The organism is Paenarthrobacter sp. YIM B13468, assembly GCF_042788025.1.
In the GTDB taxonomy this organism is placed as follows: Bacteria; Actinomycetota; Actinomycetes; order Actinomycetales; family Micrococcaceae; genus Arthrobacter; species Arthrobacter aromaticivorans.
The window spans coordinates 1-115343 of sequence record NZ_JBHZPI010000007.1 but is presented as its reverse complement, the minus strand read 5'-3'; the positions used below and the strand labels follow the sequence as shown (position 1 = coordinate 115343).

At 63.2% G+C, this 115343-nt stretch carries 78 protein-coding genes and 1 tRNA gene (1 of these 79 running past the window's edge); 39 read left to right on the top strand and 40 right to left on the bottom strand.

Translation table 11 applies throughout. The annotated features are described in order from the left end of the window. The 15 genes from ACFX4T_RS08880 to ACFX4T_RS08810 all read right to left on the bottom strand — a co-directional run. Positions 1-4161, bottom strand: partial view of an FtsK/SpoIIIE domain-containing protein gene (locus ACFX4T_RS08880; RefSeq protein ID WP_377651503.1) — the 5' portion only. It extends 300 nt beyond the left edge of the window; 4161 of the gene's 4461 nt are visible here — the first part of the coding sequence; it begins with the start codon at positions 4159-4161; its stop codon lies off the left edge, out of view. Continuing rightward, on the bottom strand, positions 4158-4862 hold the full coding sequence (locus ACFX4T_RS08875; RefSeq protein ID WP_216925400.1) for a hypothetical protein: 705 nt from the start codon (positions 4860-4862) through the stop codon (positions 4158-4160). Before ACFX4T_RS08875 ends, ACFX4T_RS08880 begins: the two co-directional genes overlap by 4 nt. A gap of 48 nt (positions 4863-4910) precedes the next feature. After that, complete coding sequence (locus tag ACFX4T_RS08870) at positions 4911-6620, bottom strand: serine/threonine-protein kinase (RefSeq protein WP_216925401.1); 1710 nt, start codon at positions 6618-6620, stop codon at positions 4911-4913. Then, positions 6617-8503 (bottom strand): hypothetical protein, encoded by a 1887-nt coding sequence (locus ACFX4T_RS08865; protein WP_377651502.1) that lies wholly within the window; start codon positions 8501-8503, stop codon positions 6617-6619. Before ACFX4T_RS08865 ends, ACFX4T_RS08870 begins: the two co-directional genes overlap by 4 nt. Further along, positions 8490-9392: a PP2C family serine/threonine-protein phosphatase gene (locus ACFX4T_RS08860; RefSeq protein WP_216925403.1), complete on the bottom strand. Its 903-nt coding sequence runs from the start codon at positions 9390-9392 to the stop codon at positions 8490-8492. Before ACFX4T_RS08860 ends, ACFX4T_RS08865 begins: the two co-directional genes overlap by 14 nt. Further along, the gene (locus tag ACFX4T_RS08855) at positions 9389-10909 is read right to left on the bottom strand and encodes an RDD family protein (RefSeq protein WP_377651501.1); all 1521 of its coding nucleotides are present in this window, start codon (positions 10907-10909) and stop codon (positions 9389-9391) included. Before ACFX4T_RS08855 ends, ACFX4T_RS08860 begins: the two co-directional genes overlap by 4 nt. Further along, positions 10902-13388, bottom strand: coding sequence for a transglutaminase domain-containing protein (locus ACFX4T_RS08850; RefSeq protein ID WP_377651500.1), 2487 nt, complete (start codon positions 13386-13388; stop codon positions 10902-10904). The genes ACFX4T_RS08855 and ACFX4T_RS08850 overlap by 8 nt, the downstream gene beginning before the upstream one ends. Beyond that, positions 13385-14704, bottom strand: coding sequence for a DUF58 domain-containing protein (locus ACFX4T_RS08845; protein ID WP_377651499.1), 1320 nt, complete (start codon positions 14702-14704; stop codon positions 13385-13387). The genes ACFX4T_RS08850 and ACFX4T_RS08845 overlap by 4 nt, the downstream gene beginning before the upstream one ends. A 4-nt stretch (positions 14705-14708) precedes the next feature. Beyond that, a complete protein-coding gene (locus ACFX4T_RS08840) occupies positions 14709-15680 on the bottom strand; it encodes a MoxR family ATPase (RefSeq protein ID WP_216925406.1) in 972 nt (323 codons plus the stop codon). A gap of 54 nt (positions 15681-15734) precedes the next feature. Then, positions 15735-21824 (bottom strand): Ig-like domain-containing protein, encoded by a 6090-nt coding sequence (locus ACFX4T_RS08835; protein WP_377651498.1) that lies wholly within the window; start codon positions 21822-21824, stop codon positions 15735-15737. A gap of 244 nt (positions 21825-22068) precedes the next feature. Continuing rightward, a complete protein-coding gene (locus tag ACFX4T_RS08830) occupies positions 22069-28227 on the bottom strand; it encodes an Ig-like domain-containing protein (RefSeq protein ID WP_377651497.1) in 6159 nt (2052 codons plus the stop codon). A 471-nt stretch (positions 28228-28698) separates the two neighbouring features. Next, the gene (locus ACFX4T_RS08825; protein ID WP_216925409.1) at positions 28699-29877 is read right to left on the bottom strand and encodes an adenylate/guanylate cyclase domain-containing protein; all 1179 of its coding nucleotides are present in this window, start codon (positions 29875-29877) and stop codon (positions 28699-28701) included. Beyond that, positions 29867-30481 (bottom strand): PH domain-containing protein, encoded by a 615-nt coding sequence (locus ACFX4T_RS08820; protein WP_377651496.1) that lies wholly within the window; start codon positions 30479-30481, stop codon positions 29867-29869. The genes ACFX4T_RS08825 and ACFX4T_RS08820 overlap by 11 nt, the downstream gene beginning before the upstream one ends. Beyond that, positions 30474-31424 carry a biotin--[acetyl-CoA-carboxylase] ligase gene (locus tag ACFX4T_RS08815; protein WP_377651495.1) on the bottom strand — a complete coding sequence of 317 codons (951 nt, stop codon included), beginning with the start codon at positions 31422-31424 and terminating at the stop codon, positions 30474-30476. The genes ACFX4T_RS08820 and ACFX4T_RS08815 overlap by 8 nt, the downstream gene beginning before the upstream one ends. A 56-nt stretch (positions 31425-31480) precedes the next feature. After that, entirely contained in the window at positions 31481-32389 is a 909-nt protein-coding gene (locus tag ACFX4T_RS08810; RefSeq protein WP_223948455.1) for an NAD(P)-dependent oxidoreductase, read from the bottom strand. A gap of 216 nt (positions 32390-32605) precedes the next feature. Here ACFX4T_RS08810 and ACFX4T_RS08805 point away from each other — a divergent pair, with 216 nt between their 5' ends. The 7 genes from ACFX4T_RS08805 (at position 32606) to ACFX4T_RS08775 (ending at position 41814) form a co-directional block, all read left to right on the top strand. Then, positions 32606-34189: an acyl-CoA carboxylase subunit beta gene (locus ACFX4T_RS08805; RefSeq protein ID WP_377651494.1), complete on the top strand. Its 1584-nt coding sequence runs from the start codon at positions 32606-32608 to the stop codon at positions 34187-34189. Next, on the top strand, positions 34186-34440 hold the full coding sequence (locus ACFX4T_RS08800; RefSeq protein WP_377651493.1) for an acyl-CoA carboxylase epsilon subunit: 255 nt from the start codon (positions 34186-34188) through the stop codon (positions 34438-34440). The genes ACFX4T_RS08805 and ACFX4T_RS08800 overlap by 4 nt, the downstream gene beginning before the upstream one ends. 75 nt (positions 34441-34515) lie before the next feature. Next, a complete protein-coding gene (locus tag ACFX4T_RS08795; RefSeq protein WP_216925414.1) occupies positions 34516-36198 on the top strand; it encodes a DUF885 domain-containing protein in 1683 nt (560 codons plus the stop codon). Positions 36199-36393: 195 nt separating this feature from the next. Beyond that, positions 36394-37827 (top strand): dicarboxylate/amino acid:cation symporter, encoded by a 1434-nt coding sequence (locus tag ACFX4T_RS08790; protein ID WP_377651492.1) that lies wholly within the window; start codon positions 36394-36396, stop codon positions 37825-37827. Positions 37828-37919: 92 nt separating this feature from the next. Then, a complete protein-coding gene (locus ACFX4T_RS08785) occupies positions 37920-38369 on the top strand; it encodes a YbjQ family protein (RefSeq protein ID WP_216925416.1) in 450 nt (149 codons plus the stop codon). 210 nt (positions 38370-38579) lie between these two features. Then, entirely contained in the window at positions 38580-39287 is a 708-nt protein-coding gene (locus tag ACFX4T_RS08780; protein WP_377651491.1) for a TetR/AcrR family transcriptional regulator, read from the top strand. A 1-nt stretch (position 39288) separates the two neighbouring features. Next, complete coding sequence (locus ACFX4T_RS08775) at positions 39289-41814, top strand: MMPL family transporter (RefSeq protein WP_377651490.1); 2526 nt, start codon at positions 39289-39291, stop codon at positions 41812-41814. Positions 41815-42072: 258 nt separating this feature from the next. Here the strand turns inward: ACFX4T_RS08775 and ACFX4T_RS08770 are convergent, their stop codons facing one another. Next, the gene (locus ACFX4T_RS08770) at positions 42073-42738 is read right to left on the bottom strand and encodes an HAD family hydrolase (RefSeq protein ID WP_377651489.1); all 666 of its coding nucleotides are present in this window, start codon (positions 42736-42738) and stop codon (positions 42073-42075) included. 110 nt (positions 42739-42848) lie between these two features. On the opposite strand from ACFX4T_RS08770, the gene ACFX4T_RS08765 reads away from it, so the two are divergent. Together ACFX4T_RS08765 and ACFX4T_RS08760 are read left to right on the top strand one after the other, a co-directional pair. Further along, positions 42849-43511: a Maf family protein gene (locus ACFX4T_RS08765; protein ID WP_377651488.1), complete on the top strand. Its 663-nt coding sequence runs from the start codon at positions 42849-42851 to the stop codon at positions 43509-43511. 60 nt (positions 43512-43571) lie between these two features. Continuing rightward, a complete protein-coding gene (locus tag ACFX4T_RS08760) occupies positions 43572-45443 on the top strand; it encodes an acetyl/propionyl/methylcrotonyl-CoA carboxylase subunit alpha (protein WP_377651487.1) in 1872 nt (623 codons plus the stop codon). 75 nt (positions 45444-45518) lie between these two features. Here the strand turns inward: ACFX4T_RS08760 and ACFX4T_RS08755 are convergent, their stop codons facing one another. Further along, positions 45519-46928 carry an MFS transporter gene (locus ACFX4T_RS08755; RefSeq protein ID WP_377651486.1) on the bottom strand — a complete coding sequence of 470 codons (1410 nt, stop codon included), beginning with the start codon at positions 46926-46928 and terminating at the stop codon, positions 45519-45521. 295 nt (positions 46929-47223) lie between these two features. Here ACFX4T_RS08755 and ACFX4T_RS08750 point away from each other — a divergent pair, with 295 nt between their 5' ends. From ACFX4T_RS08750 to ACFX4T_RS08735, 4 genes are all read left to right on the top strand, one after another. Further along, on the top strand, positions 47224-48636 hold the full coding sequence (locus ACFX4T_RS08750; RefSeq protein WP_216926927.1) for an MFS transporter: 1413 nt from the start codon (positions 47224-47226) through the stop codon (positions 48634-48636). After that, a complete protein-coding gene (locus ACFX4T_RS08745) occupies positions 48637-50880 on the top strand; it encodes a molybdopterin oxidoreductase family protein (RefSeq protein WP_377651485.1) in 2244 nt (747 codons plus the stop codon). Next, positions 50877-52439 carry an FAD-dependent oxidoreductase gene (locus ACFX4T_RS08740; protein WP_377651484.1) on the top strand — a complete coding sequence of 521 codons (1563 nt, stop codon included), beginning with the start codon at positions 50877-50879 and terminating at the stop codon, positions 52437-52439. The genes ACFX4T_RS08745 and ACFX4T_RS08740 overlap by 4 nt, the downstream gene beginning before the upstream one ends. Before the next feature lie 128 nt (positions 52440-52567). Then, a complete protein-coding gene (locus ACFX4T_RS08735) occupies positions 52568-53317 on the top strand; it encodes an MBL fold metallo-hydrolase (RefSeq protein ID WP_377651483.1) in 750 nt (249 codons plus the stop codon). Positions 53318-53418: 101 nt separating this feature from the next. Here ACFX4T_RS08735 and ACFX4T_RS08730 read toward each other — a convergent pair whose 3' ends face one another. Then, complete coding sequence (locus ACFX4T_RS08730) at positions 53419-54828, bottom strand: NAD(P)H-quinone dehydrogenase (RefSeq protein WP_216926923.1); 1410 nt, start codon at positions 54826-54828, stop codon at positions 53419-53421. A gap of 130 nt (positions 54829-54958) precedes the next feature. Between ACFX4T_RS08730 and ACFX4T_RS08725 the strand changes: the two genes are divergently transcribed. Beyond that, positions 54959-55759, top strand: coding sequence for a purine-nucleoside phosphorylase (locus ACFX4T_RS08725; protein ID WP_377651482.1), 801 nt, complete (start codon positions 54959-54961; stop codon positions 55757-55759). A 7-nt stretch (positions 55760-55766) separates the two neighbouring features. On the opposite strand, the gene ACFX4T_RS08720 is transcribed toward ACFX4T_RS08725, so the two are convergent. Next, on the bottom strand, positions 55767-57062 hold the full coding sequence (locus ACFX4T_RS08720; protein WP_377651481.1) for an Ig-like domain-containing protein: 1296 nt from the start codon (positions 57060-57062) through the stop codon (positions 55767-55769). Continuing rightward, positions 57059-57745, bottom strand: coding sequence for a hypothetical protein (locus ACFX4T_RS08715; RefSeq protein ID WP_377651480.1), 687 nt, complete (start codon positions 57743-57745; stop codon positions 57059-57061). Before ACFX4T_RS08715 ends, ACFX4T_RS08720 begins: the two co-directional genes overlap by 4 nt. Before the next feature lie 503 nt (positions 57746-58248). Here ACFX4T_RS08715 and ACFX4T_RS08710 point away from each other — a divergent pair. The 3 genes from ACFX4T_RS08710 (at position 58249) to ACFX4T_RS08700 (ending at position 63421) form a co-directional block, all read left to right on the top strand. Next, a complete protein-coding gene (locus ACFX4T_RS08710) occupies positions 58249-59850 on the top strand; it encodes a glycoside hydrolase family 68 protein (RefSeq protein WP_377651479.1) in 1602 nt (533 codons plus the stop codon). A 93-nt stretch (positions 59851-59943) separates the two neighbouring features. Next, positions 59944-61575: a glycoside hydrolase family 32 protein gene (locus ACFX4T_RS08705; protein ID WP_377651478.1), complete on the top strand. Its 1632-nt coding sequence runs from the start codon at positions 59944-59946 to the stop codon at positions 61573-61575. Positions 61576-61675: 100 nt separating this feature from the next. After that, positions 61676-63421 carry a phospho-sugar mutase gene (locus ACFX4T_RS08700; protein ID WP_377651476.1) on the top strand — a complete coding sequence of 582 codons (1746 nt, stop codon included), beginning with the start codon at positions 61676-61678 and terminating at the stop codon, positions 63419-63421. Between the two features lie 21 nt (positions 63422-63442). Here ACFX4T_RS08700 and nirD read toward each other — a convergent pair whose 3' ends face one another. Next, a complete protein-coding gene (gene nirD, locus ACFX4T_RS08695) occupies positions 63443-63811 on the bottom strand; it encodes a nitrite reductase small subunit NirD (protein ID WP_216926916.1) in 369 nt (122 codons plus the stop codon). 282 nt (positions 63812-64093) lie between these two features. On the opposite strand from nirD, the gene nirB reads away from it, so the two are divergent. The 3 genes from nirB to ACFX4T_RS08680 are packed head-to-tail and all read left to right on the top strand — an operon-like array spanning position 64094 to position 68965. Continuing rightward, positions 64094-66754: a nitrite reductase large subunit NirB gene (gene nirB / locus ACFX4T_RS08690; protein ID WP_216926915.1), complete on the top strand. Its 2661-nt coding sequence runs from the start codon at positions 64094-64096 to the stop codon at positions 66752-66754. A gap of 8 nt (positions 66755-66762) precedes the next feature. After that, complete coding sequence (gene cobA, locus ACFX4T_RS08685) at positions 66763-67797, top strand: uroporphyrinogen-III C-methyltransferase (RefSeq protein ID WP_223948436.1); 1035 nt, start codon at positions 66763-66765, stop codon at positions 67795-67797. Between the two features lie 10 nt (positions 67798-67807). After that, entirely contained in the window at positions 67808-68965 is a 1158-nt protein-coding gene (locus ACFX4T_RS08680) for a uroporphyrinogen-III synthase (RefSeq protein WP_216926913.1), read from the top strand. Positions 68966-68983: 18 nt separating this feature from the next. On the opposite strand, the gene otnC is transcribed toward ACFX4T_RS08680, so the two are convergent. The 4 genes from otnC to ACFX4T_RS08660 form a co-directional block, all read right to left on the bottom strand. Then, positions 68984-69613 carry a 3-oxo-tetronate 4-phosphate decarboxylase gene (gene otnC, locus ACFX4T_RS08675; protein WP_216926912.1) on the bottom strand — a complete coding sequence of 210 codons (630 nt, stop codon included), beginning with the start codon at positions 69611-69613 and terminating at the stop codon, positions 68984-68986. Further along, positions 69610-70926, bottom strand: coding sequence for a 3-oxo-tetronate kinase (gene otnK, locus ACFX4T_RS08670; protein ID WP_377651475.1), 1317 nt, complete (start codon positions 70924-70926; stop codon positions 69610-69612). Before otnK ends, otnC begins: the two co-directional genes overlap by 4 nt. A gap of 31 nt (positions 70927-70957) precedes the next feature. After that, positions 70958-71635 (bottom strand): aspartate/glutamate racemase family protein, encoded by a 678-nt coding sequence (locus ACFX4T_RS08665; protein ID WP_377651474.1) that lies wholly within the window; start codon positions 71633-71635, stop codon positions 70958-70960. 102 nt (positions 71636-71737) lie between these two features. After that, the gene (locus ACFX4T_RS08660; protein WP_377651473.1) at positions 71738-72640 is read right to left on the bottom strand and encodes a LysR family transcriptional regulator; all 903 of its coding nucleotides are present in this window, start codon (positions 72638-72640) and stop codon (positions 71738-71740) included. Between the two features lie 156 nt (positions 72641-72796). Between ACFX4T_RS08660 and solA the strand changes: the two genes are divergently transcribed. Beyond that, positions 72797-73981 (top strand): N-methyl-L-tryptophan oxidase, encoded by a 1185-nt coding sequence (gene solA / locus ACFX4T_RS08655; protein ID WP_377651472.1) that lies wholly within the window; start codon positions 72797-72799, stop codon positions 73979-73981. Between the two features lie 62 nt (positions 73982-74043). Further along, entirely contained in the window at positions 74044-74718 is a 675-nt protein-coding gene (locus ACFX4T_RS08650) for a haloacid dehalogenase type II (RefSeq protein WP_216926907.1), read from the top strand. 72 nt (positions 74719-74790) lie between these two features. Here ACFX4T_RS08650 and ACFX4T_RS08645 read toward each other — a convergent pair whose 3' ends face one another. Then, positions 74791-76239 carry a sugar porter family MFS transporter gene (locus tag ACFX4T_RS08645; protein WP_377651471.1) on the bottom strand — a complete coding sequence of 483 codons (1449 nt, stop codon included), beginning with the start codon at positions 76237-76239 and terminating at the stop codon, positions 74791-74793. Between the two features lie 134 nt (positions 76240-76373). Here ACFX4T_RS08645 and ACFX4T_RS08640 point away from each other — a divergent pair, with 134 nt between their 5' ends. After that, positions 76374-77393, top strand: coding sequence for a LacI family DNA-binding transcriptional regulator (locus tag ACFX4T_RS08640; protein ID WP_377651470.1), 1020 nt, complete (start codon positions 76374-76376; stop codon positions 77391-77393). Positions 77394-77400: 7 nt separating this feature from the next. Here the strand turns inward: ACFX4T_RS08640 and ACFX4T_RS08635 are convergent, their stop codons facing one another. Further along, entirely contained in the window at positions 77401-78396 is a 996-nt protein-coding gene (locus tag ACFX4T_RS08635) for an arsenic resistance protein (protein WP_377651558.1), read from the bottom strand. Between the two features lie 76 nt (positions 78397-78472). Then, entirely contained in the window at positions 78473-79069 is a 597-nt protein-coding gene (locus ACFX4T_RS08630) for a dihydrofolate reductase family protein (protein WP_377651469.1), read from the bottom strand. 218 nt (positions 79070-79287) lie between these two features. Between ACFX4T_RS08630 and ACFX4T_RS08625 the strand changes: the two genes are divergently transcribed. The 11 genes from ACFX4T_RS08625 to ACFX4T_RS08575 all read left to right on the top strand — a co-directional run bounded on the left by ACFX4T_RS08625 (position 79288) and on the right by ACFX4T_RS08575 (position 91115). Next, a complete protein-coding gene (locus ACFX4T_RS08625; protein ID WP_377651468.1) occupies positions 79288-79713 on the top strand; it encodes a hypothetical protein in 426 nt (141 codons plus the stop codon). A 149-nt stretch (positions 79714-79862) separates the two neighbouring features. Next, a complete protein-coding gene (locus tag ACFX4T_RS08620; RefSeq protein ID WP_377651467.1) occupies positions 79863-82571 on the top strand; it encodes a GMC oxidoreductase in 2709 nt (902 codons plus the stop codon). After that, on the top strand, positions 82568-84634 hold the full coding sequence (locus tag ACFX4T_RS08615; RefSeq protein WP_377651466.1) for a hypothetical protein: 2067 nt from the start codon (positions 82568-82570) through the stop codon (positions 84632-84634). The genes ACFX4T_RS08620 and ACFX4T_RS08615 overlap by 4 nt, the downstream gene beginning before the upstream one ends. Continuing rightward, positions 84631-85686 (top strand): esterase, encoded by a 1056-nt coding sequence (locus tag ACFX4T_RS08610; RefSeq protein ID WP_377651465.1) that lies wholly within the window; start codon positions 84631-84633, stop codon positions 85684-85686. Before ACFX4T_RS08615 ends, ACFX4T_RS08610 begins: the two co-directional genes overlap by 4 nt. Continuing rightward, the gene (locus ACFX4T_RS08605; RefSeq protein ID WP_377651464.1) at positions 85683-86666 is read left to right on the top strand and encodes an acetoacetate decarboxylase family protein; all 984 of its coding nucleotides are present in this window, start codon (positions 85683-85685) and stop codon (positions 86664-86666) included. Before ACFX4T_RS08610 ends, ACFX4T_RS08605 begins: the two co-directional genes overlap by 4 nt. Next, positions 86663-87145, top strand: coding sequence for a hypothetical protein (locus tag ACFX4T_RS08600; protein WP_377651463.1), 483 nt, complete (start codon positions 86663-86665; stop codon positions 87143-87145). Before ACFX4T_RS08605 ends, ACFX4T_RS08600 begins: the two co-directional genes overlap by 4 nt. Continuing rightward, the gene (locus ACFX4T_RS08595; protein WP_223948423.1) at positions 87142-87639 is read left to right on the top strand and encodes a hypothetical protein; all 498 of its coding nucleotides are present in this window, start codon (positions 87142-87144) and stop codon (positions 87637-87639) included. The genes ACFX4T_RS08600 and ACFX4T_RS08595 overlap by 4 nt, the downstream gene beginning before the upstream one ends. Further along, positions 87636-88997, top strand: coding sequence for a patatin-like phospholipase family protein (locus ACFX4T_RS08590; RefSeq protein WP_377651462.1), 1362 nt, complete (start codon positions 87636-87638; stop codon positions 88995-88997). The genes ACFX4T_RS08595 and ACFX4T_RS08590 overlap by 4 nt, the downstream gene beginning before the upstream one ends. A gap of 142 nt (positions 88998-89139) precedes the next feature. After that, positions 89140-90015 carry an FAD-dependent oxidoreductase gene (locus ACFX4T_RS08585; protein WP_377651461.1) on the top strand — a complete coding sequence of 292 codons (876 nt, stop codon included), beginning with the start codon at positions 89140-89142 and terminating at the stop codon, positions 90013-90015. Positions 90016-90142: 127 nt separating this feature from the next. After that, entirely contained in the window at positions 90143-90835 is a 693-nt protein-coding gene (deoC, locus tag ACFX4T_RS08580; RefSeq protein WP_377651460.1) for a deoxyribose-phosphate aldolase, read from the top strand. A 52-nt stretch (positions 90836-90887) separates the two neighbouring features. Then, complete coding sequence (locus tag ACFX4T_RS08575) at positions 90888-91115, top strand: hypothetical protein (RefSeq protein WP_216926894.1); 228 nt, start codon at positions 90888-90890, stop codon at positions 91113-91115. Positions 91116-91207: 92 nt separating this feature from the next. Here the strand turns inward: ACFX4T_RS08575 and ACFX4T_RS08570 are convergent, their stop codons facing one another. Further along, positions 91208-92017, bottom strand: coding sequence for a metal-dependent hydrolase (locus ACFX4T_RS08570; RefSeq protein WP_216926893.1), 810 nt, complete (start codon positions 92015-92017; stop codon positions 91208-91210). Positions 92018-92021: 4 nt separating this feature from the next. Beyond that, a complete protein-coding gene (gene mfd, locus ACFX4T_RS08565) occupies positions 92022-95654 on the bottom strand; it encodes a transcription-repair coupling factor (protein ID WP_377651459.1) in 3633 nt (1210 codons plus the stop codon). Positions 95655-95711: 57 nt separating this feature from the next. On the opposite strand from mfd, the gene ACFX4T_RS08560 reads away from it, so the two are divergent. From ACFX4T_RS08560 to nhaA, 4 genes are all read left to right on the top strand, one after another. Further along, positions 95712-97325 carry an SDR family oxidoreductase gene (locus ACFX4T_RS08560; RefSeq protein WP_223948418.1) on the top strand — a complete coding sequence of 538 codons (1614 nt, stop codon included), beginning with the start codon at positions 95712-95714 and terminating at the stop codon, positions 97323-97325. Positions 97326-97375: 50 nt separating this feature from the next. Next, complete coding sequence (locus tag ACFX4T_RS08555; protein WP_216926890.1) at positions 97376-97873, top strand: DUF2505 domain-containing protein; 498 nt, start codon at positions 97376-97378, stop codon at positions 97871-97873. A 1-nt stretch (position 97874) separates the two neighbouring features. Further along, positions 97875-98096, top strand: a complete 222-nt coding sequence (locus tag ACFX4T_RS08550; protein ID WP_216926889.1) for an SCO4848 family membrane protein — start codon at positions 97875-97877, stop codon at positions 98094-98096. A gap of 180 nt (positions 98097-98276) precedes the next feature. Then, positions 98277-99560 carry a Na+/H+ antiporter NhaA gene (gene nhaA / locus ACFX4T_RS08545; RefSeq protein WP_377651557.1) on the top strand — a complete coding sequence of 428 codons (1284 nt, stop codon included), beginning with the start codon at positions 98277-98279 and terminating at the stop codon, positions 99558-99560. 10 nt (positions 99561-99570) lie between these two features. Here nhaA and sufU read toward each other — a convergent pair whose 3' ends face one another. The 10 genes from sufU to ACFX4T_RS08495 form a co-directional block, all read right to left on the bottom strand. Continuing rightward, positions 99571-100023, bottom strand: a complete 453-nt coding sequence (sufU, locus tag ACFX4T_RS08540) for a Fe-S cluster assembly sulfur transfer protein SufU (protein WP_223936373.1) — start codon at positions 100021-100023, stop codon at positions 99571-99573. A gap of 59 nt (positions 100024-100082) precedes the next feature. Continuing rightward, entirely contained in the window at positions 100083-101411 is a 1329-nt protein-coding gene (locus tag ACFX4T_RS08535) for a cysteine desulfurase (protein ID WP_377651458.1), read from the bottom strand. A gap of 79 nt (positions 101412-101490) precedes the next feature. Then, positions 101491-103938, bottom strand: a complete 2448-nt coding sequence (locus ACFX4T_RS08530) for an AAA family ATPase (protein ID WP_377651457.1) — start codon at positions 103936-103938, stop codon at positions 101491-101493. Positions 103939-104408: 470 nt separating this feature from the next. Next, positions 104409-107072, bottom strand: a complete 2664-nt coding sequence (locus ACFX4T_RS08525; protein ID WP_223948415.1) for an AAA family ATPase — start codon at positions 107070-107072, stop codon at positions 104409-104411. 38 nt (positions 107073-107110) lie between these two features. After that, the gene (locus ACFX4T_RS08520; protein ID WP_377651456.1) at positions 107111-109852 is read right to left on the bottom strand and encodes a LuxR C-terminal-related transcriptional regulator; all 2742 of its coding nucleotides are present in this window, start codon (positions 109850-109852) and stop codon (positions 107111-107113) included. A gap of 142 nt (positions 109853-109994) precedes the next feature. Then, positions 109995-110579: an aminoacyl-tRNA hydrolase gene (pth, locus tag ACFX4T_RS08515; protein ID WP_377651455.1), complete on the bottom strand. Its 585-nt coding sequence runs from the start codon at positions 110577-110579 to the stop codon at positions 109995-109997. 179 nt (positions 110580-110758) lie between these two features. Further along, positions 110759-111334: a 50S ribosomal protein L25/general stress protein Ctc gene (locus ACFX4T_RS08510; protein WP_377651454.1), complete on the bottom strand. Its 576-nt coding sequence runs from the start codon at positions 111332-111334 to the stop codon at positions 110759-110761. Between the two features lie 303 nt (positions 111335-111637). Then, positions 111638-112618 carry a ribose-phosphate diphosphokinase gene (locus ACFX4T_RS08505; RefSeq protein ID WP_159697849.1) on the bottom strand — a complete coding sequence of 327 codons (981 nt, stop codon included), beginning with the start codon at positions 112616-112618 and terminating at the stop codon, positions 111638-111640. Beyond that, entirely contained in the window at positions 112615-114120 is a 1506-nt protein-coding gene (gene glmU / locus ACFX4T_RS08500; protein ID WP_377651453.1) for a bifunctional UDP-N-acetylglucosamine diphosphorylase/glucosamine-1-phosphate N-acetyltransferase GlmU, read from the bottom strand. The genes ACFX4T_RS08505 and glmU overlap by 4 nt, the downstream gene beginning before the upstream one ends. Before the next feature lie 124 nt (positions 114121-114244). After that, positions 114245-114316: transfer RNA gene (locus tag ACFX4T_RS08495), tRNA-Gln, on the bottom strand. Between the two features lie 263 nt (positions 114317-114579). Between ACFX4T_RS08495 and ACFX4T_RS08490 the strand changes: the two genes are divergently transcribed. Further along, complete coding sequence (locus ACFX4T_RS08490) at positions 114580-115179, top strand: TetR/AcrR family transcriptional regulator (RefSeq protein WP_216926931.1); 600 nt, start codon at positions 114580-114582, stop codon at positions 115177-115179. Positions 115180-115343: the final 164 nt, after the last annotated feature.

Below are 115343 nucleotides of genomic sequence, written 5' to 3'. Positions count from 1 at the left end.
GAACTCCGTCAGGCCCTCGATGAAGATGGCCATGCTGCCCGGGTTGTCCGTGGCTTTGTCGATGAGATCATCCACCACGTCCGAGACCTCGTCCGGCCCCACCAGGGACCTGCTCCAGATGTTCAGGGAGGCAACCGCGGAGCGACGGGACCCGATGTAGATCAGGTCTGTCCGCGGGTTGGACCGCCGCAGGGCGTACGCCAACGTGACCAAGGCAACTGTGCGGCCGGCACCCGGCGGCCCCGCGAGCAAGAGCGAACCCTTGGCAGCGATGGTGGCTGAACCCAGGGTCTCGTCGTCCACGCCAATAACAGGATTGTCCGGGGCGCCGGTGGGCAGGATATCCAAGTCCACGAGTTCCGGAAGCCGTTGTATCTGTGGCGCCTGCTCCAGTCCCTGGCGCACCATGGCCTGGCTGAGTTTGGACACTTCGCGGGCCTGCAGCGCCAGGTTCGAGTTACCACCCAGCACGGCCAGTTGGACTTCCAGCCCATCGAGCAATCCGCGGCCGGGAGGCGAGGCTGCGTTGAGGACGTCCTTGGGCACATCGAGCGTCATGTAGTCGTCTTCGGAGCTAAGACGCAGGACCAATCGTTTTTGGATCGAGGCAAGGAGCGACGCCGGTACAGAGTTGGTTCGGTCACCGCTCACTACCAGGTGGATACCCAGGGGACGTCCATCGGTTGCCAGTTGGAGGAAGATGTCCCAGAGTGCGGACAGGTTGCTGTACTCATAGCCTTCACGGAACGCGGACATACCGTCCACCAGGATGAAGATACGCTTTTCGTCCGGACGGTTTGCGAGTTCACGGTATTCAACAATGGTGGAGGCCCGGACCTCGGCGAAGCGCGCGGCACGGTCATCGGCAACCTCCTTGAGCCAGCGCAGAAGGCGGCCAACCCGCTCGACGTCGTCACCGTTGATGACCTCCCCCACGTGCGGAAGTCCTTCCAGCATCTTCAAACCTGAAGAACCACAGTCAATGCCATACACGTGGACGGGCCCACCACGAGGGGTGACGGCGGCGGCGATGGCGATTCCGCGCAGCGCCGCTGACTTGCCCGAACCACCCGTACCGTAGACGGCCATGTTGCCGTCCTTGTCCGGTTCATAGAACACGGTGGGCTGGTCCTGGTGTGCGGGGTCATCGGCCACGCCCAGCAGGAGCCGCTCGTCCGTGCGTGGGTTTGGCAATTTGGAGAAGTCGTAGGTCATGGCGAGTTCGTTCAGCCACGGCTTGCGTGGAGGTGCAATCGCCAGGAAGTCCGCGGCGCGGATGATGTTGCTGGTCATTCTGGCGATGTCGTTGGGGCCAGCGGGTTCTTCCTCCACAGTCGTGGCAGGCGGTGGCTCCCACGAGGGACCGGATCCGAAGGCCATCTCAACGATGTCGATCCGGGGGCGCTGCGGCTTCTCGGTGGTCCAGCCACCCGCATATCCGGTCTGGAACCCCTGGATGCGGCCGGGGCCGGTTTTCGCCGCACCGCGGCCTGGAATGGAAGGATCGAAGTAGGCTGCCGTGGGGACGCCAAGAATGTCCACCGCATCCACTTCATCTGCCATGCGCAACGCAACACGAAGGTTCGTGTTTGCCCGCAGGTTGTCCTTGATGACGCCCGCAGGGCGCTGGGTGGCGAGGATCAGGTGCAATCCCAGGGAACGTCCACGGGCAGCAACGTCCACCACACCGTCAACAAACTCAGGGACCTCAGTTGCCAGCGCCGCGAATTCGTCCACGATGATGATGAGGTACGGCGGTGCCTCGGGGTCTGCTTCCCGCTGCAGCGCCAGCAGGTCCTTGGCCTTTTTACGGTTCAGCAGGCGTTCACGATAGTGAAGCTCGGCCCGCAACGAGGTCAGGGCCCTGCGGACCAGGTGCGGAGACAAGTCCGTGACGAGCCCCACGGTGTGTGGCAGGTGCAGGCAGTCGGCAAAGGCAGCACCACCCTTGTAATCCACGAAAAGGAAGCTGACACGGTCCGGGCTGTAGGCTGCTGCCATTCCCATCACCCAGGACTGAAGGAACTCTGATTTACCTGCGCCGGTGGTTCCGCCCACGAGGGCGTGGGGTCCTTCGTTCTTGAGGTCCAGGTAGAACGGTTCAACGCCTTTGGAGCCCACCAAGGCACGCAGGCTTCCGTTGTCCTTCCGGTTGGGCACCGCCGTGGCATGGACTGAATTGTTCTCCTGCCAGCGTTCGGCAACGGCCTGCGGGTTGTCCATTAGTTCCTTGCCGATCAAGGTGGCGTAGGAAACGGCACGCGGGAGGTCCGAATCGTCCTCGAGCGGATTTCCGACATCCACCAACGGCGACATCATGCGCGCCAGCTGCGTGGCAAGACCAGCGTCGAGGCTTTCGCAACTCACAGGGTAGGTGTGGCGGCCAAGCCGTACCTGGCCGGTAGTGGTGCCGTGATCGCCGTCGACGGAGAGGAAGTCCCGGCAAGCAGCAGGCAGGGACTGCACATTCGCTGCCACCCACATGACGTGCACCCCGAAGTCCGGGCCGCGTTCCACCAGCCGCGTCAGCCGTCCCCGGTCCACCGGTGCATCGTCCTCAACGACCACCAGGACAGCAGGTACCACGGGGCCGGGAATCTCTTCGTGCTCGTCCTTGAGCGCGGGGCGTGGCTGCGCACCGGGCTCTTTGGCCTGGGCCTCGCGCTGCTCCACAAGGTCTTCCAGGCGGGAGAGCAGCGAGGCGCCGGCAGCAGGGCCGGCGGCCAGATGGTCCCCGGAGAGCGGGCTGTGGCCGGAACCAACGTGCGGGAGCCACTGCAGCCAGTCCCAGCGCTCACGCGAGCGGGCCGAGGTCAGTGCAGTCAACACCACCTCCGCGGGCGAGTGGAGTCCCACCAGCTGAAGCACCATTCCGCGGGCGACATCGTCCACCACGTTGCGGTCCCCTGCCACGCCGAACGAACCCGAAGTACGCAGCTGGGACACGATCGGCACGCCATCAATGACGCGGACCTGCTGCAGGCATTCCTGGATTTCCCTCATGTACCGGGGTTCGGTTTCGTTGGCCCCGGGTTCGTCGAACTGAATCCGCGAGGGCGAAGATCCGAGTCCGAAACGGACACCAAGGAAATGCTGATGCTCAGGACGGTTGGTCCACAGGAGCGGGCCGAGTTTGTAGATCGCATCGACGGTATCGCTGACCGATGGCGCTTCCTGAAGCCGCACGGCCCGTTCAATGTTCTGTTGCCGGTCAATGTCCTCCCGGAACGCCAGCATTGAAGCCTGGAACTGCTTATGGCCTTCCTTCGCCTGGCGCTTGCCCTGCATCTTGTGGTCCACATAGTGGCCAACGATGAACAGCGGCATCATTGCCATGAAAAGCACCGAGAGCAGGTTCTGGGTGAATGCGAAGAGGACGCCACCCATCAGCAGCGGCGCGATCAACATGATGTACGGGAATGGTTGGTGTTCAGGGCGTTTGGGCCCAGCCGGCGGCACACGTTTGGGAGACTCAAACCTCGGCAGCACACGCGGCGAGCGGTTGAAATCGACCAGCGGCGATGATGGGCCGCCTCCATGGTTCCGCGACAGTGAAACAACCCCAACGGTGGTATCGCCCAAAGTCACCGTATCCGAGGATTCAAGCGTTGCCCGGGTGACCGGCAAACCTTCCATGAGGAGTCCGTTGGCCGAGTTCGTGTCCACGATCTCCACAGTCTCGCCAACGGTGATGCGTGCGTGGCGCTTGGACGTTAGCGGATCCGAGAGGCGGATGTCGGCGTCCCTGTCCCGGCCGATGTAGCTGGTGCCGAATGGCAGCGAAAATTCGCGTCCGACGTCAGGCCCTGACATAACGCGCAGGGTCGCCGCGGCTGGTCCACGGTTTTGGCCGTTGGTACCGCCGTTGCCGTTCGACGCAAACTGCTCGCTCACCTGCGCAAGCGAAACCTTGGAACCGGGCCGCAGGCCGGACTCGAGCAGGTTGTCCGAGGGCCTGAGGACATGGCCGGACAGCCCGCCGCCAACGAACGCTTCGTCCACGCTGATGGACAGGTTCGACGGCGGTTCGGTGCCCTTGCGCGCGGGGTCGGCAGCCCACAGTTCGGTGGCGATGTCCGCCACCGTTGCGCGACCATCCACGGTAACGGCGAGGTCCTTTGCTTCCGCGGGGTCTCGCCGCAAGGTCAAGCGGAACTTCATGCTTCGTCTGCTCCAGTCATGGTTTCCAGAAGGTACAGGTCCGCGGCAGTCACCAAGTGTGAGGTCACGGCGTGCTCCACCAAGCGGGCGCGGCGGTTGGTGGCGAGTTTGCCGGCGCCACCACGCAGGCCCACGACGCCAACGCGGTCCAACTTGTCGCAGACGTTATCCAGCTTGCGATTGAAGCGGGTCAGGGCCCAACCAAGCCTCTTGGCTGCCTGCGCCGAGGACGGAATCGCGCTGAACCCGGTGCCATCCCGGCGCAGCATGGGCTCAGCGAGGGCGACGATCAGTGCTTTCTGCGAGTCGGTAAAGACGACAGGGCCTATGGTGGTGTCCCCCGCTTGGTCCTCGTCCCTGGCTTCATGCCGGAACGAGGGCGTCTTCAAATGCACGGCGAACTCATACGTGGTGGGCCCAGCGGTGAAGATGACATTGGTGTGGCTGAAAACGAGCGGAATCCGGGCGCCGGGAGCCAGCCAAGCCTGCATGCCGCCCGATCCGTCCGCGACGGTTGCAGAGAGCATGCTGCCTACGTTGCTCAGCCACCACATGCCGTCATAACGTGCAATCTGCAAAAAGCGCCGGTGCAGGTACGGGTTGTCGTCGACCTCCAGGTCGCCTTCCCGACCGATGTCAAAGACGTCTTCGTCGGATGGTTCGTACCATTCGCCACAGAAATCTATTGCTAGATCCCCCATGATCTGTGCCTCCTCAGTCGGCTGTAAGTGTGTGTCATGCGGCCGCTTCTAGTCCACGCAGGCGATGGAACCCTCGCCCCCGGACGAGGCACTGCCATCAGCGCGGACAATAATCACCTGGATGCAAAGTGGCGATTCCGTGCCATAAGCCCGTGCGCGAGGCTCCTTTTCGGAGGTGCTGTAGTCACTTTCGGTGAGGACGACAGTCCTGTAACGCCACTTGTAGGTATCACCGTCCTTGGGCTGCGGGTTCTTCCACTTGAAATCAGCGAAGTCCGGATTTTTGGGGTCCCGGGTGCCGATCAGCCCCTCTACATCCGGAACCCCGCCATCGCCCAAAGCATCCACGGGGGATTTGCTCCCGCTCTCCGTGGGGACAACCTTCGGCTGCGCCTGGGCACCCAGCACCACACCCACAACAATCGCGACAACCAAGACTGCGGCGCCCGTCGCCGCCAGCCAGAGATTGCGTTTGCCGTGGTCGGCAACTGCGGCTTCCTCCGGGCTGTCGGTGGGGGCCTGCACAGCGTAGCGGGCCACCGTCGCGTCTACTTCATGTTGCCGGCCCGAAGGCTGCCAGCCGCGAAGGACCGTGGACTCGGCGGGGTCGGGTTCAGGCGTGCCAGGCTGAGGAGCGTGGAACGGCGGATAGGTGTGTGCCGAAGGAACCTGCGGTGGCTGCGACCGGGGAGGTGACGGCTGCGGGTGTGCGCTGCTTCCTGGAACAGTGGCGCTTCCCGGAACAGTGGAAGGGAAGGTCCGTGCCGGGAACGTGGGAGCCGAGCCGGTTGTAGCCGTCCCGGGCGCGTCCGGATCAATGGACGCGATGCTCCTGACCCTGGTTTCTTCGTAGGTGTCGTCCGGGTGCTCGTCGCCGTGCGCTTGTTCTTCGAGCACCTCAAAGGGCGTCACGGACAAGTTCAGCTCTGTCTGGATCCGCTGCAACGCCAAGGCAAAAGCGTGGGCCGAGGAATAGCGGGATTCCGGGGACTTCGCCATGGACGTAGCCAAGACGAGTTCCAAGGACTCCGGAACGTCGGCACGGCCGAGCCTGGGCAGCGGCGAATTGGTGATGCGGGAGATCAGTTCCCGCTGCGAGTTGTCCTGGCCAGGAAGGACAAACGGTGAACGACCCGCAAGGAGCGTGTACAGGGTGGCACCGAGGGCCCAAATGTCCACTGGAACGCCGTCAACTGCCCCGCCCCGGAATTGCTCCGGCGGTGACCACGGGATGGACATTCCGGCGTCGTCCTCGGTATCGGCCCCAATGGTCCCGGAAATGCCGAAGTCGGTGAGGGCGGGACGGTTGTAGTCGGTGACCAGGATGTTGGCGGGCTTAATATCCCGATGCACGATGCCAGCCCTGTGCGCGGTCTCGACGGCGGATGCCACCTGGATGCCGACGGCCAAGACCTCATCCACGCTGAAGCGCTGGCGGCGGTAGCGCACATCGAGGCTGGGCCGGGAGCAGTACTCCATGGCCAGGTAGGAATGGCCGCTCTCCGTGATTTCCGCCTCGAAAATCGTCACGATGTACGGGTGCGAGGACAACTGCGCCATCAGGTTCGCTTCGGACTCGAAACGGCGGCGTGCACCCTCGGTCTTCAAGTCGGACAGCAGCACCTTGACGGCTACTTTACGGCGCGGCCTGTCCTGTTCGTACAGGTACACGTCAGAGAAGCCACCTGAGCCCAGCAGGCTTACGTACTTGAAGCCGGGAATCGGTGGAGGCGGCGCGGGGGGCCTCTTGGAACTCAAAGAATCTCCTCGAAACGCAATGAAATGTCGTCGCCCAATTCAGCGATGTCGCCGTCCAAAAGGATGGCCATCTCGTTTTGGGCGAGTCGGCGGGGTGCTTGGCCTTCTCGAATGAGCACGGTTCCGTTCGTCGCTTTGAGGTCGCACAGCATGACGTGCCAACCCTCCAACCGAACCTCGACGTGTGAGCGGGAAATGTCCCCTCCGGGGCTCTCCACCTGGACCAGTCGTGGCATGGTGCCGCCCTGCACGCGGGACACTGACGGCTGCCTTCCAATGATGAGTGACTGGTCCAAATCGATCAGCTCACCAGTGGATAACCGCATCCTGCCCAAGCGGGGTCGCGGGACCTGAAGCGAATCACCGGATAGCGCGAAACCACACGTGGCACATTGAGAGTACGTGGGCGGGTTGGCATGACCTTGGGAGCACACCCGCGCTAAAACGCTGGGACCGTTGCCAGCCGGGGCATCCTTCGGTGCAACGCCGGGCTCTGCACCTTGTGCGTCCTGGCCGGCGATGCTGCTCTTCATGATCGTCTGGCCGTCATGGTCAGCATCCTCCGCCGCGGGGACGCTGTCCGAGCGCGGACTATTCATGGGCATGGTGGGCCGAAGCGCTGGCATCGACGCCAAACCCGCCGGGGCAGACTCCCATCCCGCCGGAACCTGAGGCGCAGGCCGGTTGCCATTCGCTGAAGTGGAAGGGGCTTGTGGCGGAGCAATCGATTCGGCCCGGCCCTCAGGGGCGGGTACTTCGCCGGGGCTGCGCAGCCAGGGAACGGACTCGATCAGTGCAGGCACATGCCCGACGCCGGATCCACCGTCCGCTGCCTTGTCACTGCCTGCTTCGGCCGACCCAGGCGCGGGACTTGGTGCCGAAGCTGACATTAGTGCTTCTGACGTGGGTGTTTCCGAGCCCGATGTTTCTGATGCCGGAGTTTGTGCCGCAGGGGCATGGGCCGCCGGAGCATCGTGATCGTCAGATTCGTCGTCCACGCGCACAGCTGCGTCTTCGATGTTGCGCATCACCGTCTTGTCCCACAGGTGGTCATAGTTGGTGGTGGTCTCCAGCGAAGGAATTATGGGATCCGTGGTGCTGGTGTGGACGGGAACGCCCGAGGATTCTTCAGCGCTTTCGGGCTGTTCAGTGCTCTCGGGGTGTTCAGTGCTCTCGGGCTGTTCAGTGCTCTCGGGGTGTTCAGTGCTCTCGGGCTGTTCAGTGCTCTCGGGCTGTTCGGGCTGTTCAGTGCTCTCGGCATGACCTTCGGAATGTCCGGGCGCGATGGTGAGACCCAGGTCTGCGTCGGCGTAGCCAATCATGGTTTCATCGGACACCACAGCCGGCGCCGGAACCTTCACAGCGCCGGGTTGGAGCACCACCTCGAGGGAGGCAAGCAGAACCACGCCCTCCCCCAGCGGCAAGCTGCCGTCCGGCGTCGAGGTTTTACCAGCTCTTGCCGGGATACCAAGGTTTCCCGGGACGGAAGGGGAACCCGTTCCCGAGGCTATCCGCAGGCTGTACGAATCAGCGCCGGTGAGCCGGCGCTCCGTCCAGGTAGTCACGTCCCGTCCAGAGAGCACCTCGTCCCCGGCGGACATTTTCACGACGAGTTCAAGGTCGCCGCGAAGAAACACGCGCAGCGCGTCCTTGGAGTCGATGATTCCAAAGGGTGGGATGCGGCTGAGGGAAACCCCGAAAGCCTCGGTCACTTCGTGGAGGACCTCATGGGCTTCAGGCGCGGACGCTAGAAGTTCCCACACCGAATCGATCAGGGCAGGCGACGTGTCGGGGCCCAACAGCACCACAGTGCCCTGACGCACGACGCCGAACCAGTCACCACGCTGGTATCGGGCGTGGGGTGGGTTGTTAGTGCTTGCCATCTACGCCCTCCTCCTGGTCAGTTCCTGTCACCCAGGCCCTGGGGAGGGTGTCCTCCTCCACCTCTGATTCGCTCTCCGGGCGCGGCGCGGTGGTGGCGATGCCGGCGTCGTTAAGGACGTTCTTGGCGTCAACCACGATCACCGTGACGTTGTCCCGTCCGCCGCTGCGCAGGGCAGCTTGGATCAAGGCATCCACTGCGTCCTGAGGATGGGCCACGGTGCTGAGGATGCGGAACAGATGGTCATCCCCCAGTTCGCCGTTCAGCCCGTCGGAGCAGACCATGATCCGGTCCCCCTCCTGAATGGGCAGCAACCAGAAGTCCGCCTCGGTCTCGTCGCCAGTGCCCAAAGCGCGGGTGACCACATGCCTGCGCGGATGAACTGCCGCTTGCTCGGCCGTGATGTCACCGGAGTCCACCAGTTCCTGGACTTCTGAATGGTCCACGCTGATCTGGGCGAAATGACCCTGGCTGAGGCGATACGTCCGGGAATCCCCAATGTTCATGACCAGCCAATAGGGAACGCCCATCTGTTCCACCACCACGACGCCGGAGAGCGTAGTCCCCGCGCGCGCTCCTGTGGCTTCGCGGATGCTGGCATCGGCCTTCAAGAGGCACTCCTGCAGGTCCGCTGCCGAAGCCGAACGGACCCCTGCCGCCAGGACAGGGGAACTGCCCAGGGTGCGCACACACACGCCACTGGCGATCTCGCCTGCCTCATGGCCCCCCATGCCATCGGCCACCGCGAAGACGGGATCCGATGCAATGAAGGAGTCCTCGTTCAGTTCGCGGCGCAGTCCGCGGTCCGTCCCATATCCGTAGCTAAGTTGAAAGGAGGATCCAGCGGCGTTGGCATCCGCATCGGCGGGACTGGCCGGCTGTGAGTTCATGCTTGTCCTAGGTGGAAGGAACGGTCCCCGAAGTGAACGGTGGAACCTGGTCTGACGAAAACTGCTTCCCCCGGATGAAGCCGGGTCTGGAGGCCATCGGGCGTGGTGACGGCGCTGCCATTGGTTGAGTTGCGGTCTGTAACCCACACACCATCGCCATCAACCCGGAGGTGCAAGTGGGTCTTGGAGATGGACCTTCCTGGATCCGAAACGGCCAGCAACTGCTCGGCAGCTTCCCCAGGCTGGGGTGCCGGATTGCGGCCAACCAGGACGGTTCCACCCAGTTGGACGTCCTGGCCGTCGTCGACACGGATCCGGAGCACGGCCTCCGCCCGGGCAGTTCCGGGCCGCATCTGCGTCCTCTCCACGTCATCGTCCGGGTGCGCAGGGGCAACAGGAGCTGGCTGCTGATCCGCCTGCGCCGTCCCTGCCGGAGCCTGGTGTGAGTGAGTCCCAGGACGCGGGGCAGCAGGAGGACGCCACTGGTTGGGATTGTGGGAAGGTTGCGCTGTTGGCATTGGGGCTGGGGTGGGTGCTGGAACAGGGTTTGCCGTTGCTGGTGCGCCGGACGTTGCTGATGCCCTGGACATTGACGGCATGGGTGACACCACTGGCTGCACGGGCGGTAGCTCGACGGGCGCGAAGCTGTAAGGCCCCTGGATCCCTCCAGTAGCAACCGGGTTGCGGCCTGCGTGGACATCGAACACCAAGGACTTCGCAGCTTTGTCATGCCAGCCACGCAGCTTGCCGTTCTTGTCCCAGGCATTGGAAACAACCACCAGGACGGCCCAAACCACACCTAGGACCATGAGCGGGAGGGCGATCCACAGGACCAATCCAAGCAACCCAAGCCCCAACAGCACTGCGCCGAGGATTGCCCCCAGCAGGAGGAGCCCACCCGTGAGAATGCCACGGACAAAGACCACACCCCCGCCCGGAGCGTAGCCGTCGGCATCGGCACTTCTGATGCCCATCAGTTGATTACCAATGGTGTTTCCAGACCGGGCTTCGATTCCAAGAAGTACAAACACGTATACGACCGTGACACCGAGGCCGATGCTCCCCAAGAGGACCAGCAGAGCGGTGTCGTAGACGATAAAGCCGTTCCGCCGGGTTTGGGTGATGCCCGCGATGCCAAGTGCGAAGGTGGTCGCCAGGACGGCCACAGGTCCCAACCAGTCCAGCACTGCCGCACCCAGGCGTTTGCCTGCGGATGCCGGTACCAGCTCGAGCTGTGTAGTCATTGTGGTCCCTCCCCCTGGCCCCGGATGTACGTTTGCAGCTGATTCACGTCCCGGCTGCATCGGTGCTGTTGACGCCGGCACTACCGAGATACTACCGGCATCGGGCAGGCCTTGCCGGGTTGCGAAGTCGAGGGCGGCAGCCTGGGCACGGTTGACGTTGCGTTCCTTCCGGGCTCCACGATTGGTCAGCGGCGATCCACAATGAGTACAAAAAGCTGCGCCGGGACGCACCGGGTGTTTGCAGGCCGGGCACAGCTCAGCTTCACTACTCATCAATGCTGCCCTTCTTCTTGAACAGGTTGCCGGCTGTGAACTTGCCACCCTTCGTGGGGTCCGGGGGTGTCTGTTCCCGTCGGCGCAGCGCGGCCCTGCCATCGGAAAGCAACGATCTAGGCGAGAACCTGGCCTGCTGCCTCTTCCAGAAACCAACGCTTCCGGTGATGTCCTCAAGCGAGGAATCCACGATTTCCCAGTACTCCTTGACTTCTTCCTCGCTGGGTTGACCCGCTCCGAAGACTGCGGCGTCAGCCCTGTGCGCCAGCATCGTGGTGGTAGTTCCGGTCACCGGGAATGCCTCCGCGATGACGGTGGCCGATTCCCGCCGCGTGGACTTGTTGTCTATCGAGGCGCCCATGTCGGTGGCAAGGCTCAACACTTCGTTCCACCCACCGCCCACCCGCTGGGCGGGGTGGCCATCACGAAAACGTGCCTTCCGGCGTCGTGATTTAAGCAGAAGGATCAGCAGGAGCGGCACGGCGAGAATTCCGAGCGGAATCATTGCCACGCCGATCGCGGCCAGCAGCGGCCCCCAGAACAGCCACGGGTTGTTTTTCTTCTCGTCAGCATCCAGGGCATCCGGGGTGGAGTCCGGCGGGAGGTCCGCGGGCTCCTGCGGCGGGGGCGGCGGCTGCAGCACCTGCGGCTTGGGCTTGGACTTGTTCTCGGGGTCCGGCGGGATGGGCACGTTGTCCTTGGGCGGGGTGGGATCGAACGACACCCAGCCGACGCGGTCGAAGGCCACTTCCACCCAGGCGTGCACGTCCTTGCCCGTGATCTTGACGTCCCCTGCACCGTTTTCCGGGCTCTTGGGATCGGGATAGAACCCCATGACGACGCGCGAAGGGATGCCGAGGTGACGCAGCATGAGCGACATAGCCACAGCGTATTGTTCGTCATCGCCCAGCATTTGCTTGGCGGAGAGCAGGCTGCGAACGCGTGCTGCACTGTGACCAGGCAAACTCGGCAACTGGCCGTCAGCCACGAGGCCGTTACTGAACGCCCCGCTCTTCTGGAAGTGGGCTTCGATCTGCCGAACACGGTCGATTGCCGTGGGAGCGTCAGCCGAGAGCTCGTTCGCCTGCGAGGCGACGATCGGCGGTACTTCCTGGGCCTCGGGCAACGTGAGCTTGGCGAAGTCGTACTGCGTCAGCTGGCCATGTTCAAGAGTTCCCGGATCAGAAACCTGGACCGTGTAGTTGTCGCCCTTTGCCAGGCCCTTGGTGGTCACTGCGGTATCGGTGCCGGCGTTGAAGTACAGTCCCGACGCCGCCCCGGAGCTCTCCAGGAAGCTCATACCTGTGGTGTGGCGGCCTCCCGGGACAAAGTATCCCTGGTAGTCCTCGATGTTGATTTCCAGCGTGTAATTGGTTCCGGCTACGGGGCTTCCCGTATCGGCCAGCGTGTTCAGCGAACGGGCATCACCCACCTTGCTGAAGTTGCCGGAACTGTTGGGATCCATGGTGTAGTTCAGGCCGTTAAAGGCATCCAGCGCCGCGAGTCGCACGCGTGCGTCCTTGGGTAGGCCCTTCACAGTGAACAGCGTGTGGTCTTTCTCGTCCTTCACGAAATTCCGGAAGCTCGCAAGCGGCGTGATGTAGTCGCGGGGGTCGAACGGCGGAACGATCGTGTTGCGCAGTACCTTCCGGTCGTCGCTGGCGGTCACCAAAGGCGAAGCGACTGCGGTGATCCCGACGGCGGCGACCACCACGGCAGCAGCAGTCCCCAGGCGGCGAAGCTTCCCGCGGCGGGCCGCACCGGCGTCGGACTCAGCCCTGTTGGCCGAAACGGTCTTGGTGCTGCTCTGCCGGAGTGCGTCACGGCGGAACGTCGCCCAGACAATCGAGACAATGGTCAAGGACACGCCGCGCTCCACATTCAGGAAGCCCGCGCTGGTACTGAAGGCGATGCCGGTGACGAAAAGGACCAGCACCGGCAACAGCGGCCAATACGGGCTCTTCAGACGCCAGGTCAACAAGCCCGCAGCCAGTGCTGTGATCAGCGAGCTGAGGAACGGCACAATGAGCATGCCGTTGGCCGTGCCCACGGGCACGCCCACCGTGAGCATGTCCTTCCACGCAAAGACAATCCCCAGCAGCAAGATCCGCAGCGAGTCCAGGCTCGGCAGGAACCCGAGGACGGCTGAGTCGGGCACTGCCAATGCCGAACCGAACAGCATGTACGCGCCGAAACCCAGTGCGGTGGTGATCAGCAGTCCCAAGCGAAGGTGCGCGTTCAGGATCGCGATGCCGAGTCCCAGGAAAATGCCGCCCAGGCCCGCGATGATGTAATGCGGATCGCCACCGAAGCTCAGGCTGAAGCCAAGCACGCCCAGGAACAGCAGGACCACCAAGGCGCCGCAGTCCACGGCAAAATGCCAAAGGGGTCGGCCATCGGCGAAGACCGAGCCAGCGCTGGCGCGCCTGGCGCCGCTGGTGTCCCTGCGGCGTGCGCGAAGATTTGGTGCGGTGCTCATGCTGCCGCCTTTCTCAGCACGATTGCCAGGTCATCGAGGTCGCCAACGGTGAGGACCGTCAGGTCTGCAATGTTGGCCCGCGACGGCGCCGCTCCGGGTTGGACGCGGACGGCCAGGCTGCGGACACCCGGCGGAACGGACGCCGCCGCGGTGCGAAGCTGCGTGGCCGTAACATGGCTCCCCACCACGAAAAACACCACGGATGCGTTGGGAACGGTGTCCGATAGGTTCCGGGCGAGGTCGACGGCGGTCTTCCGTAGGGGTGCCCCCACAATCCTGGTCATGTCGTCCAGCAGGTTGCGGCCAGTTTCACAGCGGAGCGGTCCCTTTTGCGTCAGGACGTCCAGCTCACGCTGCTCCCGGATGGCTTGTCGGCCGATGGAGGCGGCAACGGAAATGGCCATTTCGAATTCGGATTCGGAATCGTACTCGTCGGTGTTGATGGAGAGCGAAATAGCCAGGTGCGCTCGGCGCGTTTCCTCGAACTGCCGGACCATAAGTTTGTTGGTGCGGGCCGTGGTCTTCCAGTGAATGTGACGGCGATCGTCCCCGGGAACGTAGTCGCGCAGTGCGTGAAAGGACACATCGGCACTGGAAAGTTCCGTGGTGGGCATGCCTTCAAGGTCTCGGATGAAGCCGGCAGCCGAGCCTCCCAACGGTACCGTGCGTGGGTGGACGAAAAGGTCCACCGGCTCAGTCCAGAGCACGCGCCGCCGCAGTAGATGGAGCGGGTCAGCACGCACGGATCGTACGGGACCGACAACAATCACAGCGCGCCGCGCCGTCGGAATGGTGAAAAGGTCCTCATGTACCTGGGCCGGCTTCATGCGGGGCAAGTGGAAGATAGCGGTCGCGGCGCCCACCGGCAACTCCAACGCGGCAGGCAACAGCGGCCTGGCCGAAGGATTGGACACGGCGATGCTGCCCACGGCGTCGTCCCCCACCGCCACGCGGGTTCGGGCCAGATCCAGGACAACGCCGTAAGCCGAGCGGCCCACGATGAAGCCCACGGCCAACACAAACAGCAGGAAAGCAACCATCGCGGCAGACTTCGCCTCTTGCCACCCCCAGGCCTGCCCGGCGATCCACAGCCCAATAGCCGCAGCAAGGACCACCCAGCCGAGCACGCTCACCACGGAAAGGACAGGCCAGGCGAAGCGAAGCCACAGCTCCCGCACCTTGGCCCATGCCGGCGCGACAAACTCGCCCGCCGTTCCCACAGCTTCAGCCCATACGGCCGAGGGATGGAGTTTGCCGGGCTTCTGGATGCCGGGCTTGCGCTGCCAGGCACCGACTACTTTGTTAAGCGTTCGCACAGCCCTATGCGCTCGCGCGTTGCTGCGGGGCGGCGACGTCGGCCAGGACACGCGTGAGCACGACCTCCGGCGTCGCGCCGGAGAATTCGGCCTCGGGATCCATCACCAAACGGTGCGTCCAGACCACGGGGGCAAGTTCCTTGATGTCATCCGGAAGGACAAAGTTGCGTCCCTGTCCGGCCGCCCAAACTTTCGCGGCGCGAACCATGGCCAAGGCACCACGGACCGAGACGCCAAGGCGGGTCTCGGAAGCGTTGCGCGTCTCTTCGCAGAGCCGTGAAATGTATTCCAGCACTGCAGTGTCCACGTGGGTGGTGGCGGCGAGGTCCGCCATGTCAGCCACGGCCTGGGTGGTGATGATGGCAGTGAGGTCCTTGGAACGGTCCTTCAAGTTGGCCCCTCCCAGGAGCCTTACAGTGGAGGCGTGGTCCGGGTAGCCGATGGACGTTTTGATCAGGAATCGGTCCAGCTGCGCCTCAGGCAGGCGATAGGTACCGGCCTGTTCAATCGGGTTCTGCGTAGCCAGGACCATGAACGGACGGCCTGCCTCGTACGTGGTGCCATCCACGGTGACGCGCGATTCTTCCATGACCTCCAGCAACGCCGACTGGGTCTTCGGCGAGGCACGGTTGATCTCATCGGCCAGGACAATGTTGTTGAAGACCGGGCCCTTGTGGAACTCGAACTTCTGGGTCTTCTGGTCATAGATGGTCACACCCGTGACGTCCGAAGGCAGGAGGTCCGGAGTGAACTGGATGCGGTTGTGGGAACCCTGGACTGTCGCGGCCAAGGCACGGGCAAGGGAGGTCTTGCCAGTACCAGGCGCATCTTCAAACAGGACGTGGCCTTCAGCCAGCATCGCCGTGAAGGTGAGCCGGATCACGTGGTCCTTGCCCAGAACGGCCTGGCCCACGTTGGCAACGAGCTTCTCGAACGTTTCTGCAAACCACGCGGCCTGCTCGTTTGTCATGGTCATTGGGTTCAGTCCTTATCTGGGTATGACGGGTTGGGATGATGTGTGGTGGGCAATTCAGCAACCGCCTGGCCGGGGTCCGTAGAGATCCACCGTGGTGGACTTGACGAACCAGCCGTCCTTGGCAGTGCCCTGTAGCCGGTACCAAGGGGTGCCGTTGCCGTAGATGTCTTTGGTGCAATTGATGGTGATCTTGCCCCAGGAGCGCTCCACCCAGCCGACGCCGCAACTGGCAGGGCTGCCCGGAGTGTAGGAGTCCGGCAGGCCGGGCTTGCCCGGGCACGTGCGGACACTGCTGGCGTCCACCTGGATCTGTGACGCTGGCGGCGGTGGGGTGGGGTCGTCGCCGCTGGTGGAGTTGGCGCTGCCGGCCGGTCCGGCCACAACAGTCACTGCCCTGACCTTCAGGTTGCGTGTGTTGTTCCATCCACCACCGGAGGCATCAAAGCTCGTGGCCTTACCCACGCCGTTCCAGCCGCCACCGTCCAGGCTGACCTCGTAGTGATCCAGGGGCCGGCCGTTCATGGATGGGTTGTTCCACGTCCAGTGCACCTGGCCATCGCCCTTGGCGGACTTTCCACCGTTGACGTTCGGCGCGTTCGGAGGCCCATAGGGGTTCCCCGTGCCGATTGCCTTGGCATCACCGGACATGCCGTTCTTCACCGAAGTGGCAATGATGTTGACCACCACGTTGGTGCCGTTTGGCTGACCGCCGATGTCTCCGCCGCCACGGCCAATCGGCCCCGAGCCGTAGGCAGTCTGCCAGCGGTAGGTGATTTCGTTGTCCTGCGAGCCATTGCGTTCCGCGGCGGTCAGCGGTGTAAATGCCACCCGGAGCTGTCCACTGGTGCCGGTTGCGGTGACCGAACCGCTTCCTACCGTGCCGGGTTTGCCCGCAGCACGAATAGCAGCCGACTGCTGGCTGACTCCGCTGACACCGGCCTTGTTGGTAGCCGAAACCGTAAAGGTGTAGTCAGCTTCAGCGTTTGCCACGGTGACATTCTGCGATGTCGCGGCTACAGACTGGGAACCCACGACGGCGCCACCCCGGTAGGTGGTCAGCGTGTAGGCAGACACGGGGTCGCCATTATTGTTCGGTGCTACCCAGCTGACCTTCAGCTGGCTCTGGCTGCCAACCGATCCTGCGCCGGACACTGAAGGAGCAGCCGGTGTTGCCGGGACCCCTGCCGGAGTTTCCGCGGCGGAGTAGGGACTCCATTCCGAGGGTTCTTTGGCATCGTTTCTTGCCAGGACACGGACCTTGTAGGCAACGCCGTTCGTCAGGCCTTTCCAGACGTAGCTTGCACCGGTGAGGTTCTGGATCTGGGGATTCTGGCCCGCAGGAGCCGGGGAGATCTCAAGATCGTAGGACTTGACGGGCGAGCCCTTACTGGCTGGCGGGACCCAGGCTACGGACAACTGCTTGTCCCCGAACTTGAGCGTCGGTGCCACGGGGGTGTCCGGTTTGACGTCGGGTCGAACCTCCGCGGACACCGGCGAGCGATCGGACTCATTGATGGCATTGGTGGCCGTCACTGCGAAGTGGTACTTCGCGTTGTTGGTCAGGCCCGTCAGCGTGCAGGTGTTGGCTGGGCAGTCCTGTTTGAAGCCGCCTTCGCCGTACACCGTGTATTTAGTGATCGGCGAACCACGGTCGGCAGGGGCATTCCAGGTCAGCAAGGCAGTCTGGTCGCCAACGCTCTGCGCAAGCGGAGTCGTGGGAGCAGCTGGCTTGTCCTTCACCGTGAGCCGGATGCGTGCCGTGGCGTACCGCGAGAGCTCCCCGGTCTTGTCCTGCACTGTGTATGCCACAACCATTGTTCCGGTGAAGCCCGTTGCGGGCGTCACTGTCACGTTTCCACCACTGGAATCCGCGGTACCCTGGCCAGTTTCAGTCACGGCCGAGACGATCTTCAGCGGCGTATCGGGGAACGGGTTCGAATCGTTGGCCAGTGCATTCACTGTGACCGGTTTGCCCGATTGGGCATCGGGTTCCACATCATCATTGGCCACAGGTTTGGGCCGGTTGGATGCCGACAGGGAGAGCTTGTAGGTAGCGAGGGCTTCCAGTCCGCGGCGGTCCTTGGCTTTCACCTGGACTGTGCCGCTCTGGCCGATCTGCACCGAATCGTCAGCGGACACCTTGAGTGTCTTGCCGTCGATGTTCACCCGGAAACCGCCGGGCGCCGCGCCCACCAGCTCGTAGCCCATGTTCTGGACGTCGTCGGCATCGGGATCCGAGGTCAGCTTCTCCAGGTCCAGGCTCGCCGAGTCGCCCTTGGGAACCTCAACCTGGCTGCCAAGCAGCGTGGGCGGATTGTTCTTATTGGGGTCCGGAAGCACCTTGGTACGGATGCTGAGCGTGGACTTCAAGCCGTTGGGGTCATCAGGACCTGTTCCATCCGTGACTTCAAAGCTGATGGATCCCGGGCCCACGTATTCTGCACCCGCGGTGTACTTGATTGCAGTGCCACCGTTGGCAATAGGATCGCTGCCGTCAGCCCCGATGAGCTTGATGCGGTCCGCCTGGGTGAGGCGGGGGGAACGTCCATCACGGACCTTGACCCAGTCGGCCAAATTTACGGTGACAGACTGGCCCGATACCAGCTCCACCACCTCATCCTTGGCCAACGTGGGAACCTGCTGCCCGATGCCCGGCACCCAGATGATGGCCGTGGACTTCTGTCCGTCCACGTCCTCCACGGTGTAGGGCACCAGTTGCGGCTGCTCCGTGAGGTCAACGATGACGTTGCCCTCAGAACCGGGCCGTGCCGTCTCCAACCCAGTACTGATCTTGAGGTTCTCCCCCACACCATCGGGGTCTTCGTCGTTCTTCAGGACGGGCACGTCCACGGCCGTCTTCCCGAGAGTCTGGGCCGACGTCACGCGATCGTCGCGGGCAATGGGGGCCTGCAGGGGGATATCGTTTTTGACGATCACCCGGATGCTGGCCTGGCCCACTGCGTCGCGGTCGTCGGCGACAGAATAGCGGACGTTCACCGTGCCTTCGGCAGCAGGCGCAGTAATAAGGATGCGGCCACTGGTCTTGCTCACATGGGCGTCCAAGCCGGGGTCAGCTTCGATGCCATCGGCCACGATCCGGATCAGATCACCATCCGGATCAGTGTCGTTGGCAGTAGCATCCACCGCGATCTGCCGGCCTGGCCTGACCTTGACTTCGTCATCCACCGGTGCCGGCTTCTGGTTGTCTTCACCACGCGGCGCCACTCCGACTGTGACAGTTCCCGTGTTAACTGCTCCTTGGCGGTCAATCACTTTGTACCGGAACGTATCGGTACCAGCACCGTCGCCTGCGCCGACGAAATCGATGAAGTTGCTACCCGCCGTCGCGGTTCCCATGCTGGGTGTGCTGTCAATGCCGGTGAGCTGAACCGAGTCGCCGTCGGGGTCAATGCCATCCAACGGAACCGGAATGCGGACGCTGCCGCCGGCCACCACCCGCGCCGTCAGGTTCTTGGGCTGTGGCCGCGAATTCTGGGCGCCTTCCAACGGGAGGATATGGATGGTCACCGCAGCGGCACTTTTCTGCCCCTGTGGATCCACGGCGTTGTAGATGGCGCGCACGGTCTTGGGAACAGGACCTGCGATAAAGCGGAGCGTGTCTTCGGAAACGAACGCCTTGCCGTCTCCTTCGGCAATGGGCTGGGCCAACACCGGATCAACAGAGAGCTTTTCGCCCTGCGGATGTGTGTCGTTGTCCAGGACAGGAATGGTGACGACGTCGTTGACGCGTACGTTCACTTCGTCGGGTTTTGGCTGGGGAGCCTCGACGACGGCGGGGGCCGGCACCGGGACGACGCCCACGGTTCCGGTGGCCGAGGCGCGGCCGTTGGACATGGTGTAGCTGAATACGAAAGGTTCCTTGGCTCCAAGGACGTCAGTGACACGAAGGACGCTGTGGTCGATCACACTGACCGATGCCGAGGAGCCATCGGGCACCGTAACCGACTGGAGGACGAGCACTCCGCCGGAAGGATCGGAGTCGTTGGCCAACGGATCAACCAACACGCTTCCACCCACAGGCAGCAAGGCGACGTCGTGGACGGCAACCGGGGCTCCGGCGTCCTTGCCGGACTCCACGTCCACGCGGATCAGGCCCTGGCTGCTTTGTGGTCCGTTGCTGGCGATGTAGCTCAAATACACAGGGCCCGGGGTATTGCTGCGGAACGTGAAGGTTCCGCCGTCGGTGACAGGGCCCAGCTCTGCCGGGCCGGCAGCCTCAACATGGGCCACGCGCAAGGCGCCGCCGTTGGGGTCGACGTCATTCTTCAACGGGGAAATGACCAGGTCCTGGCCCACCACTGCCGTGACGTGGTCCGCGTTGACCACCGGTGCGAGGGCTCCCGGCGGCTGCACGTTCACCACCACCTTGCCTGTGGTGGTGGCGCGGCCGTCCCAGACGGTGATGGTGACGTTCTTTTTGCCTGGCGCTGCGCCGGAATCCTGGTACGTGAGCAACCCGTCCCGGCGGACCTTGACCTGGTCTTGGTCATTGTCAGCCTTGGCGTCCAGCAGGACGAGGTCGTCGCCGTCGGGATCCATCCAGTCGGTAAGGATGTTTTGGCTAACGGATTTGCCCTGCTCCACGAGCATCGTAGTGGGCTCGGCACGCTTGAACAGTGGAGGCTTGTTCTCTTCCGGTGCCACGACGTGCAGCGTCACCTTGCCACCGGCGGACAGGCCACGGCCGTCCGCGGCGTTGTAGTCGAAGACCTCCGTGCCGGGCTTCGCGGTGGGAGGGACCTTGATCTGGAAAGCTGAGCCCCCGTAAATGTTCTCCAGCGCACCCGATTTGGGGCCGTTGGCGCCAACCGAGGCGGTGAGCACATCGCCGTCGGGATCTGAATCGTTGTCCAGGACGCTCAGGACGGAAGTACGGCCGGGACGTACGCCGAACTCATCGGGTTTGGTCTCCGGCGGGCGGTTCGGCTTGGTACGGTCCGGTAGGACGTTGATGGTGTTGTTGTCCGCGGATTCCTGGTCCTGGTCATCGGATTGATTCTTTGGCGGGACAACATCGTCCCAGTTGTTCACGAGCTGCATGTTCTGGTTGACCAGCCAGACGCTGCCGGAGTTGATGTCGTTGAGGACTACGAGGTCCCGGTTCACGCGGAAGACGTAGCTGGGCGATGCGCTGGCCTTGGGGACATCGTTTTTCTTATCGTCTGCGTCGTTATCGCAATCGCGGACATACTTATTGGCCCCGGCCCACGCTGCGTGGACACATTTGCTGACCTGCACGGGCGCGGCGGGAACTCCCTCTCCGTCCACGTTGACCGTGGCTGCCGTGGACCCGTCCAAAGGCTGCTTCAGGAGGGCTTTGCGCGTAGCGATGGCTACATATCCGCTGTCTTCGCTGCTCTGCTGGAGCTTGGCTTCCCGGGCGTCCTGTAGCTGGAGCTTGCGGCCACCGGGGAGGAAGAGGTTTCCGGATGCGGCATCCAGCACTACCGGCTTGTCGCCCACAACCGCAATCTGCAGATCGCCGGCGCCCTTGAGCTCGTCCACCTTGGTTACTTCCGAGGCAGCCCGTTCGCCATTGGCGTCCACGGTGGTGATGGTGATTTCGCCCTTGCCCGGGTCCGCCGTGTAAATGCGGTTGTCCTGTCCGACGGCTGACACCATGTTCTGCGAGCCCGTGAGGACTGGTTCGGTGGATTCTTCATCGAAGCCGTTCACGGTGGACGGCGAAAGTGCCCACACCTTTCCACGGGCGGGGTCCGTGACCGAGAGGACGCTGGAACCGTAGCTGACCTGCGAGGACGAGGGCAGTTGCTTGTCGCCACCCAACTTAAGGTTCGCCGCAGAGACCTGGTTGATGGTGGAGCCGGACTCATCGTCCACAAAAACATTGCCGTCATGCTGCAGGACATCGAAGGTGGTGGTTGCCGGTGTCACGGCTCCATCAAGAACCCGGGAGGGATAATTCAACCGTCCCACGGCGTTCTTGGTCTTGCTCACAACCCACACGCCGCCGTCGTTTAGATCGACCTCGGCCGTCTTGAACCCCGGATAGAGGACTGCGCCCGCTACCAGCAAGGCGCCGGCCGCAGTCACAGCAGTGGCAGATACGAGTTTCCTGTTTCGACGCTTTTTCAGCCCCAGCTTGCCGAAGAAAGATGTCACAGCCCCAAAATTCCCTTGTTGTACAGCCGCCCCCAGGCGGCGTCCAGACCAACCGGCATGTGCCAGCAGCCTTGCATTCCGCAGTACCCCCATACGGCGGCGGAATTTTCAGTCCCTAAGACTATCCCACGCACCGGACGAGGAGCCAAGGGAACCCGAGATTGGACTCTCCATTGGCTTTGACAGCCTATGGCCTTCCCCGGGGGCGCGGCGATGGGGAGAACTCCCCTCGCGTGGACGGCGGCTAGCATTGCGGCGCGCCTACCCGGCCAGGCTCACCCACTGTGGTGTGGAAGGAGATGATGTAGCGGCCCACGTTCCTGTCCGAACCGTCCTCGATCCTCCACCAGGTGAACATTTGGTCGGACTGGTCGCCTTGGACGATGTAGCACTTCACCACCATCTTCTGCCCGGGGTATTCCCACGGCGGCAGGTTGGCATTCACGCCATCGCAGTCAAAGTAGGGCGTAGGCCGGTAGTTGTCTCCGCCCAACGTGTAGGTGCAGGAACGCTGAACCACCGAGGTGTTCAGAACGCCCTCCCAGACGCCCTGCCGGCCCGATGTGGCACTTGCGCTGACCTGCGGCCCTGGCGTCCCCAGGGAATTGAACGTCTGGACATAAATGGTGCGGGTTTGCTCCCAGCCGCCGGTATTGATCGTCCTGCTTCCGGAAGCCGCAACCGTTTCCCAGGCACCGTTGTCGATCCTGATCTTTGTGGTCTTGACGTCGTTGCTGGACGGCGGGGGCGAGGCCCAGTTAAGCGTTACGGACTGGTTGTTCAGCTCACCGTTCGTTCCAGATGCAGAAGGCGTGCCCGGGGATCCATACGGCGTAGCCGTTGCAGGGGCACTCGCATCCGAGCTGGGCGCCACCGAGGAATGTGCGGTGATGGTGACGCTGCTTGCCTGGCCGTTGGCGAAGCCGCCCACGGTCTGGCCCGGCTGGATAGCCCCTGACTGGCCGGTACTCGCCGTATAGGTGTAGCTGACTTCATTCGCGCTTGAGCCGTTGCGTTGCGCAGCCGTCAACGGGTTGAAGTTGATGGTGAGCTGGGTGCCTGCTCCCCCTGTGTTGGCGGGTGTGGCGCTGACATTTCCTACGGTTCCGAGCTTGCCCGTGGCGCGGCGCGGTGCTGACGCGGCACTGACTCCGCCCTTGCCCGCTTTATTCTCGGCCTGCACGGTGAACGTGTAACCTGCCTCGGAGTTGCTGGCGGTGAAGGTGGCACTGCGCACGTTGCCGGGTACGGTTTGTGACTGCGCTGCTCCGCCACCACCACTCATCGTGACGTAGTAGTTCTTGATGGGATCGCCGTTGATGTCCGGTTCAGACCAATCGGCGCGGAGCTGGTTCTGCGTGCCAACAGAAGATACGACGGCGGTGCTGGGCGCCGCCGGGGCGCCGGGCAGCCCGGCTGGGTGGTCTTCCGAGGAGTACAGGCTCCAGTCGGAAGGGCCGAGTTCGTTGACAGCCTGCGCGCGGACTTTGTACTTCACGCCGTTGGTCAGGCCCGGCCACGTGTAGCTCAGCCCGGTGACCTCGTTCTTGACCGCAATGCCGCTGGCTGGTGGCGGTGAGATCTCCAGGTTGTAATGCTTCACCGGTGACCCCTCGGTCTTCGCTGGGGTCCAGGTGATGGCCAGGTTCTTGTCCCCAGCCTTGACCGACGGCGCATCCGGTGGCGAGGGCTTCTCGTCCGGGCGGATCTCGTTGGATGGAACGGAGGCGGCAGAATCGCCCACCTCGTTGGTAGCAAAGACCGTAAAGACGTACTTGACGTTGTTAGTCAGGCCGGAGAGCGTGCATGTGGTGGTGGGGCACTCCTGCTGGAACCCGGCTGCCTTGACCGTGTATTTGGTGATGGCTGCGCCATTGTCCGACGGCGGCGCCCACTTGAGCACGGCCGTGCGGCTCCGAACGTCGGTCGCCACCGGGGCAGATGGAGCGTCTGGCTTGTCGCGGACCGTGATTCGTACGCGTCCAATGGCCTGCCGGCTGGGGTCCCCGGTCTTATCCTTCACCGTGTAGCGGACCACCAACACGCCCTTGAACCCGTCCGCGGGCGTTACCGTGATCGAGTCGCCGGAGATGGCGGGCTGACCGGAGCTGGAACCTGTTTCCACCACCGCTCCCACGATGGTCAGTGGTGATTCATTGAAGGGGTTGAAATCGTTCCCCAGCACGTTGATGGTCTCCGACCGCCCGGCGTCGGCCTTATCCACCACATCATCACTGGCTGCCGGGAGTGGACGGTTTGAGGAAACCACCGTCACTGTCACAGCAGCCCTGACGGGCTCGGACCGGCCGTCGGTGACCTTGAGCGGGAAGGTACCACGGGCCCCGGGGTTGCTGGACGGGCCCGGGGTGACTTTGAGGACGGTACCGTCAATCCGGGCGTCGAATCCGCCCGGCTGTTGGCCGTCGAGTTCGAACTTCAATTTGCCTTGGTCCTGTGCGTCCACATCCTTGGCGAGATTGGCGAGGTCAAGCTCTGTGGCGTCGCCCTTGGGAGCATCGATCGCAGCGCCGCTGAAGGTAGGGGCGTGGTTGGCATTCGGATCCGGGAGTACCCGCGTCATGATGGTGAGGGTGGACTTAAGCCCCTCGGCGTCGTCCGGTCCATTGCCGTCCGTCACTTCGAAGGTCACGGAACCTGGACCAACATACTCCGCTTCGGCGGCATACCGCAGTGCCGTCCCGTCGCCCGCGATCACGTTCAGCGGATCTCCGCCCAGGACCTGGATCTTGTCCGCCACGCTGATGCGTGGCGTCCGGCCTTCCCTTACCTTGACGTATTCCTGGAGCGCCAACGTGAGCTCATCCCCGGCGGTGACTTCCACGACGTCGGTCTTGGCGAGGGTCGGGTACTGAAGGCCTTGGCCGGGAACCCACATCACCGCGGTTGCCGTCTGGCCGTCGATATCGGTGACGGTATAGGGAATCAGCTGATCCTGCGGGGCCAACGTCACCACCACATTTCCAGCGGTACCCACGCGGGCGTTCGGGTTTCCGTCAGGAAGGGAGATCTTCAGGTCTTCGGCTACGCCATCGGGATCGGAATCGTTCTTCAGGACGGGTACGTCTACAGCGGTCTTCCCAAGTGTCTCGGCCAGGGTGACGTGATCGTCCTGTGCCAGCGGCAGGTGCAGGTCCGCCGTCGGGCTTGTTTGAACCCGGATAACAGCGCTGGCTTCTGCCTTCTTGTCATCCTGGATCTGGTAACTGATGCTTTCGTTTCCGGCCACACCGGGCGCCGTGAGAACTACCTTCCCCGCAACTGCTTCTACCTGCAGCCCAGGATTCGCTTCGAACGCGGACGCCAAGCCGATGGGATCGCCGTCGGGATCTGAATCGTTCTTGAGCGCATTCACTGCAACCCGGCGTCCGGGGCGGACGTCAATGGCGTCGTCAACGGCGATCGGCTTCTGGTTATCCACGTCAGCCGGGGCAATGCCCACGATCACCGTGCCAGTGTTTTCTGCCCCGATTCGGTCCTTCACGCGGTAGCTGAAAGTGTCCGTTCCGGAAGACTTGCCGCCGGCCGTGAACTCCAGGTATCCGTCCCGCAGGATAGCTGTCCCCATCGTCGGGGCTTTGTCGATCCCGATGAGCTGGACAGAGTCGCCGTCGGAGTCGATGCCGTCCAGCGCAACAGGGATCTTCACGGTCATGCCCGCCACAACGCGGGCCGTGAGGTTCCGCGGCTCCGGTCGGCTATTCGTGGCATCGTCCCGGGCACGAATTCGGATGGTGACCTGCTGGGAGTCCGTTTGGCCGGAGGCGTTGCTGACCTTGTAAATCGCATAGACCGTCTTGGGCTCGTCCCCCGCGATAAAGCGGAGCGTGTTTCCGGCCACGAACATGCGGCCGTCTGCTTCGTCCGGCCGCTGGGCCAGGGCAGGGTCCAGGTCGAGTTCGCCACCGTTGGGATCCGTGTCGTTCTCCAGGACGGGGATCGTTACGATGTCACCCGCCCGGACCGTCACTTCGTCGGGCTTCGCCTGCGGAGCCTGCAGCTTAGTGGGCGCCGGAACCACCTGGACCGAGATGTCACCCGTCGCCGAAGCTTTGCCATTGGAAATCGTGTATGTCAGGGACAGTTGCCCTTCCGCCCGGATGTCACTGATCTTGACCACCGAGTGGTCAAGGACGGCCACACTCACCGGCAACCCATCAGCCGCCGTCACCGACTGCACTACCAGGACGCCGCCTGCGGGATCCGAGTCGTTGCCGAGGACGTCAACCACTGTGCTCCCGCCGCTGGGCAGGAGGGCGATATCGCGCACGGCTACCGGCGCGCCGTCGCTGTTTCCGGAGACGACGTCGATGCGCACCAACTGCTGGGCACTCGCCGGTCCGTTGGTCACCATATACGTGACGTAATGGGGTCCGACCGCGCCGGAATTGAAGGTGAACGTTTGCTGGTCCGGCCCGACCACCGCCGTCGATTGGCCGTCGGGCTGCGCCTGGGCAAGCCGAAGCGCGCCGCCTTGGGGGTCCGTGTCGTTCTTCAATGGGGCGATCACCGTGTCCTGGCCCGCCACAGCGACCACGTGGTCCGCATTCGCGATGGGTGGCAAGGCTCCCGGAGCGCGCACATCCACGCTGATCTGGCCCTCCGTGGTGAGAGTGCCATCCGAGACTTTGACGTTGAGGGTCTTTCGGCCGGGCCCCGCACCTGAGTCCTGGAAGGTGAGCAGGCCGTCCGGCCTGACCCGGACCTGGTCAGCGGGGTCGCTGCTGGAGGCAGCAACGGCGAAGATGTCGTCGCCGTCGGGGTCCGTCCAATCAGTGAGGACAAACTGGCTGGCGATCTTGCCCGACTGAACAACCAGCGCGTTGTTGCGGTTCGGCTTGGGTTGGGGCGCCCTGTTTTCCTCAGGAGGGACGATTCGGAGGTCTACATCAGCAGCTCCCGATCCACCGCGGCCATCGTCCACCGAATACTTGAATGTTTCCGAACCGGAAGCTCCGGCCGGCACGGCAATCTGGAAGCCGGTGCCACCATAGACGGCTGACAACGCTCCTGACTTCAGCGGCTCCCCCACTCCGACCGTCAGGACGTCGCCGTCCGCATCGGCATCGTTGTCCAGGACCGGAAGGATGGTGGTCTTTCCTGCCCGGACACCGTACGAGTCCGGCTTGGCGATAGGTGGCGTGTTGGGTTTGCTGCGGTCCGGGAGAACCGTCTGCTGGACCTCGTCCGCAGAGTCCTTGTCGGCGTCGTCCGAGGTCTGCTGCGGCGGAATGACGTCATCCCAGTTATTCACCAGCTGCATGTTCTGGTTGACCATCCAGACGTTTCCGGAGTTTACGTCGTTCAGCACCACAAGATCACGGTTGACCCGGAAAACGTACGACGGCGATGCGCTCGCCTTGGGGACGTCGGCGCGACGGTTGTCCGCTTCATTGCTGCATTCCCGCACGTATTTGTTGGCCCCGGACCAGGCAGCGTAAGTGCAGGAGCCCAAGTGGACGGGTGCTGCGGGAGTTCCCTGGCCGTCGGCCCCGATCGTTTTGGCTGTTCCGCCATCCAAGGGCTGCAGAAGGAGGGCCTTGGGCGTAGCAATGGCTACGAAGTCAGCTGCTGGACCGCTCTGCTGCAGCTTGGCGTCCCTGGCGTCGTCCAAGTGCACCTTGTTTCCGCCGGGCAAGACAATGTCGCCCGTGGCCTGGTTGAGGACGATCGCCTGGTCGCCCACCGCGGCAAGCTGGATTTCGCCGTCGGCCTTCAGGGTGTCATCGGTCCGCACATGCGATTCGATTGCGTTGCCATCGGCGTCTACCTTCGTGGCAGTAAGCTTCCCTGCTTTCGGATCCAAAGTGTGGATGGTGTCGTCCACACCCACCACCGAGGCGATACCCGCGGACTGCTCAAGCAGGGGCTGGGATTCATCGCTGAAGCCCCCGATGGACGTTGGCGAGACAGCCCAGACTTTGCCCTTGGAGGGATCTGTGACCGCCAATACCTTGGTGCCGAAGCTGACTTCCGCCGCGCCAGGCAGCTTCTGGTCTCCACCGAGGCGCATGTTCGCAGCACTGACCGGGTTAATGCTGGCTCCGCTGGCGTCGTCGATGAAAATGTCGCTGGCCTGCTGGAGAATCTCGAAGTCAGTGCTGGCCGGGGTGACCGCACCGTCCAACGACTTCGACGGGTAGTTGAGCCGGCCTGCCGCGTTCTTGGATTTACTGACCACCCAAACGCCGCCGTCGTTGAGGTCTACGTCAGTGGTTTTGAAGCCTGGATAAAGGATGGCGCTGGTGACAACCACAGCTGCGGCGGCGAGGAACGTTGCCGTGCTCAGACCCTTTGGCCGGCTGAATGGGCGCCTGTTGGAACTGCCCGGTTTTTTGGAACGCGTTTTGGAACGGCCCTTGCCGGACACATCAGGCAGAGCCATTCACATTCCCCCACTATGCGGCGACGGGCAGACCCTGTCGCCATACGAGCACGAACCAACCCCAAGACTACCCGTTTTGTCCATCGATTTGCGGAGATGTGACGGGTGGCCTCAGCCCCATCCCTCTCTCACATCCCCACCGCTTTCCCCCATCCCTCTCTCACAGGGCGCCGAGGAGATCGAGGTGAAGGAAGGCCGGCTGAAATCTGACTTCGCAAGCATCGGTAACGTCAACGGCCCGGCACCGTGGGATCAAGCCAACGAGGGGTTCATTTTCCGGCTTAGCCGCGCCATGGAACGCCTGGCCGTCCCCGGTGCAATGAGCCGCTACGAGTCGTCTAATTGGCTCCCGCGCTCAAAAATTGCTTGGCCGCCCAAACAGGACCCATGGCGATGTGAGAGAACGATCCCCAAAAACCCTCAGGATGTGAGAGAAAAACACCCAAAAACCCGCAGGATGTGAGAGAGCGTTTAGTCCAGCACCAAGCCCTTGCCGCGGCCGCGGGCCAGCATCACGGGGTGGATCTCGCCGAAACCACGGACATTCTCGGACTTTTGCGGGACCAGCACGAAGCGTTCGTCCTGTCCGAGTGCGGCGGCGGTCATCGCATCAACCAGCACCGTCCCGGGCTGGGCCAGGGTGGTCAGCCGCGCAGCAAGGTTCACGGTGGGGCCATAGATGTCGCCAAGCCGGGACAGGATGCGACCCCACACCATGGACACGCGTGCCTGGGGCAGGATTTCGTCTTCCGTGAAGGCTTGTGCCAGTGCGAGGGAAATCTCAGCGCCCGCCGCCGGGGTCTCGGCAATATAGAGAACTTCGTCGCCCACGGTCTTCACCAGGCGGCCGCCGCCCACCGAGATGATCTCGGCGCATTTGTTCTCGAAGCGCTGGACCATTTGGGCCAGCGTTTTCTCGTTCATGCGCCGGGAGAGGCTTGTGTAGGAGACGAGATCGGCGAACCCTACGGCACGGGCCAAAGGCAAGGGGGAATCGTCTTCGTCCCCTTCGCGTCCCTCTTCGCTCGCCTGCAAGCCCGCCTCGGCACGCACGGCAAGCCGCTGGACACCGGCATTGAGTTGACGACGATACGAGTAGACCAGGATCTCTTCCAGGGAATCCACCAGCGCCGGCAGCTGACCCACCAGCTGTTTGCGGGCCACGGCATCGGGAATTCCCTGCTCCTGGACCATGTCTTCAACGAGTGCTTCGATCTGCCAAACCACCATGCGGTCCGTCATCTGGCCGATCGATCGGGTAACGGATATCGCGGCTTCCTCGGTGAGGATCCCGGCACGGACGAGGTCAAGAATTGTGGACAATGCTGCTTGGTCACGTTCGGTGAAAGCGACGTCGTCGTCGCCGAAATTGGGGAAGCCCAAAGCCCTCCACAACTTCCGCGCGGAAAGAATGGAGACACCGGCACCTGCAGCAACTTCACGACGGCGGAGCTTGCGTTCGCCGCCAAGCAACCTCGCCTCAAGCGCTTTGATGGCCAGGCGTTCTGCGGACATCACGCCGGTCGGCGGGCCAATGGTCACAGGCGCCTGGACGGGCGCTGGTTCCGTGTCCTCATCCACTGAAGGTTCGGGTACGGCGTCGAATTCCTCGTCCAGGTCCTCGCCGGACTGCTGATCCTCAACGCTCATCTCTTCCACCTTCTCTCAGTTCCCACGGCAACCCATCAGAGTCCGACAGGACTTCACCCTCAAAAATCCCACCGTTGGCCTCTAAAGTTCCACCACTGGGCAGTTCATCCATGGCGTCAAGAATGTAGCCCCTGAATTTTCCGACCTCCGGCACGTCCGTCAAGACAGCTTCGCCAGAGGGCCCGGTATCCAAGGATATATTCCCGGAGTGCAATGTCCGCTGCAGCAGGTTCTGATGGACCCCCACGCTGCGGACGGCCAGCAATGACACTTGCCAGTCGCTGCGGCGAAACATTCCATACTTGGCAATTATCCGGCGGCTCGTCAGGATGAACCTGACTGAACGCCATTTCAACAGCCTCTTGAGGCTGTAAGCCACCAACACGAGCCCTGCAACGGCCATACAAGCGCCGACAAGCCATGGCGTCCATTCCGCTGTAATGAATGGGGCGAGGCGCTGTGGATTTCCTTTGCTGATCCACGCGCACGCGTAGGCTGCCAGGGCAGGAACCACGATGAAGACCAGCGTTGGCAAGAACAGCGAGCGGGGCTGCTGCCGCGTGATGGTGATGACCTGCTCCCCCGGAAGCAACTCTTTACGCATAACCGCTTTCCGTGGCGCGCAAATGGACCACATCACCAGCTGTCACAACGTGTTCCCGGCCGCCGTGGTCCACCACCAGGAGCGAGCCGTGCTCGTCCAAGCGTGAGGCGTGGCCCACCAGTTCGTGATCACCGGGCAGGTGCGCGCGCACCTCGCGTCCCAAGGTGACCATTGCCGACTCAACGCGCTTATGCAGCGAGGGCCCGCCTCCCAACCCTGCCGCGGGATCGCCTTCTGAGTTGCAAAAGCTGCGGTAAAGCCGGGTGAAGCGTGAAAGATAGCTCTTCAGCAGGGCGGTGCGGTCCGTCGTCGTGGCCCCTTCCAAGGCCAGGGACGTTGCGGTTGGTACCGGCAATTCATCCTGCTTCAGCGACACATTGAGGCCGACGCCGAGGATCACGGCAGGGACCGATCCGTCACCTAGTGGCGTCATCTGGGCCAGGATTCCGGCGACCTTGCGTCCATTAACCAGGACGTCGTTGGGCCACTTGATTTCTGCCGTAACACCAGCCGTTTCCTGCAAAGCTTCGCGCAGGGCAACGGCGGCAAGCAGTGAGAGCCACGAGTAGGTCTGGGTCGGCACGGGCATGCCTTCGGCTGTGACGGGACGCAGCACCATTGACACTGAAACGGCAGAGCGCTCCGGCGATTCCCAGTGCCGGTCCAGCCGTCCGCGTGCCGCCGTCTGGTGTTCGGCGGTCAACACGGCAAGATCAGCCCATTTTTTAGGCTCCACGGTTACGGCCCTCACGAGGTCCTGGTTGGTGGACCCCGTGGACTCGACAATATTCATTTGGGAAATACCGGTTGCCGACAGGAAATCAGGCTCGAGCAGCGCCTCACGATCCAGCGCCTCACGGTTCAATGCCTCACGGTCCCGTGAGGGCCGGTCTTCCCCGGGCGTGGGGCGGGGTTCGCTGCTGGCAGGCTGTTCGGCATCCATAGCTGAATCCTATCCAGTTGCGGCCCGCAGAACTTGCCCGAAACATGGGAATCCGCTTAGAGGAAGATGTCTGGCACCAGACGGTCCTCGGGTGCGCCAAGGCTGTATGGCGCAAAGTCCTTCACGCCAGCAGCGCTGAGGACTTCTTCGTCAGTGTAGAAGTTCCCCGAACCCGAGACGCCGTCGGCAAGGTTGGCGCCAGTCAGCACTGCGTGCGCAGCGTCGGCCATGATCTCCGGTCCGCGGGCGGCCTTCACCATCTGCTGCCCACCAGGCATGTTCCGGATCGCCGCGGTATCGATCAGTGTGCAAGGCCAGAGCGAGTTGACCGACACGGCGTCGTCCTTAAGCTCTTCGGCGAGTCCCAGGGTGGTGAGGCTCATTCCGTACTTGGCCATGGTGTAGGCCAGATGCATCCCGGCCCATTTTGGATCGAGGTTCAGCGGTGGAGACAGCGTGAGAATGTGCCCGTTCCCGGATTCCCGCAGTGCCGGAAGCGCCAACTTGGAGAGCAGGAAGGTTCCACGGACGTTGATGTCCTGCATGAGATCGTAGCGCTTCATGTCAATCGCGTCCGTGCGCGAGAGGTCGATGGCTGACGCGTTGTTGATGACGACGTCGATTCCCCCAAAGCGCTCGACGGCGGCACTCACGGCTGCGGCGACGTCGTCGTCATTGCGGACATCGCCCACGAGGGGAAGCGCCTGGCCACCTGCGGCGACGAGTTGGTCGGCAGCGGTGTAGACAGTCCCCTCAAGTTTCGGATGGGGTTCGCCCGTCTTGGCCATCAGTACGATATTGGCACCGTCGCGGGCCGCACGCGTGGCGATGGCCAATCCGATGCCACGGCTGCCACCGGACATGATGATGGTGCGGCCCTTGAGCGAACCGCTGGCTGCATAAGGGGTGCTGCCCTTCGGCATAGTCTCTTCGGAAGCCGGGGAAGCATCGTTGCTTGGAGTCATGGAGACACTCTAACCCAAGTATGTTACTCACGGGTAACATACTGGTAGCTTTGGCTTGGGCGCTGAAAATTGTAGGGTTTCTACAGCGGTTCGCGGCAATGGCGTCACTAGACTGGCCAGCGGGGCCTTTTCTTTGTACGGAAGCTACTTAAGTCAGCTACTTGTTTGCACCAGAACTGCGCCAGCGAAAATCAGCTACAGAGCCGGAGACACTTGATGAGCCACGATCTGACAACGACAGCGGGAAAGATTGCAGACTTCCGCGACCGCCAGGCCCGTGCAGAGCAGCCTTCCGGCCCGGAAGCGATCGAAAAGCAACACGCACGCGGTAAGAACACTGCCCGCGAACGCATTGACCTCCTGGTCGATCCCGAATCATTCGTTGAGTTCGACGCCCTCGCCGTCCACCGCTCCACAGCCTTCGGCATGGAGAAAAAGAAGCCCCTGGGCGACGGTGTCGTCTCCGGTTACGGCACTGTAGACGGGCGTCTCGTGGCCATCTACAGTCAGGACTTCAGCGTCTACGGCGGCTCTTTGAGCCAGGTCAACGGCGAGAAGATCGTCAAGGTCCAGGAATTCGCCCTCCGCAATGGCTGCCCGGTAGTGGGCATCAACGACGGCGGTGGTGCGCGCATCCAGGAAGGCGTGGCTTCCCTTGCCATGTTCGCGGATATCTTCCGCAACAACGTCCATGCGTCAGGTGTAGTCCCCCAGATCTCGCTCATCATGGGCCCATGCGCCGGCGGCGCTGCCTACTCCCCCGCCCTGACCGACTACGTGGTCATGGTGGACAAGACTTCGCACATGTTCATCACCGGCCCTGATGTCATCAAGACCGTCACGGGCGAGGACGTTGATATGGAAACGTTGGGTGGTGCCCGCCAGCACAACGCCACCACTGGAACGTCCACGTACCTTGCCTCCGACGAAGCCGACGCCATCGAATTCGTCCGCGAACTCCTGGATTTCCTGCCTTCCAACAACCTCTCAGAGGCCCCGGTTGTAGAACACGACCAGGAATTGGAACTCGACGACGACGACCTCGCCTTGGATGGACTGATCCCGGATTCGGCCAATCAGCCGTACGACATGCGCAAGGTTATTGAGCAGATCGTGGACGACGCCCACTTCCTTGAGTTGCAGTCGCTTTACGCCCCCAACGTGATCATTGGCTACGGGCGGGTCGAAGGCCACACAGTGGGCATCGTCGCCAACCAGCCCATGCAGTTCGCAGGCACCCTGGACATCTCCGCCTCCGAGAAGGCCGCCCGGTTCGTCCGGCACTGCGACGCTTTCAACATCCCTATCATCACGTTGGTGGATGTGCCCGGTTTCCTCCCCGGCAAGGACCAGGAATTCCAGGGAATCATCCGTCGAGGCGCCAAACTCCTGTATGCCTACGCTGAGGCCACTGTGCCGAAGCTCACCGTCATCACCCGCAAGGCCTACGGCGGGGCTTACATCGTGATGGGCTCCAAGAAGCTGGGCGCGGACCTGAACCTCGCGTGGCCCACGGCCCAGATCGGTGTCATGGGCGCCCAGGGCGCAGTGAACATCCTTTACCGTCGCGATCTCGCAGCGGTTGCCGAGGCCGGCGGCGACGTCGAGGCCAAGCGTGCCGAGATCATCCAGGGCTACGAGGAAGAACTCCTCAACCCCTACCAGGCAGCTCAGCTGGGCTACGTCGACGCCGTCATCGCGCCCTCCGACACCCGCCTCCAAATAATCCGCGGCCTGCGAGCCCTCCGCGACAAGCGGGCTAGCCTGCCCACCAAGAAGCACGGGAACATCCCGCTGTGAGCCCGGCAAAGCATCGGGCAGATGAAACCTCCACAGCGGCAACGCCCGAGCCTGCTGCGCCGATGTTCTCAGTGGTCAAGGGAGAACCCACCGCGGAAGAACTCGCGGCGCTTGCCGCCGTCGTCGCCTCCGTGGGAGTACCCCAGACGCCGGCGCCTACAAAGCCGAACGTTCGTCATTGGGTGCGTCGCCAGCAACTCCGCCTGGACCCCACACCGGGTCCGGGCGCGTGGAAGCGCAGCCGCGGATAGCTTCGCTTCTCCCGGTGGCGGGAAGAAAGTGCAACAACCCTTTCACGTGAGCCGACTCACGGTTAGGCTCTGTGGGTGACTACTGCAAACACGCCTGCACGACCCAAGACCGCCATCGATTCCGTTGCTGACGCGTACACGGAAAAGCTGATCGAACTCAATCCCAGCTTCGCCACCACGTTGGGGTTGCCGGGGCACGAAACCGAATATCAGGACTACTCGCCTGCGGGTGCCGAGGCCCATGCGCAGGCCGCCCGGCAGGCGTTGGAATCGTTGGCGGCGTTGGAGCCGACCGACGAATCCGACGTCGTCACCCTGGACGCAATGCGCGAGCGGCTCGGCCTGGAACTGGAGATCCATGAAACCGGCTGGGATGCTGCCGACCTCAACAACATCGCCTCGCCCGCGCAGGATATCCGCGCCATTTTCGACCTCATGCCAACGGACACCGCGGAGCAGTGGGAGCACATCGCCGGCCGCGCCGCCAATGTTCCCGGCGCCATCGAGGGCTACATTTCCTCCCTTCGTGCCGCAAAGGACACCGGCAAAGTAGCCGCCGCCCGTCAGGTCCGGATCGTCATCGAACAGACCGCCCGCTACGCCGCCGAGGATGGCTTCTTCGCCAAGATGGCGGCCGGAGCCACGCTGGCCGGTTCGCCGCTTCCGGCAGACCTGCAGACCAAGCTCGACGCCGGAGCCTCAGCTGCGCGATCAGCCTACGAATCGTTGGGAACTTTCCTCCAGGACGAGCTACTCCCCGTTGCCCCGGAAAAGGACGCGGTGGGCCGGGAACGGTATGCCCTGGCCTCCCGGTCGTTCCTGGGCGCGGCCGTTGACCTCGAGGAGACCTACGCTTGGGGCGTCCAGGAGCTGGAGCGGCTCATCAGCGAACAGGAAAAGGTAGCCGCGCAGATCAAGCCCGGCGCCAGCATTGAAGAAGCCAAAAGCATCCTCAACAACGATCCGGCCCGCCAGATCAAAGGAACGGACGCTCTGAAGGCGTGGATGCAGGAGCTCTCGGACCGCGCCGTATCCGAGCTCGCCGACGTCCATTTCGATATCCCGGACGTCATGAAAACCCTCGAATGCATGATCGCACCCACCGACGAAGGCGGCATCTACTACACCGGCCCGTCCGACGACTTCTCCCGGCCCGGCCGCATGTGGTGGTCCGTTCCCGCCGGCGAAGACACCTTCACCACCTGGTCCGAAACCACCACGGTCTACCACGAAGGCGTGCCCGGCCACCACCTCCAGGTCGCAACCGCCACGTACCGCCGCGAACTCCTCAACAACTGGCGCCGCAACGTCTGCTGGGTCTCCGGACACGGCGAGGGCTGGGCACTCTACGCTGAGCAGCTCATGCTCGAACTTGGCTACCTCAAGGACCCTGGTGACCACATGGGCATGCTGGACGGCCAGCGCATGCGTGCCGCCCGCGTTGTTTTCGACATCGGGGTCCACCTGGAACTACCCGTCCCCGAACGCTGGGGCACCGGAACCTGGACTCCTGAGAAGGGCTTTGACTTCCTCAAATCCAACCTCGACATCAGCGAAGGCCAACTCCATTTCGAATTCACCCGCTACCTCGGCTGGCCCGGACAAGCACCGTCCTACAAGGTGGGCCAGCGGCTCTGGGAGCAGATCCGGGCCGAGCTGGAAACCCGCGAAGGGTTCGACCTGAAGTCCTTCCACAGCAAGGCGCTGAACATCGGTTCGGTGGGCCTGGACGTGCTGAGAAGGGCGTTGCTGGGTTGATCTTTGGTGTGTCCGGAGGACACACATCCTCGGCGTGCTGCTCCTTCGTCGCTTTGACGCACGCTGCCGGATGTCTGTCCTCCGGCTTCCCTACTGAGAGCATCACCACACTCACGTTGGGAATAAGTTGAGAGTCCCGTAACATTTCTAAACGTCCGTTCGCTATGTTATTTGGGGTGCACCTAGCGTGTTCCTGTGAGCACCTCAAACAACATCACTTCAGCGCCTGGAAAGAACGGCTTCCAGCTCCCCAAGTGGGCAGGATCCTTCGGCGTCCAGATCATCGCAGCCCTCCTCATTGGCCTCGTACTCGGTCTCATCGCCAAGTACACCGGCAGCACCAAGACCGCCCCCAATGGCCTCGGTGCAACCCTTCAAACGATTGGTTCCAGCTACGTCTCGTTGCTGCAGACCGCCGTCGTTCCTTTGATCTTCACCGCGGTGGTGAGCTCCATCGCGAACCTTCGCCAGGTCTCCAACGCGGCCCGCCTCGCTTGGAACACGCTGCTTTGGTTCGCCATCACCTCGCTGGTTTCGGTGCTCATCGGCATCGGCCTGGGTGTGCTCCTGCAGCCTGGTGCAGCTACCGGGATCACGCAGAAGGCCGAGTACGCCGGCAAAACCGGTGACTGGTGGGCGTTCCTGATCGGGCTCTTCCCGAAGAACTTCCTCGGACTCGGCGCAAGCTCCACTGTCACCGAAAGCGCCAACGCTGCCACCACGGTCAGCACCTCCGTCAGCTTCAATGTGCTCCAGATCCTCGTGGTCGCGATCGCCGTCGGCATCGCTGCCCTCAAGGTCGGCAAGCAGGCAGAAGCGTTCCTGACCTTCAACGCCTCCGCATTGGCTGTCATCCAGAAGGTCCTTTGGTGGATCATCCGCATCGCTCCACTGGGCACTATCGGCCTGATCGGTAACGCCGTTGCCATCTACGGCTGGGACACCATCGGCTCCCTTGGCAAGTTCACCGCCGCCATCTACATTGGCCTGGCACTGGTGCTCTTCGTCCTCTATCCCGTTCTGGTCCGCGTCCACGGCCTGTCCATCAAGCAGTACTTCTCCGGCGTGTGGCCTGCCGTGCAGTTGGCGTTCGTTTCTCGTTCCTCCATCGGTACGCTGCCGCTCACGCAGCGCGTCGCCGAGCGCAACCTCGGTGTCCCCTCGGGCTACGCTTCCTTTGCCGTGCCGCTGGGCGCCACCACCAAAATGGACGGTTGCGCGGCGATTTACCCTGCCATCGCAGCCATCTTCGTGGCCCAGTTCTTCGGTATCAACCTGGACTTCAGCCAGTACCTGCTGATTGTGCTGGTATCAGTCCTGGGTTCCGCGGCCACGGCAGGCACCACCGGCGCCGTCGTCATGCTCACACTGACCCTGTCCACGCTGGGACTGCCGCTTGCCGGCGTCGGACTCCTGCTGGCCATCGACCCCATCCTGGACATGGGCCGCACGGCCGTCAATGTTGCCGGGCAGGCGCTCATTCCTGCAATCGTCGCCAAGCGCCAGGGCATCCTGGATGAGTCGCTGTACAACGCGCCCCGCAATGGTGCCGCGTTCGCTGACGAGTTTGCCAACGACACGGCTGCTGCCGAGACCGAGGCGCGCGAACTGGCCGCTTCCAAGGCATAGCACCTGCTGGCTTTTCGCGCCGTGCAATCCCTTGGGGACTTCTCCCCCGGGGATTGCGCGGTTTAACGGCGAAAGCTGGATAGGCTCGGAGCATGTTGATCGTCACCTCCAATGAGATACCCGGCCACCGAATCGACGCCGTCTTCGGCGAAGTCATGGGCCTCACTGTCCGTTCCCGCGATATCGGCTCGCAGATGCTTGCAGGTTTCCGTTCCCTCGGTGGCGGCGAGCTGCCCGAAATGACCAGGGCACTCTACGAAAGCCGACAGGAAGTCATGGCCCGCATGGTCAACGAAGCACAGCAGCGCGGCGCCAACGCAATTGTCGCCATGCGCTTCGACACCTCCGAAATGGGGACCAACTGGACGGAAGTCTGCGCCTACGGCACGGCTGTGTACGTCCTGCCTCTCGGAGAGGGAGAGCCCGGCGCCACGGGACAGTCGGTGTACTTGACCAAGAACGCGGGCCAACAGGCCGCCCAGCCGCAGCAGAACACTCCTCCTGCTCCCCCGCAGCAAACCACACCTCCGCACCAGTTCTGAGTCAGCCGGAATACTTAGTCCCCCATCCCGTCCTTGTTCGCAGAACCTGACCTTGAAAGTCGGGACTCGCGAACAAGGACGGGATTCTTGGTTCCAAGCAGAGTCCAACCCCGTGGCCAGACTCCTTGGTCCACGATTTTGCAAAGATCCGAGGGGCACACCCCCGCGGAAATATTGCGCAGAGTGCAAAGTTGCACTTAGTGTAAGTATGTGACTTCAACCAGCAGCGAGCCGAGCCTCGCGGAAGCCGCCGAACCCAGCGGCCCGTCCCGGCGCGAGCTCAACAAAGCAGCAACCCGCGCCTCCATCGCCACGGCAGCACTTGACCTTCTGCGCAGCAACGGCCCCGGCAATTTCACGGTGGAGGACATCACCGCCAGCGCAGGCGTTTCCCGACGGACCTTCTTCAACTACTTCGCGAGCCTCGAGGCTGCCTTGGCGTCCGTGGCCGACGGCTTCATGGATCGTGCCCTCGAGCAATTCCGTCTGAGGCCAGCGGACGAATCGATCCTCGAATCCGCACAGGCCGCGCTGATGGCCCTCGCTGACCCCATGTCCGTGGCACCCATGGCCGAACTTTTCAGCCTCACCCAGGAGAACCGTTCTCTGGCCCGTTCCGAACTCGAAGCATGGGAACACTGCACGGGACAGATTATCGACGCGGCCCGCAGCAGACTTGGACCGGACACCAGCGAGCTTTACCTGCATGCCCTTGCCGGATCCGTCATCTCGTGCGGCAAGGCGGCCATGACGGTCTGGTTCGCCGAGCGCGGCCCCGACCTATCGTCCGAGTCGCTAGCGGTCCTCCGCCAGCACCTCATCGACGCCATGGGCCTGCTGGGAGCCGGCTTCGCGCCGTCGTCGGACATCACTCTTTCAGCGGCAACTGCCGCCCCCTCCTCCACAGATCGGTTCTGACATGGCCTCGTTCCTCTACCGTCTCGGCAAGTTTTCTTACCGCCGCCGCTGGCTGGTCATCTCGCTGTGGCTGGCAGTCCTGGTGGCCGTGGGAGGTTCGGCCGCCGCGTTCCACGGCACCATGTCCAACAACTTCAGCATCCCTGGCACGGAAACGCAGAGGATGGCCGACAAACTCAAGGAAGCCCTGCCCGACGCGTCTGGCGGCTCGGCGAGCGTGGCCTTCGACGCCGGCGACTCCGGTTTTGACCAAGCCAAGAAGAACGCCGTAGCCACTGCGCTCACCAAGCTTGAAGCTATGCCGGACGTGCAGGGAACGGTGAATCCGTTCAGCACGCAGGACCAGTTGGATAAGGCCGCCGGGGAGATTGCCGCTGGCGAAGCGAAGGCTGCCGAAGGCAAAACCCAACTGGACACAGCCCGCGCCCAGCTGGAGGCGGGCGAAGCGCAGCTTGCGGGAGCGGAACAGCAGATGGCGGCCTCAGGCCTCACGCCAGCACAAATCGAGGCCCAACTCGCGCCGCAGCGTGCCGAACTCGCCGCCAACAAAGCAAAGCTCGACGCCGGTGCCAAGGAAGCAGCCGACGGAGCCACGGCATTGGCCTTGGGAAAGCGCCAGCTGGAGTCCTCCCAGGGGATGCGCTTCGTGTCCACTGACAACAAGGCCGCCATCGCCCAGGTCCAATTCAAGACCTCCATCAATGCCGTCGATCCCGCCGTCCGCAAACAAGTTCAGGACATTGTTCAGGGGGTCTCCTCGGCCGGTGTCACGGCTTACGCCAGCAAGGAAATCACCGAGGACGTCTCACAGATCTTCGGAGTCGCGGAGATCGTCGGTGTCGCAGTGGCAGCCCTCGTTCTGATCCTCATGCTCGGCACACTCATCGCAGCCGGCCTGCCCCTCGTCATGGCACTGATTGGCGTGGCTGTCGGCGTCGGCGGAACGTTCGCACTAACTGGCGTGATCAACATGAGCTCCATCTCCCCGATGCTTGCCCTGATGCTTGGGCTTGCAGTCGGCATCGACTACTCCCTGTTCATCGTCAACCGCCACCGCAACCAGCTTCTGGCCGGGATGGACGGCGAGGAATCCGCGGCCCTCGCCACCGGTACGTCAGGCAACGCCGTGCTGTTCGCGGGCCTCACCGTCATCATCGCCCTGGCGGCACTTGTGGTTCCGGGGCTGCCCTTCCTGGCTGTGATGGGTGTTGCCGCCGCGGCGACAGTTGCGGTCGCCGTCGTCGTGGCTTTGACGTTGACGCCCGCCGTTCTTGCTTTGATCGGCCGCAAGCTGATCTCCAAGCGCGCATGGGCCAAGGCCGCCAAGCACATTGCCGAGCCGGGCCACGAAGCCGCGGACCGGGCTTTGGAAGAGAAGCGCAGCAGCAGTGGCTGGGGCGGCTTGGTTACACGGCACCCCTGGCTTTCACTCGTGGCCAGCGTCGTGCTGTTGGGCGCCCTGGCGCTGCCGGCTTCCCAGCTTCGTCTGGCACTTCCCGACGGCGGATCCGAGCCCGTCGATTCGCAAGCCTTCAAAGCCTACGACCTCACACGCAACAGCTTCGGCGAGGGCGTCACGGGGCCGATCGTCGTGGTCGCTGAATTCCCCGAAGGCCTCAGTGAAGCCGATGCCAAGAACAAGCAGTTCGACGTCGCGGACCAGCTACGCGACGTGGAGAACGTCACAGCTGCAGTCCCCGTGGCTTTGAGTGAGGACCGGCGGACTGCCGTCTTCCAAGTCATTCCCAAGGAAGGCCCCGCCAGCGCCAGTACCGTCCAGGTTGTTTCGGATGTCCGGGCCAAGGGCAACCAAATCCGCGAGGACCTCGGCGCGACCATTGGCCTTACCGGTCAGACTGCCGGCAACATCGACGTCTCCGCAAAGCTCGGGGCTGCACTGCCGCCGTACTTGGCGATCGTCGTCGGACTTTCGCTGATCCTGTTGCTGCTCGTCTTCCGGTCGATCGTGGTCCCGCTACTCGCCACCGGTGGTTTCCTTTTGTCGCTGGCTGCCGCATTTGGAGCCGTCGTGGCCGTGTACCAGTGGGGCTGGCTGGGAGCAATCTTCGACGTCGCCAACCCGGGTGCCGTCCTGAGCTTCCTGCCGATCATCCTGATCGGCGTCCTGTTTGGCCTCGCGATGGACTATCAGGTGTTCATAACATCGGGCATGCGGGAGTCCTTTATGCATGGTGAGAACGCCAAACACGCTGTTCGGACCGGCTTCAGCCACGCCGCAGCGGTGGTCACGGCGGCTGCGATCATCATGGTCAGTGTGTTCTCAGGCTTCATTTTCAGTCACCTCACCATGGTCCGGCCGTTGGGCTTCGCGATGGCGTTTGGTGTGCTGATCGATGCGTTCGTGGTCCGCATGACCATCGTTCCCGCCGTCATGTACCTCCTTGGCGAGAAGGCGTGGTGGTTGCCCAAGTGGTTGCAGCGCATCCTGCCGGATGTTGACGTCGAAGGCGCCAAATTGAACCGCAGCGACCGCCCGAAGGCCGGTTCCGAGGAACTGGTCCACTAACGCTCTCTCACCTCCACCCCCGATCTGACCGATCCTCTCTCACCTCCACCACCGATCTGACCGACGCGCTCTCACATCCACCCCCGATCTGACCGATCCTCTCTCACCTCCACCACCGATCTGAGCAACGCTCACTCACATCCACCACCGATCTGAGCAACGCTCACTCACATCCACCACCGATCTGACCGACGTCGGTGCTCAACTTTGGGTGCCGACGTCGGGCATTTCAGCGTGCATGATGAGCAGGTCCGCATCTCACGGGATGAGGTGGTGCCCGGCGTCGCGCTGAATCAGAGCGTTTATAACTTCGGCCGCCGTGTGGCGAGTGAGGGTCGGCGGCGGCACATGGTTGGGCCAGGCCTGCCCGCGGGAGACCCAACCGGTCTTTAACCGCGCCGCGCGGCCGCCGGAGATATCGGCGATCGGATGATCTCCCACCATCCAGCCATCAGTCAGATCGCCACCCAACTCCTGAGCCGCCAGTCGAAAAATCTCAGCATCAGGCTTCTTCATGCCAACGGCCTCGGAAATCACGACGCAATCGACGTAGGGGTCAAGTCCAAGGTGTTCGATCTTCAGTGTCTGCTGCGCCGTGGCCCCATTCGTGACGATGCCGATCCTCCAGCCGGCCTCCCGTGCCTCCCTAAGAGCGATGGGTGTAGGCGGATCCATCGTCATCAGTGCCACATGTTCGTAGAGCAAGATGTCCACTAGGGCTTCGACCCCACGGTCCATGCCAAAACGCTCCTTGAGAGCAAGCGCCAAGGATGCCCTCGGCTCATAACCATCCCGGTCCGCAGTAATGAGCCATGCTGCGTCAGAATCCGGCCTGCCCAGCGAGCGGACGAAATTCCTAGCCCAGCAAGCAAAAGCAGAGGTCCTGTCGACCAGGGTGTTGTCCAAGTCCACAAGCAGCAGCATCCGACCATCGTAGGCGATGTGCGAGAACATCCCCCGAAACCGGCAGGAACTGATAGAGGAACCGCGCCAAACCGGCAGGATGTGAGAGAACGACGTACTAGGCTGGGACGGTGACCCGATTGATCCTTGCCTCGCAATCCCCTGCCCGCACCAAGTTGCTGAAGGAAGCGGGAATCCAGCACGATGTCCTGGTCTCGGACGTGGACGAGGACGCGGTGCAGGCGCACTACGGCGTGACGGATGCACATGACACGGCGCTGCTCCTGGCCCGGGCAAAGGCTGAAGCCGTCGCCGCACTCCCCGAAGCCGAGGGTGCCCTGGTGATCGGCTGCGATTCGGTCTTCGAGTTCGACGGCGAATCCCACGGCAAGCCCTACACGGCGGAGGTCGCCCGCGAGCGGATGCTGCGCATGAGCGGATCCAAGGGAGTGCTCCATACGGGTCACTGGCTGGTGGATTGCCGGGACACCGCCGCCGACGTGGACGAGGATGAGGATGAGCCTGCCGACGGAACAGGAGCGACAGTGGGCTCCGTGTCCAGTGCCGAGGTTCACTTCGTCGAGATGACCACAAACGACATCGACGCCTACATTGCCACCGGAGAACCTTTGCACTGCGCGGGCTCGTTTACCATCGATGGCTTGGGCGGCGCGTTTATCCGCAAGGTGGACGGTGACCCGCACGCCGTCGTCGGTCTTTCCATCTCTACCCTGCGCGAACTGCTGGTCCACGCGAACGTTGGCATCACCGAGCTGTGGGACGCGCACCAGTAGAAGCGATTTGTAGCAACCCTACAAAGGAACATCTCCTCACACACGGAATCCCCCATCAATATGGGCGGAACCCTCACAATCACGCTAGGCTCCTCAAGGACAGAAGGAGTCAACAACTTGTCAGCTAACCCGGCGCAGCCCATTTCCAGCCCTCTCACCAAGGTCTTGATTGCCAACCGCGGCGAAATCGCGGTCCGCATCATCCGAGCCGCCCGGGACGAAGGCATCGCCTCCGTAGCCGTCTACGCAGACCCGGACCGTGACGCCCTGCACGTCCGCCTCGCCGACGAAGCGTATGCCCTTGGCGGCAACACCGCAGCCGAGTCATACCTCGTCATGGACAAGATCATCGACGTCGCCAAGCAGGCCGGCGCTGATGGGATCCACCCCGGCTACGGTTTCCTCGCCGAAAACGCAGAGTTCGCTGCCAAAGTGATCGACGCCGGCATCACCTGGATCGGCCCCTCCCCCGAGGCGATCTCTGCCTTGGGCGACAAAGTCCAGGCGCGCCACATCGCCGAAAAGGTGGGCGCCCCGTTGGTTCCCGGCACCGCCGACCCCGTCAAGGACGCGGACGAGATCCTGAAGTTCGCCGAGGAATTCGGCCTGCCCATCGCCATTAAGGCTGCTTTCGGCGGTGGCGGACGCGGCATCAAGGTTGCCCGCACCATGGAAGAGATCCCTGAGCTCTTCGAATCGGCGGTCCGTGAAGCCACCGCATCGTTTGGCCGCGGCGAGTGCTTCATCGAGCGCTTCCTGGACGCCCCGCGCCACGTCGAGACTCAGTGCCTGGCGGATGCTTACGGCAACGTTGTGGTTGTCTCCACCCGCGACTGCTCACTGCAACGCCGCAACCAGAAACTCGTCGAGGAAGCCCCGGCTCCCTACCTGAGCGAGGAGCAGAACAAGCGGCTCTACGAGTCTTCCAAGGCAATCCTGAAGGAAGCCAACTACCTCGGCGCCGGTACTTGCGAGTTCCTGGTGGGCCAGGACGGCACCATCTCCTTCCTCGAGGTCAACACCCGTCTCCAGGTGGAGCACTGCGTTTCCGAGGAAGTCACGGGCATCGACCTCGTCCGCGAACAGTTCCGTATTGCGCGCGGCGAGGCTCTTGGCTACGAGGACCCCGAGGTCCGCGGCCACTCCTTCGAGTTCCGCATCACCGGAGAAGACCCGGGCCGCAACTTCATGCCCGCGCCCGGCACGGTCAGCACGTTGAAGAACCCCACGGGCCCGGGCATCCGCGTGGACTCCGGCATTGAGCAGGGCGACGTCATCAGCGGAAATTTCGACTCCATGCTGTCCAAGCTGGTCGTCACCGGCGCCACCCGCGAGCAAGCCCTCCAGCGCTCGCGCCGTGCGCTTGAGGAGATGGTGGTGGAAGGCATTCCCACCGTCATCCCCTTCGACCTCGCCGTTGTCACGGACCCCGCCTTCGCCCCGGTGGAGGGACCGTTCAGCGTCCACACCCGCTGGATCGAAACCGAGTTCGTCAATAACATCCCCGCTTGGACGGCCAGCGGCGCGGGTACGGAAACTCCCGACGCCGGTGAGCGCCAGCGCGTCGTCGTCGAGGTTGGAGGCAAGCGGCTTGAGGTCGTTCTGCCGTCCGGTTTGGGCGCAAGCGTCGCCGCTGTTTCCAGCGGCTCGGGCACCAAGTCCGGCAAGTCCAAGAAGCGTTCCCGCTCGGCAGGAGCCGCAGCCGCTGCCGCCGGTGGCGATGCCCTGACGTCGCCTATGCAGGGCACCATCGTCAAGGTGGCTGCCTCCGAAGGCGATATCGTGGCTGAGGGCGATCTGATCGTGGTCCTGGAAGCCATGAAGATGGAGCAGCCATTGACCGCACACAAGTCCGGCACGGTTCGCGGCCTGGCAGCAACAGCCGGCGAGACGGTGGCTGCCGGCGCTGTCATCGCCACGATCGAGGACTAAGAACCAAACTTAACGACGTCGGCCCCGCACCTTCTGGAACCAAGCAGGTGCGGGGCCGACGTCGTTAAGGGCTGCCTAGGCTACGTTGTTCTCGTAGTCCGTGTCCTTGGTCTCGCGCGTCAGCCAGAGAGCGATGAACGTGACCACAGCAGCGACGGCCATATAAACGCCCACCAGCCAGGTGCTTCCGTTGGCTGCCGACCACAGGGCGATAGCCACGAACGATGCCGGGGCCGCTCCGATCATGGACGACAGGTTGTAGGCCACAGCCGAGCCAGTGTAGCGGACGTTCGCCGGGAAGAGCTCCGGCAGGATGGCGGCCATGGGACCAAAGGTCAGGCCCATGAGGGTAAAGCCCACAATCAGGCCGACCATCGCAGCCGCCTGGCCCGGTCCAAACATGGTGAACCAGAGCGCGCCGAAGACGAAGATGCCGGCGGTGACGCCCAGCAGGAACTTGCGGCGGCCCCACTTCTCGGCCAAAGGTCCCGAAACCACGGTGAAGATACCGAAGAAGACGACGCCGATAATCAGCATCCAAAGGAAGTCGGACCGGGTGATGCCCAAGCCGGGAACAAACGCCGCAACTTGGTCTGCCGTCATCGGTTTGCCTGCCTTTTCAGCGGCTGCCTGGGCGCCGGCCAAGGTGGGCTTGGTGCCGTACGACAAGGTGAACGTGGTCATGATGTAGAAGAGCACGTACGTGGCGAACATGATGAACGTACCGGCCACCACGGGGCGCCAGTGGCTCTTGAGGGTGGCAGCGAGGGGCAGCTTCTGGACCTTCTCCTGTTCGATCACCTTGGTGAAGGAGATGCTCTCCACCAGCTTCAGGCGAACGTAAAGACCCACAATAACCAGGACCGCACTGAGGATGAACGGAACGCGCCAACCCCAGGCAAGGAACTCTTCGGCGCTCAGTGCCACGTTCATCCAGATGAAGATCACGTTGGCGATGATGAAACCGATGGGCGCACCCAATTGCGGGAACGTCCCGTAGATGGCGCGCTTGCCCTCGGGTGCATTCTCGGTGGCCAGCAAGGCTGCGCCGGACCATTCACCACCCAGGGCCAGGCCCTGGAAGAAGCGCAGGATAACCAACATGATGGGGGCCAGGATCGCCCACCCCTGCATGGATGCCGTAGGCAGGAGTCCGATCAGGAACGTTGCAATACCCATGGTCAACAGCGAGGCAACCAGGGTGCCCTTGCGGCCGATCTTGTCACCAAAGTGGCCGAAGACGACGGCGCCGATGGGACGCGCGAAGAAGGCAACACCGAAGATGGCGAACGCACTAAGCAGCGCATTGATATCTGTGGCATCGGGGAAGAAGAGTTTGGGGAAGACGAGCACTGACGCAGTGGCATAGGCGTAGAAGTCGTAGAACTCGATCGTCGTGCCGATCAGGCTGGCGAAGATCACTTTGCCCCGCGAGTTCAATGGCTTGGTGGACTCGCCTTCCTTGGACGTGGCAGTCGAAGACATGTAGTAGCAGCTTTCGTTCACACCGGCCGATGCCCCTCGGAGCCTGCCCGGCGAAGGATTATTCGAGAGTTCAATAATAGTTCCCGCAGTCCATTGACTGGACAACTAAGTCCACGATGCGGACCAGTCGAAAAGTCTCACTCTGTGGTCCGGGCCACATTACCTCACCATTGCCTCACGCACTGGTGACCCCGCCGATAGGGAAATGTCACAGCACGTTTACAAAGGGCGACGGTCCGCGAAACGCGTGAAACCTACCTTGGAAGAACAACGTCCCCCACCAAGGAGGCACTCCGTGACTGTTGACCGCACTGCAGAAGAACTGGTCCCCACCCAGTCCACTGCCACCGCCGTTCCCACCCTTGAACACCGCCCCGGCCGCTGGATCGCCAACTGGGATGCCGAGGACAAGGGCCAGTGGGAAGCCGAAGGCCGGTCCATCGCCAAGCGCAATCTGTACTGGTCGATCTTCGCCGAATTCCTCGGCTTTGTCGTATGGCAGCTCTGGTCGATCGTCGTCGTCCAGCTCCCCGCAGCAGGTTTCAAGTTCGACACCAACCAGATCTTCTGGCTCATCTCCATCCCCAGCCTCGTAGGCGCCACGCTGCGAATCCCCTACACCTTCATGGTGCCGAAGTTCGGTGGCCGCAACTGGACGATCGTTTCGGCACTGCTCCTCCTGATTCCCGCCAGCGGCCTGGCGATCTGTGTTTCCAATCCGGAAACGCCGTTCGGCGTCATGCTCCTGGTTGCAGCCCTCGCTGGCTTCGGCGGAGGTAACTTCGCCAGCTCGATGGCCAACATCACCTTCTTCTACCCTGCCCGCGAAAAGGGCTGGGCACTGGGTCTGAACGCCGCGGGCGGAAACCTTGGTGCCGCCGTCGCGCAGTTGATTGTCCCGATTGCCATCACCCTGCTCGCAGCTGGAACCGTGAACCTGCCCATGGCTGGCATCATCTGGATCCCGCTGATCCTGATCGCCGCTTTCGGTGCGTGGAAGTACATGAACAACCTCACCAGCGCCAAGGGTGACGTAGCTGGATCCGTGGCCGCACTCAAAGAACCGCACCTGTGGGTCATGGCATTCCTTTACATCGGAACGTTCGGCTCCTTCATCGGCTTCGCCGGTGTGTTCCCGAAGCTGATCAAGGACTACTTCCCGGACTTCTCCTCCATTCACCTGGGCGCAGTGGCTTTGTCCCTGGCCTTCCTCGGCCCGCTGGTTGGTTCACTCGCCCGACCTTATGGCGGCCGCATGGCAGACCGCATGGGCGGTGCCCGCATGACCATTACGTCCTTCGCGTCGATGGCCGTCATCACGTTGATCATGATTTGGACACTCCCGCTGAAGAACTTCTGGCTCTTCCTGAGCCTGTTCCTGTTGCTCTTCGTGGCCAGTGGTTTCGGTAACGGTGCTACCTACCGGATGATCCCGGTGATCTTCGCGACGTCCAGCCGCGCAGCCCGCTCGGGTGCAAGCAGTGCGGCCACCGCTCGGCTGGCAGCCTCGTCATTGGGCCTGATCTCCGCGATCGGTGCCTACGGCGGATTCGTGATCCCCCAAGTGCTCAACGCATCGAATACAGCAAGCGGCTCCTACACCCCGGCGTTCTACGGATTCGTTGGAGCCTACGTCCTGATGCTCGCCGTCTGCTGGCTCTGCTACATCCGCCCCGCCCAGAAGCGCAACACGATCGGACACATCTAGATGCCCAACGGCGCCGATACCCACTGCCCCTACTGCGCGCTCCAGTGCGCCATGACGCTGACCCCGGCTGCTTCGGCCGCCGGGGCAGCGCCCGCGACCTCGTCCGACGCAGCACCGGCAAGCCCTGCCACACCCGCATTGCCCGGTGAAGGTGCCGTGCCCCTGGAAGTTTCAGGGCGCGACTTCCCCACCAACCGGGGCGGGCTGTGCCGCAAAGGCTGGACATCGGCGTCGTTGTTGCGTCACAACGGCCGCGTCACCGAACCGATGCTCAAAGGATCCGATGGCGTCCACCAGCCGATCTCCTGGGACCACGCGCTCATGCTGGTCGCCGCGGCTGTGAAGGACACCCAGAAGCAGTACGGAAAAGATGCCGTCGGAGTTTTCGGTGGCGGCGGCCTCACCAACGAGAAGGCGTACATGCTGGGCAAGTTCGCCCGGCTGGCCTTGCGCACCTCACGCATCGATTACAACGGCCGCTTCTGCATGTCTTCGGCGGCAGCGGCAGGCAACCGCGCCTTTGGCGTGGACCGTGGCCTCCCCTTCCCTGTCACGGATCTGGACTCCGCGTCCGTAATCCTCATGCTCGGCTCCAACGTGGCCGAGACCATGCCGCCGTTCGTACAGCACCTTCAGGGCGCCCGCGACGCCGGTGGGCTGATCGTCGTGGACCCCCGCCGTTCGGCGACGGCAGCGTTCACGGGCGACGGCGGCGGCATCCATTTGCAGCCAACGCCCGGTACGGATTTGGCCCTCCTTTTAGGCATCAGCCACGTTGTGGTCCACGAAGGCCTGGCCGACACCAGCTATATCGAGGCAAACACCAAGGGCTATGCCGCCGTGGTTCGCACCCTCAACGCCTTCTGGCCCGAGCGCGTCCAGTCCATCACCGGCGTCCCGGCCACCCTCATCCGTGAGACGGCCCGACGCTTGGCCCAGGGCGCCCGCAGTGGCGGCAGCTACATCCTCAGCGGCCGTGGAGTGGAACAGCACGTAGATGGTACTGACACCGCAACCGCGGCCATCAACCTCAGCCTGCTACTTGGCCTGCCGGGCTCGGCCCGCAGCGGCTACGGCACGCTGACCGGCCAGGGCAACGGCCAGGGCGGCCGCGAGCACGGCCAGAAGGCCGATCAGCTTCCCGGCTACCGCAAAATCACCGACCCCGCCGCGCGCGCCCACATCGCCAAGGTCTGGGGTGTGGACGAGTCGCTGATCCCGGGAGCCGGCCTTCCCGCCGTCGAGCTCCTCAAGTCGCTTGGAAAGCCCGACGGCGTCCGTTGCCTCTTCGTGCACGGCGCCAATGTGGTGGTTTCGGCGCCGGACACCAACGCGGTGACCCAGGGACTCCGCAGCCTGGACTTCCTGGTGGTCTGCGACTTCTTCATGTCCGAGACGGCGGCCGAGGCCGACCTCGTACTGCCCGTGACGCAGTGGGCCGAGGAAGAGGGGACGCTGACCAACCTTGAAGGACGCGTCATCCGACGCCGCAAGGCACTTACCCCTCCCCCGGGTGTCCGGACCGAACTGTGGCTGATGGCTCGGCTTGCCGAAATGCTTGAGGCGCCCTCCATGTTCAGTGATGATCCCGAGACAGTGTTTGAAGAACTCAGGCTTGCCTCCGCCGGTGGGCTGGCTGACTACTCCGGCATCGATTACGCGATGCTGGATCGTGGCGAAGCTGCCTACTGGCCATACCCCGTGGGCAGCCAGGGAACACCGCGCCTCTTCGCCGAAGGATTCGCCCATGCTGATGGCCGGGCTGTCATGGTCCCGGTCACCCCTTCCAAGCGGGCGGTGCGTTCGTTTGCGGACGACTCACTGGCACTGGCCACTGGCCGCCTGCTGGAGCACTACCAGTCCGGTGCCCAGACGCGCCGCGTGAGCGAACTGTTGGGGTCCCAGCCGCAGGCGAAGCTTCTGATCCACCCTGGAACGGCTGCAGCGCGTGGCATTGCCGACGGCGACTACGCGACGGTGACCAACCAGCGCGGTGAGGTCCTCTGCCGGGCGGAACTTAGCAACTCGGTCCGCCCGGACACTGTGTTCCTCCCGTTCCACTTCCCGGGCCAGGAAAACGCCAACCGCCTCACTGAGGCGGTCACCGATCCCATCTCCGGCATGCCGGAGTTCAAGACCAGCCGGGTATGGGTCCGGCGGGCAGCGTCCACCACAGTGTCAGCGGCTCCAGTCGCCGTGCCTGCCGGATCCGGGCTGCCCCTGCACGCCAAGGAGGCATCATGAGCGAGCGCATTGTTGTTGTTGGATTCGGCCCGGTTGCTGCGCGGCTTGTGGACGAACTGCTTCCCGCGGTCCGCACAGGACTCGTGCAACTGCTGGTGGTCGGACAGGAAGCTGAGGCCGCATACAACCGCGTCATGGTTGCAGAACTTGGCGTCGGACGGACTACCCCTGAAGCTTTGGCCATGGCTGATGCTGCTGAACTGGAGGCCGACGGCGTTGACGTGCGGTTGGGTGTCAAGGTCAAGAGGATTGACCGCGCACGCCAGCACGTGGTCCTCTCCGACGGCACCAACGAACACTACGACCGCTTGGTGTTTGCCACCGGTTCCCGGCCCGTCATTCCCAACCTCACCGGTTTGAACCCCGATCCGGCGAGCCCGGTTCTTCCAGCCGGTGTCACTGCCCTGCGTGATCTTCGCGATGCCGCGGTACTCCGTGAAGCTGTCGCCAGCGGTAGGCGCGTGGTGGTCCTGGGTGGTGGCGTGCTTGGCCTCGAAACCGCCCTCGCCGCCGCGGAGGAAGGTGCCCAGGCAACGGTGGTCCACAACGGCCCGTTCCCTTTGGGGCGCAGCATTGACCGCGGCAGCGGATCCGTCCTGACGAGCAGCCTCCGTGCCGGCGGCGTCCGGATGGCCGGCAACGCGAGGTCTACTGGCGTGGAAACCGCTGGCCCCGGGGGAAGTTTCTCTGCCCTGCTCCTGGAGGACGGCTCAGCGATCGACGGCGATCTGTTGGTCCTCTCCTGTGGAGTCCGGCCCCGTATCGAGTTGGCCGAGGGCTGTGGGCTCCCCGTTGGCTCGGGGATCCTGGTGGACCACCACCTCAGGACTTACCACGAGCCGCACATGTTCGCGATTGGCGATTGTGCCGAGGTCCGCTGCCCTGACGCTTCCTGCCTTGATTGCCGGACGGCCACCGGCCCCTCCGGCTTGGTAGGCCCGGGCTGGCGTCAGGCCGAGTGGCTGGCTGAGTATTTGGTGGTCCTGGCACAAGACGGCCAGGAAGCCGCGGATGCGTTGGAAGCCCTGCCCACGGAAAAGCCCGGCGTCGTGGTTCTGAAAGCACGGGGCATCAACCTGGCCCTTGCAGGCGATAACCAGGCCGATCCGTGGGACGAAGAGCTTCTGGAAGCCGGGGCCGCTTCTGGCCGGGCACGCCGCCAGATCTCCCAGTGGGCCGATCCCGAGCACGGCCGCTACGTCAAGATGACCACCCGCGGCGGGGTGCTGGAGGGTTTGGTGGCCGTGGGCATGCCCCGGACTGCCGCTGAACTGGTGGTCCTTTTCGAACGTTCCTCAGAACTGCCCGCGGACCGTTCCCTGCTGCTTCGCCTGGACGGCCCGGACCAGTTGGATTCCGGTGCCACCAGCAACGATCCCCAGCGCACAGTGTGCCGGTGTGCCGGCGTCAGCGCCGCCAGCATCGAGGATTCCGTGCTGGAAGGCTGCAGCACTGTTGGCGAGGTCTCCAAGGCCACCCGCGCTGGCACGGGCTGCGGCGGATGCCACGAGGACATCAAAGGGCTCATCGAAAAGCACTTCCAGGCGACCGCTGCCTAGGGTAGCTCGCTCAGTTCGCGGGAAAGCTGCGGGATCGTGGGAAGTTTCCCTGCGTGCTCGCAGGCTTCCCGCGAATTCGTTGCTCGGGCTTGCCTGTTCCCACGAACTCGCACGCCTAGACTTTCGGGGTGAACATCACTGAACCCGCTCCGGGAATCCACTTCGTCCAGGGACCCGCGTCCAACTGGGTCATTGTCCGCGATGCCCCTGCGTCCCCGGATGAGCTGGACTACTTACTGATCGACGGCGGGTACCCGGCGGACAGGGACCTGATACTAAAGTCCATCCGCCAAATTGGACTCGAGCCAGCTGATGCCAAAGCCATGCTCATCACCCACGGCCATGTTGACCACACAGGGTCCGCAGCCTATTTCTCCCGGACGTTCGGCACGCCCATTTTGTGTTCCCCTGAGGAACTCGCCCACGTGCAGGGCAAGGAGAAGCACCAGGTTACGTTCGGTCAGGTGATTATCCGGGCGTGGCGGCCACGTGTTTTCCGCTGGCTCCTCCATGTCATCAAGGCAAAGGCCCTCCAAGCCGAACCGGCAACACGGGCCGAGGCATGGACTCCGGAGAGGCTCCAGAGCCTGCCTGGCCAGCCGGAAGCCATCCTCTTGCCCGGGCATACTCCCGGCAATGCGGCCATCCTGATCCCCGGTGCGCAGACCATTGCCGTAGGCGACACGTTTGCCAGTGGCCATCCGATCAGCACACAAACCGGCCCACAGATGCTGCACCGGATGTACCACTCGGATCCGGAGACCGCCCTCGCAGCGGCACGCTCACTGAGCACCATCCAGGCCAACGTGATCCTGCCCGGCCACGGTCCCGCGTTGCACATGCCCCTCGCTGAAGCCATCGCCGCGCTGCGCACCTAGGAACGCGAAAGCGCCCGTTCCGATGGCTCGCTGCGCGTTAGACGGTTCCAACCATCTAGTACGCAGCCAGCCGTCGAAACGGGCGCCACGGGAGCAATGAGCTACATGTGCACGTGCAGCCGGCGTGCAGCCTCCGAGATGGACCCAGTCAATGACGGGTACACCGTGAAAGCGCTGGCCACGTCATCAACGTGCAGCTTCTGCGTGACGGCCACGGAGATCGGGAAGATGAGCTCCGAAGCGTTCGGCCCCACCACCACGCCGCCAATCACGGTGCCGGATCCCTTCCGGGCGATAATCTTGACGAAGCCATCCTTGGTGTTGCGCATCTTGGCGCGGGCATTGCTGAGCAGCGAGAGCATCACGACGTCTCCCTGGTACTTGCCGGAGGCGAGATCGGCCTCGGAAACGCCCACCGAGGCGATTTCCGGGGAGGTGAAGATATTCGAGGCCACCTGGTTGAGCTTCAGCGGCTTCACGCCGTCACCCATGAAGTGTGCAACCGCGATCCGGCCCTGCATGGCGGCTACGGACGCCAACGCGAACACGCCCGTGCAGTCGCCGGCAGCGTAGATGTTGGGGGCGGTGGTGCGCGAAACGCCATCCACTTTGATGTGCCCGGACTCCGTCAAGGTCACGCCGGCTTCCTCAAGCCCGATTCCGGCCGTGTTGGGGATGGAACCAACGCACACCAGGCAATGTGAGCCCGTGACCACCGATCCATCGCCCAAGGTGACCTTCACGCCGTCGTCGGTCCGCTCAACTGCGTTGGCGCGCGAGCGGGACAACACGTGCACGCCGCGGCGCTCGAACACGCCTTCCAGCAGTTTGGCGGCGTCCGTGTCTTCACCGGGTAGGACCTGGTCACGGCTGGAAATCAGTGTGACCTTGGAACCGAGGCCGTTGTAGGCGGAGGCGAACTCGGCGCCGGTGACACCGGAGCCCACCACGATGAGTTCCTCGGGCAGCTCGTCCAGGTTGTAGATCTGGGCCCAGTTGAGGATGCGTTCGCCGTCGGGCTTGGCAGTGGGGAGCTCGCGCGGGTGTGCGCCCACCGCCAGCAGGATGGCATCGGCGTCGATGGTGCGGACGCCTTCAAGGGTCAGCACCTCAATCGTGTTGTTGTCCAGCAATTTGCCGGAACCGATCACGATCTCCACACCGAGGCGCTCCAGCCCCGCGCGGATGTCGTGGGACTGTCCACGGGCCAGATCCAGGACGCGGTTGTTGATGTGCTTCAGATCGGCGCGGGGCTTGGAGCCGCCACCGTCACCGTCGAATTTGACGCCCAACTCATCCGCCTCAGCGACGCGGGTCATGAGGTCGGCGGTGGCAATAAGGGTTTTGGAAGGCACGACGTCGGTCAGCACGGCGGAGCCGCCAAGGCCTGCCCGCTCGATGATGGTGACTTTTGCGCCGAGGGAAGCGGCCACCATGGCGGCTTCATATCCTCCGGGACCACCTCCCAGAATCGCGATACGGGGGGAACTGAAGTCAACTTGGGTGGTCACAATCCTCAATTCTCGCTCATTGCACCTCAGGCTGCCAGTCAGCCCAGCCTCACCCTCGGAGCGTCATGCGCGTCCCTACCAAATTGCCGCGCACGCAAGGTAGCTTGTACCAGTGAGTAACACTGAGCTGATGAACACAGACCCTTTCGAAGCTGCCCGGGCCGCCGCGGACTTCATTGCCGCCGAGACTGGCGTTGAGTCCCACGATGTAGCGCTGGTGCTCGGTTCCGGCTGGGCCGAAGCTGCCGACCTCATTGGTGAAACCACCGCCACCTTGAATGCCTCGGAGGTTCCCGGTTTCCACCAACCTTCCGTCGTGGGCCATGTGGGAACCATCCGCTCCGTCCTGACGAAGGAAGGCAAACGCGCCCTGGTCCTGGGCGCCAGGACGCACTACTACGAAGGCAAGGGTGTCCGCTCAGTCGTCCACGGCGTTCGCACGGCCGCAGCTGCGGGTTGCAAGACGCTGGTCCTCACCAACGGCTGCGGTGGCCTCAATGAGGATTGGACCCCGGGCACGCCTGTGCTCATCAGCGACCACATCAACCTGACCGCCACGTCCCCGCTTGAGGGCGCCACGTTCGTGGACCTCACGGACCTCTACTCCTCACGCGTCCGGCAACTGGCGCGCGAGGTGGATCCGTCGCTGCAGGAAGGTGTCTACGCCCAGTTCAGTGGTCCCCACTACGAGACGCCCGCCGAGGTCCAGTACGCCAAGCGCATCGGCGCTGACCTCGTGGGGATGTCCACGGCGTTGGAAGCCATCGCCGGACGACATGCAGGAATGGAGGTCTTCGGCATCTCGTTGGTCACCAACCTTGCCGCGGGAATCAGCCCGGTTCCGCTGAGCCACGCCGAGGTCCTCGAGGCCGGCCAAGCGGCAGGAAAGCGTATCTCCTCGCTGCTGGCGGAGATCATCGCCAAGCTCTAAAGGCCTGCTAGCCCTTTACCGGCCCTTGCGTTTGAATCGTTGGACCAACGCTGACCACTACCCCGTTGCTGGACACGCCGTCCGCTGTGGCCGTGATGGTCACCTGACCTTGCACGGGGCCTCCCCGCACCAACCCATTGCTGACAGAGGCGATGATCGGGCGGCTTGACGCCCAAGTAATGACCGGCTTCCCGGGTTTGCCGTCGCTGTACGTGACGGTGGCGGTCAGTTGGACGGTGGCGCCCGGCTCGAGTGCGTGCGGGCCAGCAGGACCCACGACGACGCGAATCACCGCATGCTCCACGGTCACCTTCGATTGCGCTTTCCATTCCGTGCCATCGGCGTCCACGTGCTTGGCTTCGATGAGCACTTGCCCCAGGCCCTGCGCGGTCACGAGCCCGGAGGCGGAGATTGTTGCGACCTTGGGGTTCCCCGTTGACCAGGTCACGCTGGATTCGGGTTTGGTGGTCCCGTCCGTGTACGAGGCTACTGCGATCATTTGGTGCGTCTGCCCTTGCTTGATCGTGAGTTCGGCGGGCTCGATCGCCAGGCCGGAGATCTTGGCCGGCGGTGCAGTGTTGACAGTGATGCGTGCAGTGGCTTCGAACCCATCCTGGGAGGCGGAGATGATGGCCGTGCCCGGAGCTGCAGCGGTGACCAGGCCGTCGCCGTCCACGGTCGCTATGCCTGGATCACGGGACCCCCATATAGCTGTGACGTTGAGCCTCCCCAGTGACCCATCGCTGTACGTTCCCTCGGCGAGGAGCTGTATCTTGCCTCCGGGGTCGGCCTCCGCATCGCCCGGAGTGATGCGCAGGGCCTTCAGCGAGGCCGTTCCCGGCGTGGTGACCGTGAGCTCGAAGCGTCCGGAGACGCCGTCGACCGTTGCTGTCAGGCCGGCAACGCCCGGCGCAACCGCTGTCGCCTTGCCGTCTGCGCTGATTCCGGCCACCGCAAGGTTGTCCGAGGCCCACTCAACGCCGTCTTGCAGCGGACTGTGTGAGCCATCGCTGTAGGTAGCTTCCGCGGACAATTGAAGGATGGCCTCGGGGTGGAGCGAGCTCGCCGGAGCGCTCACGGCGATGGATTCCAGCACTGCCGGTTGCCTGTCGAGAAGCACGCGCAGAGCCACCAGCCCGGCCGTCACGAGCACGGCGGCCACGATCACCACCACCCAGGCTCGAACCAGCCTTCGCCGGATAGTGGACATTCCTTCGCCCAAGGCACGGTCCAGGTCGGCCGGGTTGGTCTTCGCATGAAGCGCAGCCTCGGACAACAACCGCTCCCGCAGCGCGTCCCTCACGGCCGGCCTTCTTCCAACGCCAGGCGATTGGTTTTCTCTTCGGCGGCCGCCAATGATTTGCCGACTTCCAAGGCCGGACGATCAGTCATCCCGGCAATCTCGCCAACGGTCAGGTTTGCGAAGACATGAAGCACGACGGCGACCCGCTCGTCGTACGACAACCTCGCCAATGGACTCTTGCCGTTCTTTGTCTTGGGTCCCTTGGTCCCCTTCGTCTTGCCTTCACGGCTCTGCAGCCAGTGTTCGTGTTTCTTCAGGAGTTCCACGAACACGCACAGCGTGTAGACACGCAGCTGGGGCGTCACTGGCCCCTTCCACGCGTTCGTCGACTGGGACCACGCCGCCTCCAGCAAGCGACGGGCAGTTTCCGGGTTGTCGCAGAGCAAGTGGGCACAGTACTCCATGTCCCCCTTCTGCCGTTCGAAGACGCTGCGGAGCTCGTCCTCGCGGTCTTTGAGTGCAGGCGCCAGCTTGATGCTGGGGGAAGCTCCCAGCTCGATTTCCCGGATAGCGGGCATGAGGACGGCCACGGCGAAGGTCAGCAGGCCTGCACCAATGGGAAGGGCGGACAAAAGATCCGGAACCAACCAGCCCGCCACGATCGCTGCCACAGCCAGGACCGCGAGCACGAGGCGCAATGGAGTCAGGGAGGACCGCCAACGGCGCTTTGGTAACTCACACATGCAGCACCAGCTCACAACAGGCGGGGTCCGGTTCGCAGGGGTGCTCCGGAATCGCTACCACATTTTACGTCCACCGATTGGACTTTTAGAAGGAGTTTCCCGCCGAGCACTGCCGCATAGGCCAGGAATGGTAGAGCGTCAAGTCAAACGGAGCCCACGTAAACGCACAGTGAATTCTCAGAATAAGTCAGTTTTATTTCGAAACATTTGATCCAGCGGCCAGGCTGTGGCACGCGCGCGCAATGGAAATGTAAACGCTTGCACACATATGTCTGACAAGTGCTTTTGCGTCCGTGAAATGTTGTTTGATTTGGGCCTCACACGTGTTTAGCGTGGGAGTCGTTCCGGTAAGTCGACGTACTGGAACCGCCGCGGCGAGAACCCCATAAGGGACCGCCGCACCTCGAAACGATGGCGTCCCTCGAAGACGCCTTCAGCGGATCGATGGACGCCGGAGTTGATAAGCACTCCACGAAGTCCAACACTCCGCGAGAAGAGCAAGCATGAACACGCACTCAACCCCAACACGGCCGCGCCGCCGTCTGCGACAGGCAGCAGCCCTCGCAGCCGCAGCCAGCGTTGCCGGCAGCATCCTGCTGGTGACCCCGGCCGCCCAGGCCAACCTGCCGGCCGACCCGCCGTCGAGCACCATGCCGGCCCCCACCCCCGGCTTCCCGCTCCCCAGCCTCCACACGCAGGAGGCGTACGACCCGGCGGCCGACTTTACGTCCAAATGGACCCGCGCCGACGCAAAGCAGATCATGGCACAAAGCAACACCAACGTTGCTCCGGGCCAGAACTCCATGAGCCCCGACGTCACCATGCCGGAAATCCCCAAGGATTTCCCCGCCATGAACGACGACGTCTGGGTGTGGGACACCTGGTCCCTGACGGACGAGAACGCGAACCAGATCAGCTACAAGGGCTGGGACGTCATCTTCTCCCTGGTTGCTGACCGGCACGCAGGCTACGGCTTCGACCAGCGCCACTGGAACGCCCGGATCGGGTACTTCTTCCGCAAGACCAACGCTGATCCCGCAAAGGACAAGTGGAACTACGGCGGACACCTGTTCCTGGACAACACGTCCATCGGCAACACGGAATGGTCCGGCTCCACGCGCCTCATGCAGGGCAACAAGATCAACGTCTTCTACACGGCCACCACGTTCTACGACGTCGCTGAGCGCAATGCAGGCGGCGGCGGAATTGCCCCGGATGCTGTCATTGCCAAGGCCCTGGGCAACATCCACGCCAACCAGGACGGCGTGACCTTCGACGGCTTCGAGCACACCAAGCTCCTTGAGCCGGACGGAAAGCTGTACCAGAACAAGGCCCAGAACCCGGGCTTCGCGTTCCGTGACCCCTACACCTTCGCGGACCCGGCCCACCCGGGCAAGACCTTCATGGTCTTCGAAGGCAACACCGGCGGCACCCGCGGTGACTACAAGTGCAAGCAGGAAGACCTCGGCTACCGCCCGGGCGATCCCCACGCCGAAACCTTGGACCAGGTCAACACCACCACCGGCGCCTGGTACCAGACCGCGAATGTTGGCCTGGCAGTGGCCGACAACAAGGACCTGACCAAGTGGAGCTTCCTGCCCCCGATCCTGTCCGCGAACTGCGTCAACGACCAAACTGAGCGTCCGCAGATCTTCATCCAGAACGAAAACGGCAAGAACAAGTACTACCTGTTCACCATCAGCCACCAGTTCACCTACGCGGATGGCATGCGCGGCCCGGACGGCGTCTACGGTTTCGTGGGTAACGGCGTTCGCTCCGACTTCCAGCCGGTGAACAACAGCGGCCTGGCCCTGGGCTCCCCCACGGACCTGAACATGCCGGCCAACGCGCCGGAGGGTCCGGACCCGCGCCAGAACGGTCGCCAGTTCCAGGCTTACTCGCACTACGTACAGCCTGGCGGCCTCGTGCAGTCGTTCATCGACAACGTGGACGGCGTCCGCGGCGGCTCCCTGTCCCCCACCGTGAAGATGAACTTCCAGGGTGGCGTGACGCAGGTTGACCGCACCTTCGGCAAGAACGGCCTCGGCCCGTTCGGCTACCTGCCCACCAACCTCCGTGTTGGCGGCGAAGGCCTCTACAAGTAGGCCGCACCACCCTCGGCCGTAAGGCCACGGCAGGGGTGCAGGCTCCACAAGGGCCGGCACCCCTGCCACCCCCCAACCCCAGGATTTCTCCCCATGACTTACCCCAATCCCCGCCTTTCCCGCCGCCACCTGCTGGCCGCAAGTGCCGCCGTCGTGGTCGCGTTTTCCGCTGCCGCTTGCACTGCTCCAGCACCGGAAAGCCCGACGCCGGCCCCCGCCCCGGGCGGGCACCGGCCATCCGCTTCAGATCCGTGGCGGCCCGCAGTCCACCTGACGGCTGAAAAGAACTGGCTCAACGACCCCAACGGCCTCGTCTACCATGACGGGACCTACCACGCTTTCTACCAGTACAACCCTCGCGGGAACTCATGGGGCAACATGTCCTGGGGCCACTCCACCAGCAAGGACCTGGTGCACTGGGAACAGCAGCCTGTTGCCATGGAGGCGAGCCCGCAGGAGGAAATCTTCTCCGGCTCGATCGTGATGGATAAGAACAACGCCTCGGGACTGGGGACTGCGCAGAACCCACCCATGGTGGCCCTCTACACCAGTGCATATGGAAAGAACGGCGCGCTCCCCCAAGGTTCCCAGGCCCAGTCCGTCGCTTTCAGCGTGGACAACGGAAGCACCTGGCAGAAGTACAAGGGCAACCCCGTCCTGAACCTGGCGCCTACCAACAACAACTTCCGCGACCCCAAGATCACGTGGTACGAGCCCGGCCGGTACTGGGTGATGACCACGGTGGTGGCGGACGCGCAGGTAGTGAAGATGTTCAAATCCACGGATCTCCTCCACTGGGACTTCCTCAGTGATTTCTCCGGGGTCGGTGCCCAAGGCGGACTCTGGGAGGTGCCGGAACTCGTCCAGATGGACGTAGAGGACTCCACCGCGAAGAAGTGGGTCATGCTGCTGAGCATCAACCCCGGCGGCATCGCAGGTGGCTCAGGCATGCAGTACTTCGTCGGCGAATTCGATGGCACCCGCTTCACGGCCGAAAACGCCGCGCCCGCCGATGCTCCACTCAGCGAATCCCAGTGGCTGGACCATGGCGCCGACTACTACGCGGCAAACTCCATCTCCGGAGCGCCCGGCGGCAAGCCCGTGCTCCTTGGCTGGATGGGCAATTGGGACTACGCCCAACACGTTCCCACCACGCCCTGGCGCGGGTCCATGGCAATCCCCCGCGAACTCACCCTGGTCCGGGGCCAGAAACGGCTCGAACTGCGGTCAGCAATTGCCGGCGTGGCGCGGGAAGCTCTTGAACGCTCAGGTGAGGTGAAGAGCAAAAACCTCACCGTCGGGCCGGAGGCGCAGGATCTTGGCGCCGATTTTGCCAGCCGTACGCAGCTCATTGAGCTGGAAATGGACCTTACCTCTGCGCGGGAAGCAGGAATTCTTCTTCGTCGCTCCGCTGACGGCAGCGCTAGCCTGCGTATCTCCTACAACAAGGAAAAGCGCACGGTAAGGGTTGACCGTTCCAAGGCCGGCACCAGCAACTTCTCCGAGAAATTCAGTCCCTACCACGAGGTTGCCCTGCCCGCCTCCGGCAGCGATGGCAAGGTTCGCCTGCGCATCCTCCTGGATTCCTCGTCCGTGGAGGTCTTCGCCCAGGATGGTGCAGCGGTTATTTCGGACACCTTCTTCCCGGACTGGGACAACACGGGATCTTCTGTGTTCAGCATGGATGGGAACACTGACTTCACCGTCCAATCCCGCGCGCTCTAAAGCAACGCGGGGTCAGATACGGCCCATTACGACAGGATTTATGGGCCGTATCTGACCCCGCGTTGCCTTTGACGTGGGCAATGAGGATAGTTTTGTCCCTATGACATCAAGCGATGCCGCCCTTAACCAGCTGCTCACCGACGCCCGCGAATGGGCTTCCCACGATCCGGACCCCACGACGTCGGCCGCTCTCCTTGAGCTCACCGACCTCGCCAGCGGCGGTGACGCAGGAGCAGTCCAGGAACTGGGCGACAGCTTCAATGGCACCCTGCAGTTTGGCACCGCCGGCCTTCGAGCTGCCCTCGGGCCAGGTCCCAACCGAATGAACAGGGTGGTGGTGCGCCGGGCAGCGGCTGGCTTGGCTGCGTTCCTGACCGAAGTGGTGGCCGCAGCTGCGCCGGGTACCCGGCCGCGCGGCGTCGTCGGCTTTGACGCCCGGTATAACTCGGACATTTTCGCGGAAGAGACGGCTGCCATCTTCACTGCGGCCGGGATTGAAACCTTCCTGATGCCGGCAGCGCTCCCGACGCCGTTGCTCGCCTATGCGGTCAGGGCGCTGGATTGCGACGGCGGCGTGATGGTCACCGCGAGCCACAATCCCCCGCAGGACAACGGCTACAAGGTCTATCTTGGCCGGCACGCCGTGACAGAGAGCGGCAGGGGTTCACAGATAGTGGCCCCGTACGATGCCCAGATTGCGGAAAAGATTGAGGCCGTGGGCACGCTGGAGTCGATCGAGCTGGCCGCGGCTGGCTGGACAGTACTGCCCGGCTCCATCGCCGCGGACTACCAGGCGGCAATGGCGGGACTCGTGGACGCAGAGCACTTCCCCGCCCGCGATCTGAAGATCGTCCTCACCCCCATGCATGGTGTGGGCGGTGAAACAGCCGTATCCGTACTCAACGCAGCTGGCTTCACGGACGTCACCCTCGTCGCCGAGCAGGCCGAACCTGACCCCGACTTCCCCACTGTCGCATTTCCCAACCCGGAAGAGCCAGGCGCCTTGGACCTGGCGCTTGCGGCAGCGGCGGAGCTGGGTGCAGACATCGTCCTGGCCAACGATCCCGACGCCGATCGGGCGGCAGTTGCTGCGGTTGACCCCGCAACCGGAGACTGGCGGATGCTGCGCGGGGACGAAGTTGGTGCGCTCCTGGGCGCGCATATCGTTGCGCGTATGGCAACCGGTGCCGGCGAAGAACCCCGGGCAGGCGTCTTCGCCAACTCGATCGTGTCCTCACGGCTGTTGTCACGCATTGCCGCTGCCGCGGGATATGCCCATGAGGAAACACTCACGGGCTTCAAGTGGATTTCGCGCGTCCCGGGACTCACCTATGGGTACGAGGAAGCGCTGGGCTATTGCGTGGCGCCGGATCTGGTCCGGGACAAGGACGGCATCTCGGCGGCGGTGCTGATCGCGGAATTGGCGGCAACTGCAAAGGCCGACGGCAAGACGATTTTCGACACCCTGGATGAGCTGTACCTGGTGCACGGGCTTCATGCGAGTGACCAGTTGAGCATCCGTGTGGCGGACCTGGGGCTCCTGGACGCCATGATGAACCGCTTGCGGGTCAACCCGCCGGAAGCGTTTGGAGGCTCCGGCGTCGAGGTTTTCACCGATCTTGCCGAAGGCAGTGAAGCTTTGCCGCCCACGGACGGGCTTTTGTACCTCACGCGGGACCAGAGCCGCGTGATCATCCGGCCCAGCGGCACGGAACCAAAGCTAAAGTGCTACCTGGAGGTCATCCAGGCGGTGGAGTCGGCGGCAGAGCTTCCCGCTGCACGCCAAGCAGCGCGGACATCCCTGGACGATGTCCTTGGGGATGTCCGCGAAGCGTTGGGCTTGTAGCCGCCGGAGTCTGGCGGGTTCCTAGAGTTCAACCTCGAGGTAGCCATCCACAAGGCGGGTGGCGAACGTTGCGAGCTTGAGGGCCGGGTCGGTGAAGCACTCACCGGTTTCGAGGTCATAGACCTCTTTGTGCAGCGGCGACGCAATGGTCGGCCGGCTGCCGCGGGATCCGATAATGCCGCGGGCCATGACGTTGGCCAGGGTGGCCGGGTCCTGCTGTGCGACGGCGAAGACTTCGCCGGGTGCGATGCGGAACAACGCTACCTGGCGGCCCTGGATGAGTGCCGCTTCGCCCCAGGCCACTTCGAGTTCGTCCACCGGGCACACACGGTGCCATTCGCCAACGGCGGTAGTAGTCAGTTCGTCGGCACGGTCCAGAATTACGGTCATTTCAGCCCCTCTCACTGTGTCCGGGCGCTGGCATTTTCCACCTTCACTCCCCCGGACCGGGCCACACTTGCGGCCACTCTTCAAAGCTAGGACGCGGGTGTTTCATCGGGGGTGCGCATTTGTGTCGGGTGCGTAAAAGAGACCTCACACCTGGCGAAATGCGTTCGTGATGCAGAAGTTAAGATCACGAAACAAAGGGGAAACTGAAGCGAAACTGCCCGTCCCTAGGCTGGAGGCACAAGTTGCGGAGATCCGTCTGCAACATCTGCGAAAGGCCCACCAGTGACCGGACACACTTCAAGTACAGAGAACCCGCGCCGCATCGTTGTCGTCGGAGGCGGCCCTGCGGCCCACCGTTTCGCCGACGCAATGTACAACCGCGGTCTTGAAGGCTGGCAGGTTACGGTGCTGACCGAAGAGGCGCACCTCCCCTACGACCGCGTTGCCTTGAGCAAGGCCCTGACGGAAACCGACGTAGACCTCACCCTGGGCGACGCTGCCATGTGGGAGCACGAGGCCCTGACGCTGAAGACCGGCGAACGCGCAGTCAAGATTGACTCCGTTGCCAAGAGTGTCCTCACGGCCGCAGGCAACAAGTACGAATACGACCACCTGGTGGTTGCCTCGGGTTCGGATGCAGCCCGGCTCCCCATCCCTGGTTCCGAGCACACTCACGTTTACCGGACGCTCGAGGACGTTTGGGCCATCAACAAAGCCATTGCAGAGCTTCGTGGGAAGCTGGGCCGCAAGGTTAACGCGGTCACCATAGGTGGTGGCTTGCTGGGCCTTGAGTCCGCTGCAGGCACTGAGCAGCTGGGCGCCACACCGATCGTCATCAACGGTGCGCCGTGGCTCATGAATACGCAGCTGGATGAGGGCGCCGGCCAGGCACTTGGCCGCCTGATCGAAGCGAAGGGCTTCGAGGTCCACGGCGGTGTCTTCCCGTCCGAAGTACTGACGGACGACGACGGCCAGGTCACCGGAGTCCTGATGGCAGACGGCCGCACTATCGATGCGGACCTCGTGATCGTGGCTATCGGTGTGAAGCCGCGCGATGACCTCTTCCGCGCAGCTGAGGGCGAAGAACAGCTGTTCAGCCTGGGCCAGCGCGGCGGCGTGGTGATCAACGATTTCTGTGCCACTGAGGTGGACGGAATCTGGGCCATCGGTGAAGTGGCCAACTTCGAGGGCATGTGCCTGGGCCTCGTTGCCCCGGCGAACACCATGGCCGAAATCGTGGCGGACCGCCTGCATGGCGGGGAGGCGACGTTCCCGGGATTCGATACGGCCACCAAGCTGAAGTTGTCCGGCGTGGATGTGGCGAGCTTCGGTGACGCCTTCGCACGGACCGAGCACTCCCTCGAAATTGTTTACGCAGACCCCGCCCGTGGCGTTTACCAGAAGATCGTCACCACTGACGATGCCAAGACCCTCCTGGGCGGCATCTTCGTCGGTGACGCTTCCCCTTACATGAGCCTGCGCCCGCTGCTGGGACGCGAACTGCCCGCCGAACCCGGCGCATTCCTGAGCGCTGCCGGTGGCGGCGAGGCACCGGAAACCGAGCTGCCGGACGATGCGATCCTGTGCTCCTGCAACAACGTGTCCGCCGGAACCATTCGGGACACCGTCAACGGTTGCGGTGCCTGCGAGGGCAACGCTCCGGTCCAGGAACTCGGCGAGCTCAAGGGCTGCACCCGTGCCGGCACCCAGTGTGGTTCCTGTGTCCCCATGCTGAAGAAGCTCCTCGAAGGCGAACTGAAGAAGTCCGGCATCGAGGTTTCCAAGGCCCTATGCGAACACATCAGCCTGTCCCGCCAGGAGTTGTTCGACGCCATCCGCGTCCTGGAACTGACCTCCTTCGAGGAGATCATGGCCAAGTACGGCACGGGTGCAGGTTGCGATATCTGCAAACCGACCATCGCCTCCATCCTGGCCAGCCAGCACTCTGCCTACGTCCTGGATGCCGGCCGTGGTTCCCTGCAGGACACCAACGACCGCGCCTTGGCGAACATGCAAAAGGACGGCACCTACTCGGTGGTTCCGCGCATTGCCGGTGGTGAAATCACTCCCAAGGGTCTCGGTGTCATCGCAGCGGTCGCCGAAAAGTACAACCTGTACACCAAGATCACCGGTGGCCAGCGCATCGATATGTTCGGCGCCCGCCTGGAGCAGCTGCCGGACATCTGGAAGGAACTGGTCGATGCCGGCTTCGAGTCCGGCCAGGCCTACGGCAAGAGCTTGCGCACGGTGAAGTCCTGCGTTGGGTCCACCTGGTGCCGCTTCGGCGTCCAGGATTCCGTAGCCATGGCCATCGCCCTGGAACTGCGCTACCGGGGCCTCCGCAGCCCGCACAAGCTGAAGATGGGCGTTTCCGGTTGCGCCCGAGAGTGTGCGGAGGCCCGCGGCAAGGACGTGGGCGTCATTGCCACGGCTGATGGCTGGAACCTGTACGTGGGCGGCAACGGTGGTGCCACCCCGGCACACGCCCAGTTGCTTGCCAAGGACCTGGACGACGAAACACTGCTGAAGTACATCGACCGCTACCTCATGTACTACATCCGCACCGCCGACCGCCTGCAGCGCACCGCGCGTTGGCAGGAAGAGCTCGACGGCGGCATCAAGCACGTCGAGGAAGTAGTGGTACACGACTCCCTGGGCATCGCCGAAGAGCTTGAAGCTGCCATGGCCAAGCACATCGACACCTACGAGGACGAGTGGGCTGAGACGTTGAAGGACCCGGAGCGCCTCCGTCGTTTCCGTTCCTTCGTCAACGCCCCCAACCAGAAGGACGAGTCCATCTCCTTCGTTCCGGAGCGCGGCCAGATCCGTCCCGCGACGAACGAAGAAAAGGGCGGCGTGCTCATCGCCTCCACTATCCCGGTCCGCCGCGAAACCGTCGGCGCAGAACCTGTCGGCGCAGAACCTGTCGGCGCAGAGAACTAGGGGAAGCCATGCAGCTCACCATTGACCTCACAGGCCGCGACGTCCTTGTCACGGGATCCGAAAAAGCCGCCCGCCAAGCCGTTCGCCGCTACGAGGCTGCCGGGGCCAACGTGTTCCGCCTCACCACCCCTGTCGGCGCACCCGGCGACGGACCGCTACCCGAGCGTCCGTTCCTGGTGGCAGTGGTGGACGACGGCGACACAGGTTGGGAGCCGTTGGTGGAACGCTGCGGCGGCGCCGGGATTCCGGTTGCCTTCGAGCCGGCACCAGGCACCGAGGGTCAGGTGACCCTGGTGGGCGGTGGTCCGGGCGCCCTGGATCTCCTCACGGTTGGTGCGGTGGACGCCCTGCGCGATGCCGACGTCGTGTTTTACGATCGTCTGGCCCCGTACCAGGAGCTGGCTGACCTGACGTCCGGCGAGTTGGTGGACGTTGGAAAGCAGCCTGGGCACCACAAAGTGACGCAGCGTGACATCGAAAAACTCATGGTGGAAGCTGCACTGCTTGGCAAGAACGTGGTCCGGCTCAAGGGCGGCGACCCGTACGTGTTCGGCCGCGGCGGCGAAGAAGTGGCCGCCTGTGTTGCCGCTGGCGTTCCCGTCCGCGTGATCTCCGGCGTCACGAGCGCTATCTCCGTTCCGGCTGCAGCTGGGATTCCGGTAACGCACCGCGAGGTCAGCCACATGTTCACCGTGGTTTCCGGACATGCCCCACTGACAGAAAAGGAACACACCCACCTGGCAGGACTCGGCGGCACGATCGTGGTCCTCATGGGCATCGGAACCCTCCCGCAGCTTGCCGCCGGCCTGCGCCGGGCCGGCATGGAGGCCGACATGCCGATGGCCGTGGTGGAGCGCGGCTACCGCCCGGGCCAACGCACCACCATCGCCGATCTAGGTACGATCGAAACGGCAGCCACCGGTTGCAGCAACCCGGCCGTGCTGGTCATAGGCGAGGTGGTCCGGGTGGCTGAAGCCAACCGTAATCATGCCGAAGCATCCGCTGAACTGAGCCGACTCGCGGCTTCGCTCCTTGAAGCCTGAAAGTAAATCAATGACTGTTGCACGTGCCCTTGAAATCCAAGACGTCACAACCGCCACGGACGTTTCAGAAGCTACCGAAGCGCCGCTGGACGGCTTCCGCATCGGCGTCACCTCGCACCGGCGTTCCAGGGACCTCATCGAGGCTCTGGAACGGCGCGGCGCGAGCGTGCTCCATGCCCCGGCCTTGAAGATCGCACCCGTGCAGGAGGACATGGTCCTCATCGAGGACACCCGCACCATCATTGCCGCCAAACCGGATATCTGCATCGCCACCACTGCCTACGGCATGCGCCGCTGGTGCGAGGCAGCGGACTCCTTCGGCATCGGCGAGCAACTCCTGGAAACACTCTCGGCCTGCCGCATGTTCGTTCGGGGACCCAAAGCCCGCGGTGCCGTCCGCGCGGCCGGTCTCGCCGACGTCGGAATCAGCAGTGACGAAACCACAGCGACCCTTGTGGACATGCTCCTCACTGAAGGCGTCCGGGGCAAGACGGTGGCCGTGCAGCTGCACGGCTACACCGATGTTCGCCAGCTGGAGCGCCTCCGGATGTCCGGCGCCACGGTCCTGACGGTGACGCCATACCGCTGGGTCAAGCCCGATGGCGAGGACAAACTGCCGCGCCTCATCGAAGCCGTATGTAATGGCAACCTTGACGTCCTGACCTTCACCAGCGCCCCCGCAGTGGACGCAATGTGGAGCACGGCACACGAGATGGGTCTGTACCGGCAGCTTATTGAAGCGCTCAAAGGGCCCGTCACGGTTGCCGCCGTTGGGCCCGTCACCGCACAGCCACTGGTCGACGCCGGGCTGACGCCACTCATTCCCGACCGTTACCGCATGGGCGCACTGATCCGCCTGGTGACGGAGCACCTGTCCCTGAACCATGTGCGCCGGCTGGAAACCAAGAGCGCCACCATCGAACTCCGCGGGCGTTGCTTGCGGATCAACGGCGAAGTGATTGATCTTGCCCCGGCCCCGCTCCTGCTGCTCCGGGCCCTGCTCGGCGCCGGCGGTGCGGTGCTGTCCCGTGAAGCGCTCTCGGATCTCCTGGACCTCCGCGGTTCCGTGCACGCCCTGGACATGACTGTCAGCCGGCTGCGTTCCTCGCTTCCGGACGGCAGGCTCATAGAAACCGTCGTGAAGCGCGGGTACCGGCTCCGCGCTTAGGTTCGTTAGGTTCCTTAGCTACGCGCGGGGTGCGGAAAGTTCAGCCACCTGGGCAGGTTGCAGGGGACGTGTCGCGTGGCCTTGAAGGAGAAAGAACAGTCGGGCTGTTTCTTCTACTTCTTCAACAGCGTCCACTGCTTGTGGCAGAGAAGGCGCAGAAACGATCGGTCCGTGGTTGGCCAGCAGCAGGGCATGGCTCGATTCCGCAGCTTTTTGGGCCGTCCCGCCCAAGCCTTGGTCGCCCGGTGCGAAATATGGCAACCGGACCAGCCGTCCAACCCTCATGGCAAAGTAGGCCGTCAAAGGTGGCAGAACGTCGTCGTCATTCAGCTCTGCCAGGCACGATAGGGCGGTGGCGTAAGTGGAATGCAGATGGACTGCGGCATGGTCCTGCGGTCTTGCCCGGTACATGGCCAGGTGCAGGAAGGCCTCTTTGGAGGGACGGGCCCCGGACAGGTGTTCTCCGGTGCCGGAGACCATTGCCAGATCTTCTGTCCTGAGTTCACCCAGGGAGGCGTTGGTGGGAGTGACCAGCATTCCGCCGTCCACTCTGAGGCTAAGGTTTCCCGATGTTCCCCTGGTCAGCCCTCTTTGATGCAGGGACCTGGCCAGCCGGACGAGCTCCTGGCGACTATCCATCGCAGTCATCCCATCCCCGTCATCGGCCGTGGTCCCATGCGGCCGTGGTCCCATGCGTGAAGGAAGAGCCGCGGGTCTCCGAGGTTTCCGGATTTGAGCAGGATGGACAACTCGGTGTCGGTTTCGGTTTTCAGCCATGGCACACCAGGTGTGACCTCCTTGCCGACTCGGGCTGTGGTGATGCCAAGCCTGCGGACCACAGCCCCGGAGGTTTCTCCGCCGGCGACGATGAGCTGCCGGCAACCTAAGCCGACGAGTCCTTCGGCAATCGCGGAAAGGCTGCCTTCGGTTATTTCGGCGGCCCGGTCCTTGCCAAGATGCGTTTGGGCTTTCAAGACTTCCTCTGGAGAAGCAGAGGAATGGATCAGGATGGGGCCGCCCGGAAGATTTTCCTTGGCGAACATCAGCGCTTCGGCCACTACGTCCCGTCCTTCTGCGATGGCGACAGGATCCACCAGGAAGCAGGGGTACACCTCGCGGAACGCCCGGATTTGGGCATTCGTCATCTCGGAGCAACTGCCGGCGACCACTGCAGCAGGGCCACTTGGACGGGCAGCATGCGCCGGGTCCGGTTGTCCGCGGAACCTGCGGGTGGCGGCCAGCCCTCCCACCAGTCCTGATCCGCCGGTGACGAGCGGGTGATCCAGGAGTGCAGCCCCGAGGACTGCGAGGTGACGGTCGTTGAGTGTGTCCACCACCGCGTACCCGGCGCCTTGGCTGCCCAGGGTATCGAGTTCCGACCTAACCGCGGATACTCCTGCTTCTATTGCGCCATAGCCGATGTGACCCACAGGGTTGCTGCTTTGGGCCTGGAGAAGCCGTGGCACGTTCGAATCGGTCATCGGGGTCAGCGGGTGGTGACGCATGGACGATTCCTGCAGGAGGTCCGTGCCGGCGAACAGCACGCCGTTGTACACGGTGCGGCGCAATGCGGGAGTTCCTGGAGCAACCACCGTGATCTGGCCGGCCGGGACGAACTCTTCGCGCAAGGCATCTGCCACTGGGCCGATGTTGCCTTCCGGAGTTGAGTCGAACGTGGAGCAGTACTTGAAGTAGAGCTGCTGCACGCCGCGGGATTTCAGGGCACGTGCCGCGGCCAAAGACTGTTCTACTGCCTCGGCAGCCGGCACACTGCGGGTCTTCAGCGAAATGACGATGCAGTCAACATCGTGCAGCTGCATCGACGCGTCGGGGATACCGAACGTCTGCACCACGCGCATTCCGGCGCTGACAAGGGTGCCGGCCACGTCCGAGGCACCTGTGTAGTCGTCGGCGATGACGCCCAACCAAGTGACATTGGCCTTCGTTGGTGTGTCTGGCATGGTCTGTATCTTTCTCGGTTGACGACGCTGGTTACGAGTCTTGGGAAGGAAAAAGAGTGCTGAGCTGGCTCATTCCAGAATCTGGCGAAGCCAGCACGAGGGGTCCTTCAGGCTGTCCTTGGGTGTGCTCAATGACGCGGGCCATCGACGCCTGGGCGAGAACGATCACATCGCACTCTGCTGCCAGTTCAATGAAAGCGGCAAGCACCAAGCTGTCATGCATCGAACGGTCACCTGCGCGCAGAGCCTGGAAAGCGCCGTCGACTATTCTGGCCGTGATTTCGGGCTTTTTGTTCCGCCGCTGGGCTGAGTCCCGGACAAGCCGGGTGGTTGGGCCGAGGGTTGCAGACAGGGTCGCGAGCACGCCGATCCTGGCGCCCGATTCGACGGCGAGCCCGGCCATGGGAGTGTCGATGCGCAGGACGGGGATGGAGACAAAGTCCTCTGCGGCGGTTGCGGCTTCGCCGATGGAGGAGCAACTCACCAACAATGCCTGGGCGCCTGATTCCTCGGCGTAGCGGGCATAGTCCACCAAACGGCGCCGAACGTGTTCTGGAGTTGTTCCCCTGGCAATGGTGTCCTGGAGCAAGGACTCATCCACATAGTGCAGGACACGAATGCCAGGGACTACCTCGGAGGCCAGGGCTTCCATGTCCTTAACCAAGCCAGGGACTGTGTGCAGCATTGCAAGGACCGGGGGGTTAGTCATGCAAATCAGCGTATGGCACAAGAAGCTGCTGATTAACGGCGCACCAGACAACGCATTGTTTCCAAGAACGAAAGAAGTGTGGATAGACCCGTCAGCGGGAAGCTAGGACCCCAACCTGGCCGCGAGCCCCTGCCGCAGGTGTTCGATGGCGGCGGTGATCCGGCGTGGTGTTTTGGCAGTGGACGGGTAGAGGGCAAAAATATCGGCGTTGGGTGTCGGGACGTCCGGCAGGACCTGCTGGAGTACTCCCTGACGGATCAGCGAGTTGACGTGCCACGTAGAGCGCATGATCAAGCCAAGGCCCTGGATGCACCAGTCGGTCACTACGTCTCCGTCGTCGCTGATCATGTTGCCTCTGACGTCGACGTATTCTTGCCCCTTCCCGCCAAAGCGCCATAGCGAATAGTCGGCGTTGTTTTCCCGCAGGACGATGCAGTTGTGCCGTTCCAGGTCCCTGATGGTCTGCAGCGGCGGGGCACCTTCCATGTAGCTCGGCGCCGCGCACACAATCCTCCGGTTCGGCGCGAGGAGTTTTCCCTTGAGCCTGGAGTCCGACAATCCGCCGACGCGGACAGCAATGTCGAAATTCGTGCCAGCTATGTTCAGAGGCAGCGGCGAGATCTCCAGGTCTATCTGAATCAGGGGGTGCTGCCGGACGAACTCCCCCAACAGCGGCGCAATGTGCTTGCGTCCGATGCCCAGGCTCGAGTGCACACGGAGTCGTCCCTTGAGCTCACCGTGCTGTACGGACAACGCGTCCTCGAGATCTGTTTTCTGCTGCAGGATAGCCACAGCACCTGTCGCATAGCGTTGCCCCTCTTCGGTGAGGGTCAGGCGGCGGGTGCTGCGCCGTACCAGCGCTACCCCTAGCCGTGACTCGAGCGCTGCAAGCCGTTTGCTGACGGCAGACACCGATTTTCCCCAGTTCCTGGCCGCTTCAGTGAGGCTCTGGGAACGGGAAATCTGTTCAAAAAACTCCAAATCATCGATCGATGTAAGGTCCATCTCCTGCTTCTTTCGTTTTTGGAAACAATGCATTGTCTCACGGCCCCTTAATCACCTTCTTTTTGTGTCGTACGCTCGAGTGACTGGAAGCCACAGCCGAGGTAGCTCCAGCGAAAACGGGACAACGGCGCGCAATAAGGGAAAGCAAGGTAAAGCATGACTGCACTCGAAACAGACGTCGTCGTCGTCGGAGTCGGCTCTGTAGGAAGCATGGCAAGTTGGCAGCTCGCCTCCCGCGGCCAGCGGGTCATCGGAATTGACAGGTTTTCAATCCCGGGGCCCTTCTCCGCCTATGCCGGCGAATCCCGTATCTTCCGCAAGGTTTACGCAGAAGGCGGGCACTACACCCCTCTCCTGCAGAGGTCACAAGACCTCTGGCGTGAACTGGAGAAAGTCACCGGTACCGAGCTACTCAGCACCACCGGCGCTGTCACGATCTACGACGACCACAACCCCCGGCTGGCATCCCTCCTTGCGGCAGGCAAAGACAACGGCCTTGACTACGAGCTCCTCCGGGGCGACGAAGCAAGGGCAAAGTATCCCGAGCACGTAATCAGGGACACGGACGTCACGATCCTTGATCCGGAGGGCGGGTACCTGAAGTCGGAGAAGGCCGTTACGGCCGCCCTGGCAGAGGCCGCCCGCCTTGGCGCACGGTTCCTCGGTAACCGGAAAGCTCAGAGCGTTGAGAAGCATGGTGACCGATACCTTGTCCGGACCGACCAGGAAGAAATCATTGCCTCCCGGGTGATCATCTCCCAAGGCAACGGTGCGGGAGCACTCTGCAAGGAACTCGGCGTCCACCTTTCCGTTCTGCCGCAAATCCTTACCTGGTTTCCCGCTGCGGACCCAGCAACATTCTGCAGGGAAGATATGCCGGTCTTCCTCAGGAGGGCCGAGGAAGACGGGAGGCCGGACAAGGCCCAGTTCTACGGATTCCCCAGTGCTGACGGTTGGACAGTGAAAGTGGTGGCGAGCATATTCCTGGATGAGGTTGAGTCCATGGAGAAGCCTCCCACTTGGGACCCCCAGCATTTGAACACCATCCGGGCATGGGTCCGGGAATTCATTCCTGGCCTGGTTCCGGAGCCCCTGCGGGTTGCCGTGTGCGCGGATGGTCACTTACCTGACGCGACGGGGCTGCTGGGGATGGTTCCCGGAATGGAAGGCGTGGTGGCGGCTGCCGGCTTCTCCGGCCACGGCTTCAAGATGGCCTCCGCACTGGGAGCCGTTGCCGCGGACCTCGTGTTGGACGGAACAACGGACACGGACGTCAGTTTCATGAACCCCGCAAGGTTCCTCGGACCCGACGCACGGCTCTCCTCATTGGCTCTGAGTTGAGCTAAGCATCGACAGCCATCTCTACCCCCAAAAAATACAAGATCCTTAAGAACGGACGAATCATGGCAGACACGAACTTCCGGCCGAAGTACATCTCCTACGATGTCTACGGCACCCTTATCAACTTCAACATCTATCCCACCACCCAGCGCTTGCTCGCCGACCGGATCCCCGAAGAACAGTGGCTTGCCTTCAAGAAGGTATTCCGCGCGTACCGGTTCGACGAGGTCAACGGCGACTACAAGCCTTACGTTGAGATCCTTCAGAGTGCCTTCGACCGCGCGTGCAAGCGGTTTGGCATTGGACCGACCCCTGGTGCCGGCGCAGAACTTGCTGAAGCGGTACGCAGCTCGGTCGCCCACGAGGATGTGCCGGCCGCGCTGAAGCTCCAAGGCGACAACTACAAGCTGGTGGCTCTGTCCAACGCCGACGACAGTTTCCTGGACATCAGCATTCCCAAGCTCGGAGCAGAGTGGCACGCGGTGTTTACTGCTGAGCAGGCCCAGGCCTACAAGCCGCGTCTTCAAGCGTTCGAGTACATGCTCGATACCTTGAACGCCAAGCCGGAGGACTTCCTGCACGTCTCCTCGCACCCCCTGTATGACCACATCCCCATGTACAACCTGGGTTTCCGTGACCTTGTCATGCTGGACCGGGGTGCTGAACCCTTCGCCGACGGGTACAACATCGCCACCGTGAAGTCCCTGGACGAGCTCAACAAGAAGCTCGGCCTCTAGACCTTCGCAGATACCGCCGGAGGGGAACGACGCGTTGAGCGTCGCTCCCCTCCGGCTTTTTTGGAATCGTGACTAGTTCTTGTGCACCAGGTAGATGGCGCCGGTGGTCACGTCCTCTTCGAGAGCCTCCAGCGTACGCCCACGGGTTTCGGGGACCTGGGTGTAGATAAATACCAAGGCGAGGATGCCTACGACACCAAACAGGAAGAACGTTCCCGTGATCCCCATCCCGGCAACAAGTGTGGGGAAGAAGAGACCCAGCAGGGCGTTTGCGATCCACAGGCAGAAGACGGACAGGCCGATGGCGAAACCGCGGACGTGCAGCGGGAAGATCTCGGACAGCATCACCCACACCGCAATGTTCAGGAACGTCTGCATCGATCCCACGAACGCAACCACCAGGAAAAGGATCACGAAGGGCCTGGCCGCATTGCCCACCGGGAGGACGATCGACGCGATACCGATGAGGAAGTGGCAGACCGTAGTCAACGTGAAACCTAGGAGCAGCGTTGTGCGGCGGTTGACGCGCTGCATCAGCGTCAATGCAATGACACCACCGACGACGGCGATCACACCGGGCGCGATGTTGGCGATGAGGGCGGCGTTGGAGTCGAATCCGGCCTCAACGAGTACCGATTGGCCGTAGTACATGATCGAGTTGATGCCCGTCAGCTGTTGGGCAACACCCAGCCCAATGCCTACAAGAATAATGCGCAGGATCCACTTGTCCTTCAGTGCACCCCATGAGGTAGCCTTCGATGCCCTTTCTTCGTCAGCCAGGTGCTTCACATCTGCCATTTCTGCCTCCGCGCGCTCGTCCGAACGAATGGTCTTAAGCACCGCCAAGGCCTCCGGGTTCCTGCCCTTTGAGATGAGCCAGCGTGGAGATTCCGGCATCCGCAGCATGCCCAAGAACAGTGCGATCGCGGGAAGGGCGGCAACAGCGAGCATGATGCGCCAGACCCCGCCCACTTCGCCCCAGACATTGCCGATGATGGCGTTGACAACGAACGCTGCCAACTGGCCGATGACAATCATGAGTTCGTTCCGCCCGGCCAGGGAACCACGGATTTCGTAGGGCGCCAGCTCGGCAAGGAAAACGGGCACCACTGTGGAAGCACCGCCAACGGCCAGGCCGAGGATCACGCGCCCGATGACCATGACCTCAAAGCTTGGCGCCGAGACACAGGCCAATGTACCCACGAAAAACAGCACGGCCAGGAGGATGATCGTCTTCCTGCGGCCCCAGCCGTCTGACAGGCGCCCGCCGCCGACTGCTCCGGCAGCGGCCCCAAACAACAGTGAACTGGTGACGATCCCTTCGGTCAGCGGTGTCAGTGCGAGGTCGACCGTCATTGGCCTCAGTGCGCCGTTGATGACACCAGTGTCGTAGCCGAACAGCAGGCCTCCGAACGTAGCCACCAGGGCAACAAGGCCCAGCCGCTTTCGATGCGGGCCATTGGTTAGCGGAGGAAGGGCAGCATTGCCGGTTCCTTTGCTCTGCGTTTGCGTAGCAGACATCGGGACTCCTTTGTCATTGTGTTGCAGGCCATAGTCGCCCGCCCTGAAGTACAGACTAACGCGCGAAAGGCTTAAATGTAAGGTCAAACTAACAAATGACATTTTTTCATTCTTTCCCCGTGGGAGGATGAACTATGGCCCCTGACCCCCAGCACCGCCCCGCCACGCAAAGCGACGTCGCGCGCGAAGTGGGCGTTTCCCGGACTTTGGTGTCTTTCGCCTTCCGCGGCGCACCAGGTGTCAGCCACGAAACGAAGCAGGCCATCTTCGAGGCCGCCAAGCGTCTCGGGTACCGACCAAACGCAGTAGCCGCCGATCTGGCACGCAAGCACCGTTCCGCCGTCGGGCTTTACCTGCTGGACATCCGCAACGAGATCTACGCTGATGTCCTCAGCGGCGTCCGGACAGCGCTCCCCCAAGACAGCAACCGGCTCATCCTGAGCGTTTCGCGGTCCGTGGACGGCGTAGATCCCGGCGCGCTGGAATCGCTGATAGAGGCCCGGGTCGGAATTATCATCGCAGCTACGCTGCTGGACTCGGACGAACGCGTGCAGGAGATGGCCCGAATCGTCCCTCTGGTGAGTGTGACGCGGCCCGTGCTCGGCGTGGACAGCGTGTACTCGGATGACTTTGCGGGAGCCAGGGCGGCAACCCAACATCTCCTCAGCCTCGGGCACACTCGCATCGCGCATCTGTCCGGCCCTGTCTACGACGGCCACGTCGTCCGTCGCCGGAGTTACGAGCAAACAATGCGCGACGCCGGGCTCGCACCCCAGACGGTCGCGGCAGAGGACTTCACACCGGACGCAGGACAGCGTGCGGCCGCACAGATGCTGAGCCGCTCCGACCGTCCGACTGCGATTTTCACCCACAACGACCAACTAGCCCTCGGCGTCCGTGAAGCCGCCTACGCACGGGGACTCTCGATTCCCGACGATTTGTCCCTTGTGGGCTACGACAATTCCAGGACCGCCCACCTGCACGGCATCGACCTCACGTCCGTGGATTTGCATGCCGTTGAATTGGGTCGGACTGCCGGCACAGTAGCCCTGGAACGGCTCAATAATCCGGATGCCCCTATCGCCGACGAACGCTTCATGCCGCAATTGGTGGTGCGCAACTCGACGGCGCCGGTCAGGGGCACGGCTGGTTAGTTGAGTTTCACTTGTGGGTCGGGGTTAGCCGTGAATGGGTTCGCCAGGGCTTCCTGCGCTCTTTGTTCACGATTATCGGCAGGAAGCGGACGTAGAGCACCATGCCAATCAGCTCCACAAGGGTTTGGGTCACCACAACCAACGCAGCCAGGGCCAAATTGCCCGGCAGGGCCAACGCGAGCGGAAGGACGACCAGGGAATTGCGGGTCGCGCCGCTGAAGACAACGGCCCGCGTAGCGGCAACGTCGAGCCCCGCAGGTTTGGCGGCGAGCATGCCCAGCGGCACCATGACCACCAGGAATGCTGCATAAATCGGCACCACGGAGAGCAGGGAGCCGAGCTCTTGGCCCACGCCTGCGATCTGGGAACCGACGACGACGGCCAGCGTCGCCATCATAAGCGGCACCATCAACGCCTGCATCAAGGCCATCACGGCCCTCCCCGCGTTTGCTTTCCGGGCCAGGGCCTGCGTCAGCGCAGCCGCAGCCGCAGCCAAGGGGATGATGATCAGAACGACGATTGCTTCAACAAACGGTGCGGGGTCGATGGACGACACCAGTTCGGGGCCGACGAAGAGCAGAAGGTAAAGCGGGAGCAGGAGCATTTGGGCCAGCATCAATACCGGCGCGGCCGCCAGAAGCCGGTGACTCGCCCCTCCAGCGAGACCGCTGAACACGATGACGTAGTCGATGCAGGGACTGAGCAGCACCAGCAAGACGCCGACGAGTAAAGCTTGGTCTCCGGCGATGAACCGGGTCAGGCCAAAGACCACCACAGGAACGACGACGAAGTTCAACACCAGCACCGTGGCCAGGAAGCGGAAGTCCCCGGCAGCCTTGCCGATGGAGGCAAAGGGAATCCCCAGGAAAGTCGCGTAAAGCAACAGGCCAAGCACAGGGTTGATCGAATGCTCCAATGCCGGGGCGAGGCCCGGCGCCAAGAATCCCACACCACCGCCAATGACGATGGCCAGCAGGTAGAGGCCAATCTGGTGTTCGTCCATCCAGACGACGAGGTTCTTGGTCTTCACTCTTGCAATGCTAGGCGCGACACCAGCATCAGCTTGGAAGGGAGGTGGATTACCGGGGTAGGCTGTACCGCACATGGGTGACGAGCTTGGTGCCAGACACTTCCGTGGGTTCAAGCTTGAGATTGCCCACGCCGTCCAACAACCGCTCGCCCCCACCCAGAATCATGGGCGAAATGTGGAGCCGCAGCTCGTCCATCAATCCTGCATCAAGGTATTGGCGGGCTGTCTGGGCTCCGCCAGCGATGGCCACATCTTTGCTTCCCGCGGCTTCCCGCGCCTGGGCCAGCGCGGATTCGATCCCGTCGGTCACGAAATAGAAGGTGGTGCCGCCCTGCATCTCCAACGGTTCATGCCGATGGTGGGTCAGGACGAAAACCGGCGCGTGATAGGGCGGTTCCTCACCCCACCATCCCCGCCATTCCTCGTCCCACATATCCGGCCCGGGGCCTGCGAACATATTGCGGCCCATGATGAAGGCACCGGCAGCGAGGATTTCTTCAACCTGGGCCGCGTTGGCTTCGGCCTCTTCGAACATCCATCGGTGCAGGAGCTCTCCGCCGTCGCCCAGTGGCTCCGACATTCGCTGGTTGGGACCAGCAACGAAGCCGTCCAGGGAGATGGTCAGATCGCACGTCACTCGGCTCATTTGCCCATCATGCCACTGGTAAACCCTGTTAGGCGTTGCCTCCTGACCTTCTTTGCCAGGGAGTACGCCAATAATCAACCTCCTTTGGGTGATTTGTGGGCCGGCGAGTGCCAAAGAGGGTCAGGAAGCCACGGCCCGCGCCCTGCCAAACACTGCGCAGCCCTCGCCAAATCATCGGCTGCGGCGGAAACTGGGGCTACACATCTCAGGAGGACCACATGACATCCGTGCTGTTGGAGCGACTCAACATCCTGGTCGGCGAATGGGAGACTACTGCCCCTGGCATGGACGCGGTGGGCCGGACAACGTTCGAATGGTTGCCGGGCGGCGGTTTCCTGATCCAACGCTCCACTGTTGGGAGGCCGGAATTCCCGAATGCAATCTGCACTATCGGCGCTACGGGATCAGACGGCGCACTTCAGCAACACTACTTCGATTCCCGAGGCGTCGCCCGTGTCCTGGACATGACCTTGGAGGGGAACGTGTGGACCCTTTTCCGGGATGGACCCGATTGGCCGCAACGCTACATCGGCCACATCAGCGAGGACGGGAGCACCATCACTGGACGATGGGAACGGGGAACCTATCTCGGCGCACCGCTTGAGCACGACTTCGACCTGAACTTCACCCGGATCGTCGCGTGACATCCGGCGAGCCACGCCGGATCAACGGAATAACTCCACCTCATGGACAGATCCCCGGCCCGGTGGGAACATAAGGGCGATAGTCCGGAGGCACCGCCCGGTCACGCCGGGGCTGCCTTCAGGTCAGCTTTCCTCTGAGAGGAACGGCCATGGGTCGTCTGGGGACCGGGAACAGCGGGAATGCGGGTGCGGAACCCGCACCCGATCCGGCACGCCACAGTGCACAGCACATCGATACACAAGGCATCGAAAAAGTTGACGCCGTGGTGGTCGGTTCCGGATTCGGCGGTTCAGTGGCTGCCCTCCGCCTGGCCGAGGCCGGACAATCCGTGGTGCTCATGGAACGTGGCAAGCCATATCCGCCCGGTAGTTTCGCGCGTTCGCCGGCAGAGATGGGCCGGAATTTCTGGGACCCGGACCGCGGCCTATACGGGCTTTTTGATGCCTGGACATTCCGGGGCACGGAGGGCCTGGTGTCCAGCGGGCTGGGCGGCGGCTCACTGATCTACGCCAACGTCCTCCTGCGCAAGGACGAAAAATGGTTCGTCAACGAGTCCCCCATCCCTGGCGGCGGTTACGAGAATTGGCCTTTCACACGTGCGGACCTTGATCCGTACTACAAGGCCGCAGAAGACATGCTCAAACCGGTCCGTTATCCGTACCATGACACGCCCAAAACCATGGCCATGGAGAAGACCGCCGCAACCCTTGGCCTACCCATCAGCAGGCCACCCATCGCCGTCACTTTTTCGACGGATCCCACCAAGGACCCCCAAACCAACAGGCCCCTCCCCCTCCCCGCCTACGGGAGCATCCACGGACCAAACACCGTCCGGACCACGTGCACGCTTAGCGGCGAATGCGATATCGGCTGCAACGCCGGTGCCAAGAACACGTTGGACCACAACTACATTTCGGCGGCCGCCCATCAGGGAGCGGACATCCGCACATTCCACGATGTGCGCGGGATCAGGCCACTTGCCAGGGGAGGTTACGAGGTCCGCTACGTGGTGCACGATCCCGAGCGCCAAGGCGAGCTCCTTAAGGAACGAATCATTCACTGCCGCCGACTAATCCTTGGCGCTGGCACGTTCGGCACCAACTTCCTGCTCCTTCGCAACCGCAGCTCCCTCCCGGCCCTAAGCGACGCCATAGGCACCCGTTTCAGCGGCAACGGCGATCTCCTGACGTTCATCATGGGCGCCAAGACTCCGGGCACCAATGGGTCGCCGCCCGGAGTGCGAACACTCACCGGCAGTCGCGGACCAGTCATCACCACCGCGATCAGGATCCCCGATTCCAACGACGCCGACGGCGATGGTCGCGGCTACTACGTGGAGGACGCCGGGTATCCGGCCTTCATGAACTGGCTCATGGAGACCGCCCAACTCAGTACCACCGTCAAACGCACAGCCAAAGTGGCCCGGCAACTGCTCAAGGACAGGCTCTTCGATGCCGGGCGCTCCAACGTCTCCGCCGACCTCGCCGCAGCACTAGGTGATGGCCGCCTATCCTCCAGTTCCGTGCCGCTGCTGGGAATGGGCCGGGACATCCCCGACGGCGTCATGACCCTTCGCGACGGAAGGCTCGCCATCGCATGGACAATGGCCACGTCCAGGGAGTACTTCGGGCGCGTCCGCGGAACAATGTCCGAGATCGCCAAGGACCTCGACGGGGATTTCATAGACAACCCGCTGTGGTGGGCCAAACGTGTCATCACGGTCCACCCCATCGGCGGCGCACCGTCGGGCCGCCACCCGGGCGAGGCGGTGTGCGACTCCTACGGCGAGGTGTTCGGTTATCCCGGCCTGTTCGTGATGGATGGGGCAGCCATGCCTGGCCCCGTGGGCGCCAACCCTTCCCTGACCATTGCTGCTTTTGCCGAACGCGCATGTCGTCACATCCTGGAGAACGCCCGCAGTGCCGGACACAGGGAAATAACCCCCGCGGACGCCGCCGGAAGTGGCCCAGCCAGTGATGGCTTGGCTGGCGCTGCCGAGCCGGCCCACGACGTCGATCCTTCGATGACGCGCGAATTGGCGCCGGACGCTACCAAGGGCAAGGGCGCGCGGGAGGAACGGCCTGCGAGCGCAGCAGGAGGGGGCGCAGCTGCCATGACAGGAGCAAAGAGCCGTGGTTTGGGGCTGCCACAACCCCAAACCCAGCAAGCCGCGGCTATAGACGCCACTACTTCTGTGCGTTTCACGGAGCAGATGCACGGCTGGTTCAGTCCTGGTATCCCTGACCCGGAGAAGGGGCGAAGCCTGGGCAGGGACCGGAGCCGCAGGATCATGTTTGAGCTGACGATTACCGCGGAGGACATGGACGCGTTTGTGGAGGATCCGAGCCACCCTGCGAAGGCGGAGGGGTATGTGCTCGCAGACTATTTCGGTGGCCGGGTGCCGGTGGAGCGTGGCTGGTTCAACCTCTTCGTGGAAGACGTTTCCGACGACGGCAGGCCGGCCAGGCGGATGCTGTATCGGTTGTGGCTTCGGGACCCGGGCGGAACGCCGTTCACGTTCACGGGCTACAAGCTGATCCATAACGAGGCAGGGCTGGATATATGGCAAGACACAACAACGCTGTACGCGAGAATCCTGCGTGGCCACGTTCCGCCGTCGGAATCCTCTGAAGTCCAAGAGCCAGGCGAGGAGGACGTCTTCGGTGCCGGCATTCTGTACATCCGCCCGTTGGACTTCGCCAAGCAACTGACCACGTTCCGTGCCGAGGGTCCGGCGCCGGCCGCGGGATTGGCGTCCTTCATGAAATTGTTCGCCGGTGAGTTGTGGGAGGTCTACGGGCGGGGCCTCAAACGGGTCCCGTTCCCGGTCCGGAGCCCACTGCGGCCGCGCAGATGAAGAGCTGGGAGCTTGCGAAGCACCGTGCTGTCCTGGGATTCACGCCCCAGGCAGCGGTTCGCTGGCTCTCGCCGATGTCGCTCGCGCGGACGGCATTGAAGGTCATGGCAGCCACTGTTTTCGCGGACTTCGGAGACAAGAGGGAACTCGAGGGCGGCTTCCCTGCCGATCCCTTGCGCCTGGATAAACTCCCGGTCCCCGGCCAACCAGCCCAGCCGCCGGTCACCAGTCGCGGGCTTCCAACCCCCGGGGAGATTGAGGCATCCCGCACCACAAACCCCGGCGAGCCCCTGGACTTACACGACTCACAGAGCACCGCTGACTTGTGGCTCGATTACACCGCAGACCTTGGAGACGGCTTCGACGCGACGTACACCGTCGCCCTGCTCCTCGCCCAGGACAAGCTAACCGTTCAAGGCCACGACCTCCCCCGCGGAAGGGTGCTGGTCCTCGGCGGCGATGAGGTCTACCCCGTTGCTTCACCGGCTGCCTATGAGAATCGGATGGCCGGACCATACCGGATGGCGCTGCCAGCCCCTGCGTTGCGCGGCCCGCTGAGCGCTGTAAAACCCGACCGAAGCACGCAGAGCGGGACCCACAACGAGACACCCATCATGCTCGCACTCCCCGGCAACCACGACTGGTACGACGGCCTGACCTCGTTCATCCGCATGTTCACCCGGCAACGAAGCATCGGGGGCTGGCGGACCATCCAGACGCGCAGCTACTTCGCCGTCCGGCTCACGGGGAAATCACCCACGCAAGGCTCCGACGGACCACAGGAAGGTACCCCGGGTTGGTGGCTGCTGGGCCTGGACAGCCAGCTGGGACAGTACATCGACGAACCACAACTGGACTACTTTTACAGGAACGTCACCCTTCAGCTCCAACCAGGAGACGCCATCATCCTGTGCGTGGCAGCTCCCTTTTGGGTTGATGCCGAACACCCCGGGCCCAATGAGTTCCGGCAGGTCAACTTTTTCGAGCAGGACTACCTTCGCCGTCGGTTTAACCCCGAGTCCGGCCTGTTCGAGGCCACGGGCGCCAACGTCCGGCTGTGGCTCACAGGCGACCTCCACCACTATTCCCGCTACGAAGAGCAAGCAGCCGGCCAAGACCTCCCACCTGATCCAGCGAGAACCCAGATGATCACCTGCGGCCTGGGTGGCGCATACCTTTCAGACGCCCATTGGCTCCCGGAAGAGCTCAACCTTCCGGGTCACGGGAGTGCGCCCGGCGTCTCCTCCAGCATCACCCAACCCGGAAACACTCACGGCGAACAGGCACCACCCACAACCCGCCACTTCACCCGCATGCCCACCCTCTACCCGGACCAGGCCGATTCCCAGCTGCTCGGTCCGCGGCTCGCGAACCCCTTCTCTCAATACTGGCTTCCCATCCGCAACCCTGGCTTCGGTTTGTCCCTGGGCATTGTGCACGTGATCGCAGCAGTGACCCTCTGGACAGTCTTCAGCGCATTCCGCGGGGAATCCTTCGTGGACAGCCTCCGAAGCCTGACCCGCGGAAACACGCTGCTCCTCATCGTCGTCCTGATCCTTGCGGTGCCGCTCCTGCTTGCGGTCCTCTCACTCGTGGCACGGCTACTTGGGCTGGCCAAGGGAGGGATCGTGGTCTTCACCCGCGGCGCGCTCTACCAACTGTCCGCGCTCGCGGTGAGTGCCGCCGTCGTGATCCTGCTTCCTTGGCCGAACGGCTGGCCCGACGTCGTGGTCCTGCTGCTGGCGCTCGCATTGGTGTACCTGGGCGGCTGGGCCGTTGGCAGTGAGGCCTTCGCGCTGTTCATCCTGGCGACGCCCAGCGGGGAGGTCTCCACCTGGAAAATGTCCGGCCAATCCATCGAAGACCATAAAGGCTTCCTACGCCTCCACCTCGCCGCCGACGGCAACCTCACTGTCTACCCATTGGTGGTGGACACAGTGTGCCGCGACTGGCAGCTGGCAACGAACGACGACGGCGCGCGGCTTGTCCCAGAGTCCGGCCTGCCCGCCGTGCGGCTGCTTGAAGAACCCATCACCATCACGCGGAAAGGAACCGCACCATGATCATCACCCGTGCCGAGCACCGGACAGAGGTCATCCCGTTCCGGGCCCGGGACAACACGCCCTTGAGCCTGGTCCACGTGACGTCACCGGTGGAGGTGACTAAAGGGCCAGTCATGTTGGTCCATGGCTCGGGCGTGCGGGCTGAGCTGTTCAGGCCGCCCGTGCGGACCACCATCGTGGACGTCCTGCTGGAGGACGGATGGGACGTGTGGATGCTGAACTGGAGAGCATCCATCGATCTCGATCCTCTCTCCTGGACGCTCGCCGACGCCGCCGTGTATGACCACCCTGCCGCCGTCGAGCATGTCCTGAACGCCACCGGTGCGGAAACAATGAAAGCTGTCATCCATTGCCAGGGATCGACGTCGTTCACTATGTCCGCCGTAGCCGGGCTGTTGCCCCAGGTGGACACGATCGTCTCCAACGCGGTGTCCCTGCATCCCGTGGTGCCGGCATTCTCGCGACTCAAGATCGATTACCTCACCCCGGTGGTCAAGGTGTTCACTCCTTACCTGTCCCCCGCCTGGGGCTATAAATCGCAGGGCTATTTCACGCGTGCCATCCGCGGCCTGGTCAAAGCCACCCATCGGGAGTGCGACAACATCGTCTGCAAGATGGTCAGCTTCACGTACGGCAGCGGCCGCCCTGCGCTGTGGGCCCACGAAAACCTCGACGACGCCACTCACCAATGGCTCAGCGGCGAGTTCGCCGAGGTCCCTGTGACGTTCTTCGAGGAGATGGGCCGCAGCATCAAAGCCGGGCACATGGTGGCTGCCGGAAACCATCCGGAACTGCCTGGGAACTTTCTCGCCGAGGCACCCCAAACCGATGCCCGGTTCGCGTTCATCGCCGGGCTGGACAACCTCTGTTTCCTGCCCGAAAGCCAGCAACGCACCTTCGACTTCTTCCAAAAGCACCGGCCCGGGAAGGACTCGCTCCACCTCATTCCCGGCTACGGCCATCTGGACGTGTTCTTCGGCGAGCATGCATGGCAGGACACCTTCCCGGTCATCGTCGAAGAGCTCAACAAAACCCAGGAGCCAACGTCATGAAAACACTCACCGAACTGGTTACCCCGTTGCTCAAGCTCATGCCTTCACCGGTTCCCCGACGCCAGGAACGCCTCCGCGGCCAGCACGCCCTTGCCGACGGCATCAAGTACGTCATGCCGGTCAATTCGGACGACTCCCCGGTGCTCATGGCGGCCTTCCCTATCAACAAGAAAGCCGCAGCGGCCGCACTCCCCGGCACGGAGATGCGGCCCTTCAGCCTCGGCGGCAAAGGGCTGCTGGTGGTCACCGTGGTCAACTACAAGTCCACGGACATCGGCAAGTACATCGAATACTCACTGGCCATCGCCATCACCCACGGCAGCAGGCCGGCCCCGCCGATTCTCCCGTTGATCTTCCAGAAAACCTTCAAACTGGGCCAGTTCGTGGTGGACCTGCCCGTCAGCTCCGAGATCTCCGTGAAGGGTGGCAAGGGAATCTGGGGCATGCCGAAGCATCAGGCCAACCTCGACTTCGTCGTCACTGATTCCACAGTGTCAGCACAGTACGACAAAGACGGCCGGCTGGGCTGCTACATCGAAATAGAACGGCCGGAACCACTAGCGCTGCCGCTGAAGCTTGCCGCCTCGAACTACTGCGTCTTCCGGAACATGCTCTGGAAATCGGACATCTACTTTAAAGCTACCGGTGACATCGCCCTCGGAGCACAGGCCAAGGCGCGCCTCATCCTTGGTGACGCGCCCGGCGTCGAGCCTTTGAAGAACCTTCAAGTGGAAAGCAACCCGGTGTTCACCGCCTGGCTTCCGCAAGCCCACGGTGTCCTGGACGACCACTACGAAGCCTGGTTCCTCACAGCACCCACGGAATCCGCTGCAGCCGCCCTTCGAGGAGGCGACATGCTGGACAGCGTCGTGAACCTGGGCCAGAGCCAGGAATGGCTGGCACCGCCGGATAGGAGCAAGGTGCCGGGCGCTGCTGTCACTGGCACCATCCCCCGCGCCACTCCGGGAAGCATCCAATGAACTGGCTACTGCTCATCAACGCGCTCTACTTCCTGTTCGGCGCCACCATGTATGTGGGCACCATGTGGGTGCTCAAGTTCTTCCTGTACCCCACATGGCGTTCGCTGGCCCGCGAGAACGTAGACATGCACTTCGGCATCCCCACCCGCGCCGCTACCAAGTTCTTCACCATCGTGGTGCCCATCATGTTCATCTCGGGCGGCATCCTGGTGTGGTCCGAGTGGGGCACCATCCGCGTCATACCGGCCATCATCTGCCTCCTGGGGATCATCGTCCTGACCTGGGTGGGCCAAGGGATCATCATCCCCATCAACGTTCGAATCCGCGGCGGCGACTTCGCGGACGACGCGGAACTCCGCACCCTGCTGAAACGCTGGATGATGCTCAACGACATCCGGTTCTACGTCTCCACGCTGACCTGGGCCTCGATGGTGTGGCTGCTCGTAGACCGCGGACGCCTCCTGGAGTCCTTCGCATGACCGCCCACCAGCCGGCACAGCCCGTGCCCCACCACCCGTCGCGCCCTGGCGTTTGGGCCTGGGCCACCGCCGATCCGCTGCGCGCCGTCCTCGCAGCGATCGCCATCATCACGGTCCTGACCGGTGCCGCGCAGATACCCTTCGGCGGACAAGTGCTGCCACTGATCGGTGCCGATCCCACCCCCGGTATGCAACAACTCTTCGGCACAGTCGGGATGTTCATGGTGGTTGTAGGCGGACTGCTCCTCCACACCCTACTCAATGCCGTCCCGTCCCCCGAGGTGGTGCTCTGGTCCGGGCTGCAGAAAACCGGGGCATTCGGCGCCGTGGGGATCGGTGTACTGAACGGCGTCTTCTCACCCGCAGCGCTGCTGGTCGCCTTCTTTGACCTCGCGACGGCGGCACTCCTGTTCGCCTATTGGCGCAGGATCAGTGGAAGCACAGGTTCAGGGGGCACCGCCGGCGGCGGTACCGCCGGAGGAACCGAACCGTGAAACGTTCTCTGGTGCTCGCCGGTGGCGGGATGCGCGTGGCCTGGCAGGCCGGCGTCATGCGGGCGCTCGCCGAGGAGGGCTTGGAGTTCCACCATGTTGACGGCAGCTCCGGCGGGATCCTGACGGCGGGGATGCTGCTGTCCGGAGTGTCGCCCGAAGAAATGTGCACCCGCTGGTCCGGCGTGAACGTGAAGGACTTCGGCTCGGCCCTGCCGGTAGGTGACTACCTCAAGGGTCCCTGGGCGCTGCCCGCTATTGGTGACGCGGACGGAATCCTGAACAAGGTCTTTCCCGCCTTGGGGATCAACGACGCGACTATCCGTGGCCGCGCGGCGGAACCGGGCGCCGTCGAAGGTTCCTTCAACGTGGTGGAGTTCACAGAGAAGCGCTGCCACGCCATCGATGCCACAGCGATTGACGCGGAGCTCATGGCCGCGGGAATGTCACTGCCCATCTTCCTGACACCGCTGCGCCGGGATGGAAAGATCTGGACGGATGCCGTCTGGATGCGCGATGCCAATGTAGCCGAAGCCCTGCGTCGGGGAGCGGAGGAAGTGTGGCTGATTTGGTGCATCGGCAACTCGCCATATTGGGGTGACGGGCCCCTGGAGCAGTACGTCCACATGATCGAAATGAGCGCGATGGGAGCACTTCTCGCTGATTTCGAGGTTGCAAGCGCGGCTGGACGCGAGTTTGTGCTGCATGTGGTGCGTCCTGAACATCCGCTCCCGCTGGACCCGGAATTCTATCTGGGAAGGATCGACGCCGACACCCTGATCGGTATGGGTTACCGGGACGCCCGGGCGTACCTGGACGCCATGACGCCAGCCGGCGTCCCGAAGGACGCCAGTTGCACCGCCATGACAGAACCTGCGGCGGGCGTCCGTTTCAACGACACCTTGCGAGGAGAACTGGACGGCTCACCCCTGGCGTTCAAAGCCACCGTCGTGCTGCCCACGGCCGGTTCCACTGTGTCCCCGCAGTTCACCGGATTCCTGGAGCACCCGCACTTCGGCGGCCGCGTCTTTTTCTCGGATGGACGCGTTGAAACGGAAGACCACGACGTCACGTACCGTGCACGGATCAGGCTCGACGGCGGTTGGCAGGACGTGTCCTTGACGCGTACGTTGCGGGATGACCCCGGTCCGGATGCCTGGACCGACTCGCGCCAGGCTCTATTGAAGGTGGACGGACTGCGCGTGGGCAGCCTGAGCGCCGACCTGACAATGGCACTGGCCGACGCCGCAGCGCTTCTGGCCTCGGTGGAGCCAGTGGGTGCCCACGGCTTCGTTGACCGGGCTGAGGCCGTGGCCAGCTTCGCTGCCAACGGTTTGCGGGAGTTACTGGAACGGTACTGAACTCCACTGTGATCCACATTATTACCGGCGGGTAAACAGCGCACTACGGATCTGCAAAAGATGGCAACAAGAGGGAAACACCCGCGAAAAACCGGCATCCTACGCTGATGATCAACAGGTCACGCCAGCGAAAGGGCCAAACATGTCCTCCACACCCGTTCACGTTGTCATTGCAGGCGCAGGTCCAGCAGCCCAGGCTTTGGTGCGGCGGCTGGCGGGCAGCGGCTCAGGTTCCCGGCAACGCCCGTTCGATGGCACCATTACCGTGCTCAGCAATCGCGACGTATGCCCCGAGGCGCTGTTGGAACTGGCCGAACTGCCGCAGGTCTCGGTCCGGTTCGGGCAGGCCGCAAGTTTCATTGACACCGAAGCGAAGATCGTCACCACCGTGGACGGCATGGAGTTCTCATACGACCAGCTGGTGATCGCTACGGGTTCAGCTCCAAGCCTCCCGCCGGTCGCGGGCGCCGAAGCGGGCCTGAGTTACTCCACCATCGATGACGCCGCGAACATCGGTGAAGCGGTCAAGGACGTTACAAAAATCGTTGGCCGGCGGCCGTTGGGCATCCTCGTGGGCAATGGTCCCGCAGCGGGCCAGGCAGAGGCCGTACTCCGGGCCCGCGGGGTCCGTCCCGTCCGCACCACCCTCCGCCCTGCCGCAGTCATTGCTTCCGTCGCCGGCGCCGGCATACCAGCTTCCGTCCTGGCCGGGACCGGCATCGTTTTCGAGGACGGCAGCAGCATGAACGGCGATCTTGTGGTCCTCGCCGAGGAACGTATAGCGCGCAGCGAACTCGCCGAAAGCGCTGGTCTCCTGATTGCGTCCGACGGCGGCATCGCAGTAGGGCGCGACCTCGCCACCTCCGTGCCGGGCATCTGGGCGATCGGCGACGCCGCTTCCTGCGATGGTCTCCGACTGGGCCTTCTCCTCTCCGCCGAGTCCTCCGCGATGCTGTGTGCCTCAGGGATGCTATTAGGTGCATGGGGCGGCAACCAGCAGCCCGCAATGGCGGCCTAGCTGCCCCCTCCACGTGCCTCTGTGGACAACCGGCCTGGCAATCGGACCATGTGGCAAGATGGTCCTTTGACGGGCAGTGACAACCCTGCGGCCATCGGGCCGGCCACGCCCGGCACGGAAGGATCCCATGAGCAAAGAAGCCGTCGCGCCTGCAAGCATCGCCTCGTACATCGACCACACACTGTTGAAGCCGGAGGCCAGCGAGGCCGAGGTTTTGAAGGTGTGCGCCGAGGCCGTCGAGTACAAATTCAAGTCCGTCTGCGTCAATCCGATCTGGGTCAAGACCGTCACGAAGGCCCTCAAAGGATCCGGAGTACTGACCTGCTCGGTCATTGGGTTCCCAATGGGCGCCACGCCCAGCGACGTCAAGGCGTTCGAAGCGCGCGGTGCCGTGTTGGACGGCGCTGATGAGATTGACATGGTGATCAACATGGCTGCCGCCCGCGCGAATGACAAGGGTGCTTTGGTGGATGACATCACCGCCGTCGCCGAAGCTGTCCACGCCGGCGAAGCGATACTGAAGGTCATCATCGAGACGTCCATGCTGACCGATGAACAGAAGGTCATCGCCTGCGAAGCCGCCGTGGAGGCAGGGGCTGACTTCGTCAAGACCTCCACTGGATTCAACGGCGGCGGAGCAACTGTTGAAGACGTTGCCTTGATGCGCAAGACCGTTGGGCCCGATGTTGGCGTCAAAGCGTCTGGCGGAGTGCGGTCCCTGGCTGACGCACAGGCTATGATTGCTGCTGGTGCAACACGTATCGGAGCGAGTTCCGGAATAGCCATTGTCAAAGGTGAACAGGGTTCATCGGATTACTGAGGCATCCGCAACCGCCACAGATTTTGAGCCCTGCGGGGCCGAGGAGGAATGAATGTCCAAGAACGCAACAAGCGCCCCAATTGAAAAAGAGAACAACCTCGGCGCAAGCATCGTCCTGTTCCTGGTTGTGATCGTGCTCTTCCTGGGCGCCATCTACTCCCTGTCCTTCCTCACCCTGGACAACCCGTGGCCGATGGCCGTCTGCCTGGGCCTGTTCGCCCTCGCATTCTGGATTCCGCAGACCATCCTTGGCCGCTCGGACTCCGCTGGCGAAAGCTAGACTTCACGCAACATGACATGGCCCGGGCGAATGCCCGGGCCATTCTTGTTGGTTGGCAGCCGTACTTTTTGGCGGAGCCGATGCGCGGCCGGCTAGGGCAGCTGCAGCATCCCGCCCAGCGCAGAGAAAATAGCCGGCCAGTGCTGCCCAGCGAGAGCCCAGCCCGCCGCGCCCATGCCCACCATGGCGTATCCGCTGACAGGAATCAGCACCAGCCACTCGCGTCGTGATCCGGCCCTTCCCAGCAGCGGAATCGAAAAGGCTCCGTTGGCCCGCCAGATGCCGCTGATCAGAGATTTCCGCAGGAATTTAGGTGGCTTGATAACGATCGGCCACAGCAACGGTACGCCGCCTACGGTAATCATGTCCCCGACAATGTGGACCACGACGCCCGTCAGCATTGACAGCGGCAACCAACCCCATTGATCCGGTGCAAACCAGGTCACCAGGCCAGCCATCACCACGGCGAACAGCCAGTTGGTAATCCAGCCCGACTTCGGAAACAGGTTCAAAGCCTTGGCTGCCAGGTTGATCATGAACATGCACAGCAAACCAGCGCCAACGGAGAGCTTCCCTGCCGGTGTAACCATCTGAAATTGTGCTGCCATGGCCGCCAGCACTACAAAGGCCGAGGCTCCCAACAGAGAGTGGGTCCCTTGCCGGTGGCCGCCGCTGGCTTTCTCAATGCCCACCGCAATCACATTGGACAGCGGCGGCAGCGAATTCGCTATGGTGCTGTGCCGGTGGTCCCAGTCGCACACCAAGGCTGTGCCCGCCGTCGCCATGGCCCCGATGAGGATGCCAGTTGAGTCCAGCGGGTACCAGCCCAGGGCGTAGGGACCGGTCGAGGCAATAGCTATCCACGCCGCGGCTCCTGACGCGGCGTGGTGTCCTCCCATCATTCGGTTAGCCTGCCTTTACGGGTACGTCTGAGAAGATCGCTTCGATCACGTTGTTGGCCCACTGGAGGATCTCTGCGTCCTGGAGATCACGGCCGCCGATCCTGGCCGTTTTCGGTTTGGGAATCAGCACGGCATCCAGAGCAGGCTTGACCTGGGAACCCGGGTACATGCGGTTCAGGCGCATGGTTTTGGACTCGGGCAATTGCGCCGGCGAGAAGCGGATGAAGTTTCCTTGGAGCGCGACGTCGGACAGGCCGGCTTCGCGGGCCCCCACCCGGAAGCGGGCCACTGCGATGAGGTTCTGTGCCGGCAAGGGCGGCTCACCATAGCGGTCCACGAGTTCGGCGAGGACCTCATCGATGGCCTCGTTGGTCACAGCAGCCGCCAACTTCCGGTAGGCCTCCAGACGCAGCCTCTCACCGGGCACATAATCGTGCGGCAAGTGGGCGTTGACGGGCAGTTCGATCTTCATCTCGGCTGCCTTTTCCTCGGCCTCGCCGCGGTACTCGGCAACAGCCTCGCCTACGAGCCGGATGTAAAGGTCGAAGCCCACTCCCTGGATATGGCCGGACTGCTCCCCGCCGAGCAGATTGCCCGCACCACGTATTTCGAGGTCTTTCATAGCCAACTGCATACCGGCGCCGAGCTCGTTGTGAGCCGCCACGGCCTTGAGTCGCTCCAGGGCTACCTCGCCCAGGGGCTTTTCCGAGGGATAGAGGAAGTAGGCGTAGGCACGTTCACGGCCACGACCAACACGGCCACGGAGCTGGTGGAGCTGCGAAAGTCCGTACTTGTCGGCGCCGTCAACAATCAGGGTGTTGGCATTGGAGATGTCCAGCCCGGTCTCAATGATGGTGGTGCAGACCAAAACGTCGAACCGTTTCTCCCAGAAGTCCACAATGATCTTCTCGAGGCGGCTCTCGGACATCTGCCCATGCGCCACTTCAACCCTGGCCTCCGGAACCAGCTCGCGGATCTGCGCTGCAATTCGTTCAATCGAGGAAACACGGTTATGCACGAAGAACACCTGCCCCTCGCGCATCAGCTCACGGCGGATTGCGGCTGACGTCTGCTTGTTCGTGAAGGGACCCACATAGGTGAGCACCGGGTGGCGTTCCTCCGGCGGGGTTGCCAGGGTGGACGTCTCACGAATGCCTGTCAGGGACATTTCCAAGGTACGTGGAATCGGCGTCGCGCTCATCGCGAGCACATCCACGTTGGTGCGCATTTTCTTCAGTGCTTCCTTGTGTTCCACACCAAAGCGCTGCTCTTCATCCACGATCACCAACCCCAGGTCCTTGAACTCAAAGTCCTTGGACAGCAACCGGTGCGTACCGATCACGACGTCGACGGCGCCGCTCTTGACGCCTTCGGCTGTTTCTTTGGCTTCCTTGCCGCTTTGGAACCGCGAAAGGGGCTTTACGCGCAGCGGGAATCCCGAGAAACGCTCGGTGAAGGTCTCATAGTGCTGCTGGGCCAACAGCGTGGTGGGCACCAGGACCGCTACCTGCTTGCCGTCCTGGACAGCTTTGAAGGCCGCTCGGACTGCGATCTCGGTTTTGCCGTAGCCGACGTCGCCGGAAACCAGGCGGTCCATCGGGATTTCCCGCTCCATGTCCGCCTTGACCTCGTTGATGGTGGTCAGCTGGTCCGGGGTCTCTACATACGGGAACGCTTCCTCGAGCTCGCGCTGCCACGGGGTGTCCGGGGCGAAGGCGTGTCCGCGGGATGCCATCCGGGCCGAGTAGAGCCGGATGAGCTCTCCGGCTATCTCCTTGACGGCCTTGCGGGCCTTGGACTTGGTACTGGCCCAGTCAGCGCCGCCCATCTTGCTCAGTGCAGGGGTGTCCCCGCCGACGTAGCGCGTGACCTGGTCCAGCTGGTCCGTGGGAACAAACAAACGGTCCCCCGGAGCGCCGCGCTTGGATGCCGCATACTCCAGCACCAAGTATTCACGCAGCCCAGTATCCGAAGACGATGTACCGGTCACCTTGCGTTGAATGAGCTCAACGAACCGGCCGATTCCATGCTGCTCATGGACTACAAAGTCGCCTGCGTGCAATTGCAACGGGTCCACGGCATTCCGCCGCTTGGACGGCATCCGACGCATATCCTTGGTGGAACTGGCAGTGGCCCGCCCCAGCAGGTCCGCTTCAGTCAAGAGGCCCAGTTTGAGGCCGTCAAGGACAAAACCTCGTCCGACGGCGGCAGTGGTCACCTCGATGATGCCTGGCTGCGGATCCTTATCCAGCGAGTCCACGCGTGCACAGGGGATGTCGGCGTCGTGGAACAGCTCAACCAGGCGCTGCGCCGGTCCCGGACCATCAGTAACAACTACCAGGCGCCATTGCTCCCGGACGCGGGAGCCAATGAAGTCCAGCATTTCCGCGACCTCGCCCTGGTAACCGCGCGGTTCCCGGGCATGGAGGTTCAGGACGTCGATGTCCAGCACCAGGTCCTCATCAGTCGCGAGCGAGGTGATGGACCACCAGGAGACCTCGTGTTCCAACGCCGCGGATCGGGTGTCGGTCAGAGAACGGAAGCTCGCAGCGTGCAAGTCAGTGGACGCCTGGGAGGACAGATCCAGGGGCGCTGAGCCGCCGTCGGACGCCGTTGACCAAGCGGCTTCCAGGAACTCTTCGTTGGTAGCAGCGAGGTCGTGCGCGCGGGTGCGTACTTTTTCCGGTTCGATGACCACGCTCAGGGACCCGGCCGGAAGCTGCTCCACGAACGGGACCATGGCATCCACCAGCACCGGGGCCAGGGATTCCATGCCTTCAACGGCGATCCCACCGGCGATCTTCTCGAGCATGTCAGCCGCCGCCGGCATATCGGCTTTGAGCTTGGCTGCACGGGACATGACGGAGGGTGTGATCAGGATTTCGCGGCACGGGGGCGCATGCAGTTCAGTCGGGTGGTGGATCCCGGGTGCAGACAGCGAGCGCTGATCGGCTACGGCGAACCAGCGCATCTGGTCAACCTCATCGCCGAAGAACTCCACACGGATGGGGTGGTCCTCCGTGGGCGGGAAAACATCCAGGATGCCTCCGCGAACCGCGAATTCGCCTCGGTGCGTCACCATGTCAACCCGGGCATAGGCAGCGTCGGACAGCGCACGGACAACATCGGTGAAGGAGCGTTCCTGCCCTACCTGCAGCGTGACGGGGACGAGGTCGCCCAAACCGGCGACAATCGGCTGGACCACAGCGCGAACCGGCGCAACCACCACACGCAAGGGTGCCGCCGTCGAGGTTTCAGGGTGGGCCAGGCGGCGCAGGACGGAGAGCCTTCGGCCCACGGTGTCCGAGCGCGGTGAGAGGCGCTCGTGCGGGAGGGTTTCCCAACTGGGGAAAGTGGCCACGGAGTCCGCGGGGAGATAGGAGGCGAGCGCCGCTGTCAGGTCTTCGGCCTCACGCCCGGTGGCGGTAACCGCCAGCACAACAGGCGTGCTGCCGGCTTCAGTTCCTTGGGCAGCCAGGCCATCGGCCATTTCTGCGAGCAGAACTGCCCGCATCCCGGTAGGGGCGCTGATTTGGTAGTCCGTGCTCCGGGCCGAAAAGGGCCGCTGAGCCTCGGTTCGGACGCGCGCAAAAGTCTTGTCCTCCGCCAGTGCGCGGCGCAGACCGTTGAGGCTCATGGCTGAAACTCCTAGGGTGGGTCCAAGGGCAGGCAACACAAATGCCCGGAAATTCGAATGAATGCCGGGTCATTCCAGCCTACCCCTCCCTCCAGCCCAGGAGTTCCTTTGCAGTCATCCCCAAACCAGTCATCGCCAAACCAGGCATCCAAGACCGTCCTTGTCACGGGCGCCACCGGTTACATCGGAGGCCGCCTGGTCCCTCGGCTTCTCGAGGCTGGCCACCGCGTGAAGGTGGTGGTCCGCTCCCCACAGAAGATCGCCGACGTTCCATGGCACGACGACGTCGAAATCATCACGGATTCCCTCTCCGACGCGGGAAGCCTGGAGAACGCGCTCCAGGGTGTGGATGTGCTCTATTACCTCGTTCACTCCATGGCTTCGGGCAGTGGATTCGAGGCGAAGGAAGAAGCCATGGCGCGACTCGTGGCAGACGCGGCCACCCGGGCCTACGTCAACAGGATTATCTACCTCGGCGGCCTGCACCCGGAGAACGCAGAGCTCTCTACGCACATGCGTTCCCGTGAGACCGTCGGACGGGTCTTCCTTGAATCCGAGGTGAATTCCATAGTGTTCCAGGCGGGAGTCGTCATCGGTTCGGGTTCGGCGTCGTTCGAGATGATCCGCCACTTGGCCGATACCCTGCCCGTCATGCCGGCACCCAGCTGGGTCAATAACCGGATCGAAGCCATCGCCGTGCGCGATGTGCTGCACTACCTTGTGGCTGCTGCCACGCTTCCCGACGGCCTGAACCGGACGTTCGATATCGGCTCCCGCGACGTCCTGAAGTACAAGGACATGATGAACGAGTACGCCGTGGAGCGAGGCCTGCCCCGCCGTTTGGTAATCGCCCTGCCGGTTCCGGCGCCCAAGCTCGCCGGCCTTTGGGTTGCACTGGTGACGCCCATTCCGCTGTCCATGTCCTTGCCGCTGGTGCAGTCGCTGCAGCACGACGCAGTGTCGCGGGAGCACGACGTCGATCATTACATTCCGCAGCCCGACGGCGGCCTGACGCCCTACCGCCGTGCCGTCGCCTTGGCTTTGGGCAAGGAACGGGACGGGCAGGTGGAGACTACCTGGGCAAATGCCGGAATCGACGCCGACCCTCTTCCCAGCGATCCCGATTGGGCCGGTTACAAGGTCTTCCTGGACGAGCGGACCTTCCACAGCGACGCGAAGCCTGAGCATGTGTGGACCATCATTGAGGGCATCGGTGGCAAGAACGGCTGGTACTCCCTGCCGCTGGCATGGCGGGTGCGTGGATGGCTGGACAAGCTCACCGGTGGCGCCGGGCTGCTGCGCGGCCGGAGGCATCCGAAAAAGCTGGGCAGCGGCGAAGTGGTGGACTGGTGGCGGGTGGAAGCCATAGACCGCGGACATTTGCTGCGCCTCCGGGCCGAGATGCGGGCGCCCGGGCGTGCATGGCTTGAGTTGGCAGTGGAGCCCGACGGCGGCGGGAGCCTTTACAAGCAGCGCGCCATATTCTTTCCCCGCGGTTTGGCGGGCAGGTTCTACTGGCTGGGCGTGTACCCCTTCCACGGGATCATTTTCCCGTCGATGGCACGGAACATTTCGGCTGCCGCCTCCGCTCTTCAGGAGGCACAGCAGGAAGCGGCCCCGAATGAACGTGAACAACAGGCCGGTTCCGGAGTGGCCTCGGACACCCCGTAGGATGTTGTGAGCTAAAAGAGCTTCACCACCAACATATCCACGGAGGACCCATGGCCCTGAGTGCATCCACCACCCTGCCGCACAGCGTTGACCGAGTAGCGGCCGTATTTGTCGACGAAGACTTCCTGCGTCACACGAGCGAACTGGTGGGCGGCTCCCTGGAATCGTTCACGATCGACGGCGACCCTGCCGGCGCTTTCAGCACCACCACGGTTCGTACGCTCCCGACTACCCGCTTGCCGGATATCGCCCGCAAGTTCGTGGGCGAGAGCCTGACCGTCACGCAGACCGAGCAGTGGGAGGCGCCCGCAGCAGACGGCTCCCGCGCCAGCAAGATTGCCTTGAAGGTCTCCGGTGCCCCGCTTGATGTCACCGCCGTCCAGCGTTTGGTTGCTGAAGGCGCGAACACCCGCATCGAGCTCGAGGGCAATGTGTCCTCGTCGGTTCCGTTCCTCGGCGGCAAGATTGCTGATGCTGCTGAGCCGATGGTTGGCAAGGCCCTGAACATCCAGTCCCAGCAGGCGCAGGCCTGGCTCGAAAGCCACTAGCATGCAGCTCCCTGCCATTCTGGGCTGGGTCCTGATCGTTGCCGGCGTATGGTCGCTGGTTGTGTGGCCGCAGTTCCTGAAGCGCGTCATGAAGGACCCCCGCGCCCGCGACTCCGCCGGCAAGGCCACCAGGTTCCTCACAGTCCACGTGGTCCTGGTGTCCATTTCCATGGTGCTGGGACTCGCGACGGCGGCCATCGGGATCGCCGGGCTCGTCGCCTGACGCTCGTCCCAGCCCAACTAGGTCGCAGTAGTGCGCGTTTTGAGCCCTCATAACGCGCTCTACTGCTACCTAGTTGGGTAGAATGGAACTTGGTGTGCCGGGAAGTCTGGTCGGCGGTGTCTTTGCGATGCCTGCCCTTAGACCACTCGACCCACAGGAGCCTCCGTGGCCAAACAATCCATGACCACCACCGTCTTCAGCCGCTCCAGCTACCCCGAGTACCGCCGCATCCTCTCGATACTCCGAACAGAGACCGTAGGCGGAGCCCTCCTTCTTGGCGCAACAGTCATCGCGCTGATTTGGGCAAACTCCCCCGCCGCTGACAGTTACTTCGCATTACGCGACCTCAAAATAGGCTATGAGCCCTGGCACCTGCAGCTGAGCCTCGGGCATTGGGCCTCCGACGGCCTGCTCGCTGTGTTCTTCTTCCTCGCAGGCCTTGAACTCAAACGGGAGTTCGTCGCCGGGGAACTCCGCAAACCTGCCCGGGCCGTTGTCCCCGTTGCCGCGGCCGTTGGTGGGGTTCTCATCCCCGCGCTGATCTACGTCCTCTTCAACCTAGGCTCGGCCTCGGAGACACTCAAAGGCTGGGCCATCCCCACGGCAACGGACATCGCCTTCGCCTTGGCCGTCCTTGCCGTGATCAACACGCACCTTCCCGCAGCCCTGCGGACCTTCCTGCTGACCCTCGCAGTGGTGGACGACCTCATCGCGATCGGCATCATCGCTTTCTTCTACTCCACGGGGATCCAGCCCCTCATGCTCCTGGCCGCGTTGGTACCGCTGGCCCTGTTCACCTTCCTGGTCCAGAAGCGGATCCGCAGTTGGTACTTCCTGCTCCCCCTTGCCGTGGCCACGTGGGGCCTCGTCCATGCCTCCGGCATCCACGCCACCGTCGCCGGGGTGCTGCTCGGCTTTGCGGTTCCTGTCTTCAACAGCGGAAGAAAGGGTGAACCGGCCGAGGGTCTCGCTGAACACTTCGAACACCGGCTGCGCCCCTTCTCGGCCGGATTCGCCGTACCCGTCTTCGCCTTTTTCTCTGCAGGAGTGGCCCTGGGCGGTTTCGACGGCATGCGGGCCGCGCTCACTGATCCGGTGGCCGTGGGAATTGTTGCCGCGCTGGTACTGGGCAAGGCCATTGGCGTCTTTGGCACCACGTTCCTGGTGACCAAAACCACCCGCGCGAGCCTGGATTCCAGCATTGCGTGGATCGACCTCTTTGGGCTGGCACTGCTGGCCGGGATCGGATTCACCGTCTCCCTGTTGATCGGCGAGCTAAGCTTCGGCACCGGGTCTGCCCACAACGACCACGCCAAGGTGGCCATCCTGGCAGGTTCCCTGACCGCGGCGCTGCTGGCCGCCGTCGTGCTCCGGGCCCGGAACCGGCGGTACCGCCTGGTTCAGGCGGAAGAACAGCGAGACGACGACGGCGACGGCGTACCTGACGTCTTCAACCGCGCTTAGCCCCGGGCTACTAGGCCGTTGCCTGGTTCAGCGCGTCCTCTGCAGCAACCCACGAAATCATGGCGCATTTGACCCGGGCGGCGTAGCGGGCCACGCCTTCGAACGCGGCGGCGTCTCCCAGAATCTCTGGATCCGCCTGCACCTTTCCACGCGAGCGGAGGACTTCGCGGAAGTTATCGATCACGGCGTGCAGTTCTTCGACCGACATTCCTTCGCCAAGGTCTGTCAACACTGAGGCCGACGCCATGGAGATGGAACAGCCTGCGCCGTCCCAGCTGATCTGCTTGACCGTTCCATCGGCAACAGCCAGACGGAGCGTTACCTCGTCCCCGCAGACCGGGTTGAGTTGATGGGATTGCCCGGTTGACGTGCCCGTTGGGGCTTCCGTGTCTGCGAGCCCGCTGCCGTGCCGCTGCTTGGAGTGGTCCAGGATGATCTGCTGGTACAGCTGGTCAAGACTCATGGTGCTGGTTACCCGTTCGTGGAAGTTTGTGGGGAGCGGCTGCGGTGCTGCCGCAAGAATCAGGCCTGGAAATAGGCCCGAACGCCAGACACGGCGTCAAGGAAGGCGTCGACGTCGTCCGTGGTGTTGTAAAGGTACGTACTTGCCCGAGTGGTGGCAGTCAGCCCCAAGCGGCGGTGAAGTGGCTGGGCGCAATGGTGGCCGACGCGGACGGCGATGCCGCGTTCGTCAAGGAACTGGCCGACGTCGTGGGCATGGACACCGGCGACGTCGAACGCGGCCAGTCCGATGCGTTCCGCACCGGAAGCAGGACCCACCACGCGGATGCCGTCGATGCCCTCAAGTCCCTTAACCAGTCGCTGACCCAACGTGGCTTCCCACGCATGGATGCGGTCGATCCCGGTTTCGGACAGATAGTTAATGGCTGTGGCAAGGGCAACCGCCTGGGAGATGCGCTGGGTCCCGGCTTCGAAGCGCTGTGGAGCAGGCAAGTATTCGGCGCGTTCCATAGTGACCGTGGTGATCATGGAGCCACCGGTGAGGAATGGCGGGAGGACGTCCAGGAGTTCCTGCTTGCCGTACAGGACGCCGACGCCCGTGGGAGCGAGCATCTTATGGCCCGAGAATACCGCGAAGTCGACGTCCAGGTCCTTGACGTCAATGGGCATGTGAGGCACTGATTGGCAAGCATCCAGGACCACCAACGCACCCACGCGTCGGGCGAGAGCCACGAGTTCGGCAACCGGGTTGATGGTTCCCAGGACGTTGGAGGCGTGGGTGAAAGCCAGCAAGCGGGTCCGCTCCCCCACGATCTCTTCCGCGGCGTCCAGGCGAAGGCTGCCAGCATCGGTGATGGGAATGTACTTGAGTGTGGCTCCGGTCCGGAAAGCGAGCTCCTGCCAGGGGATCAGGTTGGCGTGATGCTCCATCTCCGTGACCACGATTTCGTCCCCGGGGCCGATGGCCAGCTCCTTCAACGCCGAACTGCCCCGGCCCTGTGCAGCCCACAAAGCGGCGTTGGACAACGCATAGCTGATGAGGTTCAGGCCCTCCGTGGCGTTGGACGTCCACACGGTTTCCTCGTACTGGGCACCAATAAAGTCCGCGACAGTTTGGCGGGCGTCCTCGAAAACCTCAGTCGCGCTCACCGCAAGCTGGTGCGCGCCACGGTGTACCGCGGCATTGCGTTGCTCGTAGAACTCCTGCTCGGCCTCTATCACGCTCAAAGGGTTCTGCGACGTGGCCCCGGAATCGAGATAGATCAACGGCTTTCCGTTGACCAGTTGGTCCAGGACCGGGAAGTCGTTCCGGATCCGCAGCACCTCCGCACTGTCCATGGCAGGAACCACGGACTGCTGCAGTGAGGCGGGAGTTGATACGACAGTCAAGGGGCGCTCCTTGGAAATCCTTCAGGGACACTCAATTATCCCACGGCGCGACCTCCCCGGAGATGTGCCGTTCAGCACGTCAATGTCCTGCAGTACCGGGCAGCCATCCCAGCGGCGGAGCAACATCATTGTCGAAAGCCCCGTGCAGCCGCTCCATCAGCGTCCAGGCGCGGCGGCTTGCCGCGCCGCGGGTCCTGGCTTCGTAGCCACTGGCCGCCCGGGCGTAACAGAGGGCCGCCTGTGCGAATTGCCGGTCCCCGGAAAGGCTCCTGCCAGCAGATTCAAGCAACCTGGGGTCATTACCCAGCAAAGCCGATGCGAAGGTTCCCGTCGCCGCCGCGCCAGCGCCCTGCAACGAGGCGGCAAGCTCACTAAGGCGGCGCTGCACTACAAGGTCCTCGACGGCGGACCTGCTTGCGTTGAGCATCATGAGGGTCAACGCCTCGGCTTCCATCAAAGGACTTTGCCGGTCATGGAATGCCTCGGCTACCGCAAACAAATGGCCGGGCTTGCGCGAAACCTTGTCCTGGGCTGCCGCCACGAACAGGGCGCTGAGCTGCGGCAACAGGCCCTTGCCAGTTGGGTCGACTGCGTCCTTTGCCGCCACCAAGCTCTGCTGCACCCTTGCCGTGGCCTGCTCCGAATCACCGCACAGCGCCGCGGAGTACGCCAGCATCGCCGATGCCAGCTGCAGAACCGGCGGCAGGCCGGAGTCGTGCAGTTCAGCCACAACGGGTTCAAGGGTTCGCAACGCGGCACGGGGAAGGCCTTGGCTGAGCTGGGCATATCCCCGCGCTACGTCCAGGCACCATGCCACCTGCGCTGGCACCGCGTAGGCCCAGGGGCAATCCAGGAGGGCATCCAACTGGCTCCATGACAGGTTATGCCGCAGGCAGACCACGTGGCGGAGCAGGACGCCTGGCCGGAACATCTCCAGCACGGGGTCGGCGCCGATGGCGGTGATGGCTACGGAAGACTTTTCCAGCGCTTGGGGAGCGTCCCCGGAAAGCAGGAGTTGCTCGGCCTGGTGGACATTCCACATGACCCGGGCGGCTGGATCCGAGGGTGCCGCCGGCCCATGCGCCCCGCCGTCGGGCTTCAGCGGCATGGGTGAGGCCGCCCCCAGAAGGCTCAATGCCATCAACCGACGTGCAGCGTCGGCCTGCACCTCCGGCTGCGATCCTTCACCCTCCAACTCGCGCAACTCCGGTGCTGCTTCCTTGAGTTGGCCCTCAGCAATTAGTGCCCTGGCGCGGAGCATCCTGGCTTCATCCCGGTGGCCTGGACCGTTGACACCCACCGAAGCCCTGATGGCCAGCTCAGCGGTGGACGGTTTGTCAGCGGCGGGGGCTGCGGCCAGGATGAGTTCGTCGGAGAGGCTCAGCCCGGAATCGAGGGTCCACGTCATCCACCGCAGCATGGCGGGCGCGGAATCCGCCGTCAGTCCGGGCTCCTCGATGCCAAGCCGGAGCGCCGTGCTGCGGGAGCGGGGAACCGACAGCCGGATGCCCTCGCCCCTAAGCCATGAACTCGTACGGACAAGCGGCGGCCTTCCGGGCAGCACCCGGATGTGGCGTGCGTCAAGAAGGTGTTCCACAGCTTTCTGGCCGAAGCTGTGCTCAACAACATCCAAGGCCAGCGGCTCGGCGAGCGCAATAACCTCCAACGCCTTCAATTCTTCCGCAGCATGGTGGGAGATATCGGCCCGGACGTGCTCAACCACCCCGGGCCATTGGCAATGTGCCCGTACGTCGATGGTCCAGTAGCCGTCGCGCTGCACCAGGAGGTGGGCGTTGCGTGCATCCTGGATCGCGAGGCAAAGGAGTCCCACGTTGAACCCGCACATCGCCGCCAGAAGACTGCTGGCGCGCCGTTGAACCTTACCGCCCAGTACGTCCTCGCACAGCGCCTGTGCCTCACTGAACGTGAAGGGAGCCAGGATGTACTGCTCCAGGAAGCCGTCTTCCCACAACTGGTACAGATCCGGCGGAAGCGGGCGGCGACTGTCGGCCGTAGCTACCAAGGTGGCGCCGAATCCCGGCATCAGCTGCAGCAAAACCGCCAGGGACGCAGGATCGACGAAGTGGATGTCGTCCACGAGGAGGACCAGTGGAGGCCGTTTAGGCTCTGGGTGACGCTTGCTTCGACGCCGTGCAACCGGTGGTGTGTACAGGTATCCTGCTGGACCGAGGCTTTGGGTGAGCGCCCGCAGGACATGAAGTCCCGGGAGGTCCGTTTGTTCGCCTGAGGGCTGTACTGCGGCGCTCAACGCACCGTAGACGGTTGTCTGGAGTTCCGCTTTGCCGGCGAAGGTGCGGACGTCCATGGAGTCTTGTAGTCCTGCTTTGATGGAGAGCAACAAATGGCTCTTTCCAGATCCGCTGTCGCCGATCACAACTATGCCGTTGGTGGAAGGAGAGGGTACTGCTGCGAGGATCAGATCAAGGATCTGTTTCCGGTCCGGGAATGTTGGCGGCCTCAGCCCGACTGTGACAGTGTCTTCGTCCAGCCAGGGGTCCGGCAACATGCGCACTCCAATAGCAGCAGTCCCTTGGTCCGGGAGAATTTAGGCTTTCCGCGATTTTGCGGGATCCCTGGCCTAGAAGCCGGCGACGGCTGGGGGGAGAGTCTCGGTCTCAGAAGACTCTGTCGCCGCCGGCTTCGTCCAGGGCCGGACCGCCTCTCGGCGGCCGGAGCATCGGCTCAAAGAGACCACCGATGCGGTATTTCGATTTGGAATTCGGGGGATGCTTGGGGCTTTCCTTCCTTCCAAGATCAGTTAACCGTGTGCCGGAAATCAGAACACCAGTAATCGGTACTCGATTAGTACGGCGGTTTTCGGGCCCCGATACTCTGTTGTACTCAGTCCTTTGAACGGGCACTACTTGGTCCGGGCAGGGGTAGGGCGCGGGTTACTCCATTGATTGGTGATAATTGGTAAAATACCGCAACCACGTGGTGGTTGCGGGCGTCCGGGGCTACTGAAATGGCCGCGCGTCAATTGCGGACAGCGGCCCCAAGGTCCTCGCGCCGGCGGATGCCCAGCTTGGCATAGCTGCGGTACAAGTGACCCTCCACTGTGCGGACGGAGACCATGAGTTTCTCTGCGATCTGCCGGTCAGTGAGTCCGGAAACGGCCAGCGCCACAATATCCTGTTCCCGCCGGGTCAGTGGCACGGAACGGTCTACGTCGGTGTGGGGGTCGTGGAGCTGTGCGTCGCCCAGGCTGGCCTCGCTGACGTCGCGCAACACGGCCGCCTGCCGCGCCTCGGGCCGTTTGCCCTCTGCGTCAAAGGCAATGGCAGCCCTATCGAAAGCTGTCGCCGCCGGCCCTGGCATGCCTCCGGCGGCCAGCAGGTTGCCAGCGTTGACGAATGCTTCGCCGGCGCCGTTCACTTGGGCGGTCGCCAACGTGTGCCAGCCGCCTGCCCACGCCCCAGCCATTGAGGAGGCAGTTTCCTGGATGGCTTCCATGACCTGCATGTCCCCCAGCTCTGCCCTGAGGACCAGGTTCTGGAGCAGGACACCCGGAAGCTGATGCAGGTGCGTGGAATCAGGGAGGCTCCGCAGTCTCTCCAGCCCTGATCCTTTGTTCACATACTCCTTGGCGGCCAGGGTGAAGATCTCAGCCAGGGCTTCAACATAGGCGCCGCCTGCAGCCGGGATCACCGCTGTATCCACGGACAGGCGTTGGGCCAGTTCATTGTTTCCTGACCGGGCTGCAGCATAGAACGCCAGCGCGTTGCCTAGGCGGCGCAGCCTCTGCGGGTCCTTCACACGGAGGGCCTCCACCGCGGGAGTCAGCGCAGCGCTTGCTTGTTCCAAACGTCCCTGCCGGAGCAAGGACAATCCTTTGATCGCCTGGATATCACCACCGAACGTTATGAGCCCCATGGCGGAGCTGGCTGCGTAGCGGTTCAGGGCAGTCTCGGCTGCCGCCCAGTCCCCGGACTCCAGTGCGGCCAAGGCATAGCGGACCAGGATGAAGTCGGTGAAGTACAGGAGGTCGTCATGGTGTTCATCCAGCAACACCAGCGCTTCCCGGCCCATCTCCAATGCCTGCACGGCCTGGCCTTCCACCATCAGGAGCTCGCACTGCATGGCCAGCAGGAAAAGCTGGTTCATGACGAAATCCGGTTCGTCCACGGCCAGACCTGCCTGGAACGTGGCAAGTCCCTCACGAAGCTCCCCATAGCGGCCGTCATGGGCCAGCGCCGCCAATTCCAAAGCTGCCGCATGGCGTCGGATCTGCTGGACCACAGGGTCCTGCGCGCTGAGGCCCGCCACCAGTGCGTCAGCGGCAGAGTGGGCGTCAGCCAGGATGTCGCCCGAGCTGTCCCCCATTGCGGACCTTGCAGCTCCCCACAGCAATCCGGCGCCCAAGGGCCCGGACGGATCGGCGTCCAGGAACCCGGCATCTTCTCCGAGCAGTTTCACGGCACTGCGGTAGTCGCCGTCGTTGTATTTGACCATTGCCATCACGGCACGGGCACGGGGGCGCAGCGCTTCGGAGCGAACCTTGGCAGCGGCCTCCAGCGCGAGTGGATTCTGCAGCAGTTTCGCGGCAAGGAACGCTGCCCGCAGCAGCTGTTCGTCGTCGACGTCGGCACCACAGTCCAGCGCCCAACTCACCATTCGGAGCAGTCCCTCCGCCGTGGATGGCTCGGCGGGCAGGTGCTGGACCATGCGCTGGCGGATCTGGAGGCTACGGGCGGGCGAAACGATGTGGCGAAGCGCCTCACCATACATCGGGTGCCACATTTTCAGCGGACTCCCGGCGCCATTACTGGAAATCACGAGCCTGTTGTCCATCAGCGAGCGCAGCGTATCCCTGCCCACAAGCGCGTCGAGTACGGCCGCGGGGACCGGTTCGGACAAGGCGATAATGTACATCGCCTCCCGTTCAGCCTCGCTGGTTCGCAGGACTCTGTTCCGAACCACTTCAGAGAGGCCCTCACCGGTGCCGGAGAGGGCCCTCGTGAGGAACCAGACGCCATTTCGACGCACCAGGTTTCCGTCAGTTCTTGAATCTTCCAAAAGGCAACGGAGCAACAGGGGGTTGCCCTCCGAGACAGCATGTAGAACATCTGTGGTGCTTGCCATGACCGAGCCCCCTAATGTTTTCCCGGCGAGCTCGGCCACTTCTTCCTTTTCCAGCGGATGGAGTTCGAATCGCTCCGCCAGGCCGTCGTACCAGAGCTGGAGCAGGGCAGGAGGAAGTCCTGGCCGAGGCCTGCTGGTCGCCACGAGCCTCGCCCAGCCGGCCGTCACCAATTCGGCCAGAATCTGTGTGCTGGCCTCATCGAGATCATGGGCGTCGTCTACAACCAGAAGGAGCCTTGCACCTTCGCTTCCCCGCCTTTTCTCGAACTGGGACCAAAACTCGCGCAGGATTGCCACCGGCGAGGTGGCTTGTTCCACAGGCAGGTCCAGGAGATAGGGCGCCAAGACACCGAAAGGAACAGCGGACAGCGCGGGACTTCCGTGGATCCGCATCACTACCATTTCGCCGGCCAAGCGCGCGGCGATCTCTGCGGCCATGGCCGTTTTGCCGATGCCGGGATCGGCAAGGAGCAGGACGGCGCCCGCCCCCTCCTGCCTCAATATTTCAGTTGCGAGATCCAACTCCGCGTCCCTGCCAACAAGGTGCTCAGCCTGCATGGGCACGCACCCGGTTGACGGAAACTACACTCCTCGACTCACAGGAGACCATTGAGCTCGCCTCGCGATGAGACGCCGAGCTTGGTAAACACTTGGTACAGGTGCCCTTCGACGGTCCGCACAGACACCCCAATATCCATAGCGATTTCACGATTGCTGACACCCTTTCCGGCCAGTTTGGCAATTTGCCGTTCGCGCTCGGTCAACACCGGCGCGTCACTGCGTGGTTGGATCGGCAACGCCGAAACCGATTGCTCCAGTCGCTCAAGCCTAAGCTGCGCGGTCCTGGCAGCAGTGGTTTCGCCGGCATCACGGGCAAAATCAAGGGCGATAGCCACGCATCTGGCTTCGACAACCAACAAATCCAAGGCCGCTGCGGCATCGGCGGCGGCCAGAAGAGTACGGGAACTCCTATTCAGGGATCCCCGCGCAAGATCACGGGAGATCTCTGCCAACGGGCCCTGGCGGTTTTCGGCAATCTCTTGCAGCAATCTGTACTCGGCGTCCGTGCCCTCCACGGTTGCCCCGAAAAGGCAGATCCCGGCAGTTGTGAAGCGCTGCTTGGCAACGTCCTGATGGACCCTGGCCAGCAGCCGCTGTTTGACGTCCGGATCCCCCATCCATCGCCCTGCCATTTCAGCGCAGAACTCGGCAACGGACTCGGAGAAATATGTTCCAACACCACGGCAGGTGCGGTACAGGTCAAGGTACCGTCCGGCTTCGAGTGAATTCCCCAGCTGGGCATAGGCAAAGGCGGTAGCTGCGTAAGCAACCTTGACCATGTTCATGGCCGGCCGGAGCTCAAGCTGGGCGGCGGCGGAACGCAGGGGCTCGATCGCGCAAGAAGGCTTCCCGGCGTAAGCGTACGCAAGGCCCACGCCCAGTTCGGTGATTGCACCCCGGTACTGCAGGCGCGAAGGTGTGGAGGGCGTCCGCCGCATGAGCTCGATGCATTTCCGCCATTGTCCGGACAGCAGCAGCACTCCGAAAGCTTGCCGGGCGAAAGACTCCTCCAACTGCGCCGGCCTGTCATTGTTCCCCAGCTGCCGGGACACAGTACGTGCCAATTGCTGCGCTTCCAGTTCCCGGCCCATCACGCAGCGGGCTTCAATGAGGCAAAAGGCGGACTTCAGCCAGTGTTCCCGGTCCATGGCCGGGTCCTTGGCCAGTTCCTCTTCCAGGTCCTGGGCCACAGTTGCGTACTCGCCCATATACGTCTGGTATTCGTAGTTGCAAAGCAGGAGCCGGTTCCGGGCCCTCATGATCATCTCCGGGGTGTATTTCTCCGGATTCGAAACCATGGCTTCCAAGGTTTCACCCGCTGCCGCGATCACCCCGGGCACCATTGCCGAGCGGCCGTCAATCCATGTCATGGCCTGGCATTTGGCAGCCGTTACTTCTGCAAACTCCATTGGGTCCAAAGCTGTTATGTGTGCCTCTGACACCTCATCCAAAGCCTGGGCCGCGTGCAGGGGCAGATCCAGCATGAGGTAGGCAGCTGACCGTAGGCGCTGCCCCGGCACCCATTCAGGATCTTTCGGATCAAGGGAGAGTGTGCATTGGATGGCAAAGTTGGGGTCGTAATCATCCAGGGCCGCCCATCCTGCTGCCAGCGCGTGCGCGGGCGACGGCGACGGTTCGTCCTCACAGGCATGCATCCACGCGGCGTAGCTCAGCAAATCCTGCGGAGCCAACCCACCCAACTCCGGCTCCTTGGGTCCAAGAAGCATCAGCCTCAGCTCGCGACGGCGCCGGGTACTCAGCCAGCCCCGAACAACCTCGCCCACGTAGGCATCGCGAAGGGAAACCCAGTGCTCGCCGTTCCGGTCAACGTTGAGCAGCCCGGATTCCTCCATCTCCACCAGCACTTCCGTGCCAAAGATCGCAGCCAGATCCACCAGAGTCGCGCGCTGCGCGCAAGCGAGGACCTCGACGACGGTCCGGTTGGCCTGCGGTTCGCGCGCCAGCCTGGAACGGACAAAGTCCTCCACAACAGTGGCGCCCTCAAGCTTGATCCGGTCCCTGAGCGTCCACACGGAATCGTTGAGGACCAGGTTGCCGGAATGGCGCTGCTGGTCCAGCAGCGCGTGCAGGAGCATCGGATTCCCACCGACGGCGGAGTGGAGTGAGCCAACCAGGGTCGAGGAAACGTAGTGGCCCAGCACCGAACCGAGAACCTGCTTCGTCTGTTCTTCGCTGAGCGTGTTCAGATGGACTTCGCCCAGTTGCTCCTCAAGTACCAGCCGATGAAAATCAGCGGGGAGATCGCTGGAGCGTTGAACGGTGGCGATCACCTTTGCCGTTCCAGTGGCCATCAGATTCAGCAGCACGCCCGTGCTCATGGGATCCATACCGCCGGCATTGTCCACGATGAAAACAGTCTGGCGGCCCGCGGCTTCTGTACGGATCAGGGTGGTAATCGCGTGGAGAATGCCCGTGGGCGAACTGACGGCCTCGGACGGCAGTCTCGCCAGGAGGAATCCGAGGCACCCGTAGGGAGTCTGGCCATTGGCGACTGTGTTGCGCAATTGCAGGCTATGGATTTTGGGGCCCAGCGAGGAAATCACTGCCCGGGCCAAGCCCGACTTGCCGATTCCCCGTTCGCCCGTGAGCACCACACCGTACGATTCCGGGGACTCAAGGTGCTTGGTGGCCCGGGACAGATCCTGGCTCCTGGCCAACAATGACCATGTTTGCCGATCGGATGGACCGCCAACAAGGTCCGGGGCCGCAGCCCTCGCTGCGCCTCCACCGCCTCTGCTTAGCAACTCCGCCGACATTCGCATCCTTCGCTACAACATCCGCGACGGTCCCCCACCGCTTACCTGCGTACCATGCACACTACCTCCGGGCGCCGACAGTTTGTAGGGCTAAGGGCGCCTCGTATCATCAGGCTTTCCTCAGGCTTTCCTCAAGATTTGCTCAAGATCTTGCGGCATGATGCTTCTGCTGCGCCGCCAACAGCCCCTCATTGACCAGCAGTTCCACGGCGTCGGCCGCCTCATCCAGCAGAAATGGCAATTGCTTCTTCTCGGCCGTTGCAAAATCCCGCAGCACAAAGTCCGCGGTATCCATACGTCCGGGAGGCCGGCCCACCCCTACCCGCACGCGTAAATAGTCCTTTGTTGCCAGCGCCTTGGAGATATCGCGGAGGCCGTTATGACCACCCTCGCCGCCACCTATCTTGAGCTTGACCGTGTTGAAGGGGATGTCGATCTCATCGTGGACAGCAATCACGCGGTCCGGCACGATGTCGAAGAATTTGCTCAAGCCCGCCACAGGACCACCGGAAACGTTCATGTAAGTCATCGGCTTGGCCAGCACAACGCGGGGCCCGCCAATCCCCAACCGACCCTCCACTACCTGCGCCCTGGCCTTGTGGGTCTTGAACTTGCCGCCCATCCGCGACGCCAGCTCGTCAAGCACCATCTGGCCCACGTTGTGCCGGTTGTCGCTGTACTCACTGCCGGGGTTGCCAAGGCCAACTATCAGCCAGGTGTCAGTCATGGTCTCATCCTAGGGAATCTGGTCAGGAAATCCGGTCAGCCAATCCGCTGGGCGAATTTTTCCGGCCGGGTATCGGGATCGCGAAGGCGCGCGGGATTACGCGGGAGGGGAAGAAGAAAGTGGCCGGGACCCAAGGGGACCCGGCCACTCAAAAAGCGTTTGCCTTATGCAGGCAAAGACTACTCAGCCGCTTCTGCGGTGGTTTCTTCTTCAGCTTCAGAAGCGGTCTCGGCGATACGGACCACCAGGGTGTCGCCTTCAGTGAGCAGGGTGGAACCCTTGGGCAGGACGAGGTCCGATGCGTGGATGTTCTCGCCAGCCTTGCGGCCTTCGATGTCAACCTCGACGGCGGTGGGCACGTGGGTTGCCTCGGCCTCAAGGGAAACCGTGGTGGCTTCGAGGCTGGCAACAGCACCCGGAGCAACTTCACCGGAAACGTGGATGGCGATGTCGACGGTAACCTTCTCGCCGGCCTGGACGGTCTGGAGGTCAACGTGCTCGATGATCTGCTTAACCGGGTCGCGCTGGATGTCCTTGACGAGCGTCAGGTGCTGCTCGCCGTCGACGTCGATTGCCAGCAGGGCGTTGGAAACGCGGACGGCCAGGGTGGTGGCGCGGCCGGGCAGGTTGATGTGGATCGGCTCTGCGCCGTGGCCGTAGATGACAGCCGGGATCTGGCCGGCCATGCGTGCGCGGCGGGCAAAACCCTTGCCGAATTCGGTGCGCAGTTCTGCGGTGAGCTTCTGCTCAGACATGTGTACTCCTTGATTACTGTGGCGTCCGGGAAACTCCGGACAAGTCGATCAGCAAGGGCGGAGGTCTGTGGACCTTCTACGCCCGGCGACCGTTGCTGTCCAGCAGCAAGCCCGCCTGTGTCGAAGGAGATGCAGACCCAGTCGATAACGGAGACCCGCAATTCCGGTTCAAAACTCGCACCGGATGTGCTCTCCCTCGCCAAGGTATCCCCAAGAGTTTACCAGCGGATACCTGCATTACTGAAAACGGGCCATCCACACGCCCGGAGGCGGCGGATGACCCGTCATGTCAGTAGTCCGGCGTCAGGCTTTGCCGTCGAACAGGCTGGTGACCGAACCGTCGTCGAACACTTCACGAATGGCACGCGCGATCAACGGTGCGATGGACAGCACCGTGAGCTGCGGGAAACGCTTCTCTGCCGGGATGGGCAGGGTGTTGGTGACAACCACTTCGCGCGCGCCCGAATCAGCGAGGCGCTGCGCTGCCGGGTCCGAGAAAACGGCGTGCGTGCAAGCGATGATGACATCCTTGGCGCCAGCGTTCTTCAGGACCTGGACGGCGCCGGAGATGGTTCCACCGGTGTCGATCATGTCGTCAATGAGCACGCAGGTGCGGCCTTCAACCTGGCCAACAACGGTCTTGGAGACGGCCTGGTTGGGCACGGTGAGGTCGCGGCTCTTGTGAACGAACGCCAGCGGGGCACCGCCCAGGCGTTCCGCCCACTGCTCGGCGACACGGACGCGGCCGGTGTCCGGCGAAACAACGGTGATGTTGTCCGCCTCCACCTTGGTGCGGATGTAGTCGGCCAGCAGCGGGATCGCCATCAGGTGGTCAACGGGGCCATCGAAGAAGCCCTGGATCTGGGAGGTGTGCAGGTCCACGGACATGATGCGGTCCGCGCCGGCGGTCTTGTACAGGTCCGCTACCAGGCGGGCGGAAATGGGCTCGCGGCCGCGGCCCTTCTTGTCCTGGCGGGAGTACGGGTAGAACGGTGAAACAACCGTGATCCTCTTGGCAGAGGCGCGTTTGAGGGAATCGATCATGATCAACTGCTCCATAAGCCAGTTGTTCAGCGGGGCCGGGTGCGCCTGGATGACGAACGCATCCGTGCCGCGGACACTCTCAGCGGAACGGACGTAGATTTCCCCGTTGGCGAAGTCATAGGCGTCGATGGGCAGGAGCTCTGTCTCCAGCTCCTTCGCGATTTCCTGCGCCAGCTCCGGATGTGCCCTTCCGGCGGCGAGAATCAATTTCTTCTCGCCGTGTGCGGTAATTTCGCTCATGCCTGTTTGCCCTCTTCTGTGGTTGCTGGGGATTGTGAGGAATTGGAGGCGGGGGTCAGCAGGGAATCCTGCGCGGCCTGGGCCAGTTTCGCTGAGACGGTGCCAGGGCGGTTGGCCTGCACCCAGCCTTCGGCGTTTCGCTGTGCGGCAAGGCTAACTGCGAGGGCTCCCGCGGGGACGTCCTTGCGGATGACTGCACCGGCACCGCTGTAAGCGCCGTCACCCACGGTCACGGGAGCTACGAAGACAGTGTTTGAACCAGTCCGCACGCCCGAGCCGATCACCGTGCGGTGCTTCTTCTCGCCGTCGTAATTGGCCGTGATGTTGCCGCAGCCGATGTTGGTGTCCTCGCCAATTTCAGCGTCACCTGCATAACCGAGGTGCGACAGTTTGGAACCACGGCCGATGGTCACGTTCTTGGTTTCGTAGAAGGCGCCGATCTTGCCCGTCTCCCCCAGCACTGTGCCGGGGCGAAGGTACGTGAACGGTCCAACACTTGCGCCGGCACCGATCGTGGAACCCGAGCCATGCGTGCGGGTCACCTTGGCACCTTCGCCCACATTGACATCGGTCAGCGTGGTATCGGGACCCACGACGGCGTCCCTCGCCACGGTGGTGGAACCGTGCAGTTGCGTATTGGGCAGCAAGCGGACGTCTTCATCGAGCCTCACCGTGGAGTCGATCCAGGTGGTGGACGGATCCACGACGGTCACGCCCGCCCGCATCCAGGACTCGACGATGCGGCGGTTGAGCTCGGCTCCGAGGGCGGAAAGCTGGATGCGGTCGTTGGCGCCCTCAACCTGCCAGCGGTCCTGGGTGACGACGGCGGCAACCCGGCCACCGGCGTCGCGCGCCAGCCCGAGGACATCCGTGAGGTACATCTCGCCCTGCGCGTTGTCAGTGGTGACCTGCGTCAGTGCGTTGCGGAGGACAGCGGCGTCGAAGGCGTAAATGCCGGAGTTGACCTCAAGGATGGTGTGCTCGGCTTCGCTTGCGTCCTTGTGCTCGCGGATGCCGGTTACCGTGCCGTCTTCGGCACGCAGGATGCGGCCGTAGCCCGAGGCGTCGTCCAATACCGCAGTGAGCACCGTTACGGCGTTGGCCTGGGCTTCATGCGTTGCCACGAGTTCACTGAGCAATTCGCCGGTCAGCAAGGGCACATCTCCGTAGGTGACAACCACGGTGCCGGTGAGCTCGGCGTCGGCGTCGAGGGCCTTGAGGGCAACCTCCACAGCGCGTCCCGTGCCGGGGATCTCGTCCTGGTCAACGATCACGGCTTCCGGATCCAGCGCGGAGACGTGTTCTGCCACGCGATCGCGCTCGTGCCGGACAACAAGGGCAAGTTTGAGGGGGTTGATGGAACGGGCGGCGAGGAGGGCGTGGCCCACCATGGAGAGGCCGCCGATTTCGTGGAGAATCTTGGGAGTCCGCGATTTCATTCGCGTCCCGGCACCTGCAGCCAAGACGATGACTGCTGCGGGACCGGTGGTTTCGGGGCTCACGTACTGGCTCTCCTTGCTCGGTTTTATCCCGGGTAACCCGGCTTCGGAATGCTGCCATTCCAACTATGGACCCAGGCACCGTTCGAGCTGTTCCAGGTACAGAGTGGAGCGCATTTTCCGACCGTTCCGCCCATAGGATTCGAACCTATACTCCACGGCTCCAAAGGCCGGGGTGCTGCCATTACACCAGAGCGGACCGTGCATGCTCGCACCCCCAGGCGGCAGGGCCTGACGGTCTCCCGGGTCACCGGGATGCACACACAAGAACCTAGTTTGCCATGACCTTTGCATGGTTCGCGACTTGACCCACTCTGACGGCTCTCCAGATGCCCTTTTACGGCCCGCCCCGATCAGCGGCGCGGCGGGTTAGGGCATGATGGACACGTGAGCAAGCGCACTGAACTTCCCCGGCCCGCAGCCACCCTCGAGGCTCTGGGAGACCGCCCTATACGGTTGAGGATGACGGGACAACAGCGCCGCTCCCAGCTCATCGGCATTGGCCGGGCGCACTTCGCAGCCAAGGGCCTGGACGGCACAACCATTGAAGAGATTGCCGCCAGCGCCGGCGTGTCCAAACCGGTGATCTACGAGCATTTTGGGTCCAAGGAAGGTCTTTACCGGCAAGTTGTCGAAACCGAATTCCGGATACTCCTGGACTCCATCACCGAGGCACTGAGCACTGAGGCCAAACCCCGCGTCCTAGTGGAGCGCGCTGCACTGGCACTCCTTGGCTATATCGAAGAACGCACCGACGGCTTCCGGATCCTCATGCGCGACGCACCTCCCTCCCAGCCCGAGGGCGCCTTCTCCACGCTGCTCTCCCACGTCACCGCGCGTGTGGAACACCTGCTCTCCGACGAATTCGCCCGCCGTGGATTCAGCGCTGCCGACGGCGCCATGTACGCGCAGATGCTCGTCGGAATGGTGGCGATGACAGGCCAATGGTGGCTGGACAGTCGCGAACCGGACAAACGGGCGGTCGCCGCTCACCTGGTGAACCTGGCTTGGAACGGACTGACCGGGTTGCAGAAGGAACCCGAGCTCCGCTCCGACGGCTGATCCTCTCGCACTTCCCAGCCACTTTCGGGCGTTCCTCTCTCACATCCCAACCGCTTCCAGGCGTTCCTCTCTCACATCCCAACGGCTCGCAGGCTGTCAAGCTGTGTGGAGTCAGTGGGTTGGTTGTTTGTTTGGTTCGGGGAGGTTGATTCCTACGTAGGTTT

Excerpts from the sequence above, each read along its gene's own strand:
- ACFX4T_RS08875 (WP_216925400.1), bottom strand. The coding sequence starts at position 4,862 with ATGGGGGATCTAGCAATAGATTTCTGTGGCGAATGGTACGAACCATCC.
- ACFX4T_RS08865 (WP_377651502.1), bottom strand. The coding sequence starts at position 8,503 with ATGGCAAGCACTAACAACCCACCCCACGCCCGATACCAGCGTGGTGAC.
- ACFX4T_RS08860 (WP_216925403.1), bottom strand. The coding sequence starts at position 9,392 with ATGAACTCACAGCCGGCCAGTCCCGCCGATGCGGATGCCAACGCCGCT.
- ACFX4T_RS08855 (WP_377651501.1), bottom strand. The coding sequence starts at position 10,909 with ATGAGTAGTGAAGCTGAGCTGTGCCCGGCCTGCAAACACCCGGTGCGT.
- ACFX4T_RS08850 (WP_377651500.1), bottom strand. The coding sequence starts at position 13,388 with ATGAGCACCGCACCAAATCTTCGCGCACGCCGCAGGGACACCAGCGGC.
- ACFX4T_RS08840 (WP_216925406.1), bottom strand. The coding sequence starts at position 15,680 with ATGACCATGACAAACGAGCAGGCCGCGTGGTTTGCAGAAACGTTCGAG.
- ACFX4T_RS08830 (WP_377651497.1), bottom strand. The coding sequence starts at position 28,227 with ATGGCTCTGCCTGATGTGTCCGGCAAGGGCCGTTCCAAAACGCGTTCC.
- ACFX4T_RS08825 (WP_216925409.1), bottom strand. The coding sequence starts at position 29,877 with ATGAGCGTTGAGGATCAGCAGTCCGGCGAGGACCTGGACGAGGAATTC.
- ACFX4T_RS08820 (WP_377651496.1), bottom strand. The coding sequence starts at position 30,481 with ATGCGTAAAGAGTTGCTTCCGGGGGAGCAGGTCATCACCATCACGCGG.
- ACFX4T_RS08815 (WP_377651495.1), bottom strand. The coding sequence starts at position 31,424 with ATGGATGCCGAACAGCCTGCCAGCAGCGAACCCCGCCCCACGCCCGGG.
- ACFX4T_RS08810 (WP_223948455.1), bottom strand. The coding sequence starts at position 32,389 with ATGACTCCAAGCAACGATGCTTCCCCGGCTTCCGAAGAGACTATGCCG.
- ACFX4T_RS08805 (WP_377651494.1), top strand. The coding sequence starts at position 32,606 with ATGAGCCACGATCTGACAACGACAGCGGGAAAGATTGCAGACTTCCGC.
- ACFX4T_RS08785 (WP_216925416.1), top strand. The coding sequence starts at position 37,920 with ATGTTGATCGTCACCTCCAATGAGATACCCGGCCACCGAATCGACGCC.
- ACFX4T_RS08775 (WP_377651490.1), top strand. The coding sequence starts at position 39,289 with ATGGCCTCGTTCCTCTACCGTCTCGGCAAGTTTTCTTACCGCCGCCGC.
- ACFX4T_RS08770 (WP_377651489.1), bottom strand. The coding sequence starts at position 42,738 with ATGCTGCTGCTTGTGGACTTGGACAACACCCTGGTCGACAGGACCTCT.
- ACFX4T_RS08760 (WP_377651487.1), top strand. The coding sequence starts at position 43,572 with ATGGGCGGAACCCTCACAATCACGCTAGGCTCCTCAAGGACAGAAGGA.
- ACFX4T_RS08755 (WP_377651486.1), bottom strand. The coding sequence starts at position 46,928 with ATGTCTTCGACTGCCACGTCCAAGGAAGGCGAGTCCACCAAGCCATTG.
- ACFX4T_RS08745 (WP_377651485.1), top strand. The coding sequence starts at position 48,637 with ATGCCCAACGGCGCCGATACCCACTGCCCCTACTGCGCGCTCCAGTGC.
- ACFX4T_RS08740 (WP_377651484.1), top strand. The coding sequence starts at position 50,877 with ATGAGCGAGCGCATTGTTGTTGTTGGATTCGGCCCGGTTGCTGCGCGG.
- ACFX4T_RS08725 (WP_377651482.1), top strand. The coding sequence starts at position 54,959 with ATGAACACAGACCCTTTCGAAGCTGCCCGGGCCGCCGCGGACTTCATT.
- ACFX4T_RS08715 (WP_377651480.1), bottom strand. The coding sequence starts at position 57,745 with ATGTGTGAGTTACCAAAGCGCCGTTGGCGGTCCTCCCTGACTCCATTG.
- ACFX4T_RS08710 (WP_377651479.1), top strand. The coding sequence starts at position 58,249 with ATGAACACGCACTCAACCCCAACACGGCCGCGCCGCCGTCTGCGACAG.
- ACFX4T_RS08705 (WP_377651478.1), top strand. The coding sequence starts at position 59,944 with ATGACTTACCCCAATCCCCGCCTTTCCCGCCGCCACCTGCTGGCCGCA.
- ACFX4T_RS08700 (WP_377651476.1), top strand. The coding sequence starts at position 61,676 with ATGACATCAAGCGATGCCGCCCTTAACCAGCTGCTCACCGACGCCCGC.
- nirD (WP_216926916.1), bottom strand. The coding sequence starts at position 63,811 with ATGACCGTAATTCTGGACCGTGCCGACGAACTGACTACTACCGCCGTT.
- cobA (WP_223948436.1), top strand. The coding sequence starts at position 66,763 with ATGCAGCTCACCATTGACCTCACAGGCCGCGACGTCCTTGTCACGGGA.
- ACFX4T_RS08680 (WP_216926913.1), top strand. The coding sequence starts at position 67,808 with ATGACTGTTGCACGTGCCCTTGAAATCCAAGACGTCACAACCGCCACG.
- otnC (WP_216926912.1), bottom strand. The coding sequence starts at position 69,613 with ATGACTGCGATGGATAGTCGCCAGGAGCTCGTCCGGCTGGCCAGGTCC.
- otnK (WP_377651475.1), bottom strand. The coding sequence starts at position 70,926 with ATGCCAGACACACCAACGAAGGCCAATGTCACTTGGTTGGGCGTCATC.
- ACFX4T_RS08665 (WP_377651474.1), bottom strand. The coding sequence starts at position 71,635 with ATGACTAACCCCCCGGTCCTTGCAATGCTGCACACAGTCCCTGGCTTG.
- ACFX4T_RS08660 (WP_377651473.1), bottom strand. The coding sequence starts at position 72,640 with ATGGACCTTACATCGATCGATGATTTGGAGTTTTTTGAACAGATTTCC.
- solA (WP_377651472.1), top strand. The coding sequence starts at position 72,797 with ATGACTGCACTCGAAACAGACGTCGTCGTCGTCGGAGTCGGCTCTGTA.
- ACFX4T_RS08650 (WP_216926907.1), top strand. The coding sequence starts at position 74,044 with ATGGCAGACACGAACTTCCGGCCGAAGTACATCTCCTACGATGTCTAC.
- ACFX4T_RS08645 (WP_377651471.1), bottom strand. The coding sequence starts at position 76,239 with ATGTCTGCTACGCAAACGCAGAGCAAAGGAACCGGCAATGCTGCCCTT.
- ACFX4T_RS08640 (WP_377651470.1), top strand. The coding sequence starts at position 76,374 with ATGGCCCCTGACCCCCAGCACCGCCCCGCCACGCAAAGCGACGTCGCG.
- ACFX4T_RS08635 (WP_377651558.1), bottom strand. The coding sequence starts at position 78,396 with ATGGACGAACACCAGATTGGCCTCTACCTGCTGGCCATCGTCATTGGC.
- ACFX4T_RS08630 (WP_377651469.1), bottom strand. The coding sequence starts at position 79,069 with ATGAGCCGAGTGACGTGCGATCTGACCATCTCCCTGGACGGCTTCGTT.
- ACFX4T_RS08625 (WP_377651468.1), top strand. The coding sequence starts at position 79,288 with ATGACATCCGTGCTGTTGGAGCGACTCAACATCCTGGTCGGCGAATGG.
- ACFX4T_RS08620 (WP_377651467.1), top strand. The coding sequence starts at position 79,863 with ATGGGTCGTCTGGGGACCGGGAACAGCGGGAATGCGGGTGCGGAACCC.
- ACFX4T_RS08615 (WP_377651466.1), top strand. The coding sequence starts at position 82,568 with ATGAAGAGCTGGGAGCTTGCGAAGCACCGTGCTGTCCTGGGATTCACG.
- ACFX4T_RS08610 (WP_377651465.1), top strand. The coding sequence starts at position 84,631 with ATGATCATCACCCGTGCCGAGCACCGGACAGAGGTCATCCCGTTCCGG.
- ACFX4T_RS08605 (WP_377651464.1), top strand. The coding sequence starts at position 85,683 with ATGAAAACACTCACCGAACTGGTTACCCCGTTGCTCAAGCTCATGCCT.
- ACFX4T_RS08600 (WP_377651463.1), top strand. The coding sequence starts at position 86,663 with ATGAACTGGCTACTGCTCATCAACGCGCTCTACTTCCTGTTCGGCGCC.
- ACFX4T_RS08595 (WP_223948423.1), top strand. The coding sequence starts at position 87,142 with ATGACCGCCCACCAGCCGGCACAGCCCGTGCCCCACCACCCGTCGCGC.
- ACFX4T_RS08585 (WP_377651461.1), top strand. The coding sequence starts at position 89,140 with ATGTCCTCCACACCCGTTCACGTTGTCATTGCAGGCGCAGGTCCAGCA.
- deoC (WP_377651460.1), top strand. The coding sequence starts at position 90,143 with ATGAGCAAAGAAGCCGTCGCGCCTGCAAGCATCGCCTCGTACATCGAC.
- ACFX4T_RS08575 (WP_216926894.1), top strand. The coding sequence starts at position 90,888 with ATGTCCAAGAACGCAACAAGCGCCCCAATTGAAAAAGAGAACAACCTC.
- ACFX4T_RS08570 (WP_216926893.1), bottom strand. The coding sequence starts at position 92,017 with ATGATGGGAGGACACCACGCCGCGTCAGGAGCCGCGGCGTGGATAGCT.
- mfd (WP_377651459.1), bottom strand. The coding sequence starts at position 95,654 with ATGAGCCTCAACGGTCTGCGCCGCGCACTGGCGGAGGACAAGACTTTT.
- ACFX4T_RS08560 (WP_223948418.1), top strand. The coding sequence starts at position 95,712 with ATGAATGCCGGGTCATTCCAGCCTACCCCTCCCTCCAGCCCAGGAGTT.
- ACFX4T_RS08555 (WP_216926890.1), top strand. The coding sequence starts at position 97,376 with ATGGCCCTGAGTGCATCCACCACCCTGCCGCACAGCGTTGACCGAGTA.
- ACFX4T_RS08550 (WP_216926889.1), top strand. The coding sequence starts at position 97,875 with ATGCAGCTCCCTGCCATTCTGGGCTGGGTCCTGATCGTTGCCGGCGTA.
- nhaA (WP_377651557.1), top strand. The coding sequence starts at position 98,277 with ATGACCACCACCGTCTTCAGCCGCTCCAGCTACCCCGAGTACCGCCGC.
- sufU (WP_223936373.1), bottom strand. The coding sequence starts at position 100,023 with ATGAGTCTTGACCAGCTGTACCAGCAGATCATCCTGGACCACTCCAAG.
- ACFX4T_RS08530 (WP_377651457.1), bottom strand. The coding sequence starts at position 103,938 with ATGTTGCCGGACCCCTGGCTGGACGAAGACACTGTCACAGTCGGGCTG.
- ACFX4T_RS08525 (WP_223948415.1), bottom strand. The coding sequence starts at position 107,072 with ATGCAGGCTGAGCACCTTGTTGGCAGGGACGCGGAGTTGGATCTCGCA.
- ACFX4T_RS08520 (WP_377651456.1), bottom strand. The coding sequence starts at position 109,852 with ATGTCGGCGGAGTTGCTAAGCAGAGGCGGTGGAGGCGCAGCGAGGGCT.
- pth (WP_377651455.1), bottom strand. The coding sequence starts at position 110,579 with ATGACTGACACCTGGCTGATAGTTGGCCTTGGCAACCCCGGCAGTGAG.
- ACFX4T_RS08510 (WP_377651454.1), bottom strand. The coding sequence starts at position 111,334 with ATGTCTGAGCAGAAGCTCACCGCAGAACTGCGCACCGAATTCGGCAAG.
- ACFX4T_RS08505 (WP_159697849.1), bottom strand. The coding sequence starts at position 112,618 with ATGAGCGAAATTACCGCACACGGCGAGAAGAAATTGATTCTCGCCGCC.
- ACFX4T_RS08490 (WP_216926931.1), top strand. The coding sequence starts at position 114,580 with ATGACGGGACAACAGCGCCGCTCCCAGCTCATCGGCATTGGCCGGGCG.